The sequence below is a fragment of the [Clostridium] symbiosum genome (genome assembly GCA_036419695.1).
Classification (GTDB): domain Bacteria; phylum Bacillota; class Clostridia; order Lachnospirales; family Lachnospiraceae; genus Otoolea; species Otoolea symbiosa_A.
This window is the reverse complement of sequence record CP143946.1, coordinates 3,287,132-3,402,474: the sequence shown is the minus strand read 5'-3', so window position 1 is coordinate 3,402,474 and position 115,343 is coordinate 3,287,132. Positions and strand designations below refer to the sequence as shown.

Annotated in this window: 92 protein-coding genes, 1 riboswitch and 1 other annotated feature (2 of these 94 running past the window's edge); of the genes, 79 read left to right on the top strand and 13 right to left on the bottom strand. The window is 47.8% G+C overall.

All coding sequences use genetic code 11. The annotated features are described in order from the left end of the window. A protein-coding gene (locus V3C10_15450; protein ID WVP60699.1) for a 3D domain-containing protein crosses the window boundary here: on the bottom strand, nucleotides 1-528 show its 5' portion. It extends 261 nt beyond the left edge of the window; 528 of the gene's 789 nt are visible here — the first part of the coding sequence; it begins with the start codon at nucleotides 526-528; the stop codon falls past the left edge of the window. Nucleotides 529-934: 406 nt separating this feature from the next. Here V3C10_15450 and hrcA point away from each other — a divergent pair, with 406 nt between their 5' ends. The 22 genes from hrcA to addA all read left to right on the top strand — a co-directional run bounded on the left by hrcA (nucleotide 935) and on the right by addA (nucleotide 36,918). Beyond that, on the top strand, nucleotides 935-1,978 hold the full coding sequence (gene hrcA / locus V3C10_15445; protein WVP64639.1) for a heat-inducible transcriptional repressor HrcA: 1,044 nt from the start codon (nucleotides 935-937) through the stop codon (nucleotides 1,976-1,978). Nucleotides 1,979-1,998: 20 nt separating this feature from the next. After that, the gene (gene grpE, locus V3C10_15440; protein WVP64638.1) at nucleotides 1,999-2,619 is read left to right on the top strand and encodes a nucleotide exchange factor GrpE; all 621 of its coding nucleotides are present in this window, start codon (nucleotides 1,999-2,001) and stop codon (nucleotides 2,617-2,619) included. Between the two features lie 105 nt (nucleotides 2,620-2,724). After that, the gene (dnaK, locus tag V3C10_15435) at nucleotides 2,725-4,590 is read left to right on the top strand and encodes a molecular chaperone DnaK (GenBank protein WVP60698.1); all 1,866 of its coding nucleotides are present in this window, start codon (nucleotides 2,725-2,727) and stop codon (nucleotides 4,588-4,590) included. 100 nt (nucleotides 4,591-4,690) lie between these two features. Next, nucleotides 4,691-5,833, top strand: a complete 1,143-nt coding sequence (gene dnaJ / locus V3C10_15430; GenBank protein WVP60697.1) for a molecular chaperone DnaJ — start codon at nucleotides 4,691-4,693, stop codon at nucleotides 5,831-5,833. A 923-nt stretch (nucleotides 5,834-6,756) separates the two neighbouring features. After that, nucleotides 6,757-9,219, top strand: a complete 2,463-nt coding sequence (locus V3C10_15425) for a L,D-transpeptidase family protein (protein WVP60696.1) — start codon at nucleotides 6,757-6,759, stop codon at nucleotides 9,217-9,219. A 71-nt stretch (nucleotides 9,220-9,290) separates the two neighbouring features. Next, nucleotides 9,291-10,820, top strand: coding sequence for a hypothetical protein (locus V3C10_15420; protein WVP60695.1), 1,530 nt, complete (start codon nucleotides 9,291-9,293; stop codon nucleotides 10,818-10,820). A 126-nt stretch (nucleotides 10,821-10,946) separates the two neighbouring features. Continuing rightward, nucleotides 10,947-11,213 (top strand): 30S ribosomal protein S15, encoded by a 267-nt coding sequence (rpsO, locus tag V3C10_15415; GenBank protein WVP60694.1) that lies wholly within the window; start codon nucleotides 10,947-10,949, stop codon nucleotides 11,211-11,213. A 207-nt stretch (nucleotides 11,214-11,420) separates the two neighbouring features. Then, nucleotides 11,421-13,544: a polyribonucleotide nucleotidyltransferase gene (locus tag V3C10_15410; GenBank protein ID WVP60693.1), complete on the top strand. Its 2,124-nt coding sequence runs from the start codon at nucleotides 11,421-11,423 to the stop codon at nucleotides 13,542-13,544. Between the two features lie 269 nt (nucleotides 13,545-13,813). Continuing rightward, on the top strand, nucleotides 13,814-14,485 hold the full coding sequence (gene ccmA, locus V3C10_15405; protein ID WVP60692.1) for a heme ABC exporter ATP-binding protein CcmA: 672 nt from the start codon (nucleotides 13,814-13,816) through the stop codon (nucleotides 14,483-14,485). Between the two features lie 142 nt (nucleotides 14,486-14,627). Beyond that, complete coding sequence (locus V3C10_15400) at nucleotides 14,628-16,499, top strand: zinc ribbon domain-containing protein (GenBank protein WVP60691.1); 1,872 nt, start codon at nucleotides 14,628-14,630, stop codon at nucleotides 16,497-16,499. A 74-nt stretch (nucleotides 16,500-16,573) separates the two neighbouring features. Next, nucleotides 16,574-17,767, top strand: coding sequence for an ABC transporter permease (locus V3C10_15395; protein ID WVP60690.1), 1,194 nt, complete (start codon nucleotides 16,574-16,576; stop codon nucleotides 17,765-17,767). Continuing rightward, a complete protein-coding gene (locus V3C10_15390) occupies nucleotides 17,760-18,827 on the top strand; it encodes an ABC transporter permease (GenBank protein ID WVP60689.1) in 1,068 nt (355 codons plus the stop codon). The genes V3C10_15395 and V3C10_15390 overlap by 8 nt, the downstream gene beginning before the upstream one ends. A 62-nt stretch (nucleotides 18,828-18,889) precedes the next feature. Further along, the gene (locus V3C10_15385; GenBank protein ID WVP60688.1) at nucleotides 18,890-19,015 is read left to right on the top strand and encodes a hypothetical protein; all 126 of its coding nucleotides are present in this window, start codon (nucleotides 18,890-18,892) and stop codon (nucleotides 19,013-19,015) included. 1,016 nt (nucleotides 19,016-20,031) lie between these two features. Continuing rightward, nucleotides 20,032-21,405 carry a magnesium transporter gene (gene mgtE, locus V3C10_15380; GenBank protein WVP60687.1) on the top strand — a complete coding sequence of 458 codons (1,374 nt, stop codon included), beginning with the start codon at nucleotides 20,032-20,034 and terminating at the stop codon, nucleotides 21,403-21,405. A gap of 305 nt (nucleotides 21,406-21,710) precedes the next feature. Further along, on the top strand, nucleotides 21,711-23,162 hold the full coding sequence (gene gltX / locus V3C10_15375) for a glutamate--tRNA ligase (protein WVP60686.1): 1,452 nt from the start codon (nucleotides 21,711-21,713) through the stop codon (nucleotides 23,160-23,162). Between the two features lie 289 nt (nucleotides 23,163-23,451). After that, nucleotides 23,452-25,278 carry an ATP-dependent helicase gene (locus tag V3C10_15370; protein ID WVP60685.1) on the top strand — a complete coding sequence of 609 codons (1,827 nt, stop codon included), beginning with the start codon at nucleotides 23,452-23,454 and terminating at the stop codon, nucleotides 25,276-25,278. Between the two features lie 501 nt (nucleotides 25,279-25,779). Next, nucleotides 25,780-26,310 (top strand): cob(I)yrinic acid a,c-diamide adenosyltransferase, encoded by a 531-nt coding sequence (locus V3C10_15365; protein WVP60684.1) that lies wholly within the window; start codon nucleotides 25,780-25,782, stop codon nucleotides 26,308-26,310. Between the two features lie 88 nt (nucleotides 26,311-26,398). Next, nucleotides 26,399-27,070 (top strand): hypothetical protein, encoded by a 672-nt coding sequence (locus V3C10_15360; protein ID WVP60683.1) that lies wholly within the window; start codon nucleotides 26,399-26,401, stop codon nucleotides 27,068-27,070. A 163-nt stretch (nucleotides 27,071-27,233) separates the two neighbouring features. Further along, nucleotides 27,234-27,578: a DUF1292 domain-containing protein gene (locus V3C10_15355; protein ID WVP60682.1), complete on the top strand. Its 345-nt coding sequence runs from the start codon at nucleotides 27,234-27,236 to the stop codon at nucleotides 27,576-27,578. Nucleotides 27,579-27,971: 393 nt separating this feature from the next. Then, on the top strand, nucleotides 27,972-29,423 hold the full coding sequence (gene rpoN, locus V3C10_15350; GenBank protein WVP60681.1) for an RNA polymerase factor sigma-54: 1,452 nt from the start codon (nucleotides 27,972-27,974) through the stop codon (nucleotides 29,421-29,423). Between the two features lie 300 nt (nucleotides 29,424-29,723). Next, a complete protein-coding gene (addB, locus tag V3C10_15345; GenBank protein ID WVP60680.1) occupies nucleotides 29,724-33,272 on the top strand; it encodes a helicase-exonuclease AddAB subunit AddB in 3,549 nt (1,182 codons plus the stop codon). Beyond that, a complete protein-coding gene (gene addA, locus V3C10_15340; GenBank protein ID WVP60679.1) occupies nucleotides 33,232-36,918 on the top strand; it encodes a helicase-exonuclease AddAB subunit AddA in 3,687 nt (1,228 codons plus the stop codon). Before addB ends, addA begins: the two co-directional genes overlap by 41 nt. Nucleotides 36,919-37,064: 146 nt before the next feature. On the opposite strand, the gene V3C10_15335 is transcribed toward addA, so the two are convergent. Next, on the bottom strand, nucleotides 37,065-38,009 hold the full coding sequence (locus V3C10_15335) for a LysR family transcriptional regulator (protein ID WVP60678.1): 945 nt from the start codon (nucleotides 38,007-38,009) through the stop codon (nucleotides 37,065-37,067). 390 nt (nucleotides 38,010-38,399) lie between these two features. Here V3C10_15335 and V3C10_15330 point away from each other — a divergent pair, with 390 nt between their 5' ends. The 11 genes from V3C10_15330 (at nucleotide 38,400) to V3C10_15280 (ending at nucleotide 50,632) form a co-directional block, all read left to right on the top strand. Further along, nucleotides 38,400-38,957 (top strand): XRE family transcriptional regulator, encoded by a 558-nt coding sequence (locus V3C10_15330; protein ID WVP60677.1) that lies wholly within the window; start codon nucleotides 38,400-38,402, stop codon nucleotides 38,955-38,957. A 14-nt stretch (nucleotides 38,958-38,971) separates the two neighbouring features. Next, a complete protein-coding gene (locus tag V3C10_15325) occupies nucleotides 38,972-39,850 on the top strand; it encodes an MBL fold metallo-hydrolase (GenBank protein ID WVP60676.1) in 879 nt (292 codons plus the stop codon). A gap of 815 nt (nucleotides 39,851-40,665) precedes the next feature. Then, nucleotides 40,666-41,901 carry a Xaa-Pro peptidase family protein gene (locus V3C10_15320; protein WVP60675.1) on the top strand — a complete coding sequence of 412 codons (1,236 nt, stop codon included), beginning with the start codon at nucleotides 40,666-40,668 and terminating at the stop codon, nucleotides 41,899-41,901. A 119-nt stretch (nucleotides 41,902-42,020) separates the two neighbouring features. Beyond that, nucleotides 42,021-43,136, top strand: a complete 1,116-nt coding sequence (locus V3C10_15315) for a 4-hydroxybutyrate dehydrogenase (GenBank protein ID WVP60674.1) — start codon at nucleotides 42,021-42,023, stop codon at nucleotides 43,134-43,136. 26 nt (nucleotides 43,137-43,162) lie between these two features. Beyond that, a complete protein-coding gene (locus V3C10_15310) occupies nucleotides 43,163-44,119 on the top strand; it encodes a thiamine pyrophosphate-dependent dehydrogenase E1 component subunit alpha (protein WVP60673.1) in 957 nt (318 codons plus the stop codon). 29 nt (nucleotides 44,120-44,148) lie between these two features. Continuing rightward, nucleotides 44,149-45,138, top strand: a complete 990-nt coding sequence (locus tag V3C10_15305; GenBank protein ID WVP60672.1) for an alpha-ketoacid dehydrogenase subunit beta — start codon at nucleotides 44,149-44,151, stop codon at nucleotides 45,136-45,138. A gap of 18 nt (nucleotides 45,139-45,156) precedes the next feature. Beyond that, the gene (locus tag V3C10_15300) at nucleotides 45,157-46,509 is read left to right on the top strand and encodes a dihydrolipoamide acetyltransferase family protein (GenBank protein ID WVP60671.1); all 1,353 of its coding nucleotides are present in this window, start codon (nucleotides 45,157-45,159) and stop codon (nucleotides 46,507-46,509) included. Nucleotides 46,510-46,531: 22 nt separating this feature from the next. After that, nucleotides 46,532-47,953 carry a dihydrolipoyl dehydrogenase gene (gene lpdA / locus V3C10_15295; protein ID WVP60670.1) on the top strand — a complete coding sequence of 474 codons (1,422 nt, stop codon included), beginning with the start codon at nucleotides 46,532-46,534 and terminating at the stop codon, nucleotides 47,951-47,953. Further along, on the top strand, nucleotides 47,950-48,558 hold the full coding sequence (locus V3C10_15290; GenBank protein ID WVP60669.1) for a GDSL-type esterase/lipase family protein: 609 nt from the start codon (nucleotides 47,950-47,952) through the stop codon (nucleotides 48,556-48,558). Before lpdA ends, V3C10_15290 begins: the two co-directional genes overlap by 4 nt. A gap of 6 nt (nucleotides 48,559-48,564) precedes the next feature. Next, nucleotides 48,565-49,551 (top strand): lipoate--protein ligase, encoded by a 987-nt coding sequence (locus V3C10_15285; GenBank protein WVP60668.1) that lies wholly within the window; start codon nucleotides 48,565-48,567, stop codon nucleotides 49,549-49,551. Next, nucleotides 49,523-50,632, top strand: coding sequence for a LysR family transcriptional regulator (locus V3C10_15280; GenBank protein ID WVP60667.1), 1,110 nt, complete (start codon nucleotides 49,523-49,525; stop codon nucleotides 50,630-50,632). Before V3C10_15285 ends, V3C10_15280 begins: the two co-directional genes overlap by 29 nt. Nucleotides 50,633-50,692: 60 nt before the next feature. Here the strand turns inward: V3C10_15280 and V3C10_15275 are convergent, their stop codons facing one another. Together V3C10_15275 and V3C10_15270 are read right to left on the bottom strand one after the other, a co-directional pair. Continuing rightward, nucleotides 50,693-51,958 (bottom strand): MFS transporter, encoded by a 1,266-nt coding sequence (locus V3C10_15275; protein WVP60666.1) that lies wholly within the window; start codon nucleotides 51,956-51,958, stop codon nucleotides 50,693-50,695. Nucleotides 51,959-51,972: 14 nt separating this feature from the next. Continuing rightward, nucleotides 51,973-53,763 carry a CocE/NonD family hydrolase gene (locus tag V3C10_15270; GenBank protein ID WVP60665.1) on the bottom strand — a complete coding sequence of 597 codons (1,791 nt, stop codon included), beginning with the start codon at nucleotides 53,761-53,763 and terminating at the stop codon, nucleotides 51,973-51,975. Nucleotides 53,764-54,362: 599 nt separating this feature from the next. On the opposite strand from V3C10_15270, the gene glsA reads away from it, so the two are divergent. From glsA to V3C10_15225, 9 genes are all read left to right on the top strand, one after another. Further along, a complete protein-coding gene (gene glsA / locus V3C10_15265) occupies nucleotides 54,363-55,286 on the top strand; it encodes a glutaminase A (protein WVP60664.1) in 924 nt (307 codons plus the stop codon). 92 nt (nucleotides 55,287-55,378) lie between these two features. Then, on the top strand, nucleotides 55,379-56,782 hold the full coding sequence (locus tag V3C10_15260) for an alanine/glycine:cation symporter family protein (GenBank protein ID WVP60663.1): 1,404 nt from the start codon (nucleotides 55,379-55,381) through the stop codon (nucleotides 56,780-56,782). 393 nt (nucleotides 56,783-57,175) lie between these two features. Beyond that, nucleotides 57,176-59,014, top strand: a complete 1,839-nt coding sequence (locus V3C10_15255) for an RsiV family protein (protein WVP60662.1) — start codon at nucleotides 57,176-57,178, stop codon at nucleotides 59,012-59,014. Between the two features lie 263 nt (nucleotides 59,015-59,277). Further along, nucleotides 59,278-60,528, top strand: a complete 1,251-nt coding sequence (uraA, locus tag V3C10_15250) for a uracil permease (protein WVP60661.1) — start codon at nucleotides 59,278-59,280, stop codon at nucleotides 60,526-60,528. Between the two features lie 89 nt (nucleotides 60,529-60,617). Further along, the gene (locus tag V3C10_15245; protein ID WVP60660.1) at nucleotides 60,618-60,944 is read left to right on the top strand and encodes a cupin domain-containing protein; all 327 of its coding nucleotides are present in this window, start codon (nucleotides 60,618-60,620) and stop codon (nucleotides 60,942-60,944) included. Nucleotides 60,945-61,142: 198 nt separating this feature from the next. After that, a complete protein-coding gene (locus V3C10_15240) occupies nucleotides 61,143-61,610 on the top strand; it encodes a hypothetical protein (protein ID WVP60659.1) in 468 nt (155 codons plus the stop codon). Nucleotides 61,611-61,704: 94 nt separating this feature from the next. Continuing rightward, nucleotides 61,705-62,856: an exonuclease SbcCD subunit D gene (locus V3C10_15235; protein WVP60658.1), complete on the top strand. Its 1,152-nt coding sequence runs from the start codon at nucleotides 61,705-61,707 to the stop codon at nucleotides 62,854-62,856. Between the two features lie 34 nt (nucleotides 62,857-62,890). Continuing rightward, complete coding sequence (locus V3C10_15230) at nucleotides 62,891-66,073, top strand: SMC family ATPase (protein ID WVP60657.1); 3,183 nt, start codon at nucleotides 62,891-62,893, stop codon at nucleotides 66,071-66,073. An 88-nt stretch (nucleotides 66,074-66,161) separates the two neighbouring features. Beyond that, a complete protein-coding gene (locus V3C10_15225; GenBank protein ID WVP60656.1) occupies nucleotides 66,162-66,695 on the top strand; it encodes a metallophosphoesterase in 534 nt (177 codons plus the stop codon). A gap of 9 nt (nucleotides 66,696-66,704) precedes the next feature. Here the strand turns inward: V3C10_15225 and V3C10_15220 are convergent, their stop codons facing one another. Further along, the gene (locus V3C10_15220) at nucleotides 66,705-67,340 is read right to left on the bottom strand and encodes a YitT family protein (GenBank protein WVP60655.1); all 636 of its coding nucleotides are present in this window, start codon (nucleotides 67,338-67,340) and stop codon (nucleotides 66,705-66,707) included. A 179-nt stretch (nucleotides 67,341-67,519) separates the two neighbouring features. Here V3C10_15220 and V3C10_15215 point away from each other — a divergent pair, with 179 nt between their 5' ends. The 11 genes from V3C10_15215 (at nucleotide 67,520) to V3C10_15165 (ending at nucleotide 77,969) form a co-directional block, all read left to right on the top strand. Beyond that, nucleotides 67,520-68,329, top strand: coding sequence for a MerR family transcriptional regulator (locus V3C10_15215; GenBank protein WVP60654.1), 810 nt, complete (start codon nucleotides 67,520-67,522; stop codon nucleotides 68,327-68,329). 175 nt (nucleotides 68,330-68,504) lie between these two features. Then, entirely contained in the window at nucleotides 68,505-69,383 is an 879-nt protein-coding gene (locus tag V3C10_15210; GenBank protein ID WVP60653.1) for a glycerophosphodiester phosphodiesterase family protein, read from the top strand. A gap of 86 nt (nucleotides 69,384-69,469) precedes the next feature. Further along, nucleotides 69,470-71,047, top strand: coding sequence for an ABC transporter substrate-binding protein (locus V3C10_15205; GenBank protein WVP60652.1), 1,578 nt, complete (start codon nucleotides 69,470-69,472; stop codon nucleotides 71,045-71,047). A gap of 145 nt (nucleotides 71,048-71,192) precedes the next feature. Next, the gene (locus tag V3C10_15200) at nucleotides 71,193-72,137 is read left to right on the top strand and encodes an ABC transporter permease (protein ID WVP60651.1); all 945 of its coding nucleotides are present in this window, start codon (nucleotides 71,193-71,195) and stop codon (nucleotides 72,135-72,137) included. 21 nt (nucleotides 72,138-72,158) lie between these two features. Beyond that, nucleotides 72,159-72,956 carry an ABC transporter permease gene (locus V3C10_15195; protein ID WVP60650.1) on the top strand — a complete coding sequence of 266 codons (798 nt, stop codon included), beginning with the start codon at nucleotides 72,159-72,161 and terminating at the stop codon, nucleotides 72,954-72,956. Nucleotides 72,957-72,966: 10 nt separating this feature from the next. Then, the gene (locus tag V3C10_15190) at nucleotides 72,967-74,691 is read left to right on the top strand and encodes an ABC transporter ATP-binding protein (protein WVP60649.1); all 1,725 of its coding nucleotides are present in this window, start codon (nucleotides 72,967-72,969) and stop codon (nucleotides 74,689-74,691) included. Between the two features lie 55 nt (nucleotides 74,692-74,746). Further along, nucleotides 74,747-74,872, top strand: a complete 126-nt coding sequence (locus tag V3C10_15185; GenBank protein WVP60648.1) for a hypothetical protein — start codon at nucleotides 74,747-74,749, stop codon at nucleotides 74,870-74,872. An 853-nt stretch (nucleotides 74,873-75,725) separates the two neighbouring features. Further along, nucleotides 75,726-76,457 (top strand): Sir2 family NAD-dependent protein deacetylase, encoded by a 732-nt coding sequence (locus V3C10_15180; protein ID WVP60647.1) that lies wholly within the window; start codon nucleotides 75,726-75,728, stop codon nucleotides 76,455-76,457. 229 nt (nucleotides 76,458-76,686) lie between these two features. Beyond that, complete coding sequence (locus V3C10_15175; GenBank protein WVP60646.1) at nucleotides 76,687-76,809, top strand: hypothetical protein; 123 nt, start codon at nucleotides 76,687-76,689, stop codon at nucleotides 76,807-76,809. Between the two features lie 26 nt (nucleotides 76,810-76,835). Continuing rightward, a complete protein-coding gene (locus V3C10_15170; GenBank protein ID WVP60645.1) occupies nucleotides 76,836-77,444 on the top strand; it encodes a TetR/AcrR family transcriptional regulator in 609 nt (202 codons plus the stop codon). 42 nt (nucleotides 77,445-77,486) lie between these two features. Continuing rightward, on the top strand, nucleotides 77,487-77,969 hold the full coding sequence (locus V3C10_15165) for a flavodoxin domain-containing protein (GenBank protein WVP60644.1): 483 nt from the start codon (nucleotides 77,487-77,489) through the stop codon (nucleotides 77,967-77,969). Between the two features lie 236 nt (nucleotides 77,970-78,205). Here the strand turns inward: V3C10_15165 and V3C10_15160 are convergent, their stop codons facing one another. From V3C10_15160 to V3C10_15150, 3 genes are read right to left on the bottom strand one after another with little or no spacing between them, the layout of a single operon-like run. Further along, nucleotides 78,206-78,979: an ATP-binding cassette domain-containing protein gene (locus V3C10_15160; protein WVP60643.1), complete on the bottom strand. Its 774-nt coding sequence runs from the start codon at nucleotides 78,977-78,979 to the stop codon at nucleotides 78,206-78,208. Beyond that, nucleotides 78,980-79,855 (bottom strand): ABC transporter permease, encoded by an 876-nt coding sequence (locus V3C10_15155; GenBank protein WVP60642.1) that lies wholly within the window; start codon nucleotides 79,853-79,855, stop codon nucleotides 78,980-78,982. It lies immediately after the preceding gene. 28 nt (nucleotides 79,856-79,883) lie between these two features. Beyond that, nucleotides 79,884-80,993 carry an ABC transporter substrate-binding protein gene (locus V3C10_15150; protein ID WVP60641.1) on the bottom strand — a complete coding sequence of 370 codons (1,110 nt, stop codon included), beginning with the start codon at nucleotides 80,991-80,993 and terminating at the stop codon, nucleotides 79,884-79,886. A gap of 146 nt (nucleotides 80,994-81,139) precedes the next feature. Beyond that, nucleotides 81,140-81,379, bottom strand: a binding site (T-box leader). Between the two features lie 117 nt (nucleotides 81,380-81,496). Between V3C10_15150 and V3C10_15145 the strand changes: the two genes are divergently transcribed. Continuing rightward, nucleotides 81,497-82,009, top strand: a complete 513-nt coding sequence (locus V3C10_15145; GenBank protein WVP60640.1) for an isochorismatase family cysteine hydrolase — start codon at nucleotides 81,497-81,499, stop codon at nucleotides 82,007-82,009. An 830-nt stretch (nucleotides 82,010-82,839) separates the two neighbouring features. Further along, nucleotides 82,840-82,914, top strand: a riboswitch (cyclic di-GMP riboswitch). Nucleotides 82,915-83,080: 166 nt separating this feature from the next. After that, nucleotides 83,081-85,558, top strand: coding sequence for a GGDEF domain-containing protein (locus V3C10_15140; GenBank protein WVP60639.1), 2,478 nt, complete (start codon nucleotides 83,081-83,083; stop codon nucleotides 85,556-85,558). Nucleotides 85,559-85,618: 60 nt separating this feature from the next. On the opposite strand, the gene V3C10_15135 is transcribed toward V3C10_15140, so the two are convergent. From V3C10_15135 to aroF, 4 genes are read right to left on the bottom strand one after another with little or no spacing between them, the layout of a single operon-like run. Next, complete coding sequence (locus tag V3C10_15135; protein WVP60638.1) at nucleotides 85,619-86,032, bottom strand: EamA family transporter; 414 nt, start codon at nucleotides 86,030-86,032, stop codon at nucleotides 85,619-85,621. A 51-nt stretch (nucleotides 86,033-86,083) separates the two neighbouring features. Next, nucleotides 86,084-87,364 carry a 3-phosphoshikimate 1-carboxyvinyltransferase gene (gene aroA, locus V3C10_15130; GenBank protein ID WVP60637.1) on the bottom strand — a complete coding sequence of 427 codons (1,281 nt, stop codon included), beginning with the start codon at nucleotides 87,362-87,364 and terminating at the stop codon, nucleotides 86,084-86,086. 22 nt (nucleotides 87,365-87,386) lie between these two features. After that, on the bottom strand, nucleotides 87,387-88,481 hold the full coding sequence (locus tag V3C10_15125; GenBank protein ID WVP60636.1) for a prephenate dehydrogenase: 1,095 nt from the start codon (nucleotides 88,479-88,481) through the stop codon (nucleotides 87,387-87,389). A gap of 29 nt (nucleotides 88,482-88,510) precedes the next feature. After that, complete coding sequence (gene aroF, locus V3C10_15120; GenBank protein ID WVP60635.1) at nucleotides 88,511-89,524, bottom strand: 3-deoxy-7-phosphoheptulonate synthase; 1,014 nt, start codon at nucleotides 89,522-89,524, stop codon at nucleotides 88,511-88,513. A gap of 472 nt (nucleotides 89,525-89,996) precedes the next feature. Here aroF and V3C10_15115 point away from each other — a divergent pair, with 472 nt between their 5' ends. The 7 genes from V3C10_15115 (at nucleotide 89,997) to V3C10_15085 (ending at nucleotide 97,966) form a co-directional block, all read left to right on the top strand. Then, nucleotides 89,997-92,096, top strand: coding sequence for an elongation factor G (locus V3C10_15115; protein ID WVP60634.1), 2,100 nt, complete (start codon nucleotides 89,997-89,999; stop codon nucleotides 92,094-92,096). An 85-nt stretch (nucleotides 92,097-92,181) separates the two neighbouring features. Further along, nucleotides 92,182-92,430, top strand: a complete 249-nt coding sequence (locus V3C10_15110) for a hypothetical protein (GenBank protein WVP60633.1) — start codon at nucleotides 92,182-92,184, stop codon at nucleotides 92,428-92,430. A 190-nt stretch (nucleotides 92,431-92,620) separates the two neighbouring features. Then, nucleotides 92,621-93,118, top strand: a complete 498-nt coding sequence (locus tag V3C10_15105; protein ID WVP60632.1) for a CarD family transcriptional regulator — start codon at nucleotides 92,621-92,623, stop codon at nucleotides 93,116-93,118. 396 nt (nucleotides 93,119-93,514) lie between these two features. Further along, complete coding sequence (locus tag V3C10_15100) at nucleotides 93,515-94,402, top strand: hypothetical protein (protein WVP60631.1); 888 nt, start codon at nucleotides 93,515-93,517, stop codon at nucleotides 94,400-94,402. After that, nucleotides 94,403-94,945, top strand: coding sequence for a hypothetical protein (locus V3C10_15095; GenBank protein WVP60630.1), 543 nt, complete (start codon nucleotides 94,403-94,405; stop codon nucleotides 94,943-94,945). It begins immediately after the preceding gene. A gap of 48 nt (nucleotides 94,946-94,993) precedes the next feature. Beyond that, entirely contained in the window at nucleotides 94,994-96,784 is a 1,791-nt protein-coding gene (locus V3C10_15090) for a [Fe-Fe] hydrogenase large subunit C-terminal domain-containing protein (GenBank protein ID WVP60629.1), read from the top strand. 3 nt (nucleotides 96,785-96,787) lie between these two features. After that, nucleotides 96,788-97,966, top strand: a complete 1,179-nt coding sequence (locus V3C10_15085) for a SpoIIE family protein phosphatase (protein WVP60628.1) — start codon at nucleotides 96,788-96,790, stop codon at nucleotides 97,964-97,966. On the opposite strand, the gene V3C10_15080 is transcribed toward V3C10_15085, so the two are convergent. Beyond that, complete coding sequence (locus V3C10_15080) at nucleotides 97,963-98,655, bottom strand: DUF3298 and DUF4163 domain-containing protein (GenBank protein WVP60627.1); 693 nt, start codon at nucleotides 98,653-98,655, stop codon at nucleotides 97,963-97,965. The genes V3C10_15085 and V3C10_15080 overlap by 4 nt on opposite strands. 207 nt (nucleotides 98,656-98,862) lie before the next feature. Between V3C10_15080 and V3C10_15075 the strand changes: the two genes are divergently transcribed. The 17 genes from V3C10_15075 to dltD form a co-directional block, all read left to right on the top strand. Beyond that, complete coding sequence (locus tag V3C10_15075) at nucleotides 98,863-99,630, top strand: hypothetical protein (GenBank protein ID WVP60626.1); 768 nt, start codon at nucleotides 98,863-98,865, stop codon at nucleotides 99,628-99,630. 90 nt (nucleotides 99,631-99,720) lie between these two features. After that, nucleotides 99,721-100,077, top strand: a complete 357-nt coding sequence (locus tag V3C10_15070; GenBank protein ID WVP60625.1) for a helix-turn-helix domain-containing protein — start codon at nucleotides 99,721-99,723, stop codon at nucleotides 100,075-100,077. A gap of 68 nt (nucleotides 100,078-100,145) precedes the next feature. Continuing rightward, a complete protein-coding gene (locus V3C10_15065) occupies nucleotides 100,146-100,562 on the top strand; it encodes a pyridoxamine 5'-phosphate oxidase family protein (GenBank protein ID WVP60624.1) in 417 nt (138 codons plus the stop codon). Nucleotides 100,563-101,068: 506 nt separating this feature from the next. Then, nucleotides 101,069-101,611, top strand: coding sequence for a transcription termination/antitermination NusG family protein (locus V3C10_15060; protein ID WVP60623.1), 543 nt, complete (start codon nucleotides 101,069-101,071; stop codon nucleotides 101,609-101,611). A 205-nt stretch (nucleotides 101,612-101,816) separates the two neighbouring features. Next, nucleotides 101,817-102,392, top strand: coding sequence for a transcription termination/antitermination NusG family protein (locus V3C10_15055; protein ID WVP60622.1), 576 nt, complete (start codon nucleotides 101,817-101,819; stop codon nucleotides 102,390-102,392). Between the two features lie 240 nt (nucleotides 102,393-102,632). After that, the gene (locus tag V3C10_15050; GenBank protein ID WVP60621.1) at nucleotides 102,633-103,871 is read left to right on the top strand and encodes a DegT/DnrJ/EryC1/StrS family aminotransferase; all 1,239 of its coding nucleotides are present in this window, start codon (nucleotides 102,633-102,635) and stop codon (nucleotides 103,869-103,871) included. A gap of 114 nt (nucleotides 103,872-103,985) precedes the next feature. Next, entirely contained in the window at nucleotides 103,986-104,675 is a 690-nt protein-coding gene (locus V3C10_15045) for a sugar transferase (protein ID WVP64637.1), read from the top strand. Nucleotides 104,676-104,705: 30 nt separating this feature from the next. Then, nucleotides 104,706-105,728, top strand: coding sequence for a glycosyltransferase family 2 protein (locus V3C10_15040; protein ID WVP60620.1), 1,023 nt, complete (start codon nucleotides 104,706-104,708; stop codon nucleotides 105,726-105,728). Continuing rightward, on the top strand, nucleotides 105,706-107,025 hold the full coding sequence (locus tag V3C10_15035; protein WVP60619.1) for a nucleotide sugar dehydrogenase: 1,320 nt from the start codon (nucleotides 105,706-105,708) through the stop codon (nucleotides 107,023-107,025). The genes V3C10_15040 and V3C10_15035 overlap by 23 nt, the downstream gene beginning before the upstream one ends. Nucleotides 107,026-107,059: 34 nt before the next feature. Next, the gene (locus tag V3C10_15030; GenBank protein WVP60618.1) at nucleotides 107,060-107,986 is read left to right on the top strand and encodes a glycosyltransferase family 2 protein; all 927 of its coding nucleotides are present in this window, start codon (nucleotides 107,060-107,062) and stop codon (nucleotides 107,984-107,986) included. 25 nt (nucleotides 107,987-108,011) lie between these two features. Then, a complete protein-coding gene (locus V3C10_15025; GenBank protein ID WVP60617.1) occupies nucleotides 108,012-109,094 on the top strand; it encodes an EpsG family protein in 1,083 nt (360 codons plus the stop codon). A 10-nt stretch (nucleotides 109,095-109,104) separates the two neighbouring features. Continuing rightward, nucleotides 109,105-110,214, top strand: a complete 1,110-nt coding sequence (locus V3C10_15020) for a glycosyltransferase family 4 protein (protein ID WVP60616.1) — start codon at nucleotides 109,105-109,107, stop codon at nucleotides 110,212-110,214. A 195-nt stretch (nucleotides 110,215-110,409) separates the two neighbouring features. Next, on the top strand, nucleotides 110,410-111,822 hold the full coding sequence (locus V3C10_15015; protein WVP60615.1) for a hypothetical protein: 1,413 nt from the start codon (nucleotides 110,410-110,412) through the stop codon (nucleotides 111,820-111,822). Between the two features lie 136 nt (nucleotides 111,823-111,958). Next, nucleotides 111,959-113,500: a D-alanine--poly(phosphoribitol) ligase subunit DltA gene (gene dltA, locus V3C10_15010; GenBank protein ID WVP60614.1), complete on the top strand. Its 1,542-nt coding sequence runs from the start codon at nucleotides 111,959-111,961 to the stop codon at nucleotides 113,498-113,500. Beyond that, complete coding sequence (dltB, locus tag V3C10_15005) at nucleotides 113,497-114,675, top strand: D-alanyl-lipoteichoic acid biosynthesis protein DltB (GenBank protein ID WVP60613.1); 1,179 nt, start codon at nucleotides 113,497-113,499, stop codon at nucleotides 114,673-114,675. Before dltA ends, dltB begins: the two co-directional genes overlap by 4 nt. A 19-nt stretch (nucleotides 114,676-114,694) precedes the next feature. Continuing rightward, nucleotides 114,695-114,928 carry a D-alanine--poly(phosphoribitol) ligase subunit DltC gene (dltC, locus tag V3C10_15000; GenBank protein ID WVP60612.1) on the top strand — a complete coding sequence of 78 codons (234 nt, stop codon included), beginning with the start codon at nucleotides 114,695-114,697 and terminating at the stop codon, nucleotides 114,926-114,928. Further along, a protein-coding gene (gene dltD, locus V3C10_14995) for a D-alanyl-lipoteichoic acid biosynthesis protein DltD (protein WVP60611.1) crosses the window boundary here: on the top strand, nucleotides 114,925-115,343 show its 5' end (the start). Its footprint extends 763 nt past the window's final position; the window shows 419 of its 1,182 coding nt (coding positions 1-419); it begins with the start codon at nucleotides 114,925-114,927; the stop codon falls past the right edge of the window. The genes dltC and dltD overlap by 4 nt, the downstream gene beginning before the upstream one ends.

The following is a 115,343-nucleotide window of genomic DNA, read 5'->3' as shown; positions in this document are numbered from 1 at the left end:
AGTCGTCTGGAATTTACCGAGGTAAGCTCCTTTCGTCCCCTTTGCAGATGAAGCCGGAGCCGGAGTACCGTTATCTCCTGCCGGGCCGTTAGAGGCTGACTTCACATCGGCCTTTGCCGTTTCTTTCTTACTGTACTGGGGAGAACCGTAAATTCGGTTCTTTCCCGAAGCGGTTTCAACGTATCCTTCTATAATAAAGGAGGATCCCTCCAGGCTGTCCCAATTTACAGTGTAAGAAAATGCGTGATTGCCGTTCCCCAGGCTGTCTTTTAAATCACTACGGTATTGGTCTGCTGTCACTCTGGCAAGTTCCTTTGCCTCGGTCGTTCCGTCTGTGTAGACATAGAGAACCACTGATGCACTTTTGTCAGGATTATCGGTATCAACTGCCCATCCGCTTATGACGGAACCGTTAATCGGATCCAGCTCGCCGTTTGAATTGGCGGCGAAAGATGTAAACACACCCATAAGCATACAGACGATGGACAATGCTGCTACGGCAAATCCATGGCGTAATCTTGTTATCATGATTTTCCTCGCAATCCGGTTTGTATTTTGTTTTTCACAAATATTATGATGTATTATTATTATATTACAAAATTATTAAAAGTCAAGATGAACAGCGTTTTGAGACCGTAAAGAGCTTGATAAAAAGGCTTTTTTTACATCATTTTGTGACAATAGAAAGAACAAATACTTGGGAGCGTGAGGCCCGTTTTACACTTTATATGGTAGAGAAAATGCGGGCGGGGCATGAAAAAGCCGGGAAAAATAAAAAATGAATAAAATTCAAAAAAATATAGAAAAACGGGTTGACAAAAAGAGGGTGAAGTAATATAGTATCAATTGTAGATGTTAGCACTCTCATAGGTTGAGTGCTAATAAATGAAAATCCAGACTTCCTTCCGGGAAGATGGAAACTGAGAAAGGATGTATGCAGATGGAACTGGATGAAAGAAAGGTTAAGATATTGAAAGCAATAATCCAGACCTATCTGGAAACGGGGGAGCCGGTAGGTTCCAGGACGATTTCCAAATATTCCGACCTGCAGTTAAGCTCGGCGACCATAAGGAACGAGATGTCGGATTTGGAAGAACTGGGATTCATTGTCCAGCCCCATACTTCGGCGGGCCGGATACCTTCAGACAAGGGCTACAGGTTCTACGTAGACCAGTTGATGAAGGAGAAGGAAAATGAAGTTACTGAGATGCAGGAACTGGTTATCCAGCGCGTGGACAGAGTGGAGCTTCTGTTAAAGCAGCTTGCGAAGCTTCTGGCGGTGAATACGAACTACGCGACGATGATAAGCGGTCCCCAGTATCATCACACGAAACTTAAATTTATACAGCTTTCCAGGGTGGAAGCAGGAAAACTTCTGATAGTGACGGTTCTGGAGGGCAACATCATTAAGAACTCCATTGTCCGCCTGGATGCTGAACTGAATGACGACGATATTTTAAACTTGAATATTTTGCTGAACAACAGCCTCAACGGACTGACCATCGAGCAGATTAACCTCGATGTCATCAGCAAGATGAAGGAACAGGCCGGAGACAGGCGCCAGGTGGTGGATCTCGTGTTAAATGAGGTTGCCGATGCAATCAGGGCCAACGAGGAGGATCTTCAGATATACACCGAGGGTACGACGAACATTTTCAAGTACCCGGAACTGAGCGACGGCCAGAAGGCCAGCCAGTTAATCAGTACGCTGGAACAGAAGGAACTTCTGAAAAACCTTTTTACGGATTCGGAGGACGACGGCGGGAAGAACGAGATTCAGGTGTATATCGGCAATGAGACCCCGGTCCAGTCCATGCAGGACTGCAGCGTTGTGACGGCCAATTACGTTCTGGGAGACGGACTCCGCGGAACAATCGGCATCATCGGGCCGAAACGGATGGACTACGAAAAAGTGGTATCTACCCTTCGATCGCTGATGAACCAGTTGGAAGATACTTTTAAAAATGAAGAAAGGTGAGTTGCGAAGTGAGCGAAGAGATGAAAGATATAGAAAAGAATGAAGCCGCAGAAGAAATAGAAGTAAAAGCGGCCGACGAGAACGGCAGGGAGACGGTGGAAGCCCAGAGCGCCGGCGCACAGGAAGACTGTGAGACGGCGGAGGCGGAAGAGAGCGCCAAAGAAAAGAATACGGAGAAGAAAGGTTTTTTCTCCAAAAAGAAAGACAAGAAGGATGAGCAGATCGAGGATCTGACCGACCGCCTGAAGCGTACGATGGCGGAGTTTGATAATTTCCGTAAGAGAACGGAGAAAGAAAAAGCGGCCATGTATGAAATCGGGGCAAAGGATATTGTGGAACGAATCCTCCCGGTAGTAGACAATTTCGAGAGAGGGCTTGCAGCCATACCGGAGGCGGAGACGAAGACAGCATTCGCCGAGGGAATGGATATGATATATAAGCAGCTATTAAAAACACTGGAAGAGGCAGGGGTAAAACCAATCGAAGCCGTAGGTCAGCCGTTTGACCCGAATTTCCACAATGCGGTTATGCACGTGGACGATGAAAACTACGGGGAGAATGAAATCACCGAGGAATTCCAGAAAGGTTATCTCTACCGCGAAAGTGTGGTAAGACACAGCATGGTAAAAGTGGCGAACTAAAAAGCAGTAACGTTAAAATGCAATCAGAGTTAAAAAACAGGAAACAGGGTAATAACGGATAATAGTAAATAAAATTTAAAAGACAATTTTCAGGAGGAAAAAACTATGAGCAAGATTATCGGTATTGACTTAGGTACAACAAATAGCTGTGTAGCAGTAATGGAAGGCGGTAAACCGGTTGTTATCGCCAATACAGAAGGCGTAAGAACAACCCCGTCCGTAGTGGCATTCACAAAGACAGGTGAGAGACTGGTAGGTGAGCCAGCAAAACGTCAGGCGGTTACTAACGCCGAGAAGACCATCTCTTCTATTAAAAGACATGTAGGTACCGACTACAAGGTATCGATCGATGACAAGAAATATACACCGCAGGAAATCTCTGCAATGATTCTCCAGAAGCTGAAAGCAGACGCAGAAGCTTATCTGGGAGAAAAAGTAACGGAAGCAGTTATCACGGTTCCGGCATATTTTAACGATGCCCAGCGTCAGGCAACGAAAGATGCAGGTAAGATCGCCGGTCTGGATGTAAAACGTATCATCAACGAGCCGACAGCGGCAGCCCTGGCATACGGCCTGGACAATGAAAAAGAGCAGAAGATCATGGTATATGACCTGGGCGGCGGTACATTCGATGTTTCCATCATCGAAATCGGCGACGGCGTTATCGAAGTACTTGCCACCAATGGTGATACACGCCTGGGCGGTGATGATTTTGATAACAGAGTGACACAGTGGCTGATTGATGAATTCAAAAAAACAGAGGGAGTAGACCTGTCGGCAGACAAGATGGCGCTCCAGAGACTGAAAGAAGCGGCTGAGAAGGCGAAAAAGGAACTTTCTTCCGCAACGACAACCAACATCAACCTTCCGTTCATCACGGCTACAAGCGAAGGCCCGAAACATCTTGATATGAACCTGACAAGGGCTAAATTCGACGAACTGACAAGAGATTTAATTGAAAGAACGGCAATCCCGGTACAGAACGCATTAAAAGATGCGGGAATCACGGCATCCGAGCTGGGCAAGGTTCTTCTGGTAGGCGGTTCCACGCGTATGCTTTCCGCACAGGAAAAAGTAAAACAGCTGACAGGCCACGAGCCGAGCAAGTCCTTAAACCCGGATGAGTGCGTTGCCATTGGTGCGGCTATCCAGGGCGGCAAGCTGGCCGGAGATGCAGGCGCAGGAGATATCCTCCTTCTGGATGTAACCCCACTTTCCCTCTCCATTGAGACAATGGGCGGAGTCGCAACAAGACTGATTGAGAGAAATACGACGATTCCTACAAAGAAGAGCCAGATTTTCTCCACGGCGGCTGATAACCAGACAGCGGTAGACATCCATGTAGTACAGGGTGAGAGACAGTTCGCAAAAGACAACAAGACACTGGGAACCTTCCGTCTGGACGGCATTCTTCCTGCAAGAAGAGGCGTTCCGCAGATCGAAGTTACCTTTGATATCGATGCCAACGGCATTGTTAACGTATCTGCAAAAGACCTGGGAACAGGAAAAGAGCAGCATATTACAATCACATCCGGCTCCAACATGTCTGATTCCGATATCGACAAAGCGGTAAAAGAAGCAGCCGAGTATGAGGCACAGGATAAGAAGAGAAAAGAGGCAATTGACGCGAGAAACGACGCCGATTCCATGGTATTCCAGACAGAGAAAGCCCTGGAAGAGGTTGGCGATAAGATTGATGCAAACGACAAAGCAGCCGTAGAGGCTGACTTAAATGCCCTGAAAGAAGTTATCAACAAAGCCCCGGTTGATCAGATGACAGATGCCCAGGTGGAAGAGATTAAAGCAGGCAAAGAGAAACTGATGGCAAGTGCACAGGCTCTGTTCACAAAGGTTTACGAGCAGGCACAGGGAGCTGCAGGAGCACAGGGCGGCCCACAGGCAGGTCCGGATATGGGCGCAGGCGCACCGCATGATGACAATGTAGTTGACGGAGACTTCAAAGAAGTGTAATATAATTTCTGATAAGCTGACAGTAATGATAAAAAACACGTAGCGGGGATTGGGCAGAGCCCAAGCCCCTTTACGGGTGTTTAGGAGAGGAAGACTTGACATGGCAGAGAGTAAGAGAGATTACTATGAAGTCTTAGGCGTGTCCAGGGATGCCGATGACGCAGCCCTTAAGAAAGCATACAGAGCACTGGCTAAAAAGTACCATCCCGATGCAAATCCGGGCGATCAGGCTGCGGCAGACAAATTTAAAGAGGCATCGGAGGCCTACAGCGTATTAAGTGATCCGGAGAAAAGAAGACAGTATGACCAGTTTGGCCATGCGGCGTTCGACGGAGGGGCAGGCGGAGCCGGCGGCTTCGGCGGCTTTGATTTTAACGGCGCGGATATGGGCGATATTTTCGGCGATATCTTCGGCGATTTATTCGGCGGCGGAAGAAGCAGCCGCGGCAGCAGCAACGGCCCGATGCGGGGAGCCAACGTGCGCACCAGCGTGCGCATCACCTTTGAGGAAGCGATTTTCGGCTGTGAAAAGGAGCTGGATTTAAACCTCAAGGAAGTCTGTGACAAATGTCACGGTACAGGAGCCAAACCGGGAACCCAGCCGCAGGCATGTGCAAAATGTAACGGGAAAGGAAAGATCATGTACACGCAGCAGTCCTTCTTCGGACAGATTCAGAATGTCCAGACATGTCCTGACTGCGGTGGAACGGGAAAAATCATCAAAGAGAAATGTCCGGACTGTTACGGCACCGGCTTTGTTACAAAGAGAAAGAAAATCAAAGTTACCATCCCGGCCGGTATTGACAACGGCCAGAGCCTGCGCGACCGCGGCAATGGTGAGCCGGGTATCAACGGCGGCGAGAGAGGCGATCTGCTGGTAGAAGTAATCGTATCCCCGCATCCGATTTTCAAGCGTCAGGATACAAGCATCTTTTCCACCGTACCGATCTCCTTCGCAAAAGCGGCCTTAGGCGGTCCGATCCGAATCAAAACCGTGGACGGAGAAGTGGAGTACGAGGTAAAATCGGGTACCCAGACAGATACCAAGGTGCGCTTAAAAGGAAAAGGCGTGCCATCCCTGAGAAACAGAAATATCAGGGGAGATCATTTCGTAACCTTAGTCGTGCAGGTTCCGGAGAGAATGAACGAGGCCCAGAAAGAGGCTCTTAAACGGTTCGACGACGCCATGAACGGCGTGACGCCGGATGGGGAGAAGCCGAAGAAAAAAGGGCTGTTTAAATAAAGAATTGTTTTGCTGATTAAGATAGTGGATACTGAGGCGACGGGATCGCGGGCAGAGCGGGGGACAGGAGTCCCTGGCGCGGCTGCGGGCTCCGAGGGCTGCCTCTAAGCCACAGAAAGACGGACAGCACCGGGGTTCCGGACAATTTCGCTTTGAATTCCTGATGAATTCCAAGCTCAGTTGTCCCGTAATTTGCTCCTGATGAGCAAATTACGCCCGGCGCCGTCCGTCTTTCTGCGCCTAAGAGCCACCTCCTCTCGCCCAACGCCCCGCCAGGGACTCCTGTCCCCCGCTCCGCAGGAAATGGATCGACAGTATCCACCATTCGTGACAGCCCAAAATTTTTTATGGCGGGGATGGAGTGAGTGGGGGAGTATGGTGGCTATGGTTTCGGAGATTAGTTTGTCAACTTGATAACCATATGTTTTTAGTCTTTTACACCTTTTCATGCCATATCTTCAACTCCAACGACGATCCCCCCTCCCCATGAAAAAGAGGGCAAATAGCGGGAGTCAGGGCGGGGCGGGGGACAGGAGTCCCTGGCGCGGCTGCGGGCTCCGAGGGCTGCCTCTAAGCCACAGAAAGACGGACAGCACCGGGGTTCCGGACAATTTCGCTTTGAATTCCTGATGAATTCCAAGCTCAGTTGTCCCGTAATTTGCTCCTGATGAGCAAATTACGCCCGGCGCCGTCCGCCTTTCTGCGCCTAAGAGCCACCTCCTCTCGCCCAACGCCCCGCCAGGGACTCCTGTCCCCCGCCCCGCCCTGCCTTCCGCGTCCGGGTTTTTCACACCCCCTCCCTTAATAAAATGGTAAACTTTCGTAAGTTGACTTCCGATAATTTCTTCTATACAATTAGACAATGGCTGACACCGTCAAAATTTATTTAACAGTTTTTGGATCAGAGAGGGAGATAAGGTCAGATGGCAGATATGAAAAAGACCGCGGCAGACAGGGAGAATGACGGCCTGAATACAGGTTTCCGGGCTGATGGGTCAATGATGGAGATAGAGGAAGCGCAGGGGGAACTGGTACCCGGCGAAGCTGTAATTGAGCAGGATATGGAAGTTGAGGCCGACATGCAGCTTCAGGCAGCGCTGGAGGAGAAGCTGAAGGCTGAGGCAAAACTTCAGGCAGCCCTGGAAGCAAAGAGGGAAGCGGAAGCAGCCCTCCAGGCGGCGCTGGAAGAGAAACGCGAGGCCGAGGCGAAGCTGGAAGCGGATATGAATATCCCGGACACGGCAAGAAGACCACGCATGGAGAAAATGCCTGAAAGGGAGGCAATGTTTGAAAGAGAGACAGAGCCTGAAAAAGGGGGAATGTCTGAAAGAGAGGCAGAGCCTGAAAAAAAGGCAATGTCTGGAAGAGAGACAGAGCCTGAAACAGCGGAAGTGTCCGATACGGTAGAAGTGCCTGAGCAAACGAAAGCTGCTGCTACAGCGGAAGTATTTGATAAAACGAAAGCACCAGAAAGAAGGAAACCGCTGGAAACGGCAGAAATACCCGACATAGAGGAGACGCCGGAAACAGCGTCCGGGGAAACGGCAGCCACAGCCACACTGCACAATGGCGGGGAATACGGCTATCAGGGCGGAGACGGCCACCGGGAGGAACGCACCGGGAGGGGGCGGAGCCGTGCCAGAAGCCGTAAGAAGGGTTCTGAGAAGAAGGGCGCCGATGACAAACAGCAGACGCCGCAGGAGACGAAACGCTCCTTGAAAGCCGAAGCCGGAAAGGCGGAGGCAGCAGCTGCTGCTGGAGGCGGAGACGGTAAAAAGGGCGGAAAAGGGAAAAAGACGGCGGTAATCGCGGCCTGTGCCCTGGCGGCGGTAATTCTGGCAGGCGGCGGCATTTATGCAGGCATGGCGCAGAAGTATAAGCGGGTATTCTTCCCGAATACCAGGATTAATGGCCTGGATGCCTCGGGCCGCACCGTAGCGGAAGTGAAGGAGATGATTTCCAGCGGTATCAATCATTATGTCCTGACAATCGAAGAGCGTGAGGGAAAAGAGGAGCAGATCACGGGGGAGGAAATCGGGCTTCAGTCCAAGTTTGACGGCACGCTGGAGCAGATCGTCACAACACAGAATCCCTATGCCTGGCTGAGCTACCAGCTTAACCCGGCCGAGTATACCATCAGCACGATGATTGAATACGATGAGGAAGCGCTCACTCAGGCGGCACAGGGACTGGAGTGCATGGATCCCGTGCTTATAAAGGAGCCGGAAAACGCGTATGTATCCGATTATATCCCGGGACAGGGCTACAGCATCATCCCCGAGACGGAGGGCACGGTTGTCCTTGAAGACGTCCTGAAAAGCAGCCTGGCCGATGCCATTATCAATTTAAAGGACACATTGTCACTTGAGGAAGCGGGAGCTTACAAAGAACCTGAGATAAAACAGGATGACGCCTCCCTCAAAGAGCGCGTCGACACGATGAACCGTTTCGTGTCAACGACCATTACATATAAATTTGGCGATAAAACGGAGGTGTTAAACGGGGACAGAACCCATGAGTGGCTGATTACGGATGAGGCAGGCAATATCACCGTCGATTCCGCACAGGCGGCGGCATACGTGGCCGAACTGGCTGCGGCTTATAACACTTCGAATAAAGCAAAGAATTTCAAAACCTCCTATGACCAGACGATTCAGGTGAAAGGGGGCACTTACGGCTGGAAGATCAACCAGTCGGAGGAAACGGCTGAGCTGGTCAATCTCTTACAGTCCGGCCAGAGCCAGGAAAGGGAGCCTGTTTATTCCCAAAAAGCCGCCAGCCGGGGAGAGAATGACTACGGCAATACCTATGTGGAGATCAACCTGACTGCCCAGCATCTGTATTTCTATAAGGATGGTAACCTTGTTGTGGATTCCGACTTTGTTTCCGGGAATCTCTCAAGGGGATGGGGGACGCCGGCCGGAACGTATCCGCTTAATTACAAGCAGAGGAACGCCGTCCTGAAAGGTGAGAATTACAGGACGCCGGTTGATTACTGGATGCCTTTTAACGGAGGCATCGGCATGCATGACGCCACATGGCGCGGAACCTTCGGCGGTACCATCTATAAGACGAACGGTTCCCACGGCTGTATCAACCTTCCCCACAGCGTGGCAAAGAAAATTTATGAAAATATATCGTCCGGAATTCCGGTTATCTGCTATAATCTGGCCGGAACGGAGAAGGGCACCAGCGCTGTGGCCCCGCCGCCGACCCAGGCAGTGGCGCCGACGCAGCCGCCTGTGGAAGTGCCAACCGAAGCAGTGCCTGTGACACCGCCTACGGAAGCCCCGACACTTCCTCCGGAGACAATGGCGCCGGCAGGCCCCGGTTCGGATACCGGCAGCCACGGCGGAGCCTCGGGCCCCGGTTCTGAAATCGGATAGAGCAGTAAATACGATAGATGCAGCGATGAACATAACATTTACAGACAAATGATAAAGAAGGTCAAAGATTCATGAAAAATAAGAAAAGCAGGGTAATTGCGGCGGTATTAACTGCCGCGGCGCTGTCGGCGTTTTCAGGATGTGCATCGCCGGACAGCCCGAAAGAAGAGACCACCGCGCTGACGGAAAGCGGTCCGGCGTCGGAGGAGAGCAGTCCGGCATCGGCGGAAAACCTGCTGCAGCCGGGAGAGGCAGCGAATGTGCCGGAGAAAGTGATGGCGGAGAAACGAAAGCTTCTGGAGGATATGACGCAAGCGATAGAAAGCCAGTTCCCGGGAGAAAGCTTTTCCGACGTACCGGAGGACGAGGTGAAAAATGCAGCGTCAAAGTTCTGGGACAGCTACATTTTTTCCGGTAGAAAGTCGGCGTCGGGATGGGAGTATATAGCCGGAGTCAGCTTGATGGAGGAAAATCCTCTGGAAGGAATGAGCTGCCGGAGTGACGGTCCCCCCTCCGAATACGTTACGAGCCAGTTCTATGACGGCCAGTTTATCCTGATGGAGAAGTCCGGCCGGGACGGCAGCGATTTGTCGGAACTTTACGATGTGCTGCATACGGGAGAAAAGGGCATCCGTTACATGCTGGATGTGGCAAAACGGGGCAACACGCTCGTTATGCCGCAGGGAACGCCGTTTCTCAGAGTTTATATGTTAAAGGAAACGATTCCCGTCATTGAATATATCGCAGTGACACAGGACGAATATGCCGCGCTGAAGGCCGGCACACCGGCCGGTGTGGAAGAGGGAACGGCCGGAACGCTGCTTCTTTGTGAGAGCAGGGAGGATGTGCAGAAGCTCTGGACGGACTCCATTCCCCAGGCTACGCAGGAGATGGTGGAACTTGCGAAAGAACGGTGCGGATACGAAAACGGCGCTCCGGATCTTACCTCTTTTGTAAAAGCGGCTCTCTCGATTGATATCCACGGGGAGCGCAGGGAAGAGACGCTGGGCAACAGGGAGGACATCGAGCGGCTGCATGAGATCCTCAAGAATGTCACACCGCAGAATGATTTTCTTTCAAGCCCGGCGGGAAATTATGCCGGGACGCTGACTTTGACCGGACAGGATGGTACGGTGCAGACCATGCACATCGGGCAGCAGGGGGAAAGCTGCGTCGTCGGCACGTCCTGGTTTGGGATGCTTCATGAGAGCAGTCTCGATGCAGTCTGGAAAGTGTTCAGCACGATTGACGGCTGGAACCGGTACGGGGATCAAATACGGATCAGGATGAACGACAGCGTCCACACCGAAGAGGATCAGGCCCTCACCTTTACACTGGAAAACGACACGGGAAAGACGATTGATTACATCCTTTCGCCGATTTTCTATAAAAAAGAAGGCGATTCCTGGGTTATGCTGGAGAGCATTGCCGGATTCTGCGGCTTCAGCGACCGTCTGGAAGGGCAGGAAAAAGAGCTGACCGTGCCGTGGAAAGGCGCATTCGAGATGAGAGGGGAAGGCACCTATAAACTGGAAATCCAGGTGGCTCCCGAGGAAGGACTCCGCTTCGCAATTTCAGACACATTTGAAATAAAAAAATAGTTTACATTAAAAAAAGATTGTGCTATACTGAATCGGTATGAAATACGCCGCTGCCCGGTTTTTTGAGGACTCCTGACATAAGCCTGGCACCTGGTGAGAATATTCTATTATAAGGAGGAAATCACAATGATTTCAAAGGAAAAGAAAGCTGCCATTATCGCAGAATACGGAAGAAAAGCTGGAGACACAGGTTCACCAGAAGTTCAGATCGCTATTTTAACAGCAAGGATCACTGAGCTGACAGAGCATTTAAAGGTTAATCAGAAGGATCATCATTCCAGACGTGGCCTTTTAAAGATGGTTGGACAGAGACGTGGTCTTCTTGATTACTTAAAGAAGACAGATCTGGAAGGATACCGTGCTTTAATTGAAAAATTAGGCATCAGAAAGTAATGACAGAATTTAGGGTGGAGCAATCCACCCTAGTTGTTTATGTGGAAGAACTTATCCGAGACCGCTGATGTGCACACAAAGGAAAAAATTATTACTGTTCACAGAGTGAACAGTAACAAAAATTGCGTGTAGATCAGTAGTTTCGGTATCTTCTGCAAAACAACCGCAATGCAAAAAAGATTTATTATTTAAAAAAGGAGATACAAAATGTATAAGAGTTTTTCAATGGAATTAGCCGGACGTACACTGACAGTCGACGTCGGCAGAGTAGCTGCACAGGCAAATGGGGCAGCATTTATGCATTACGGTGAGACGACCGTATTATCAACAGCAACATCCTCCGACAAGCCAAGGGAGGGCATCGATTTCTTCCCTCTGAGCGTAGAGTTCGAGGAGAAATTATATTCCGTAGGCAAGATCCCGGGAGGATTCAATAAGCGTGAGGGTAAGGCATCCGAGAATTCCGTGCTGACATCACGTGTGATCGACCGTCCGATGCGTCCTCTGTTCCCGAAGGATTACAGAAACGACGTAACGCTGAACAACCTGGTTCTTTCCGTAGATCCGGACTGCAGCCCGGAGTACACGGCAATGCTGGGTTCCGCAATTGCAACCTGCATTTCCGACATCCCATTCGACGGCCCATGTGCGACAACCCAGATTGGAATGATCGACGGCGAACTGATCGTAAACCCGACCAATTTACAGAAGAAGGTTTCCGATATGGCTCTTACGGTGGCTTCCACCAGAGAGAAAGTCATCATGATCGAGGCAGGAGCCAATGAGGTTCCGGAAGACATCATGATCAAGGCAATCTTCAAGGCACATGAAGTAAACCAGGAAATTATCAAATTTATCGATACAATCGTAGCAGAGTGCGGCAAAGAAAAACACACTTATGAGAGCTGCGCAGTACCGGCAGAGCTTTTTGAGGCAATCAAAGAGATCGTTCCTCCGGCAGAGATGGAAGAGGCCGTATTTACAGACGAGAAGCAGAAACGTGAGGCTAACATCAGAGCTATCACAGAACGTCTGGAAGAGGCATTTGCCGACAACGAAGAGTGGCTTGAAGTTCTGGGTGAGGCTGTTTACCAGTACCAGAAGAAGACGGTCCGCAAGATGATTTTAAAAGATCACAAGCGTCCCGACGGCCGTGAGCTTACACAGATCCGCCGCCTTGCAGCAGAGATTGACATGCTCCCGAGAGTACACGGTTCCGGTATGTTTACACGTGGACAGACTCAGATTTTAAATATCTGTACGCTGGCTCCTCTTTCCGAGCAGCAGAAGTTAGACGGACTTGATGAGAACGAGAAATTAAAGAGATACATGCACCATTACAACTTCCCGTCCTACTCCGTAGGCGAGACTAAACCGTCCAGAGGACCGGGACGCCGTGAAATCGGCCATGGCGCGCTGGCAGAGAGAGCTCTTCTTCCGGTACTTCCAAGCGAAGAGGAATTCCCATACGCAATCCGTACCGTATCCGAGACGATGGAATCCAACGGTTCCACATCCCAGGCAAGTATCTGTGCTTCGACACTGTCCCTGATGGCGGCAGGCGTTCCGATCAAGGCGCCGGTAGCCGGTATTTCCTGCGGCCTTGTGACAGGCGATACAGACGACGATTACGTTGTTTTAACCGATATCCAGGGTCTGGAAGACTTCTTCGGCGATATGGACTTTAAGGTAGGCGGTACTCATAAGGGTATCACTGCAATCCAGATGGATATCAAGATCCACGGACTGACACGCCCGATTATCGAGGAGGCCATTGCAAAAACAAGAGAAGCAAGACTTTATATCCTTGATGAAGTAATGAAACCTGTCATCGCTGAGCCGAGAAAAGAATTAAGCAAGTACGCTCCGAAGATCGAGCAGATTTCCATCGATCCCCAGAAGATTGGCGATGTAGTCGGCAAGCAGGGCAAGGTAATCAACAAGATTATCGAGCAGACCGGCGTAAAGATTGATATCAACGACGAAGGAACCGTTTCCGTTTGCGGCACAGACAAAGAGATGATTGATAAAGCCCTTCATATTATTAAGAGCATTGTCACAGAAATCGAACCTGGCCAGGTTATGCAGGGAACCGTTGTCCGCATTATGAACTTCGGCGCTTTCGTAGAGCTGGCGCCGAACAAAGACGGTATGGTTCACATCTCCAAGCTGTCCGATAAGAGAGTCGGAAAAGTGGAAGATGTTGTAAACATCGGCGACGAAGTTACCGTTAAGGTAATCGAAGTTGACAAGATGGGAAGAATCAACCTCAGCATGAAACCGGGCGATCTGGCTCCAAAGGCTGACAAAAAAGAAGATAAAGCGGAATAATTTCCAGGAATAGAAAAGCTGCTGCAGAACGGAACCACCGGGTTTTTGCAGCAGCTTTCTTTAATTCATAGGAAATTACGTCCTATGAATCAAAAACGCTCCGCGGGGACGCACATGCCGCGCAGAGGTAAATGGTTGCAGAAGCAACCGCGCGGCAGCGCAAGAGTTCCGCAAGAGGAACTCTTTGTACTATCACGAAACGACATAACGATGCAGTGCCTTTACAGTTACAAAACGACATACACATCACTTGAGACAGGAGAATGACTATGCTGGAAGTACGGGAAATATTTAAACATTATAAAAAGAAACAGATACTGAACGGAATCTCACTGAAAGCAGAGCCGGGACAGTGCATCGGTATCGCGGGCGGAAACGGCTGCGGCAAGACGACGCTCCTGTCCATACTGGCGGGAGTGAACCAGCCGGATAAGGGGAGCATCCTTTTCGACGGCGTGGAAGCGGTGGGAAACAGAAAAGTATTTGAAAGAAATGCCGCATACGTGCCGCAGGATAACCCGCTGATACCGGAGCTGACGGCCCGGGATAATTACAGGCTGTGGTTTAAAGGGGATAAAAAGGAGATGGAACGCGATCTGGCGGAGGGCGTCGGTAAATTTTTGCGTCTCTCGGAATTTCTGGACACACCGGCCGGAAAGCTTTCGGGCGGCCAGAAAAAAAGGCTCAGTATCGCCTCCGCGCTTTCCAATCAGGCGTCCCTTCTGATTATGGACGAGCCGGGAGCGGCCCTTGACCTGGGAGCAAAAGAAGAGATACTTACCTATATCCGGAATTATCTGAAACGAGGCGGCACCGTGATACTGACTTCCCATGAGATAGGGGAACTGTCCGTGTGCACGCAGCTTTATGTGATGAAGTGCGGGATTTTGATGCCGGTATCGGAAAAAATATCGGCAGGGGAGCTGGTTGAGCTGTTCTAGAGCCAAATACCCTCTAAAATAAAATCTTAAGATTATAGACAAAATCTTACAAAATTTGTACTTCTAGTGGTTCTTTGTTAAAGTTGTGCTATACTTAATGTGTTAATTATTTGAAAAAATAAGAAAAATGGAGGAGAAAAATATGAAATGCCCGCATTGCAACCAGGAAATCAATGATGACAGCCAATTTTGCGTATTTTGTGGAAAATCATTGAACGATACACCGGCAGCAGAGCCACAGGCAGAGAATGGTGTTCAGGAAGATGCTTCCGGCGAAGAGGCTGACGGCCAGGCTACAGCAGAGCCTGCAGCAGAAGCAGATAAACAGAATGAAGAAGGAAAGACGGAAGAAACTACGGCAGAAGAGACGGCACAGGCCGGAGCAGCGCCTGCACCGGAAGGCGGAGAGCCGAAGAGTAAGAAAAAATGGATCCTTCCCGTTGCAATTCTCGCTGTAATTGCCATTGCAGCCGGCGTGTTTGCGATGACATCACAGAAGAATCCCAAAGACGTTGTAATTGAAGCGTTCAAGAGCATTGTGGCTGAGGGCCAGACCAATCCGGCTGAGGAAATTTTCGGTTTAACCGCAATGGGAGAGAAGCTGAATAAGGAATCCAGCGAAGTTAATATGGAAATGACCGTGGAAGGTTCTTCCGATGAAACCCTGAATCAGCTTGTATCAGGAAAAATCGGATTTACAACCCTCAATGACGTTGAGAACAACAAGATGTTTGTTTCCATGGGCTTAGGTTATGCCGATATGAACCTGGCAAACCTGGAAATTTACCTGGATCAGAAAGAAATGATCATGGCAATTCCGGAACTGTCCTCCAAGGCATTTTCACTCAATTATGCCGATGATCTGGAAGGACAGGTTGCAAATTCCCCATACGTGGGACCTATCTTAAGTGAAGCCGGTATGGATTTGACAGGTCTTAACAATTACCTTGCCAAATGTACGGAACTGGCATCCGGTGATACGGAATTATTCAATATTCAGGAACTCTGGAAACGTTATAAAGAAGGCAGCAAGGCAATCGAAGATCTGAAGGCCGCGATGACGGTGGAAAAAGCAGATAAGAAATCGTTCACTATCGACGGCAAGGAAGTAAACTGTGACGGATATCACACCACGATCACAAAAGACGCCCTGGTTCAGTTTGTTACAACGACAAAAGAATTCTTCCTGAACGATGAGACACTGAAGAATGATTTTATCGAGTATATGAATCTGATGAACGAGCTTCAGGGAACCATGGTTATGATGTCCAATCCTTATGCACAGACAGGCGAGGAGATGCAGCAGCAGCTCTGGACCGAGGCCGAGACACAGCTTGACGCCGTGATTGCACAGTTAAAAGAGTCCATGGGTGATCTCACAATGGATGTATATGTAAGAAAAGACGGCAAGATGGCCGGATTCAGCTACGAGACAACCGCAGTGATTGAGGATGAGAATGTTAAGCTTTACGGCGACGTATCATTCGGCGGCGGTTACAGCATGATGTCCAATGTAAACGCAGTACTCAATATTGAGTCGGATGACGGCGAAGTTGTCACAATTTCCGCAGACAAGACAGGTACATACGAGAAAGATAAGGTATGGGCAGGTACTCTGAAGGGAACCATGGGCAATGGGACAGAGTCCTACGGCTTTGTTTACACAGGCGATTACAATGCTGAGACGAAGGATTACAATCTCTCTCTCGATTTACTGAGCGGAGAGGACAGCCAGATTACAATCAGCTCAAGCGGTATGTTTACCGACCTGGTAAAGGGAGAGTCCTTTGATCTGGAGATGTCTTCTATCAAGCTGGAATCACCGATGATTACAGGAACAAACGAGTATATTGAACTGTCAGGCAAATATGCCGCCGGTCCTCTGGAGCAGACGGTAGAAGTTCCGGCAGGCGACAAGTTTGACATTCTTGCGGCTACCGAGGATGATTACAACAATGTATCCACTGAAATTATGGGCAATGCGTTCAGCCTGATGATGAAATTCTATCAGTAGGCAGGGCAGAGCCACAGGCGGTGAGGGTCCGGTCTTACGGCTTTCACCGCCGTCAATAAGATAAAAGGAATTATATGCGTACATTTTTGACATATTTTAAACTGGAATTGAAGAGGACGTTAAAAAGTATCCCATATTTTCTTGCAGGAGCAATTGTGCTGGTTTTACTGGCTGGCACAATTGCTTTTTCTGCAAGTAAGATGCTGTATGGAGAACAGGCAGTCGGGAAGATTCATGTGGGAGTTGTGGTGCCCGAGAACGACAGGCTGGCATCGATGGCCATAAATATGGTGGCGTCACTGGACAGTGTGGGGAGTCTCTGCGAATTTGTCTATGTGGACGGTGAGGAAGGAAGTAAACTTTTAAACCGCGGGGAAATCTTTGCCCTGATGGAACTTCCGCAGGGGCTTTTAGAGGGAATTATGGACGGAAGCAATATTCCGGTTACCATCACGTTTCCGGAGAATGCAGGTCTGGAGGGAGCGGTATTCAGGGAGCTGACCGAGGCAGGAACCTCCATCTTAAGCACGGCGCAGGCCGCTATCTATGCGACGGACGACCTTCTGATTAACCATCAGATGGAGAGCTCTATCGGACAGGCGGAGAAAGATTTAAATACAATTTTCATGCGCTATGCCCTGGTGAGGGAGGCATATTTCAGGACCGAGAAAGTCAGTGCGTCCGGTGATGTGTCAACCGTGGTATTTTACGGCATATCGGCCTCGGTCCTGATCCTTCTGCTGCTGGGAATCCCGGCGGCGCCCATTGTAAGGCCCTATAAGATTTCGGTGGAGCAGAAACTGGCTCTCTGCGGGATTGGAAGAGTGAAAAGGACGGCCGTGCGGACGGCGTCCCTGACCATGCTTCTTCTCCTTGCATCGTTGATTCCGCTTTTTTTCATGTTGAAAAAGGGCTATCTCGGCAGTGCAGTAACGGCGTTCTGCGGCTGGTTTTTTGTATGCCTTGCGGCGGCAGGCTGGATTCTGTTTATCTATGAACTGTGTGGGAACACGACGGCGGCGATTCTGCTCCTGTTCTTTTCCACGGCGGTGATGATCTTCATTTCGGGCGGAATTATCCCGGCCGTATTTTTACCGGAGGCAGTCGGCAGGCTGGGCAAATGGATGCCCGTTTCCTTCCTGTTTGACGGCGTCAGGTGGATGGTGAACGGCGACGGAATTATACCGGTTTTAAAACTGATTCTGATGGAAGCGGCGGTATTCGGGTTGTCTGCAGTAGTGAGAAGGAAGGAATATGATTATGAATAAACTTTTTTTATGGTTCCTTCTATCCTGCAAAAGGCAGCTTAAAAAAATATTTTTCCTGCTTCTGCTTCTGATCCTCCCGGCCGGAATGTGGATGTTCCACCGGGCGGAGGAAAAGAGCCCGGGAAAAATCGCAATTGCACTTTTCACGGACGGGGACGAATGGAATCAGGAGATAGCGGAGACACTGACTAAAGGAGATCATTCTTTTGAATTTTACCAGTGTGAAACACTGAAAGAACTGCAGGACGATGTGGCGTCCAAGAAAGCGGAGTGCGGCTATTCATTTCCCGCCGGCTTCAGGGAGCTTTTAAGGGACGGCAAATATAAGCGTTCGGTAAGGCTCTATGTATCGCCCTCCACCGTGGCCGACAAGCTTTCCTCGGAGGTGGTGTTTGCCGGGCTGTTTGATATTTTCGGAAGAGAGCTTCTGGAAGAGTACGCCCACACGGGCACTGCATTTGAAACAGCCAGGGCGGAAGGCCGGAAGAACATGGAACCGGAGCTTGTGTGGAAGGAACTGGAGCCTCTTTACGATCAGTACCTGGAAAACGGAAGCACATTTGCATTCGAATACAGGACGGCGGGAGAGGGAGCGATCAGGGAAAATGCGGTAACGGCCGTTTTTCCCGTAAGAGGCATCTGCGCCGTTTTTATCTTTGTCATGGGCCTTGCCGCAGCCGTAACGGCCGGTGAGGACGAGACGAGGGGACTGTATTCCTCCATGACGGCAGGCAGAAAAAGAGGCTGCATGCTAGTACAGCTCGCGGCCCCGGTTTTTCTGTCATGCCTTTCCGCCTATGCCTGTCTGGCTCTTTCGGGCAGCCTGCGCACGGCAGGGCGGGAGTTGGTATCGCTTTTCCTGTACGGAATATTGGTGCTGTTCTTTTCCTATCTGCTGCTGGTCATCGTGAAAAGTCCGCTGATCATAGCCGGGCTGATTCCGTTCTTTATCCTGGGCAGCCTGATTGTGTGCCCGGTGTTTGCGGATTTGTCGGTTTTTGTACCGGTATTAGGGGTGTTGAGGCGGTTTTTCCTGCCGTACTATTATCTTATTATGTGAGGATTTAGTTGAGATGCGAGGACGCCTCTGTAAGATGGCGGACGGGGGAGTGGGAGGGGTGTATGAGTCTTCAGTCCCGGTTTGTAGGATGTGGTGAGGGGGAATCCAGGAGAAAAAATTCCTACGGGGACCCGCTCCCGCTTGTGGAGCGCACAGCGGATGCTAAGACGTCAAAGAACGCCGTCTAAGCACCGGCGGGCTCCAATGTCCCCTTCGGAATCTTTTCTCCTTCCTTCCCCGGGCAGGTTGTCGACGGGACTGAAGACTCAGGGAAGGTGTTGCCCCGTCCGCCGGCTTCAGGGGCTGATTGTCTCTTTCGTCAAGTGCGGAGGGAGGTCTTGTCGCGGCCACTATGGAGTCGTGAATCTTTTAGCTTATGAATGAATTTCGGGCTGAATTCATAGAAAAATACAATGCTATATTTAATGATGAATCAAAAAATACAATGGTTATTCAAGGATAGATCAGGCGCTAAAGCTCAGACTCATCAATTGAATACCATATACCGGATGCATTCTCCTGTAATTTGAGGAAACGTAGTGGCAGCGACAGTACCTCCCCCCCCTTTGAAGGAATAAGAACAATTCAGCGGCCGCAGGCCGGGATTCGGGATGGCGAAAACCTCGGCGTCTTCAGTCCCGGGCCATAACCTTCCCGTGGGGAATCCGGGAGAAAAAGATTCCGCAGGGAACCTGGGAGTTCATCGGCACTTACCGAGGTATTTTCGAGGTTAGTGTCCGTTATGTACTCCAAAGAGCGCAAGCGTTTCCCGGAGGAACTTTTTCTGCCCGTATTCCCCACCCGCGACAACCTACAGCCCGGGACTGAAGACTCATAATTCCCCCTCACCATCCCGCCCCCCGACCGTCCCGGCGGCGTTCTCATTCCTCAACCAAATCCTCATTTTACAAAGATTTTTCGCGAAAAAACGTTGCTATTTTTCCGATGAATCTATATAATGAGAAAGGACATTGGCAAGTGTAAAAATTTCGTTAAAAATGAAAGGAGTGAACATAATGGAAGGCCGAAGTCATAAGACGGAACCAGATGGCAGCCACCCTGAACCGAAGGCAGCGCGTACTTCGTTTTTTCGTTGTGGGCACTGCCGTTCTTAGGTTGTTTTTTCTGTTTCCAAAATGAGTAAAGATTAAATTCAGTAACTGTGAAGGCACTGAACAGTTACAAATTTTGGAAGGGGAAGATCATGTTAGATGAAGAGATCAAAATTGAAGAAAAAATTGAAGAGCTCCTGAAGCTGGCTGCCGATAAAAAGTACAGAGATTTAAAAGCGCAGCTTGTGGAGATGAATGAGGTGGATATCGCCTCCTTTATTGAGGAACTCGATTCGGAGAAGACGGTGGTTGTCTTCCGAATGCTGTCGAAGGAACTGGCAACGGAGGTTTTTGCCTGCCTGCCGGTCGACAAGCAGCAGCATATTATTACAAGTATTACCGATTATGAGCTGAGGGGCATCATTGATGACCTCTATGTGGACGATGCGGTAGACATGGTGGAGGAACTTCCCGCCAGTATTGTCAAACGAGTTCTGCAGAATTCAAGCCCCGATACAAGGAAGCTCATCAACCAGTTTTTAAATTATCCGGAGAACAGCGCCGGAAGCGTTATGACGGCCGAGTATGTGGGCCTGAAAAAGCAGATGACCGTAGAAGAGGCGTTTGCCTATATTCGAAAGTACGGTGTGGACAAGGAAACGATTTATACCTGCTACGTTATGGATGAAAAGAGACAGCTTGAGGGCGTCGTAACGGTCAAGGATCTCCTGATGAACCCGTATGACACGGTTCTGGGAGATATCATGGACGTCCATGTCATGAAGGCATATACGACGGAGGACCGGGAGGAAGTGGTGGACACGTTCAACGAGTACGGACTTCTGAGCCTTCCCGTTGTGGACAAGGAAAACCGCCTGGTGGGTATTATCACGGTCGATGATGTCATGGATGTCATGGAACAGGAGGCAACGGAGACGGAGGACTTCGAGAAGATGGCCGCCATGCTCCCCAGTGAGAAGCCGTATCTGAAAACCAGCGTATTCCAGCTTGCAAAGAACCGTATCCCCTGGCTGATGATCCTGATGGTCAGCAGCATGGTCACGGGAGGAATCCTGTTAAAATACGAGAATGCCTTTGCCGCAATTCCGCTGCTGGTAACCTTTGTTCCCATGCTGATGGATACGGGCGGAAATTCCGGAAGCCAGGCAAGCACGATGATCATCCGTGGTATGGCGGTCGGTGAGGTGGAACCTGCCGATATTCTTCATGTAGTATGGAAAGAGCTCCGAGTGGGAATGCTCTGCGGCGTCAGCCTGGCGCTTGTCAACTTCGTCAGACTGATGATACAGTATCCCGGAAAGACGCTGATCTGCCTGACCGTTGTACTGAGCATTTTCTTTACCGTAATCATTGCAAAAACCATCGGCTGTACCCTGCCGATCCTGGCAAAAGTAATCCACCTGGATCCGGCCATCATGGCCGCCCCGATGATCACCACGATAGTGGATGCCTGCAGCCTTATGATTTATTTCCAGCTGGCCAGCCGCCTGCTGGGGATGCTGTAAAATATAAAAAAGAAACCAGATTTCAATTTTATCTGGTATCGAAAAAGGATAAACCAGCTTAATGGAGAAACATTCTTCAGAAGAGCGGTTTATCCTTTTATGATCACTTAAAAAAGATGAGGAAGAGGAAATACATCAAAGCAGGAGAAGCGTAGAGACAGAACGAATAGGGGAGCGGCACCAGAGCCCCCCATCCCGTCCACCCCGTTCCGCCCTTCCCCTTATTTTTCAATAAAATCCCCTGCTTGTAAATTTTCCCTCTTCGTTATATAATGGACTCTATCAAAGATTAGGAGTGTGAAACTATGACGAAGATCAGAACAAGATATGCCCCGAGCCCGACCGGCAAGATGCACGTCGGAAATTTGAGAACAGCATTATATGCTTATTTAATTGCAAAACATGAGGATGGAGATTATCTTCTCCGTATTGAGGATACAGACCAGGAACGTTTTGTTGAGGGTGCGACAGAGATTATCTACAACACCCTGAAGGATACGGGCCTGCAGCACGACGAAGGTCCCGATCTCGGAGGAGAGTATGGTCCCTATGTGCAGAGCGAACGCCAGAAAGCCGGAATTTATATGGACTATGCGAAGGTGCTTCTGGACAAGGGAGAGGCATATTACTGCTTCTGTGACCAGGAACGTCTGAACAGCCTTAAAAGGACTGTAAACGGCGAAGAGATTATGAACTATGACAAGCATTGCCTCCATTTGTCAAAAGAGGAGATAGAGGCAAATTTAAAGGCCGGCAAACCTTACGTAATCCGCCAGAACAACCCCAGAGAGGGAAAGACAACTTTCCACGATGAGATCTACGGAGATATCACGGTAGACAATTCGGAGCTGGATGATATGGTTCTCATTAAATCCGACGGATATCCGACCTACAACTTTGCCAACGTTGTCGACGACCACCTTCAGGAGATTACCCACGTTGTCCGTGGCAATGAGTACTTGTCCTCTTCCCCGAAATACAACCGTCTCTATGAGGCATTCGGCTGGGAGGTCCCGGTATACGTGCACTGTCCAACCATCACCAATGAGGAGCACAAGAAGCTGAGTAAGCGAAGCGGCCATTCTTCCTATCAGGATCTGATTGATCAGGGATTTATTTCAGAGGCTGTTGTCAACTTTGTGGCTCTTTTAGGCTGGTCCCCTGAGAGCAACCAGGAGATTTTCTCCCTGGACGAGCTGGTAAAGGAATTCAATTATAAAAATATCAGCAAATCTCCGGCCGTATTTGACATGGTCAAATTAAAATGGATGAACGGCGAATATATCAAGGCAATGGACTTTGACCGTTTCTACGGCTTAGCGGAGCCTTATATTAAGAAGGTAATCAGCAAAGATCTGGATCTCAGAAAGATTGCCTCCATGGTTAAGACAAGAGTTGAAGTTCTCCCGGAGATTGAAGGCCATATTGATTTCTTTGAAGAGCTTCCGGAATACGACACCGAGATGTATATCCACAAGAAGATGAAGACAACGAAAGAAACTTCCCTCGAAGTATTGAAGGAGCTTCTCCCTGTCCTGGAGGCACAGGAAGACTATAGTAACGACGGCCTCTTTGCAGTTCTTTCCGCTTATGTGGCGGAAAAGGGAGTTAAGACCGGATTCGTGATGTGGCCCATCCGTACGGCCGTTTCCGGCAAGCAGATGACACCTGCCGGAGCCACAGAGATTATGGAAGTACTGGGCAAAGAAGAATCCCTTAAGAGAATCAGAAAAGGAATTGAACTCTTATCAAAGTGATGAAAACATGATATGAATTTTTCACCGCCATAAATGGTAACCTGTGTGCTCTGCGCTCAGGCTGCCGTGATTAATAGTTAGCCGCAAAAGGAGTGCTGGGGAGTTTGAGCACTCCTTTTGAACTATAAGGCATGGGTGAAGGACTGACAAAGAACCGGATGAAGAACCAGATTAAAATAAGATAAAGAACTGGATGAAGAACCAGATTAAAAGCAGATAAAGAACTGGATGAAGAATCAGAAAAATCAAATAAAGAACCAGATAAAGAAACAGGATAGGATAACAGTAAATGGAATTTGGCAGGACACAGGAACAGGCGATACGCCACAGGGACGGGCCGATGATGGTACTGGCGGGGCCAGGTTCCGGAAAGACCACGGTAATTACACACAGGATCAAATATCTGACGGAGGACTGCAGAATCAACCCGTCGGATATTCTCGTTATTACATTTACCAGGGCCGCCGCGGAGGAGATGAAGGAGCGCTATGTGCGCCTGACCGGAGCGGCGCGGGGAGTTTCCTTCGGCACATTCCATTCAATCTTTTTTCAGATATTGAAGCTGGCTTACCGTTATACGGCGCAGAACATTGTGCGGACGGAACAGCAGATGCAGTTCATCAGGGAACTGGCAGGGAAAGAAGAGCTGGAACTGGAGGATGAGAATGAATTTGTCACCTCTGTTTTAAGTGAGATCAGCTCCGTAAAGGGAGAAATGATCGATTTGAGGCATTATTACTCCAAAAACTGTCCGGATGAAACCTTCCGGAGGATTTTCAGCGGGTATGAGGAACAGATGAGACGGTCAGGACTCATTGATTTTGATGATATGATGGTCATGTGCTGGCAGTTGTTCCGGGAAAGGAAAGATATTCTGGCGGCATGGCAGAAGCGGTACCGCTACATCCTGATTGACGAGTTTCAGGATATTAACCGACTGCAGTATGAAATCATCCGTCTCATCGCAAAACCGGAAAACAACCTGTTCATCGTCGGTGACGACGATCAGTCCATCTACCGTTTCCGCGGCGCCAGACCGGAGATTATGCTGGGATTTGAGAAAGATTATAAAGATGCGAAGCGTATTCTCCTGGATGTGAACTACAGATGCACGGCAGAGATTGCAGGTCCCTCCCTGCGCCTGATTGAGAATAATGAAAAACGTTTCAAAAAGAACATAAAGACCGCAGGCGCAAGGGGAAAAAATATTATTACCAGGGTCTGGCAGGACAGCTTTGAGGAAAACAACCGGATTGCCGGGGAGATAAAGCAATACCTGGCTGCCGGGTATCAATACAGTGATATCGCAGTTCTCTACAGAACCAACTCAGGCCCCAGGCTCCTGATGGAAAAACTGATGGAATACAATCTTCCCTTCAGGGCAAAAGACACCGTGCCCAATCTCTATGAGCACTGGATATCAAGAAATATACTGACTTATATCAAAATTGCCCTGGGAAGCCGGGAAAGATCCGATTTCCTTCAGATAATCAACCGCCCCAACCGGTATATCAGCCGCGACAGCCTGCGTAACCAGACGGTGGATTTTGGAGAGCTGAAAAGCTGGTACAGTGAAAAAGACTGGATGGTGGACCGGATCGAGAATCTGGAATACGATCTCAAAGCAGTAAGCCGCATGTCACCTCTGGCAGCGGTAAATTACATACGCCAGGGAATCGGATACGACGGCTTTCTGGAGGAGTATGCCGGTTTCCGCAGAATGAAGCCGGAGGAACTTCTGGAGACAGCGGATCAGCTCAAAGAGAGCGCCGCCGGATACAAGACGTATGAGGAATGGTTCCGCCATATCGAGGACTATGGGGAAGAACTGAAACGCCAGGCATCGGCCGGGAAAGCATCAGAAGAAGATGCAGTCACCCTGGCCACGATGCACGGCTCAAAAGGGCTGGAATTCAAAATCGTCTATATTCTCGACGCCAACGAGGGGGTAACACCCCACAGCAAAGCGGCGTTAGACGAGGATATCGAGGAGGAGAGACGCCTCTTCTATGTCGCCATGACCAGGGCCAAAGAGCGCCTGCATGTGTACGCGGTAAAAGAGAGATACCATAAAAAAGTCGAAGTATCACGATTTGTGGAGGAGTATTTAGGATAAGAATGATGCCACCGACGGAACGGAGGGGCGGCGGGATGATGAAAGGAAGTATGTGTCTTCAGTTCCGGTTGGAAGGGGGAGCGCGGGGAAGCCGGAACTGAAGAGTATTACCATGACCATTTGGTGTATCCTATAAGTATGTCCGCGACAAGCGTGATCCCCACTTGACGCAAGAGGCAGTCAGGCGGCGTGAGGATGGCGGGCGGGGAGAAAACTTACCGGGGGCTTCGGTCCGTGCGACACAGTGGCAGGGGGAAGAAGGGGGAAAACTTTCCGCAGGGGACCTTGGAATCCGACGGCGCTTGATGAGGTTTTTTCGAATCTAGCATCCGTTTCGCATTCCATAAGCGGAAGCGAGTCCCCGTAGGAAAATTTTCAGCCCGGATTCCCCGAACGCGACAACCCCACCCAGGACCGAAGCACCATCGATCCCCTTCCCGGTCCCGCCCGCCATCCTCACACTACCGTCCTCGTTTTTCAATTAAAAGGAGCAAAAACATTATGTCATACACCCACATCTACTGCGGCGACGGAAAAGGCAAGACAACGGCCGCCATCGGCCTGGCCGTCAGAATGGCAGGCTGCGGAGGACGCGCAGTCCTCGTCCGCTTCCTGAAGAACGACGATTCGGGCGAAGTGGAAGCATTAAGGCAGATAAAAGGCATCACGGTAATTCCATGCAGGAAAACATTCGGTTTTACCTGGCAGATGACGGAGGAACAGAAACGGGAGGCAGCGGACTTTTACCGGGATTTATTTAAAGAGGCGTCCGACACGGCGCTCCGGTGCGCAAATGAGGGGCAGACTCTTTTTGTGATGGATGAGGTCTGCGCCGCCGTCCGGAGCGGACTGCTTGAGAAGGAGCAGATTCTTGAATTCCTGGATAGCTGTCCTGAGAATCTGGAGGTTGTGATGACAGGCAGGGATCCTGTACCGGAATTTACAGAGCGTGCGGATTATATATCGGAGATACGAAAGATCCGGCACCCATTTGACGATGGGGTGGCTGCGAGAAAAGGAATAGAATATTAATATCAAATTACATGATCAACAGCGGATATGGCGTCCGCTGTCTGCGCGGCCGGCGAGGCGGCGCAGTAACCGGACAGGAGGACAAAGGATGAAAGGCGCAAGGAACAAAACCCCCGCCAGGGTGGTGACGGCGCAGGAGAGAGAGGCTTTCAGGCAGGAGATAGAAAGACAGTTTCCGGGCTATTTGAATGAAAACCTGAAATTGACTACCATAGTTAAGATTTTTACCGGTTTGAGGGTTCTTTACGGCCTTTATTACCTTATGATTACAATTGTTTACGGCCTGTCGGTTGTGCAGGGGCTGTTCACGATATTCAGCGCATTCGTGTTTTACCTGTGGTATTCATGGATGCTGAAGGCGGGAAAGGGAATCGCCGTCCTGATGCTCTGCTTAAGAGGATTCAGCATTGTGTCGGGAGGCGTTTCGATTCTTCAGATGTCCTTCTGGCTTCCATATCCCCTTATTTTCACGCTGACAACGGCCTGCGTCATGGAATTCAGTGAGGCAATCTTCTGCATTTACATACTGTTTAACAGGACGGCGTCTACTGTAATCAGGCTGAACCGGGAAGGGGAAATGCATCTTGTGAGGGGTGTTCCGGCGGGGACGCTGGAACGGATGGCCGAATATAAGAACCCTTATTCGGAAGAAGCGGTCTCAAACGGGGAGGCAGAGGAAAATGAGATGACGGCCGGAAACGGGAATCCGGAAGACAGAGAACAGCAGAATCCATCGGAAGAGGATGGAGGTGCTAAATAAGGTGAAATTGTCCTTGATTTTTCTTACGGCCTCTGATAAAGTGGAGTTGGATACAATTAGCAGGGAAAAGCTGCAGTTGCAAAATGATGAAAAGCATGGTTGATACGGCTTTCATTGCCATTATTATGATTGCCTGCCAAGCGGGCAGAAGAAAGAGGTTGAAATGGAAGATAAAAAGAATATGACTCCGGAAGAGACGGACAACCAGGAGGAGATGACGGTAACCCTTACCCTGGATGACGGGAAAGAGCTGGAGTGTGTCGTACTTACTATCTTTCCGGCAGGAGATAAGGAATATATCGCTCTCCTTCCGATGGAGGATGCGGATGACGAATCAGAAGAGGGAGAAGTATATCTTTACCGTTACTCAGAAGACGAGAACGGACAGCCGAATCTGGAAAACATTGAAGACGACGATGAGTATGAGATCGTTGCCGATGCCTTCGATGAACTGTTAGACGAGCAGGAGTACGATGAAGTAGTCGGAGAAGACGAATTAGACGATTAATGTAAACGGTGGAAACTGCATTTCGCATTTCTTACACCGCCAATCAAAAAATGGGCTCTCTCTGCACCGTGCTGAGAGAGCCGTTTTTAATTCATAGGAAATTACATCCTATGAATTAAAAACGATCCGCGAGGATGCGCACTCGCGCGAAGATGCAATATGCCGCTATGCGGCCGCGCTCGGCGCGTGAGTCCGGCAGGCCGGACTCTTTCTTAGATAACTGCAAGATTTTGGTATTACTTCTGGTGGAAAATGTGAAAAGCCTGTTTTCAGGCAATTCAACATTTAAAAGAGGCAGATGGGGATAATGGAAGGATATACTGCCGGAATAAAGAGGTCCGCAGTGGATGTGCGTGGCCTGACGGCAGACAGAAGATAGAAGGGGTGGTTACAGTGGAACTCAGACAGGAACAGAAGTTAAAACAGACTTTGTCGCAGAATATGCTCCAATCTACGGAGATACTGCAGATGGGGCAGCTGGAACTAAGGGAGTATCTGGAAGATCTGGCGCTGGAGAATCCGGTGGTGGATCTCGATGCTATGCGCCGTACTGAGAAGACATCAGATGACAAAGGGGAGAGTACTGAGGACTTTATCAGGAAACTGGAGGAACTTCAGAGCGTGGATGCCCAGAACCGCCAGTATTATCAGGACGAACAGGATGAGGCCAGCCGTTTTGAACCGGCTGAACGGCAGGAGATGGATTTGAAAGAATCCCTGCTGGAACAGATTCTTTATATGAAAATATCGAAAGAAGAGTTCCGCATTTTAGAGTATATGATTTTAAATTTGGATGACAATGGCTATCTGACCGAAGAGATGCCTCTTTTATGCCGTGAGCTTAAAATCACGGAAGAAGAGGGAGAGCGTCTGCTGAAAGTCCTCTGGAGACTGGAGCCCAAAGGAGCGGGCGCCAGAAACCTCAGGGAGTGCCTCTTAATCCAGTTGGAGGGGGACAGCGACGAGGAGAAGCTGGCCCGACGGATTATTGAAGATTATCTGGAGGAACTGGGGAAAAACAGAATGGAGGTCATTGCCAGAAAGCTGAAATGCAGCATTGATCAGGTTCTTTCCGCCAGCGACCGGATCCGGGCGTTAAACCCGAGGCCGGGAAGCGGATATGGGAGCGGAAAATACCAGAAATACCTTGTTCCCGACGTACTGGTTGTCAAGACGGAGGGACACTTTGAGATTATCATTAATGATGAGACATATCCCCAGATTTCGATCAATCCTTATTATCTGACCCTGATGAAGGGGGAGAATTCGGGGGAAGCGGCCGGATACGTTAAAAATAAAGTAAAACAGGCGGAGTGGGTATGCCACTGTGTAGAACAGAGGAACAGGACACTCTATCTGCTGGTACGGGAAATTTTAAAAGCGCAGCTTGCCTTTTTTGAAGAGGGAAGGGGAAAACTTACCGCCCTGACCCAGAGGAGCGTGGCGGAAAAGCTGGAATTAAATGAATCCACCATCAGCCGTGCCGTCCGGGAAAAATATCTGCAATGCCAGTGGGGAATCTTCCCGCTGCAGTTTTTCTTCTCCCGGGGAAGTATCCCGGTGGATGCAAAGAGAAAGCAGAGCCGGGAAAACGGTACCGGAGACATGAGCCGTGAGACGGCCGGAAACGGCGGGGGCGCGGGAGCGGAAGCGGTGAAGGAACAGATTCGAATCCTGGTCGCGGGCGAAGACAAAAAGAAGCCCTACAGTGACAGAATATTAGCGGAAAAACTGGGGGAGGCCGGATTCTCGATATCGAGGAGAACGGTAGCGAAATACAGGGAGGCCATCGGAATCGCCGATGCGTCCGGAAGAAAAGTGTTTGAGCGCAAGAATACATTGTAATCAGGGGAAGGGATTTAACCGGGATACCGGGTATGAACTAAAAAAAGAATTTAACTGGTCTTAAAAAGGGGGAGGGCCAGCAGGTAAAACCTGCTGGCCGGAGTATGAAAAAGTCTGTCTAAGGCTCTTGCCTTGTTCATTTATGATGATACAGGAAATATGTGACTAAAATATGTGCAGGGGATAAAACATTTATAAAAACTGTTGAAAAAATCTAAAGAAAAGAGGAAGTATTCATTATCCTCGCAGCTACAGAAATGATAACAATTTCCGGCACATGACAACCAGAGGAGAACATAAATGTCATTACAATTCATCATCGGCGGTTCCGGTTCCGGTAAGACACGCCGCCTGTACGAGGATTTGATCCGGCAGGCCGGAAACGATCCGGATGGCCGCTATTTTGCCGTCGTCCCGGAGCAGTTCACGATGCAGACCCAGAAAGACATTGTTACGCTGCACCCCTGCCACGGTGTGATGAACATCGATATCGTCAGCTTTGAGAGGCTGGCGTACAGAATATTCGAAGAGCTGGCGGTGGAGAACCTGGCAGTCCTGGATGATATGGGCAAATCCATGGTCCTGCGTAAAGTGGCTGCGGGCAGGAAAAAGGAATTAAAGCTGTTCGGCGGCCACCTGGAAAAGATCGGCTTTATCGGCGAGCTGAAATCCATGCTGTCGGAGTTCTTCCAGTACGGAATTACGGCCGAGATTCTGGATGGCCTGCTGGTGGAGGCAGAGAAAGAAAACTGGAGCGCCATGCTCAGGCAGAAACTGAATGACATGACGGTTCTGCACCGGGCATTCAAGGAATATACGGAAAACAAGAAGTGCATTGTCAAGGAAGAAATCCTGGAGCTTCTGTGCAGGGTTCTGCCCCAGTCGGAGCTTATCAAAGACAGTGTGGTGACACTGGACGGCTATACCGGTTTTACCCCGGTCCAGTATCGGCTTTTAGAGCTGCTGCTGACCTACTGTAAGAGAGTCGTTGTGACCATCACAATGGATCCGGAGGAGAATCCTTATAAGGAGAGCGGACCGCAGCATCTCTTCCACATGAGTAAACACACGGTCTGCAAGCTGACGGATCTGGCGGTACAGACCGGAGCGGGCCGGGAGGAGGATATCCTTCTGAAAGAGTATCCCGCCTGGCGGTTTAAAAACAGCCCGGAGCTTCAGTTCATCGAAAAGGAGCTGTTCCGGTATCACGGCCGGAAATACGCTGCGGAAAAAGACGGGAAAACGGAGGAGACGGCCGGAAAAGCCACAAAGAATCCGGGAATCGTATTATTCCAGTCCGACACCCCTATAAAAGAAGTGGAAATGATTGCCGGAGAAATCGAGCGCCTCATCAAGCAGGAGGGCTACCGTTACCGTGACATCGCCGTAGTCACGGGAGCCCTGGATACCTATTCCAGGGAGGTGGTACGTCAGTTTGAGGCAAACCGGATCCCGGCGTTTATTGATTATAAGAAAAATATCATGGGAAATCCGATGGTGGAGCTTCTCCGGGCGGCGCTGGAACTTTTGGAGAAAAACTTCTCCTATGAGACGGTGTTCCGGTATTTAAAAACGGGTCTTGTGACGGAAAAACAGGAGATGGTGAGCCGTCTGGAAAATTACGTGCTGGCTCTTGGAATCCGCAGCTATAAGCGGTGGGATTCGCCCTGGGAGTCTGTTTACAGAGGCGCGGAGCTTATTAATCTGGACGAGCTGAATGCGTTCCGGGAAGAAGTACTGACGCCCCTCCGTCCGTTAAAGGAGGTGTTCGGGGACAGAAAATCCACGGTGAAGGATAAAACTGCGGCTCTGGTGTATTTTCTGGAGGCGCTTCACATTGAAGAAAAGCTCAAAGGGTATGAGAAGGAATTCGGCGCTGCCGGTGAGGTGAGCCTGGAGAAGGAATACAGCCAGGTTTACGGCCTTGTCATCGAACTCTTTGACAGAATCACGGCGCTTCTGGGCGATGAAACCGTGGGGAAAAAAGAGTATTCGGACATATTGGATGCCGGATTTGAGGAGATAAAAGTTGGCCTCATTCCGGCTGTTGTAGATCGCGTTGTAGTCGGAGATATCACGAGAACGAGACTTTCCCATATCAGGGTTCTCTTTTTCGCAGGGGTAAATGACGGTATTATTCCCGCGGTGACGGGACGGGGCGGAATCCTTACGGAGGCCGAGCGCGGGAATCTTAAAAAGCATCAGATAGAACTGGCTCCGACGGCCAGGGAAGAGGGATTTCTTCAGAGACTGTACCTGTACCTGGTGATGACAAAACCGTCCGATCGCCTCTATCTGTCCTACGCTTTATCCTCCTGCGACGGAAAAAGCCTGCGCCCATCCGGCCTGATTGGCCAGGTCTTAAAAATGTTTCCCGACAAGCATGTGATGTCGGCCGATGAACGGCAGATGGCCGCCTGGTCCCTGCCCCTTGGAAAACGCCGGGTGATAGAGGGATTAAAAGATTACGGCAAAAACCGGGAGGACGGCCGCTTTATGGAGCTGTTCCGCTTTTTCTCGCTGTCCGAAGAGCACGGCGAGGCGATGAAACAGCTGGTCGAGGCGTCATTTTATACGTATGAGGATCACGGGATTGGCAGGACGGCGGCAAAGGAGATTTACAGCGCAATCCTCCACGGCAGCGTGACCAGAATGGAGCAGTATGCATCCTGCGCCTATGCCCATTTCCTGGCCTATGGCCTGGAGCTTTTAGAACGTCCCGTCTATGAGCTGGCTGCCGCGGATATCGGGAACCTGTTCCACAATTCCATTGATCTTTATTTTAAGAGAATGAAGGAAGAAAACCGCTCCTTCCGCGACATATCGGATGAGGACAGAAAAAAGCTGGTCGGCGAGTGCGTCTCCAGTGTAACCAGGGACTATGGCAATACCATCATGTCCAGCAGCGCGAGAAACCAGTACCTGGAGCGCAAGGTCCACCGCATTACGGACCGGACAATCTGGGCATTGACGGAGCAGCTTAAAAAGGGAGACTTTGAGCCGTCCGGTTTTGAGGTGACCTTCAGCCCCGCAGATAACCTGAGGGCGATGAAAATCCCGGTGTCCAGGGAGGAAGCAATCCATTTAAAGGGAAGGATAGACCGCGTCGATCTCTGTGAGGACGGGGATCTGCTTTATCTGAAAATTATCGACTATAAGACGGGAAAGACAAAGTTTGATCTGATGGAAGCTTACTATGGGCTTCAACTTCAGCTCGTGGTCTATATGGACGCCGCCCTGGAGAAGGAGCAGAGAAAACACCCCGACAAAAAGGTGGTTCCGGCCGGGATTTTTTACTATAATATTGCGGATCCGATGGTGGACCGACAGAAAGGCATGGGCGAGGAGGAGACGAAACAGGCGATACTCGGCGAGCTGCGTATGAACGGACTGGTGAACGGAAGGCCGGAGGCAATCGTCCATCTGGACAACCGGCTGGATTTCTCGTCGCCGAAGGGAGAGGAATCCACGGTGGTCCCTGTTTCGGTGAAAAATGACGAAATTGCCAGAAAGTCATCGGTGGCCGGAGAAAAGCGGTTCGAGGCCCTGGGGGCATTTGTCAACCGGAAACTGAAAAGCATGGGGCGCGAGATTCTGGACGGCCGCGTTTCGATTGCGCCGTATAAGAGCGGCAGCAGGACGGCCTGCGATTATTGCCCCTACCACAGCGTCTGCGGCTTTGACCTTAAGACGGACGGGTATGGATACCGCAGGCTCGACAAGGTAAGCCCGGAAGAGGTGTGGCAGGAAATCGACAAATACGCGGCAGAAGGTGACAAATACGAAGCAGAAGGGAGGGGAGCAGAGGATGGCGGTGAACTGGACAAAGGAACAGAAGGCGGTAATTGAGAGCCGGAACAGAAATCTGCTCGTCTCCGCCGCCGCGGGAAGCGGTAAAACGGCGGTTTTAGTTGAGCGCATAATCAGGATGATCACGGATGAAAATCCGACGGATATCGACCGGCTGCTTGTCATGACGTTTACCAAGGCGGCGGCGGCCGAGATGCGGGAGCGTATCCAGGCGGCAATTGAGAAAAAGCTGGGGGAAGACCCTCAGAATGAACATCTTCAGCAGCAGGCGGTCACGGTGCAGTTCGCGCAGATCACGACCATCGACAGCTTCTGCCTCCACATTCTCAGGGAGCATTTCGACCGGCTGGATATCGACCCCGCATTCCGCGTCGGCGACGAGGGTGAGATGCTTCTGATGCGCGCCGACGTCATGCAGGAGCTGATGGAAGACAGCTATGCAAACGGAGGGGAAGCGTTTGAACGCTTTGTGGACACCTACTCCACGGGGAAGGCAGACGGAGGGATAGAAGATTATATTCTGCAGGTGTATACCTTTGCCCAGAGTAACCCGTGGCCGGACGAATGGTTTGAGCACTGCCGGAAGGAACTTGAGAATACCGGTTTCGGGGAGCTGAATGGCACGGACTGGATGCAGTTTCTCTTAAGGGACGTCAAAATGCAGGCGGAGGAGTGGGAGAGGCAGTTAATGGAGGCCTCGGAGCTTTGCAGGGAGGAAGACGGGCCGGAGCCTTATCTTCCGATGATCAGCGAGGATCTGCTCCATGTCAGGGAACTGATTCAGTCCACCGGCTCCTTCCTTGACTTCAGCGGGGCGGCGGAGAAATTCACATTTTCCAGGATGGCGGCCATACGTGGGAAAAATGTGACGGTGGATCCGGATAAAAAAGAAGCGGTGGCCGAATGCAGGAAGAGAATTAAAAAATCGGTGGAAAAGCTGAAGGATCAGTACCTGTTTGAATCCCCGGAGAAAATACTTGAGGATATGGAGGCGGGAAAGGAGTCGATTCTGATGCTCCTTCGCCTGGCGGAAGAATTCGGCGAGCGGTTCCGCGCCCGTAAAAGGGAGAAAAACATCGTGGACTTCGGCGATCTGGAGCATTTTGCCCTGGAGGTCCTCACCGCGGGAGGCGGGGACGAAGACGGGGAAAATAAAGGACGAATTCCGGGGCCGGTGGCCGACGAACTCAGCCGGCAGTTTGACGAGATTCTCGTCGATGAGTACCAGGACAGCAACCTGGTGCAGGAAACCCTGATTCACTGCGTCTCCAGGGAGCGGTTCGGTACACCGAACGTATTTATGGTAGGGGACGTAAAACAGAGCATTTATAAATTCAGGCTGGCCCGCCCGGAGCTGTTTCTGGAAAAATACCACAGCTACCCGACGGAGGAGAGCCTGTACCAGAAAATCGAACTGCACCAGAACTTCAGGAGCAGGGATACGGTTCTTGGGAGCATTAACGACATCTTTTTCCGGATTATGACGGAAAAGCTCGGAAATATCGAATATACCGAGGAGACGGCCCTGCATGCGGGGGCGTCCTTTGAACCCCTCGACGGACGGGGACCGGGAGAACTGGATACGGAGCTTCTTCTGATTAATACGGCCGGAAGCGAACTGGAAACGTTGGATGAGGATATTTCGGACTATACGGCCAGGGAGCTGGAGGCCGGGATGGTCGCGGGAAAGATAAAGGAGCTGACGGACGAAGAGAACGGAATGATGATCTGGGACAAGGATGAAAACGGTTACCGCCGCGCAAGATACGGCGATATTGTCATTCTTTTGAGGAGCGTCAGCGGCTGGGCCGAGAGCTTTACGGAAATCCTTGCGGCCCAGGGAATCCCGGCGTTCGCAGAGTCCAGGACAGGCTATTTTGACACGGTTGAGGTGGAAACGGTTCTGAACCTTTTGGCCGTTATCGACAACCCGATACAGGATATCCCGCTGGCAGCCGTCTTAAAAGCGCCGTTCTGCGGCATTACGGACAGGGAACTGGCCCACATCGTCGCTGACTATAAAATGAATGCAAAGACTGGCCGTGACAGGGGACTCTACCCGGCCGTGAAGAATTTCCTGATGGAGCGGGAGGGGGAGTCCGGCGCGCCGGTTCAGTCAGGCGGCGGTGAACCATTTGACGATGAGAGAATCTGCGTGATCTTAAGAAGGACGATGAATCTTCTCGGGGAACTCAGAAAAATGGCCGTCTATCTGCCGATGCACAGCCTTCTCTACCGGATTTTCGACGTGACGGGTTATTATGATTATGTATCGGCCATGCCGGCCGGGGAGACGAGGAGAGCCAACCTGGATATGCTGGTGGAAAAGGCATCTGCTTATGAGGCTACTAGCTACCGGGGCGTGTTCCATTTTATCAAATATATCGAGAAATTGAAAAAATACAATACGGATTTCGGGGAGGCCGCCACGGTGAACGAGCAGGGAAACACGGTGCGTCTCATGAGTATCCACAAGAGTAAGGGCCTGGAATTCCCCATTGTCTTCGTGGCCGGAATGGGAAAGATGTTTAATCGGCAGGACACGAGAGGGAAAATCCTGATCGATTCCGAATTCGGGATTGGAACCGATTATCTGGACAGCGAGAAACGCCTGAAAGGACCAACGCTTAAAAAGAACGTCATGAAGCGGAGAATGGAGCTGGAAGCGCTGGGGGAGGAACTGCGTGTCCTCTATGTGGCGCTGACCAGGGCCAAGGAAAAGCTGATTATGACGGCTTCTGATAAAAACCTGGAAAGCAGGCTGGAAAAATGGAGGCAGATTTCCCTCTATCACGGCCAGGTTCCCTGTACCATTCTGACGATGGCAGGCTCCTGCCTGGACTGGATCCTGATGAGCGCTTCCCAGGAAGGATGCCGGATCCGGGTGACCGAAGTAAAAGCCGGGGAACAGCTGGTGCACGAGATAGAGGAGCAGCTGTTCAGAAAAGGATCCAAAGAGGAACTGCTCAACCAGGATCCGGACCGCGTTTACGACGGGGCATACCGCAGACGCCTGGAAACATCGTTCCATTTCAAGTATCCCTGTCAGGCCGACGTCACACTGAATACAAAGATGTCTGTCTCCGAGCTGAAAAAAGAGGGGATGGAGGAGGAAGACGAAGAGATGGCGTTTCTTCCCACCCTGCCCGTCTTTATGGAGGAGCAGGAGGTGCGGGAGGGAGGCACATCGAGAGGTACGGCATATCATCGCGCCATGGAACTCCTTCCTTTTGATAAAATCACATCAGAGGGTGATGTGAGGAGTCTGCTGGACGGCTTTACGGAGGCCGGAAAACTGACAAAGGAGGCCAGGGAGATGATATGGCCTCCCGATATCTACCGCTTTTTCACGACGGAGCTTGGAAAAAGGATGGCCGTTGCGGCAAAAGCCGGAAAGCTGTACCGGGAAAAACAGTTTGTAATGGGAATCCCGGCCCGGGAAATGGGCGATTGGGACTCAGACGAACTGGTGCTGATCCAGGGTATCATCGATGCCTGGTTCGAGGAGGAGGACGGCCTCGTTCTGGTCGACTATAAGACCGATTATGTGGAAAATACGGAAGTCCTGGTCAGCCGTTATAAAACGCAGCTTGACTATTACGAAAAAGCGCTGACCCAGATGCTTGGGAAAAACGTGAAGGAGAGATATATCTATTCCTACAGGCTGGGGCTTGTTGCTGTCTGAAACAGGGGATGGGGAGCAGACGTTTGTACGCTGCGTAAGGGGGAATAGAAAAAAGAAATATAGAAAAAAAGAAATATAGAAAAAGAGTTCGCTGCACTGATGGATTGAATGAGCGGACTCTTTTTTTCTTCATAGGAATTACGTTTCTACACCTCTTTTATATTTTTCAGCCGGTTTTTAATCCCGTCGATAAATTCCTGTGTCATTGGATTGACGGGAACGCCCTTTGGGAGGATATAGCCGAATTCAATTCTGTCGTTGCAGTCGTCGATGGGGATGGACAGCACCTGATAGGCAGATGTCTGTGTGGTAAAATCGTGGATTCCGATCCCATAGAAATCACTGCTGGAAATCAGGTGCAGCAGGGACGCCCGGCTGGTGAGATAGGCGATCCGGGAGCCGTAATTTAAATTGTATTGGGAATCCTGGGAGAAAATCCGGTATGTAAAATCCTCGCACTGCCCGAGATACCTGGCAAAACCGTAGGGAGCCAGCGTGTGAAGATTGACGGGCTTTCCTTCCTGAAGGAGAGGATGATTGCAGGAAATCAGGATATGAGGTTTTACATAGCAGAGAAAATTATAATCCAGAGACTGCGAGGCAAGTCTGGCTGCCACTTCCGTGTGGCGTTTTCCGTCAAAATGCAGGACTCCGATATTGGCCTGGCCGGAATAGACGTCCTCTATCACCTCCTCGGCGGTTCCTTCACTCAGCCTGTGGATATAGGAGGGATTGTCCCTGTGTTTTATGATGACATCAATAAAGCTCTCCATAATGTGGGAATATTTTGTCATGGACACAACCAGTGAACTGTCGGTATCTGTCCCGGGGCCGTGAAACATCTCCACCTTTTCCATCTCATGGATAATATTCTCGGCGTGTATCATAAAATCCTCCCCGTCGGGGGTCAGGGATACGCCGCCTCTTGTGCGCTGAAAAAGGACGGTGCCCACCGTATTCTCCAGCTCTTTGATAATCTTCCCGAGATAGGGCTGGGAGATAAAAAGACTCTGTGCGGCCTTGTTGATAGAACCCAGCCTGGCAACGGTGATGAAATATTCCAGGTGCTTTAAGTTGATATCCATATTCATAGTAAAACCCTCCTGCAATGACCTTGGAATGTGCGGATATAATAGCCATTTTATGACAATTATATCACAAAGATTGGATGTTTGAAATAGGGTGGGGAGAAATGAGAATATTGGCCGGGAGGTGAGTCATCAGTCCCGGTGGATGCTGATTGCAGGAGGAATACGGAAGAAAGAAATTTCCTATGGGGTTCCGCTTGCGCTTATAGAGTGCACAGCGCTGCTAAGCTCGCGAAAGACATCGCTAAGTGACGGCGGGCTTCGACGTCCTCTGCTAAGCGAAATAATGATAAGCGGATGATAAGCGAAAAAAGCAAGGGAGTAGAAATGTAATTGAAAATATGCTATAATATATTAAAATATGCTATATAATTTATTTGAAAAGGAGGTCTTATGCTTACACCAGTTTCAACGATCGGGGAAAAATTGAAGGAAATCCGGACCAGGAAGAAGCTGAGTTTGGATGAGGTGTCTTTCCTGACGGAAGTCAGTAAACCCATGCTGGGGCAGATTGAGCGTGGGCAGTCGGTTCCCACGATTACGACGCTCTGGAAGATAGCGACGGGATTGAAAACGCCGCTTTCGTCTTTTTTGGAAGAAAGACAGGTGGAATATACGGTTGTCGGCGTTGACGGTGTGGAGGCTGTTACGGAGGAGGACGGGAAGATGCGTGCCTATCCACTGTTCGCTTATGATCCGATCCGCAATGTCGAAACCTTTTTCATCGAATTTGCCCCGGACTGCTATCATCATTCCGATAAACACGACGATGGAGTGGAAGAGCACGTTTTTGTAATTACCGGGAAACTGCAGCTTATTTTAAACGGGCAGGAAATTATTATAGAAGAAAAGCAGGCGGTCCGTTTTTATGCGGACATCCCTCATTCCTACCACAATCCATTTGAAAATGTTTGCACAATTTACAACACGATATTTTATCCCAGCCGTTAAAGGAGAAAATCAGTATGTACGAATTAATACAAGCCACGGAACATTGTTACTATGTTGAAAATCCGTCTAAAATCGGAATCGTCAAATTAAATGAGACCGATGTCTGCCTGATAGACAGCGGCAGCGACAAAGATGCAGGACGCAAGGTACGCCAGATTCTGGAAGCGCATAACTGGTGCCTGACTGCTATTTACAACACACATGCCAACGCCGATCACATCGGCGGCAATAAATACCTGCAGGGACAGACCGGCTGCAAAATCTACGCGCCCGACATCAACTGTGAATTCACAAAACATCCGGTTTTAGAACCGGCATTCCTGTACGGCGGATTTCCGCCAAAAGATCTGCGCCACAAATTCCTCATGGCCCAGGAGAGCGATGCAGCCGAATTAACAAAAGAAGCCCTGCCAAACGGCTTTGAAATCATCCCGCTGCCCGGCCACTACTTCGACATGGTCGGTTTCCGGACCCCGGACGGCGCAGTCTACCTGGCCGACTGCCTGTCCAGCCGCCAGACCCTGGACAAATACCAGATAAGCTTCCTCTATGACGTGGACGCCTACCTGAAAACACTCGAAACAGTCAAAACCATGACCGACAAAATCTTCATCCCGGCCCACGCGGAAGCCACAGAAAACATCGTGCCCCTCGCACAATATAACATCGACAAAGTCTGGGAAACCGCAGAAAAAATCATCTCCCTCTGCCAGACTCCTACCACCTTCGAAGACCTCCTCCAAAACCTGTTCACAGCCTATGGCCTGACAATGAACTTCGAACAGTACGTCCTCATAGGCAGCACCGTCCGATCCTACCTCGCATGGCTAAAAGATACAGGCAGGCTTACGGCCGCCTTCGAGCAAAACAAGCTTCTCTGGACAAGGACCTGAAACAAAATCCGGACAGAGAACCCTGATACAGAATCATGACATAAAATCACCATTTATCTAAAAATCCAATCAAACACCATAGGAAGAATGGAAGTGCTGTGGCGCCAGCGAAAGAAAGGGCGTCACTGGCCGCCATTCTGTAAATACATTCCAATTTAACGTCTACAGGATCCGCAGGATGTTATGGCAAACTTCCGGATCAGTGCCAGACTATTCTTTGAACGTCTGAAATCATCCCATTTTCTGCATATTTTTACCAGATCATTCCAGATTATTCCAGGTCATTCCTTTAAGGTTTTTCCACCCTCCGGAAAGGAGTGTACTATAGGGACAGAAAAAAACGGTTATAATTCAATGAAAATTAAAACTTATAGAGGTTATTATTAGTAGTAATATGTTTGATTTGCTGAAAATATTTATTTGAATTTTGAAAAAATATACAACATGCACAAGTCACTAAAGCAGTTAGAGGAATAAGAATACAAAATCCATCTTTTGATTATCCCGGAGGCGCTATGAGGTTAGGTGCTATAAGCCATTTTTATATAGTTGTATAAATTGCAGCAATTTGATTTTCTGATACCCGGGATTTACAATTCAAATTAACAGAACATAGAGACGCTCAATGCAGCCGGCAACACGATGGCAGCATAATATCAGAAAACGAAGGAGGGATTTTTATGAGCATGACCGGCATTGGACATTCGGGGATTACAGTCAGGGATTTATTTCAAAGATCCGGACAGAACAAATATGGGGCTTATCAAAGTAACCGGACAGTTTAACAATGAATATTTTGTAAAGGAGATTTAAGGATGAAAGCAGGATTTAACGGTGTGGATTATGAGGACAATATAAACTTTGACCGTATGAGAAAAGCCAGGCTTTCCCGTGCAAAAGAATATTTAAAGGCATCGGGATTGGGAGCTTTGCTTTGCTACGATTTTGACAATATCCGCTATATTACCGGTACTCATGTGGGGGAGTGGAACAGAAATAAGATGAACCGTCATTGCCTTCTGATTGACGGGGTGGAACAGCCAATTCTCTTTGATCCGGCCTGCCCCTCGAAACGTCTTCACGTGTCATGGCTACCGGCGGAGAATATCATGCCTGCAGTCGGCTCCATGCGGGGGTCTATCCCGGCAGAGGCCGGTATGGTGGTCCAGGAGGCTGATGAGATTGTATCATATTTGAAGAAATATGGCGCAGACAAAAAAGTTCTTGGTATTGATATCGTAGATATCCCTTTATACCAGGCGCTTGAAAAAGCGGGGATCACCATCGGAGACGGGCAGGCGCCCATGGTGGAGGCGAGGATGATTAAATCAGAGGATGAGATCGAATTGCTGAAATGTTCCGCTGCCATGGTGGATGCAGTATATTGGCAGGTTGCCAAACATCTTCGCCCCGGCGCCACGGAAAATGAAATGGAGGCGTTGATTCAGGGTGAATTATTCCGGATGGGAGCGGAGTCGGTAGAGTTTGTCAACTGTATTTCGGGTATGCGCGGTAATCCGCACAGCCATACGACATCCAACCGTATGATCCGGCCGGGCGAGCTGGTATATTTTGATGTCGGCAATGTATATAACGGTTATCACACCTGTTATTACCGTACCTTCTCCTGCGGCAGGCCTACGAAGGCACAGGAAGAGGCGTATTCCAAAGCGCTCAAATGGATTCGTGACGGTATCTCTGTGATCCGTCCGAGAGCGACTACCGCAGAGGTTGTGAATATGTGGCCTACCGCCCAGGAACTTGGCTTCAAAGATGAGAAAGAGGCGTTTCTGCTTCAGTTTGCCCACGGTATCGGTCTGGGCCTGTGGGAAAAACCGGCCATCTCCCCGCTTTTCTCTAAGGCTCATCCTTTTGAATTTAAACCGGGAATGACCTTTGCCATCGAAACCTGGTGTCCGGCTGCCGATGGTACGGGTTCTGCCCGCATTGAGGAAGAAATTGTTGTCACGGAAACGGGACATGAAGTTATCACTAAGTTCCCGTCGGACGAGATTACCTCCTGCGGTTTTCCGGGATGCCTGTTTCCATAAAAATCTATTTGAATTTGAAATACAAAACCCATAAAACCTCAAATCTGGAGGCCCTGGTCAAGGCTGGCCGGGGCTTTCTGCTACGCGGAATAAAGAAGAGAAAGCGGGGAACAGAAAAAATGATAGAAGTGATTATGAAACCGGAGTTATACAGCTATAAAACATGCAGAGAATTTGCAGACGAATTTACGCTGGGAGAAAACGATCTGATATTGACCAATGAATACATATATGAGCCATATTTCGGAAAGGAAAAACTTTCGTGTCACGTACTTTTCCAGGAACAGTACGGCACCGGAGAACCGACCGACGTGATGGCAGAGGCAATTATGGCAGATACCGTAAAGACGGGAGCAAAGCGCATTGTGGCTATCGGAGGCGGTACGATTATTGATATTGCAAAAGTCCTGGCTGTAGCCGGAGAAGAGACGATGGACGAACTGTATGAGAAAGCGCCGGATCTCCCTAAAAGACGTGAGCTTGTTCTTATTCCGACCACCTGCGGTACCGGGAGTGAGATGACAAACATTGCAATATTTAACCGTATACGTATAGAGACGAAAATGGGACTTGTAGCTCCCGCCATGTACGCAGACAGCGCGGTGCTGATTCCGGAATTACTGGGCAGCCTGCCCTTTAGCGTGTTTGCAACCAGTTCAATTGATGCTTTGGTTCATGCGGTGGAGTCCTCACTGTCTCCTAAAGCTACGCCTTATACAAAACTCTTTGGCTATAAGGCCATTGAAATGATTATCAAAGGATATCAGGTTATCGCTTTGGGAGGAAAAGACGCGCATATTCCGTTGCTGGAAGATTTCCTAATCGCGTCTAATTATGCAGGCATCGCTTTTGGAACCGCCGGCTGTGCCGCGGTTCACGCTATGTCGTATCCTCTGGGAGGCCAGTATCATGTGCCGCATGGGGAAAGCAATTATGCTATGTTCACGGGAGTGCTGAATGCGTATATGGAGATTAAACAGGACGGTGAGATTGCGGTGCTGAACCGTTATCTGGCATCCCTTTTGGACTGTGATGTAAAAGAAGTATATGAAAAGCTGGAGGAATTATTGAATCAGATTCTGCCAAAAAAAGCCCTTCATATGTACGGTACGCAGTTAGAAGATATCGATGCTTTTACCGACAGTGTGATGGAGACTCAGGGTCGCCTGATGAGTAACAGTTTCGTTCCGCTTAAGGCGGCTCAGGTAAGAAAGATTTACAGAGAACTGTATTAAAAAGTCGATTTGGAGGTAGTGAGATTATGAGTGGAAAAAAGGATAAAGAACTGGCAAGGCAGTTTTATACTGTAATGTACCGTACACGCCGCTTCGAGGAGGAGGTATTTGAGTTCTATAAACGCGGATTAATGCCCGGCCTGGCTCACCTGTATCTGGGTGAGGAGGCGGTAGCAGCCGGTTCCTGCATGGCATTAAGAGAAGATGATTATATCGGCTCCACCCACCGGGGGCACGGCCATCTGGTAGCCAGAGGTGCGGATCTGAAGAGGATGATGGCGGAAATTCTGGGGAAGGAAACGGGATATTCCAAGGGTAAAGGTGGCTCGATGCATATCATGGCTATGGATAAAGGGATATTGGGGGCAAACGGTATCGTAGGCGGAGAGATTCCCATTGCCACCGGCGCAGCTTACTCCTGCGTACTGCGAAGTACAGACCAGGTGACGCTGGCATTTTTCGGTGATTCGGCATCGAATGAAGGCACGTTCCATGAGTCGATAAACATGGCGGCGGCCTGGAATCTTCCAATTGTCTATATTATCGAAAACAATTTATTCGGTATTTCTGTGGACATACGGCGCGTTACTAAGGAACATGATTTGTATAAAAGAGCTGCAGGCTACGGTATTCCGGGAGAAGCTGTGGACGGCAATGATGTGTATGCTGTATATGAGGCTGTTAACAGAGCTGTGGAGCGTGCGAGAAAAGGGGAAGGCCCGACTCTGATTGAGTGCAAAACCTACCGTTGGCAGGGACACCATGTAGGAGATCCGGGAGAATACCGTGATCCGGAAGAATTGGCGACATGGAAGTCCAGGGAACCTCTTGCTGTGATGAGGGAGAAGAATCTGCTGACTGAATCTGAAATTCAGGAAATTGAAGAGGCAGTAGATAAAGAGATTGCGGACGCTTGCAAATTTGCCGAGGAAAGTCCTTACCCGGAAGAAGCGGAAGCATTTGCCGATGTGTTTGTAGATTAAATATTTTTGAAGGAGGAGGTCTATATATAATGAGAGAATTGATGATTCGTGATGCGATCCGTGAGGCTCTGGATGAGGAGATGGCACGGGATAACACGGTATTTCAGATGGGTGAAGATATAGGAGTCATTGGAGGCAATTTTAAGTGTACGGAAGGACTGAGAGATAAATACGGCGATTTGCGTGTAAAGGATACCCCTATTTCAGAGCAGGGATTTGTGGGCATGGGAGTAGGGGCCGCCCTGACCGGGATGCGTCCTGTGATTGAACTAATGTTTGCAGATTTCCTTATGGTCTGCGGAGATCAGCTCTTCAATCAGATGGCTAAAATTACATATATGTCCGGCGGCCAGTGTAATGTTCCGATGGTAGTGCGTATGCCACTGGGCGGAGGACGTTCCTCAGCAGCCCAGCATTCCCAGTCGCTTCACGCATGGGCGGCTCATATTCCCGGCGTGAAGGTGGTTGTTCCCTCCACGGCCGGGGAGTGCAAAGGCTTGTTAAAGACGGCCATCCGTGACAATAATCCGGTTATGTTTTTTGAACATAAAATGCTTTATACCACCAAGTTTGACGATGTGCCCGATATGGGGGAGGATGTGTGCATTCCGTTCGGCAAGGCCCGGATTGTGACGGAGGGAAGAGACATTACCGTGGTGGCAAACTCCATGATGACAGTCCGTGCGGAAAAAGCGGTAAAAAAACTCAGGGAGGAAGGTATCAGCGCAGAGCTTATCGATTTACGCACCATAGTGCCCTTAGATACGGACACCATGATCCAATCGGTAAAGAAGACAGGAAAGCTGCTTATTCTCGATGAAGGCCATGAGAGCTTTGGCATAACTGGTGAAATTGCAACCCGTATTATGCCGGATGTGTTTTATGATCTGGAAGCTCCCATAGAGAGGATGGGGACTGCGGACGTACCCCTGCCCTTCAGCCCTGCATTAGAATTTCCGCTTATTCCGGATGAAAAGAAAATAGCGGATAAAATACGTGAAATGGTGGGAAGAAAATAAGAAAGGGAGGTAGCTGCGATGGCAGAAGTCATAATCATGCCCAAGCTGGGATTCAACATGGATGAGGGAGAGCTTGTGAAGTGGCACAAGCAGACAGGAGATACTGTAAAAAAGGGAGAAATATTATTTGAAATAAACACGGATAAGACGACCATGCCCGTGGAAGCCACTGCTGACGGTACGGTTTTAAAAATCATGCTGGACGAAGGGGAATTTGCCGACGTGTTTACACCAATTGCCGTGCTGGGAGAGCCGGGGGAGGATGCGGATGCTGTTGTCCTGGCCGCAGAGAAGGGAGGTACACAGAACAGCTCAGATGCAGAAGCAAAAGCCGTACAGCCTGAGACGGGGGCTGCAGCCGTACAGAACCAGGCACCAGCTCTGCCGGAAGGAAAGAAACTCCGTCTTACGCCGAAAGCACAGAAACTTGTGAAAGAGGATAACCTTAGTCCGGAGATACTGGCGGAAATAGAAGGAACGGGATTCCAGGGGGGAATTACGTACAGGGATATTAAAGCATCGCCGCTGGCAAGGAAAGAGGCAGAGCTGTTGAATGTGGCTCTCTCCGGGATTCAGGGAACCGGTGCCGGCGGAAAAATTATGAAAGCCGACGTGAAGGCCGCAGCAGAAAGAGGCGCCTTTGCTGCAGCCGCACCGGAGGCGGACCCGGATCTGCAGATTGCTTCCGTAGCACCATATAAAGGAATCCGGAAAATTATCGGAGATAAACTGGCACACAGCAAGTTTACTGCTCCTCATCTGTACTTTACCGATGCGGTGGACACGGCTGATTTGACAGCCTTCAGGAAAGAGCTGAATGAAAGTGGCGAGGTTAAGATTGCGGTATCTGATTTGCTTGTAATGGCGGCATGTAAAGCTCTTAAGAAATTTCCGGGCATTAATGTCACCCTGAAAGACGATAAGATTATAACATATAAATCCATCAACATTGGTACGGCCGTGGCGGGCGACAATGGCCTGGTAGTGCCGGTTATCAAGAACGTTCAGAATAAATCGCTGACGGAAGTGGCCTGCGAAAACCGTGAACTGGTGAGACGGGCCAAAGAAGGGAAACTCACACCGAATGAATACAGCGGAGGCACTTTCTCTATCTCTAATCTGGGAATGTTTGGTATCGGCAACTTTACCGCTATCATCAACGCCCCGGAGGCAGCTATTTTGTCCGTCAGTTCTGTGAGAAAAGTACCGGTGGTGCTGACAGATGAAGAAGGGAAAGATATAATTGCAATCCGTCCAATGATGAACATCCAGCTTTCTGTGGATCACCGTCTCATCGACGGCCTGTTAGCTTCCCAGTTCCTCGAATATATGAAAGAACTGCTGGAAAATCCGGTCAAAATATTAATCTGAGTTGGAAGGAAGGTAGGAGAATATGGCGGAGGAAATCATAACAAGTTCATCGCTCTCTGCGTATGAATATGAGATAACAGTGATAGGAGCAGGGCCAGGCGGATATGAAACAGCGATCAGGGCGGCGCAGATGGGCAAAAAGACATGTATTATTGAAAGTACCTATTTGGGCGGAACCTGCCTGAATGTGGGATGCATCCCCACTAAAACACTGATTAAGTCGACCGGAGTGCTGAGTGAGGTCCGCGAGGCTGCCACTTTCGGTGTGGAAGGGGTGGAACCGGAAAAAGTAACGTTGAATTTGAAAAAAATGCAGCAACGGAAAACCAGAATAGTCAAAACCTTATCAGGCGGAGTGAAGGGGCTGCTCAGAGGAAACGGAATCAGTATTGTGGAGGGGAAAGCCTCCTTTGTGGACGCCCATACCGTGGCAGTTGGTGATCGCACGGTTACCAGCGAATATTTTATTATCGCTACCGGTTCCAATGTTTTTATCCCTCCGTTTATTGAACAGGAGGGAAATAATCATATTATTACCAGCAAAGAGGCTCTGGAGATTGAAGAAACCCCGGTTTCAGTGGCAGTCATAGGCGGAGGCGTCATTGGCATGGAGTTCGCGTTTTTTCTGAATAAACTGGGAAGTAAAATCACGGTTCTGGAGCTTATGGATCGCATATTACCTATGGTGGACCCGGAAGTTTCAGAATTGGCCCGGGAGCGTCTTGCCAAATCAGGGGTGGATTTCCGTCTGGGATGCAGAGTTAAAAAAATCAGGGATAATACGGTATACTATGAAATGGATGGAAAAGAAGACAGTGTAAAGGCTGATATGATTCTTATGGCAGTGGGACGGATCCCAAACACAGACGGTCTGAATGCTGAAGCCGTCGGTCTGGAATTTGAGCGCAAAGCCGTCAAGACGGACGGCCGTATGCATTCAAACATCCCTAATATTTATGCAATAGGAGACGTGAATGGAAAAGTTATGCTGGCCCACACTGCTTCCCATGAAGGGATGATTGCCGTGTCAGATATCTGTGGGGTGCATACAGACGAGATGAATTATGAGCGTATTCCCTCCTGTGTTTATCTTGATCCTGAAATTGCCTGTATAGGCCTTACCGAGCCGCAGGCGCGTGAGAAGTACGGAGATAATATAAAGGTTGGCCGTTTTAATCTGGCGGCGAACGGGAAATCATTGGTGGAAGGCGATACGGACGGTATATTTAAAGTTATCACAGACAGTGAGACAGGTGAAATACTTGGCGTGCATCTGTACGGAAAACATGTCACCGATATGATCGGCGAGATCTCCGCAGCTATGACTGCGGAAGCTACGGTGGAGGAGCTTATTCACACTGTCCATCCTCATCCGACTGTCAGCGAAGCCCTGGGAGAAGCCTTTATGGCCGCCTGGAACGGCAGAGCGGTCAACTGCTTATGAAAATTCTCTGTGAAGGAGACAGCCTGACCTACGGATACGGCCAGCCGAGAACCTGCATATGGACGGCGCTCTGCGCGGGGATAACGGGCACAGAGCTGGTTAACCGGGGAATAAACGGCAATACCACAGGCGGAATGCTGGCCGTTCTCTGCCGGGACCTGGAGCGTGAGACGTATGATGGCGTGCTGCTTATGGGTGGAGAAAATGATTTAATTTACAGCGGCGATCTGGCAGGGGCGAAAGCAAACATGGGAGCTATGGTTCACATGGCTTTTGCCGCCTCCAGCCAGCCGGTGATTGGAACCGCTGTTCTCCCATGCCCTCCAATAAAGGAATCGTGGAGGGCATGGGCGGATGCCGGGGAAACAGGAGAAAAGAGAAAAGAATACAGCCTCTGGCTGAGGGAGTTCAGCCGTCTCTTCCGCCTGCCGGTGATTGATTTCGAGACGGAGTTTCCAAAGAGGATAGCCCAAAGAGGTTGTGAACAGAGAGAATATTATATGGAGGACGGCCTGCACCCGAACCGGGCAGGCCATGAGATAATGGCCGAAATTGCCGCAGATGCGATTTTGGCCATACAAACTGTGAGAAGGGGGAGGAACTGAAACCAGATGTATTATATTGAAAATACGTGTACAAATCCCGGCTTTAACCTGGCTCTGGAACAATATGTTTTTGACAGGCTGGCTCAAAAGAAGGACTTTTTCATCCTCTGGCAGAATGAAAGTTCCATTATCGTCGGAAAACACCAAAATACCCTGGAAGAGATTAATCCTGCATACGTAAAAGAGAATAACATCCGGGTCGTGAGACGCCTTTCCGGCGGCGGGGCAGTCTGTCACGATCTGGGAAATGTTAACTTTACCTTTATCGCCGCCCATACGGGAGGCGATTTTGATTTCTCTTCTTTTTGCCGGCCCGTTATGAATGCCCTGAAAAGTCTTGGCGTGGAAGCAAAAATCAGCGGCAGAAACGACATGACGATCGATGGAAAAAAGTTCTCGGGCAATTCCCAGTATATTAAGGGCAACAGGGTGATGCACCATGGAACCATCCTGTTTGATTCCGACCTGGAAATGGTATCCAGGGCTTTAAAAGTGCCGGAGAATAAGTACAGCTCAAAAGGTTTTAAATCTGTCCGCAGCCGGGTGACGAACATCCGGCCCTATCTGACACAGTCCATGACAACCGGAGAGTTTATGGAATGCCTTCGCTCCTTTATGTTTGAGACATACCATCTGGAGCCATATTTTCTGACTGAAAAGGATATTCAGGAGATTGAGAAGCTTAAGAGGGAGGTCTATGACCGGTGGGACTGGAACTTTGGCAGGTCGCCCGACTGTGGGATTCAAAAAAGACGGAGAGTGGAGGGGGTTGGACAAATCGAAGTTTACATGGATGTAAGCGGAGGCATCATCCAGAGAATTGAGTTCTACGGAGATTATTTTGGAAATGGGGATTCTGTAAACCTGTCGGCTCTTCTGGAGGGAGCCAGGCTGAGGGAGGATGAAGTTCGGGACAGGCTGAGAGGGAGCAATATCAGGGATTATTTCAGCAAATTGAGCATGGATGAGTTTTGTTCCGTCCTGCTTCAGTAAATACAGAAGATTTTACTTGGTCGGTGATTACAGATATGTTATAGTTAAAGTATCTAAGAAGAATAGGTATGTACGCAAAATCTGTTTACGAAAGAATTGGGGTGTTTATTTGGAAAATCCGAGCTATTTGACGTTAACCTTACAGCATTTTCAGTGCTTCATACTGGTAGTGGAGTCTCAGACGATGGTGAGGGCAGCGGAAATTCTGAATGTTTCGCAGCCGCTGTTGAGCCAGAAAATTGCACAACTGGAGAAGGAAATCGGGGTAAAATTATTCAGCCGCAATAAGGGGAAGCTGCTGCTTACAGATGCGGGAATTAAATTTCTTGAAGACGCGAAACTCTTCCTGGGTCAGATTGACCAGTCTATCCATGAACTGAAGGAAAATTATAAAGAAGTGTCGGAGAAACCAATCAGGATTGGCTTCAGTGACGGTCATGAATCGCTCCAGATAAAAAAGACGATGGAAATGCTGCGAATGTCATTTCCCGATGTCCGCATAGAGGTGGAGATTGACAACCGTCTTCTGATCAAGGAAAAGCTGCTGAACGGAGAACTTGATATAATCAATATTGTCGATACGGAAAAGTTTTATCTGAATAAGAATATCAACTACAGAAAGCTGTACTATCTGCCGCTTAGCGGTCTTGTCAATAAAGACGGTCCGCTGGCCGGCCTCGATACTGTTAAATGGCCGGACTTAAACGGATTAACCTGTTACTGGCCGGAATCTCTGAAAAAGACCATGCTTACAAGGGATATACAGAAACATCTCAGGACAAACGGAATTGATCTGCCCTTTCAATTCCGTAAGGTTGATTATTTCACACTGCGGAAATATCTGATGATGAACGACAGCATAACTTTTACACTGACCGGGAGAATTGACGATCCCGCTTTAAGACTGATTCCGCTGGGAGGGTTGTCTTATCCATTTATTGTAGCGTGGAAGAAAAGTGAAGCCAAACGCCTGGAACCTTACATGGAGCGTCTGGTGGCACTTTTGAAGATAACGACAGGCGGCGATTACGGGAGAAAAGCATCCTCATCTGTGCGGACAAAAAATATCAATATACATTAAAATAAAGATGCTGCCAGCCATTTTACCGGTTTGGCAGCACATTTATTTTACGGGAACCTTTTATTTGGCAGTGGCAGTTTCTGGCATAACGGCTTTTCTGCTCTGGCTTCTGTATAAAGATTGAGTAATAATAAGACATATCACGACAAGCACCGCACAGATTTGATAGCCGGACAAATACGTTCCTGTCAAGTCGGCGATTGCGCCGAAGGCATAGGAGCCGACAATAATACCGATGTTAGAAAAGATCAGCATATCGGAATAAATCTGTCCGTAGTCACGCGTTCCGAATAAGTCGGTAACCCAAAACGGGGAGCTCATGCTTCCTATAACTGAGCCGAACGTACAGATTACACAGACGGCGTAAATCATAGACGGGCTATCAGTAATCAGGTTAAAGCTTAGAAGCGCCAGGGTCCACATAGTGAAAATGTACCAGTTGGAGGTGTAAGTACCGAATCTATCTTTCAGCATACCGTAGATTGGCGTTGTAACAAAGCTGACCATACTGGCAACTGAGATAGCGGCCGACACCGCAAGCTGATCAAAACCGATACTGACGGCATATATCATTCGGTGGCTGAGCGCCGGTTTCACGGTAAAGCCAATTGCAAATATGACAAATGCCAGGAGATAATACCGCGGCATTCTGTGAGCCTCACGATAAGTGATGCCGCTTGCCGAAGCAGCGGCCGGTGCCTTATTTGCCGCTGCCGGCGCATCTCCGTAGCCAAATGGCTTAAGTCCTTTATCGGCAGGTGAGTCGCGGATAATCAGGAAGGCGGTGCACTGGCAGGCCAGAATCAGAATGGCTGTCACATAGAAGGCCGTCATCAGTGAACGGCTCTGGATAACCCAGGAGATAATCGGTATAAACAGGATTCCCGACATACTGGCTCCTACGGAATATATGCCTATGGCAGTTCCGCGCTTCTGGGAAAACCAGCGGTTAACCAGGGAAGTGGTTGGAATATGGCCGCCTCCTCCAAGAGTTAAACCGGTGAGAGCAGCGCCTGCATACAGCATTCCTATTGACTGGGAATGGGCCATAACCAGAAAACCGAGTACGGCAAAAATACCGAATACAAAACAGACAACACGGGGGCTGTATTTTTTATAAAAGGAACCGGCGATTTTCAGAGTCACGATGGTGGTGATTCCCTGAATGGAAAGAACGAATGAACTTTGTGCGCCGGTCAATCCGAGCTTTGTCCGAAGAGCGGGCAAAAATACGGAAACGCCAAGGGAAGTGATTCCGATTATGCAAAAATTAATCAGAAAACACGCTGCGACGATAAACCATCCATAATGTATTTTTTTATTCATGCATTATCCTCCGTTCAGTCAATGACCGGAAGCAGCACATAGGACGCATGCTCCTGATCGGAATAGACAGTAGTATTGCCAGAATAGAGCCCGTCCGGATCGTACTGAGCATATTCGATGCTGTGCGTGTAGATGGAATGGCCCCTGGCCTTGTCAACCTTCACGTCCACGTTCCAGTCGCCATTACTGGTATGATCGGCTGCGATGGGAAGGGAAAAATCTCTGCCGCTGATTGTAAAACCAAAACGGTATCCGGCCGGCACCGTCATGCACAGCGGCCAAATTTCCACATCCAGTTCATAGACCTCATTGGGTGTCAGCATCTCCTTTTCATGATGTGTATGCCATGGCCTGTAGAATTTACTCTTTTCAGTATCCAGCTTACGGTGAGAGGCGCGCAGCCATCCGGTGCCAAGATTACCTTCCTGGTCAGAAGCGGAGATGGTGGTAACGTCGTTGCCCTCCGGATCTAATACTCGGAATATCATAAAAATATCGGCATCCTGGGTAGTCGAGGATATAAAGAGCTTAGCAGCAGCCGGCCCGGTAATTTCCACGTCTTTCCTGAGTGGGGCCGTGAAGAAGGATAAACTGGATGAATCGGCTTTATAAGCAGCGCTGCCTTCTGTCTGAAGAGAGGTCTCAAAGGAGCCGTTTACCGTATCCAGATAGAATTTGGTCCAATTTGTACGTGCCAGAGGGAATTCTTGCTCAGCACGGTCGGTAAAGGAGCCATCCACATGCTTGATACGCAGATAGACTGGAGACTGTTCATCTGGCCAGTTTCCCTCGCCTTTCAGGAAATAGTTAAAGAATCTTTTCTGCAGGCAAACTCCGTAGTCTGTATAGAACTCTGTAAAATGCTCACGTCCGTGAAGCTCCAGCCACTTTTGTTTGGAGGAGACACGGTTGTATCCCTCTACATTACCGCGCAGATGCAGGCCGTTTCCTCCCCAGTTGCCGCAGGAGAGAACCGGAACCGTGATTTTCTCCAGGGCAGTCAGCTTTTGTTCGAACTGCGGGTTTAATACTTCGATACTCCGGGGGTCCAGGGAAGGATCGGCCCGGTTTTGCAGCAGTTCCTCTTCGGACAGAGTCTCCGGACCATTGACTAGCACACCGTTCATGGAGCTGACCGGACCTTTCACGCCAAGTCCGTGCTGCTGCCTCAGTACCTGACCGGGGTACCACATCGCGCGGAAGTCGCTGAAAATTCCGCCATGGCGCAGATTATCACGGAAGGCATCCGTGTTGCCTTCAAAGGGGCAGATTGCCTTTAAATGAGGGGGATTCAGGCTGGCAACCTGCCACTGATTGACAGCGAAATAGGAAATGCCGGCCAAGCCGATATTTCCATTGCACCAGGGCTGTTCTGCAAAAAATTCGATACAGTCATAAAAATCCTGGATTTCCTGGGGGCTGGCACAGGCCAGATATCCTTCTGAGCGTCCGGCGCCCCGTGAATCAATACGGACAATGGCGTAGCCGTCCGGCACCCATTTTTCTGGATCGGCTGTTTCCCAGCACATATACTTACCTGTAGTTCCCTCGAAAATTTCAGGATAGTTCTGCTTTAAGATGTTCCAGCTTGCTTCAAAACCATCCTTCATATGCAGATTTTTTCCATAAGGACCATAAGTCAGCAGGGCAGGATATCTGCCGCCGTCATTTGGCCGGAATACATCAGCACGCAGAGTAACACCGTCCGGCATTACAACGGGAACATCCCAGTCTATTCGCATGCCGTCCTGTACCACGCTTTGCAGCAGCGGGTCGCTGATAACATTGTAACTCGTTGTGTTCATAAATTTTTCCTCCTGATACATTTGATAGTTGTTTTTGCCCATATGCAAAATAGTAAAATTACAGTTACTAAACTGTTCGGCATCACCTCCGCTTTCAATAAATAACCTTGATTTATTGGGGGTTACTCCATTAAGTGTATAAACATTAAAGAAAATAGTCCAATCTGTGCAATTTATAGAAAGTATAAGTGTTGATTATAGGCATAACAGGAAACACAACGGGCCACCGGGAAACAGCAGGTTGAGAAATGATCCTGAAGAAACAGGCGGTCTTCTGAGGAGTTTTTGTTTAATAATACACAAAAAGAAAGGGAGTATTTCTTACAAATTAGATATATTGAGGTGAGTAATACGGAGTATAATTCGTGCTTATGTGACAAGCGGCAGAGTATTCTGCTCTTATTGAAAATATGCGCTTCTATCAGCCCCTGTAGGAACGTTGCCCGCCATCCTTACATCGGCGTCCTCATTTTTCACCCCCACTCCCGTTCAACCTTTTTGCTATAATGTTATATTCATTTAGCATTATACAAATTTGTTAATAAGAGTTATAATTATTATATCAACAGGCCGGTATCGGGCGGAAAGGAGGAGAAGAAATGGTTCAGGAAATGCTTGAAAAGGCATTGGAGGAAGGCAGGAAGGAAATTGTCCACGGAGAGACGGCATCTTACATACCGGAGCTTGGCAATGTAGACAAAAATCATCTGGGAATCTGCATCTATACTGCCGGAGGGGAAGTATTCAAAGCAGGAGACACAGATATCCGTTTTACCATCCAGAGTATATCAAAGGTGATATCCCTGGCGGCGGCGCTGGAAGTCTGCGGATTTGATAAGGTGTTCGCCAAAGTGGGCATGGAGCCCTCCGGCGACGCATTTAATTCCCTGGTGAAGCTGGATCTTTCCAGCAATTATCCATATAATCCGATGATTAATTCAGGCGCGATTGCTGTGGCCAGCTATTTGATGCCGGTGGTCAGCTTTGAAGAAATGCTTCAGTTTGCCAGAAAGCTCTGTCTGGATCCGGGAATTGTCCTGGATGAGAAAGTCTGCCGTTCGGAGATGACGCACAGTGCGAGAAACAGGGCCATCGCTTATCTGCTGGAAAGCAAGGGGATTATAGACAGCGATGTGGAAAAGAGCCTGGATCTCTATGTGAAAATGTGCTCCCTGAGTGTGACGGCGGAAAGCCTGGCGGGACTGGGAATGGTCCTGGCCGGAGGCGGAATCCATCCGGAGACGGGAGAAAGACTGCTGGATGCAGATGTAGTGAGAGTGGTAAAGACAATTATGCTGACCTGTGGAATGTACGACGGTTCGGGGGAGTTCGCCGTGCAGGTCGGAATTCCATCCAAGAGTGGAGTCGGAGGGGGAATCCTTTCAGTGGTTGAAAAGAAGATGGGCATCGGAATCTACGGCCCCGCTCTGGATCAAAAAGGGAATAGCATTGCAGGCAGATATATGTTAAAATATTTGTCGGAGAAATTGCGGCTGCATATGTTTGCCGAGGACACTCTGTAGGGAACGCTTCAGAATAACCTTTTCCGGGGAAATGGGTTTCTGGCGGAAAGCGGTAATGATGGGGCGAAAAAAGGAAAGGGAAGGTGTATATATTGTACGCAAAAATTATTGGTTTACTCAGCAACTGGCTTTACAGCTACATATTGATTGTACTGCTGCTCGGAGCAGGAATTTATTTTACCGTGAAAACGAAATTTATCCAGTTCCGCTATTTGAAGGAGGCCATCCGTGTCGTAATGGAGCCAAAAGATGATGATAAATCGATCTCATCCTTCCAGGCTCTGATGGTTTCCACCGCATCTCGTGTCGGTACCGGCAATATCGCGGGTATTTCCACCGCCCTCTGTATCGGCGGCCCGGGAGCCATGTTTTGGATGTGGCTGACCGCACTTTTGGGCAGCGCCTCCGCATTTGTGGAGAGTACCCTGGCCCAGATTTATAAGAAAAGGGCAGATGACGGAAGTTCTTACGGCGGACCTGCATACTATATTCAGGCAGTTCTGAAAAAACGCTGGATCGGCATTTTGTTTGCCGTTGTTTTAATCGTAACTTACATGGGCGGTTTCAACATGGTAGCCGCATTCAACATCGCAGATACATTTAAAGCATACAGCTTTTATGATCCGTCACTGACACCTAAGATTGTGGGCGGTGTTCTGGCGCTTGCTTTCTTATTCTGTATTTTCGGCGGCGGAAAACAGATCTCTAAGGTAACGGGCGTGCTCGTACCGGTGATGGGATTATTCTATATCGCAGTTTCACTGTTTATTGTTATTACCCATATCAACATGGTTCCGGGAATGATTGCTAGCATCGTAAAAGGCGCTTTTGATTTCAGGGCGATTTTCGGAGGCTTTGCCGGTTCTGCTATTATGCAGGGTATCAAGAGAGGTTTATTCTCCAACGAGGCCGGTGTTGGTTCCGCGCCTAACGCTGCGGCATCTGCCGGAGTTTCCCATCCTGTAAAACAGGGCCTTGTTCAGATGCTTTCCGTTTATATCGATACGATCGTCATCTGTACCGCAACTGCATTTATGCTTCTCTGCTCGGGTGTTGCACCGACAAAAGAGATGGCAGGTATGAGCTATGTACAGGCTGCAGTGGCCAATTCATTGGGCGGCTTCGGAACGATTTTCATTACGTTAGCCCTCTGCCTCTTTGCATTTACAACACTGATTGGAAACTTCTACTATGCGGAGATGGGCCTTGGCTTCATCTGCAATAAGACACCGAGTAAGAACCTGCTCCACGGATTCCGTATTCTGGCTGCAGTGATTGTATGCTTCGGCGCGACGATCGAATTCGGCGTTGCCTGGGATACGGCGGACGTTCTGATGGGCCTGATGGCAATCATCAACCTTCCGGTCATCATCCTTCTCGCTAAACCGGCCGTTCGCTGCATGAACGACTATATCCAGCAGAAAAAAGCAGGAAAGAATCCTGTATTTAAGGCTGCTGATATTCAGCTTGAAGATAAGACGGATTTCTGGAATTAGATAGGACAGTAAAGATAAATATCACGAAAGTGATGGAATAAAGAGAGACAGCCGATTTGCAGTCAGGGTTCCCGCCCCGGCTGCAAGCCGGCTGTCTCTCTATACCACAGGAAAGTGATCCTGTGATATTCAAAAGCCTTCCGGGCAGAATGCGCACTCGGCGGATAGATTTTCACGCAAGTTACGCGTGAAAACGCCTCGCGGAACATTACCTGTGAATAGCAACTAAAATCCTTACTGTTCTATTAATATTCATCCCATTCTTTGACAAGCTGATGAAAAAAAGTTACACTTATTGTAAGCGACGTAAAAGAAAATTCAAACATGAATTTGGAAGAGAATGGATGGCAGCAGGAGAATATCAGAAGTAATTGAACCAGTAAGGAGATTAACGTGAGAAGAATAAAGATAAAAAGAAAAATTAAAAATTATACGGCCGCAGCCGCGGTGACGGCTCTGGCGGCGCTGATGCCGATTGCCGTAACCGGCTGCAAACGGCAGGTGGAAGTGGATATGACGGCTGCAACGGCAGAGACGGAGACTGTGCCGGGGACCGGGGCGGTTCAGGATGTGGATATCAGGAAGGATACCCTGACGGCCACGGGAAGCACGGAGACGATGGTGGAATCCGGCCGTCATCTTTTCTTTAAGTATGACGGTTCTATCTGGAGCCTTGACAAGGCGACGGACAAGCTGACTCAGGTAAAGACATTTGAGGAGGGCGAGACGAACGAATCCTTCTGGGTTTACCGGGGGAATCTGTATTACGATGTGAGTTCGGCAGATGAAGAGGGCGGAGCCTTTGTATACGGCCTCTATAAAAAGGATCTGGAGACCGGAGAGGAGACGCATCTGATGGATCCGGTGAACCAGGCCTCCGGAATCTACGCATCGGAGGACGTCCTCTATATCCGGGGATATAATATGAATCAGGCATTTGCACTGAAAGAGGACGGCAGCCTCGGAGAAGAGCTGGATTCTAATCAGACCGTGTACGGCCGCATCCCGGAAGGATGCCATGAGCTTTACAGCGGTATGCTGCCCTTTATGGTGGAACACTATGGATATATGCCGGTGCAGAATGACAGCTGTCTGGTCATTGCCGGGGCCGATGGAAGCGGGGCGAAGGAGGTGCCCGAGGTGACCAACACCTCCTCGGTTCTGTTTGACAAAGACGGATTTTTTGTACTGTTCCAGGATGGCAGCGGAAACACCCAGTGCTACCGGTATGATGCAAAAACTCTTGAAAAGACGCTCCTCTTTGCATCATCTGACAATCCCCAGCTGATTCAATACAGGGATGGTTACCTCTATTATCTGACCAGCAAGGTTTACCAGACCGTCAGCGAGGGAACTCGGTTTTATAAGGTGAATGCAGAAACAGGTGAGGTTACAAAAGCCGCTTCCATCAATACGGAACCTGGAACGCTCAATATGTACGATTATGACGGTAACTTTTTTGTCTCGGAGGATTCCATCTACTGTCAGGAGCTCAAGGACTACGGAGTTTATATTGGAAAGACGGACCTTGGCACAGGGGAAGAGAAGAAACTTCTGGAGCCGGCCCTCTATCAGTCATCTATCCGTGAACTGGGGCACGTAGAGGCGGAGAAGAAAGAAATCCCGTTCTCCGGCAGTGGGACAACGGCGATGGAGATTTATATTGAGACAATGGTTTTTGACGGTGACAGTGACGCGGTAAAGGCGATGAACCGCACGATGGAGGAGCGCCGCGCCGCCCTGCTGTCATACAGTGACGAGATGGCGTCTTATATGGATGAATCCCTGAGCTACAGGGACGATTTCCATTTGTCGACGCTTATTTATGAGATTGCGGCGATCAATTATCTCGATGATAACCTGGTCTGCGTGGAGGCGGACGGCTATGAATATTCGGGCGGAGCCCACGATATGCCTTTCAAAGATTATTTTGTCTTTAACCGTAAGACGGGAGAGCGGATGAAGCTGAATGATCTTGTCGATAATTCGGTGGAGGAGCTTCAGAGCATTGTGGGCAGGGCATTCAGGGAGCTGGCGGAGAAGACAAACTTTGCCTTTGAATCCCCGGAAGATCTGGAGCACACAATCGCGGACGACGTAAGCTTTGATTCGGCCTTTTATATCACTCCGGAGGGTGTGGTTTTCTATTATGCACCGTATGAAATCGCATCGTATGCGGAAGGATTCCCGGAAGTAACGATACCGTACTCGGAACTGAAAATGAAAAAATGATAACTGGATAGAAGTACCGTCCCCAACCTCCGAAGAATGCGGCGGAAGAAGGATACCGGTATATCAAATCACTGACCGGCCGTAAATAATACGAAATCCATTTCTAAAAAAATCTTTACGAATATGACCGTCTATGGCATAATATGTAGAAGAAACTTGCAGAATAAGCGCAGGAGGATGCAGTGGCCGAAGTATCGTGCTACAGGTTTCTTCCTGCGCTATTTTCCTGCACTAAATCTTACAAAAGAATATGGGAGGTAAAAATGGAAAGTCATCGTATTATTCAGGTTGAGGAGAAAGTGCCGTTTAACCTGCTGGTGCCCCTCAGCATCCAGCACATGTTCGCCATGTTCGGCGCATCGGTGCTGGTTCCGTTTTTGTTCGGTATCAATCCGGCTATCGTTTTATTCATGAATGGTGTGGGAACCCTGCTGTTTATCCTGGTGACGAAAGGAAAAGCGCCCGCTTATCTGGGTTCCAGCTTTGCATTTCTGGCTCCTGCCGGGATTGTCATTGAGAAGTTCGGCTATGCCTACGCGCTCGGCGGTTTCGTTGCGGTCGGATTCTGCGGCTGTATTCTTGCATTTATTATTTACAAATTCGGTTCGGAGTGGATTGACATCGTGCTGCCTCCTGCGGCCATGGGTCCGGTTGTGGCTCTGATTGGCCTGGAACTGTCCGGAACGGCGGCAAACAACGCGGGACTTCTGGATGAAGTGATAGACCCGAAAAAGATGATTGTTTTCCTCGTAACACTGGGAGTTGCCGTGTTCGGCTCCATCTTGTTCAGGGGATTTTTGTCCGTCATCCCAATCTTAATTGCAGTCATTATGGGATATGTGGCGGCCATTGCCTGTGGACTGGTGGATTTTGCCCCGGTGGCCAATGCCCCTGTTTTTGCAATCCCCAACTTCTCCTCCCCGAAATTTAACCCGGAGGCGATTATGATTATTCTGCCGGTCATCCTTGTTATCACGTCGGAGCATATCGGCCATCAGGTCGTGACCAGCAAGATTGTGGGACGTGACCTTTTAAAGGATCCGGGACTTCACCGTTCCTTATTCGGAGATAATTTTTCCACGATGCTGTCCGGTTTTATCGGCTCTGTACCGACGACCACATATGGAGAGAATATCGGGGTCATGGCCGTGACGAGGGTCTATAGTGTCCGCGTTATTGCCGGTGCGGCCGTGCTTTCCATCGTTTGTTCCTTTATCGGTAAATTATCCATGTTAATCAGCACGATTCCGGGACCGGTCATCGGAGGAATTTCTTTCCTGCTCTACGGTATGATTGGTACGTCCGGACTCCGCATTCTGGTGGATTCAAGGGTTGACTATGGCAATTCAAGGAATCTGGCCCTCACGTCGGTCATCTTTGTAACCGGTCTTTCGGGTATCAAATTAAGCATCGGAAATATCCAGATGACGGGAATGGTCCTGGCCTGTGTGGTCGGAATGATCCTGAGCCTGATTTTCCATGTGCTGGACAAACTTAAGCTGACAAACGAGTAAACCGGACGGCGTTTGTGATTGAAAAGATTGGAAAGAACAAGTATAATAAACAGTATAAGAAGGAAAGTTATAAGAGGAGGCAGACAGTGATGGAAACGGTAATCAAAAAGAATGCCAACGGCGGGGACGGAGAGATCTCGGTAAAATATATCCTGAACGAAGAAGAGATGAACGGCAAGGGCAAGATGTTTTCGGAAGTGACGATTGCACCAGGATGTTCCCTCGGATATCATGAACATGTTGGCAACAGCGAGACCTATTACATTATCAGGGGTGAGGGAGAGTACAATGACAATGGTACAATCCGCACAGTGGTACCCGGAGATCGGACTTTTACCCCCAACGGATACAGCCACGGCATGGCAAATAAGGGGGATACGGATCTGGTATTCATGGCGTTGATTATTTACGATTGAGATCGGAAAGCGGGGAATAGAAGCTTTCTGCCGGACGGGCCGCTGCACAGTAACGTACAGCGGCCTGTTTTAAATAGCATGGGAAAATCTCCTGGGATGGTGAAAGCCCTCCGGGCAGGATGCGCGCCCGGGCGAAGATGAATATGCCGTTTATTGAAAGCAAAGGAATTTGGATGGAATTTGGAAGAAGGGACAGGTATGAGAAAGAGGACAGGAGGCATGAAAGGGAACTTAAAAGGGGGAAGAAGATGGTTCCAGATCAGTATGTTCGGAGGTATCGTGCTGGCCGGCATGCTGATTATGATTTTTAAAACGAGAACCGGGGCGGAGGCCGCGCTTTATGACAGGAATTCGGAGATTACGCTCTATGCCAAGACGACGGCCGGAGATGTACCGGCTCTGAATGCCGCCAAGTTTTTTCCCGACGGCAAACTGAATCCGGCTAAATTCAGTTATGATTTAAGTGAGTGCGATTTCAATACGCCGGGAATATACAGGATCCCTGTCTTTTACGGAGATAATGAGACGGACTGCGTGATTCAACTGGAGGTTCTGCCCTCCGGCAGACAGATTCCGGAGACGTCAGGCAGTATGAGCGGGGATTCCCTGAGCAGCGGGACAGGGGAAGCGGTGACAGAAGAAACGACAACAGAGGAAAACAATTAACATCGGGACGGGAGAACGTACGGCAGAACGAAACGGGGAAGACCGGACTGATGTTAACAGAAAACAGCGGCTGAACGGCTAAGGAGGCATAAGTTTGAAATTTTTTCATATATCGGATTTGCATATCGGCAGGCAGATGAACGGATACGGCTTAAAGGACAGCCAGGAGAGCGCACTGGCGCAGATTGTTGAATACGCGGCAGACCAAAGGCCGGATGCCGTCCTCATCTGCGGGGATATTTACGATAAATCGGTTCCTTCGGCCGAGGCGTATACGGTATTTGATTTATTTTTAAACTGTCTGTCCGCCGTCCGGCCGTCTATGCCGGTCCTGATTATAGCCGGCAATCATGATTCACCGGAGAGGCTTTCCTACGCCTCTTCTTTTTTAGGGCGTCATCAGATCCATATCTCCGCCCTGCCGCCGTCTTCGCCGGAGGACAGGCTTAAAAAGATTACGCTGGAGGATGAGTGGGGAAAGGTAAACTTTTATCTGTTTCCCTTTATCAAACCGGGCTATGTGCGCCATCTGTTTGAGGAGGGAAAGGTGACGGGCTACGACAGCGCATTCCGGGCCGTGCTGGAGCGCGAGGAGATCAGCAAAGAGGAAAGAAATGTGCTTCTGGCGCACCAGTTTTTTGTATCGGGGACCGGTGAACCGTCGGTGTGCGATTCTGAGTCCGTGATATTGACGTCGGGCGGCCTTGATCAGATCGATGTATCCGCACTGTCCGCATTCGACTATGCGGCCCTGGGACATCTGCATGGGCCTCAGAAGGTGGGGGAGGAGAGGTTCCGCTACAGCGGCACTCCTTACAAATATTCGGTCAGCGAGGAGCATCATCACAAGGCGGTCATGATGGTCACGCTGGAGGAGAAGGGCACTCTGAAGACGGAGAGCCTGCCTCTGATATGCCGTCCCGATGTCCGCAGGATCAGGGGCCCCCTGGAGGACGTCCTGGCCGCGTCCGACGGGGAGAGAAGGGGAGACTTTGTCAGCATCACCCTGACCGACGAGACGGAAGCATACGATATGAAGGATCAGCTTCAGGAGGCATATGACCGGATTCTGGAAATAAGGATTGATAACGAGAGAACCAGGAAAAAGCTGATGGAGGATGGGGAAGAAATAAAAATTCCGGATCCCTTTGAAGCATTTTGCAGGTTTTATGAGGCAATCCGGCACTGCCCCATGACCGGGGAGCAGGAAACGATTCTGCGCGGCGTGCTGGAGGAGATAGAATGAGGCCGCCGCTTGGCCGAACGAGAGGAGTGAGACGATGAAGCCCTTAAAAATAACAATGTCAGCGTTCAGTTCCTATGCCGGTGTGACGGAGATCGATTTTGAGAAGGTCGGCCACGGCCTTTTTCTGATAACCGGTGACACGGGGGCGGGAAAGACGACGATTTTCGACGCGGTTTCATTTGCCCTCTACGGTGAGACAAGCAGCGACAGCCGCGACGGCACGATGATGCGGAGCCAGTATGCAGGAGAAGGGGAGGAAACCTGGGTGGAACTGACCTTTTCCGATCGGGGGGAAGTATACCGCGTCAGGAGAAGCCCCGCCTATCAGAGAATCAGCAAGCGCAGGAATAAGGACGGCGAGCGCACCATCACAACGGTGTCAGCAAAGGCCTCTTTTTATCTGCCTGATGGGAGCGAGTATCCGGGCAGGCTCAGTGACATCAATGAAAAGATACGGGAGATCGTGGGAGTGGACCGAAACCAGTTTGCCCAGATCGCCATGATCGCCCAGGGAGAATACATGAAGCTGCTCCATGCCTCTTCAAAAGAGAGGAAGGAGATTTTTTCCCGCATATTCAATACGGGTATTTACTGGAAAATCCAGCAGAAATTAAAAGACAGGAACAATGAACTTTATATCAGGCTGAAGGATAACGAAACCCTCTGTCTCCACGAACTGTCCCAGGTAGCGGTTCCCGACGACGGAAACGGACAGGCACAGCAGTGGCAGGAGATATCGGGAAAACTGGAAACAAAGGGCGATGAAATCCTTGGGCTTTTGAAAGAAATCACGCAGGAGAGCAGACGCCAGGAGCGCATATCGGTGGAAAAAAGTGAAGCGCTGATTGAAAAGACGGCGGTCCTCACACAGCAGCTGGAACTTGTCAAGGAACAGAACCGCCGCCTGGATGAATGCGAGGCAGCAGGAAAAACGCTGCAAGCACTTAAGGAGAGAATTCCGGAGCACGACCGCATGGCTGTAAAACTTAAGAATGCCGGCCGAGCAGAGCCGCTCCGGCCGCTTCTGCAGAATTGTGAAGCCGATGAAGCGGAGCTGGCCCTGGCTGATGAGAAGACGGAGAAACTGAAGCAGGAACTGCAGACCCTTGGGGAGCCGCTTGAACAGTCGGAAAAGCTCTGTCTGGAGATGAGGCGGAAACTGGCCGATAAGCGTCCTGCCCTGGAGTTGGCCATCGGACGTTTGCAGGAAGCGATGCCCTCCTATGGCCTGCTGGACGAAAAACTGGACGAAGAGAGAAAGGCACGAAGCGATGCGGGACGGCTTCAACGGGAACTGCAGGAGGCGGAGGAACACCTTTCGCAGAATGCGAACACGGTAAAAGAACTGGAAACAGAGGCAAAAGAGCTGGAGAAAGCCCCGCTCTCCCTTGTAGAGGTACGTAAGCAGGAGGAGGCGCTGGAACTGCGCCTTGAAGAATTAGGACGGCTTCGGTCCGGACTCTTACAGTTGGAAGAACTTGGAAATGATTCTATCCGTAATAAGGAGCTGGTAATATCGGCCCAGCGTGCATTTGACGGGGCGGAGGCGGAGTACGGCAGGAGAAACCGCCTGTTTATCTCCGTACAGGCAGGCATCATGGCATCGGAGCTTTTAGAGGGAACTCCATGTCCGGTATGCGGTTCCCTGCACCATCCGCAAAAAGCCGTGCTGACGGCGGAGGATGTAACGGAACGGCAGGTGGAAGAAGCGAGGCGGAAGAGGGAGGAAGCGGACCGTTTCCTGCGCAGAGCGGCGGAGGAGAGCCAGAAGTGCCTGATCCGGATGGAAGAGAAAGAGCAGCAGGTAAGAGAGCAGGAAAAAAAGCTGTTTGAAGAAGACCGGTCTGCCGGTTCGGCACCTTATGCACTGGAGGAAAGGGCGGAGAGAGCCCGCCTGGAGACAGAGACGTGTCTTGCGGCGGCGCGGGAGCTTTCAACGGCCAGAAAGAAGTTTGAACAGGATGTAAGAGCGCTGGAAGAAAACAGGAGCCGTCTGGCCGAGCTGGGAGAGCGTAAGGAGAAGCTGGAAAACAGGCTCCGCGAACTGCGGCCGGATCTTCAGGAGGCTGAAATCCATCTAAGACAAATCCATATGGAAGCGGAACAACTGAAGAAAAAACTTCTGTGGAGCAACCGCGGGGAGGCAGAGCGGGAACTGGCCCGGCTGGCTGCGGAAAAAGCAGAACTGGAACAGGCGGCGGAAAAGGCGGAGAAGAATGCCGCAGACTTGAGAAGCAGATTTACACAGAAAGAGGCATACCTGTCCTCCGGGCAGGAGCGGCGTGGAAATCTGAAAGTGAAGGTGGACACGGGCAGGAAACGGTGGGAAACGGCGCTTAAGACAGCCGGGTTCCAATCGGAAGAAGAGTACAGGGACGCCTTCCTGCCGGAGGAGGAGAGGGAGAGACTGGCCGCAGAGCTTGAGCATTTTAACAATGAACTTCTTCGGGCGGGCACGATTTACCAGCAGCGCCGGGAGGACACAAAAGGGCAGGAGAGGGCGGAGGAGGCGGATATCCTGGAGGAGCTTGGACGGCTGACGGCTGAGAAGAACGAAGCGTCCGGGAAAGCAGGCCTTTTGTCGGCCAGACGGACCCGCAACGAGGCCGCATACGGAAGTCTTAAAAAACTGATGGAGGCGCGCCGTAAACTGAAGGCGGAAAAGCAGCAGATGGAGATGCTCTATACGACGGCGGACGGAAAAGTGACGGGGGCCGCAAAGATTGATTTCCAGACTTATATTCAGAGACAGTATTTTAAACAGATGATTCATGCGGCCAATAAGAGGCTCTGTGTCATGACGGACAACCAGCTTCTTCTGCAGTGCCGCGACATGGAGACGCTGGGAATGAAAGGCGAGGTGGGTCTTGATCTGGACGTCTACAGCATGAGTACGGACCGGACGCGCGACGTAAAGACTCTGTCGGGCGGGGAATCCTTTATGGCGGCTCTCTCTATGGCGCTGGGGATGGCGGATGTAATCCAGAATACGGAGGGCAGGGTCAGCATCGATGCGATGTTTGTGGATGAGGGCTTCGGCTCCCTGGATGAGGCATCGAGGACAAAGGCGATCCGGATTCTGAAGGAACTGGCCGGGGACCGGAGGCTGGTCGGAATCATTTCCCATGTGACGGAGCTGAAAGAACAGATTGACAGGAAGCTGCTGGTGAAGAAGAATGAAAAGGGCAGTTTTGTCCGCTGGGAGCTGGATAATTAGACGGGACGGAGAAGCAGATAAGCTGAATAAGCGTTACTGGTCACGGAGTGAACAGTAACGGAGAATCGGATAATGGAGGAAGAGAAAAGTGGCAGAAATATTCATGGTATCAGACACCCATTTTGGAGATAAGGGAGCCATCATGAGGTACGAGGGAAGACCCTTTCAAAGCGGCCGGGAGATGGACGAGGCCCTGATTCGCAACTGGAATGAGACGGTGAGCGGAGCGGATACCGTCTATCACCTTGGCGACGTAGCCTGGAATATGGAGAAAGAGGAACTGAAAACCCTTGTGGGAAAACTGAACGGCAGGAAAATACTGATCCAGGGGAACCATGATATGAATTATTCGGTCAGGGAGTGGATGGAGATCGGCTTTGAGGAGGTATATCCCCTGCCGGTGGTGTTAGAAGGTTTTTTCATGCTGTCCCATGAGCCGATGTATGTCAATTCATACAGTCCCTATGCCAATATCTTTGGCCACGTCCACGGCAATCCGATGTACCGGGACAAATCCAGCCACAGCTTCTGCGCCTGCGTGGAACGCACCGGTTACCGGCCGGTTCCGTTTGACAGGATTAAAAAGGAAATGTCGGGGTGCCCGACGGTGGAGGAAGAGTAAACTTATCGGTCAGGCTGCGGGCCTCAGCCTTAAATTATTTACAAAGTCAATCAGGAACGATGATACGGTCACGGTCACCAGTGAAAAAATAATGCGTCCGGCGGAAATGTAGGACAGTGACATAATTAATACCGTGATATCGGTAAGAAGATAAGCGCGTGAAATCCTCCATTTTGTGACGCGTGAGATGGAGAGCGCCAGCGCGTCATCCCCACCGCTGGAACCACCCTGCCGCACAACGAGGCCGACGCCAAGTCCTACGAAAACTCCGCCGCAGACGGCGGCAAAAAGCGGATAAGCGGACAGATCGGGCAGTACGGGGGGAGCCAGCTCCCATAGTTTAAAGAAGCATGACACACTGAGGGTGGAGATAACGGATATTTTTATAAATCCCCCTCCTAAATACCGGAAAGCCAGAATGTAGCACGCGATATCGAGAAACGGCGTTATAATGGCAGGGGAGATGTCCAGCCAATGACTGGCAAGAAGCATCATGCCGAGCACGCCGCCCTCCGTGATATTTGTCTGCTGGTGGATATTGTAAATACCAAAAGAGCTGATTGCGGCTCCGATTAGGATTAAAGTTATTTTCCTGGCGGAAAAGTCTCGGGTAAAATTGTGAATTGTATTCTGCAGTGTTTTCATAACAATACAGACCTCCTTTCTTCAAAATCATCTTAAACCCTGGTATAATACCAGGGTCAAGCAGAAATTGTATTATTTACACAAAATAAACATGAAATTATCACAGCTTTTCCAAGCCCCAACGTAAAAAAAGTGGCAGCAGCAGACAATACAGGACAAGGGAGGTTATCCCAAAAACCATGAAAAACTATTACAAGATCAATGAAATTTCAAAGCTATACGGGATCGGTCCTGATTCCCTCAGATATTACGAAAAGCTGGGAATTCTTAAACCCCGCAGGGATACCAACGGTTACAGGCTTTACAGCCTGAAGGACATCTACAAACTGAACGTGATACGCGATCTGCGCAGGCTCAATTTTCCAATGGAAAAAATCAGGGAATACCTGGATCACCAAAGTGTGTCTAATACACTTGAGCTTCTCAAAAAAGAGCAGGAACTGCTGAACAGCCAGATAAGGGAACTGCAGAACAGAACCGTGATCATACAGGAACGGATTTCTGTTCTGACCGCCGCGCAGAGCGTAAAGACGGGCCAAATGAAGATCCGCACGCTGCCGGAGCGGCGCTGCGTCGAACTGAGTGAACCCGTCACCAGAGATGAGGAGATGGATTTTATTATCAAAAAGCTGCACAGAAAACATGAAGATAAAATATCCGACTTCGGCGGCCAGAGTATCGGCGCATTTTTATCCCTGGAGGATTTAAAGAAAGGAATTTCAAACGTATACCATTCCGTATTTTTTATACTGGAAGATGACGCGGAGGAATACGACTTTACCCTGCCGGGCGGAGAGTATCTTTCCTGTTTTTACCGCGGAGGATACATGCAAAACGCGGAGCGTATGCAGGAGATCCTGTCCTATCTGTCCCGCAAGGGGCTCACTATGGCAGGCGGCCCTTTTGAGATGTATGAGGTAGACAACCGTGACACGATTCTCGAAGAGGAATTTCTGACGGAAATCCAGGTCAGAATTAAAAGTCTGTAAGTTCAGTAAAAAGAAACAGGCAGATTCCGTCCGTTTCCCTCGCTGCCTTTACGGAAAATACATCCCATCCGCCAAAATAAATTCAGAAAAATGCATTCGGACATCTGGAATCGCGTTTTCTTTTGTGCTATAGTAAAAAAGATGTAATACAGTAAACATAAGAAAAGAATGAAAGGTGATAGAATTGGTTTTAGTAATACCCGGAGTATTAACCGTATCGTTTCTCTCCCTGTTCTACTGCTGCATGATGCCGGAAGTCAGCAGAAAAGACAGGATGAAAGCATTTGAAAAGCAGTATATTGCCCACAGGGGATATCATGATAATGCATCCGGCCATCCGGAAAATACGATGCCTGCCTTTGAGAAGGCGGTTGAGAACGGTTACGGGATTGAACTGGATGTACAGCTGACAAAGGACAAGGTTCCCGTGGTGATTCATGATTATGATTTAAAGAGGGCGGCAGGAATCGACAGAAAGGTTGAGGACTGCACTTTTGAGGAGCTGAAGTCGTATCCGCTGTTTGGGTCCGGTGAGACGGTTCCGGCCTTTAAGGATGTGCTCCGCATGGTGGCGGGAAGAGTTCCGCTCATCATCGAACTCAAAGTGGAGCGAAAATACAGGGAGACGTGTGAGATAGTCGCATCCCAGCTCGATTATTACCATGGTACATACTGCATCGAATCATTCAGCCCGCTCGCTCTGTGGTGGTTTAAACATCACCGCCCGGAGGTGGTAAGAGGCCAGCTGGCGACAAACCATAGAAGAGAAGGCCTTAAAACGCCCTGGTATGTGGAGGGGATTCTCACCAACTGCCTGCTGAACGGTTTTTGCAAACCGGATTTTATCGCTTATAACTGCCGGTTCACAAAGACATTTCCGGTAGCCATGCTGCGAAAGTTTTATAAGTGCAAAATGGCCGCCTGGACCATCAAGAGCCAGAAAGAACTGGAGAACCACAGAAAATATTTTGACGTATTCATATTCGACAGCTTTGCTCCGGAGGGGCAGAGCCGGAGGGCCGATGAAGCTAAAAAAGTCACAAAATTTCCATAAAAAAGTTGCATTTTTTATAAAACCTGATACAATGATAGGGACAATTTAATAATGAGAGAATATTACGAATTCAAGAGGTAAGAGAGATGAAAAAGAGACACCTGCTTACAGGCGTAATGGCACTTCTGGTATCTGTTGCACTCAGCGCATGCGGAGGCGATAAGAATGCGGGAGGCACCTCGGCGGGAGAGACGAAGCAACAGGAGTCTTCCGTAGACGGAACCAGTAATACTCTTTCAGAAGGAACACCAGTACCAGGCGGAAGTGTTGTGTTTGGCATGACACAGGACCTGGCTAGTCTTGACCCCCACCCAGAGACGGACGCAGGAACTAGAGACGTGGTTTTCAATTTGTACGAAGGGCTTGTTAAGCCCGCTTCAGACGGCAGTATTGTGCCGGCAGTTGCCAGTGAGTATGCTATCTCAGATGATGCAAAGACATTTACTTTCACATTGAGAGACGGTATTACGTTCCATGATGGGACACCGGTAACGGTTGAAGATGTCAAATATTCCATTGATCGATATGCGGAGATTCAGGGCGAATCCTCCGCTTTTTCTATGCTTTCGGATGTGGTTATTAAGGATGATAAGACAATTGAGGTGGTTCTGAAAGAGGGCGATTCCGAGTTTTTAACAGAACTTACACTTGCAGTGATTCCTGCCTCCAATGAGGACCCGGCAGGAAACCCAATCGGCACGGGACCTTTCAAGTTTGTATCCTATACGCCGGGACAGAACCTGATCCTGGAGAAATACGATGGATACTGGAAAGAGGGAGTGCCAAGCCTCGACAAGGTGGAATTTAAGTTCACACCGGATGTGGATACCGCATTCATGGAGCTTCAGGCCGGAACCATCGATATTTTAAAATACCTGACCACAGCCCAGGCCCAGTCGCTCGGCAGCGATTACAACCTTGTGGAAGGCAGCATGAACCTGGTTCATGGAATGTACTTAAACAGTGCGTATGAACCGCTTTCGAATGCAAAAGTGCGTCAGGCACTCTGCTATGCGGTGGACAGAAACGCAATCAACAATTTCCTGTTTGGCGGAAAGAGCCGGATTATCGGTTCCAATATGATCCCGAACATGACAAAGTATTATGAGCCGCAGGCCGAGACCGTTTATACCTACGATGTGGAAAAGGCCAGGGAACTGCTTGCCGAGGCCGGATATCCGGACGGTTTTGCACTGGAAATCACGGTTCCCAGCTCCTATTCCCAGCATGTGGATACAGCACAGATCATTGTAGATCAATTGTCACAGGCGGGAATTAAGGCCACGATCAAGCAGGTAGAGTGGAGCACCTGGCTGGAAGAAGTTTATAAGAACGGCGAATTTGAAGCTACGGTAATCGGCTTTGACGGGACCCTCGCCCCGGGCAAGATGCTGCAGAGATACGTTTCCGACGACGGCAAAAACTTCATGCACTATTCCAACGCAGAATTCGACCATGCCTTTAAAGAGGCATACGAGGCGGTCAATGATGCCGAAAAGATTGCAAAATACAAAGAAGCCCAGATGATTCTGGCCCAGGACGCGGCGGCGGTCTATATTGAAGACCCGGCAAACCTGGTAGCCGTAAATAAGAAATTCGGCGGCTATACCTTCTACCCGACATCAGCGGAGGACATGTCCCTTCTGTATCAGGTAGCAGAATAAGAGTTACAGTTCAGCCTTCGGCCAAACTGCAACAAAATGATGCACAGAAATAAAAAAGAAAGACAGCGGAATTAAAAATTACAGAATAAAAGAATGTTAAATAAAACAGAATAAATACAAAAGCAGTAAATGCCAGGAGGGAATTATGAAATTCTTTATTAAAAAACTGATAACTCTCATTATCACATTGTTGTTAATCTCCTTTCTGACGTTTGCTGCTTTTTCGATCATTCCGGGAGACGCCGCGCTGTCGAGGCTGGGAAAAGACGCGTCCCCGGCCCAGGTGGAGGCGCTGCGGGAGGAGATGGGGTTAAACGATCCTCTGCCCGGGCGCTATATCAGATGGATTGGCGGCATTGCCACGGGTGATTTCGGTGATTCCTACCGCTACGAAGGAACCAGCGTCAGTTCCCTGTTAAAGGACCGATTGCCGGTGACCGTTCTTCTGTCGGTCATTTCGCTCATCATCATCCTCGTATTTTCCGTGCCGCTTGGGATTGCGGGCGCGCGCCATGCGGGAGAGTGGAGCGACGTCCTGACCAACCAGCTGACCCAGATTATGATGGCGGTTCCGCCGTTTTTTCTGGGAATGATACTCACCTACGTATTCGGACTGGTTCTCCATTTCTTCCAGCCGGGTAAATTTACGCTGCCGTCGGAAGATTTTATGGGGTCGGTCAAATATCTGTTTTTCCCGGCTCTGGCCATTGCGCTCCCCAAAATCGCCATGGTGGTCAAATTCCTCCGGGGTTCCGTGCTCTCGGAGATGAATAAGGACTACGTCAGGACCGCGTTCAGCAAGGGAAATACAAAAACAGGGGTTCTCTACGGCCATATCCTGAAAAATGCCCTGATTCCGGTCATCACATTTCTTGCAATGGTGATTGCGGAAATTCTGGCGGGCAGTATTATCGTGGAGCAGGTATTCAGCGTACCTGGAATCGGAAGGCTGCTTATCACCTCCATATCAAACAGGGATTATCCGGTTGTGCAGGCCATTGTGCTTTACATAACGGCTGTCGTTGTCATCATTAACTTTATCGTGGACACGTTATACCAGTTCTTAGATCCGCGCGTTAAAACGTCGTAGAAGAAGGCGGAAGGTACGATTATGAAGAAAAGAAATTACAATCTGATTATAGGGACTGCCATTACCTTATTCTTTCTGGTACTGGCCGTGATGGGCCAGTTCTGGACGCCCTACGGTACGACGGCCATGGATTCCCTTTCTGTGAACCTGGCTCCCTCATTTTCACATCCGATGGGAACCGACAATTTTGGAAGGGACATTTTAAGCCGCGTCATGAACGGAAGCGGCAGCACCTTTTTTGTAGCGGTCTGCACCGTGCTGATCGGAGGCGTTTTCGGCACGCTGGTAGGAGCCGTAACAGGCTATTTCGGGGGTTGGATTGACGATGCCGTCATGCGTGTCAACGACATGCTCCTCTCATTTCCCAGTATCCTGCTGGCCCTGATCGTCATCAGCCTTATGGGACCCGGGAGATATAACATCATCCTGGCCCTCGGCATTCTATTCATTCCCAGCTTTGCCCGCATCGTGCGGAGCGAGGTGATACGCTGCCGTGAACTGGACTTTGTCAAAAGCGCGCGTATTATGGGTGCGGGAAATTTCCGCATTATTTTCCTGCATATCCTTCCCAATGCCGGCGTCAGCATCCTGACCGCGGCCGCCATTGGCTTCAACAATGCGGTGCTGGCGGAGGCCAGCATGAGTTATCTCGGCCTTGGCATTCAGCCTCCGGAACCAAGCCTCGGGCGCATGCTTTCGGAGGCGCAGTCCTATATCTTTAACGCACCCTGGTACGCGATATTTCCGGGCATCACTATCATTTTGATTATTTTGGGTTTCAGCATGGTCAGTGAAGGCCTGAGAACCCTTCAGGAATAGGAGGACAGCCATGAAACCAATCGTGGAAATAAAAGACCTGGCCATCGGCTTTCCGGAGGGCAGAATCACCTCACCGGCAGTAAAAGGCATCAGCTTTGAAATCCGGGAAGGGGAAATCCTGGGAGTGGTGGGAGAGTCAGGCTCCGGCAAATCCATGAGCGCCCTGGCTCTGATGGGACTTCTGCCAAAAGACGCCGTAGTGACGGGAGGGCAGATCCTTTTTAAAGGCACGGATCTGCTTACCATGAAAGACGAAGAAAAGAGAAAACTTCAGGGCAGCAGGATGGCCATGGTGTTTCAGGAACCGATGACCTCCTTAAACCCTGTTATGAAGATAGAAAAGCAGGTGGGGGAGAGCCTGCGTCTGCACACCTCCCTTTCGGATAAAGAGATACACCGGAAGGTGGTGGAAGCGCTTATTGAGGTGGGGCTCACCGACGCCGAAAATCTCTGCGGCAAATATCCCCATGAACTCTCAGGCGGAATGCGCCAGAGGGTCATGCTGGCACAGGCCACGGTCTGTTCTCCGGATCTCATTATCGCCGACGAACCGACGACCGCCCTGGATGTCATTGTCCAGGCCCAGATTCTCAGGCTGTTAAAGAAGATACACAATGAGAACCATACCTCCATTCTCTTTATCTCACACGACTTAAACGTGGTAAAAGAAATCTGCGACCGCGTCGTAGTCGTCTATCAGGGGAAGGTAGTGGAGGAAGGAATGACGAGAGAAGTCCTTCAAAATCCTAAACATGAGTATACAAAACATCTGGTATCATCGATACCGGAAGGACATTTATGGGAGGAGGATGAGAGGGAAATTCTCCGTCTTGAGAATCTGAACGTATACTACGACACAAGGGGAGAAGGTTTTTTACGGAAAAAAGGAAAGAAACATGTGATCCACAACGTGAATATGACGGCATATGACGGCGAGATACTCGGCATCGTGGGAGAGAGCGGCTGCGGTAAGTCCACACTGTGCAAGACGATACTCGGCCTCCATGATAATTATACGGGAACCGTTCAAATGGAAGATAATCTAAGGCCGCAGATGGTATTTCAGGATCCCTTCAGTTCCCTGAACCCGGCCAGGAAAATCGGCTGGATCCTGGAGGAACCGTTGAAGCTGCGTGGAATTACGGAACGGGATAAACGCAGGCAGATGGTGGCCAAAATGCTGGTAGACGTGGGCCTTGATCCTTCCTTTGCCGACAGGAGACCCAGAGAGCTGTCAGGAGGCCAGAGACAGCGAATCAGCATCGGAACGGCGCTTATGATGGATTCCAGACTGATCATTGCGGACGAACCGGTATCAGCCCTGGATGTGACGGTCCAGTCCCAGATTTTGAAGCTGATTTTAAGGCTCCACGAAGAAAAAAAGATGACGATTCTGTTTATCACCCACGACCTCAATATTGTACGCAGGATCTGCCGCCGCGTGGTGGTATTGTACAGGGGAGAGATAGTCGAATCCGGCCTGGCCGGTGAGGTTTACCGCACTCCGGCCCACCCGTACACAGAACTGCTCCTGGCGTCCATAGTGGACGGCGACCCGGAAACACAGGAAAAGGCCGTAGCCGATATCGGGGAAGGCGTTCCCGCGGGATTTACGGGCTGTTCCTTCTATCCCAGATGTCCAAAGCGCAGTGAACGCTGCCGGACGGAAAAGCCCGGGGATACCCGGATAGGGGAAACGCATGCGGCCAGATGTTTTCAACTGCAGGGGGATTAGTTGAGATGCGGGGGCGCCTCTGTAAGATGGCGGACGGGGGAGTGGGAGGGTGGATATGAGTCTTCAGTCCCGGTTTATAGGGTGTGGTGAGGGGGAATCCAGGAGAAAAGATTCCTACGGGGACCCGCTCCCGCTTGTGGAGCGCACAGCGGATGCTAAGACGTCAAAGAACGCCGTCTAAGCACCGGCGGGCTCCAATGTCCCCTTCGGAATCTTTTCTCCTTCCTTCCCCCGGGCAGGTTGTCGATGGGACTGAAGACTCAGCGAAGGTGACTGCCCCGTCCGCCGGCTTCAGGGGCTGATTGTCTCTTTCGTCAAGTGAGGGGAAGGTATTGTCGCGGCCACTATGTAGTCGTGAACCTTTTACCTTAAGAAGGTATTTCGGCTGGATTCAGAGAAAAATCCAAAGCTAATTTTAATGATGAATCAAAAAATTCAATGAATATGCAAAGATAGGTCAAGAGCTAAAGCTCAGACTCATCAATTGAATCCCATACAGGATGCATTCTCCTGTAATCCGGGGAAACGTAGTGGCAGCGACAGTACCTCCCCCCTTTGAAGGAATAAGAACAATTCAGCGGCCGCAGGCCGGGGATTGGGATGGCGACAACCTTCGCGTCTTCAGTCTCGGGCCATAACCTTCCCGTGGGGAATCCGGGAGAAAAAGATTCCGCAGGGAACCTGGGAGTTCATCGGCACTTACCGAGGTATTTCACGAGGTTAGTGTCCGTTATGAACTCCAAAGAGCGCAAGCGTTTCCCGAAGGAACTTTTTCTGCCCGGATTTCCCACCCGCGACAACCGACCTCCCGGGACTGAAGACTCATACCCCTTTCTCACCATCCCGCCCCCGGCCGTCCCGGCGGCGTTCTCATTTCTCAACTCTCATTTCTCAACTCCCCGCACTTTTGCTTGTAACCTTTTTCTGTTTTTAGTATAATAGAAATAACTGAATCGGATGGTAATTTTTATAAAGATTCTGAATCATTAGACTAGAATAATATTACGGGGGCAATAAAACAGGGAGGGAAGCATATGGACAGTCAAATCGTGTATTTACAGGAGATTTTGGGGAAAAGCAATTATACGGTGGCGCTCTGCGGTTCCGGTATGATGGAGGAGAGCGGATTTATCGGTATCAAGAAACCGGAGCGGGCTTATGAGATTGAGTGTATTTACGGAGCCTCACCGGAGGAGATCTTTACAAGCGCCTATTACAACACACGCCCGTCTAAGTTTTTCGATTTCTACAAAAAAGAAATTCTGGAGAAGATACCTGAGCCCAGCCCGTCCAGCCATATTATGGCGGCCATGGAGAGAGCGGGACACCTGCAGTGCATCATCACATCCAATATCTTTGAACAGGAGAAGAGGGGTGGCTGTGAGAACGTCATCGACCTGCACGGCACGATTTATAGGAACCGCTGTCCCCACTGCGGGGAATATTACTCAGTGGAGGATATTATGGGCGAGAAGGGCGTGCCCCATTGCAGAATATGTAACTCCGTGATTCGTCCCCTTGTTTCACTGTTCGGTGAGATGGTGGACAGCCGCATCATGACGAGAACGACGGAGGAGATCGGAAAGGCAGAGGTACTGCTCCTCCTGGGAACGACTTTGAATTCAGATGTATTTTCCCATTATATCCGGTATTTCAGCGGGAAGCACCTCATCCTGATCCATAAGGCGGAGCATTATATGGATAATAAAGCGGATCTGGTGATTATTGATGAGCCGGGCAATGTCCTTTGCCAGCTTGGATATTGACGGAAATACCTGTATTTCTCCATAAAGTAAATTGAAGTATGCAGACAATTGAAGCATACAGAAAATTCAAACTATGCAGAAAACTGAAACTACATTAAAAAATAAACGCATGTAAAAAGAGAGGAAAAGGCCGTAACCCTTTTCCTCTCTTAATTTATCTATCTTTACCAAACGGTAAGCACTTTATTTTGCCGGATAGAATCCGATTGGAGCTTCGTACAGGTTGATCATGATAGAGGAATGTGGGGCAGAGCCTGGGGTTCTGCTGTTGATCGAGGAAGAGGGGAATAAGATAAATGATATCACGATTGACAAATTCACAAAATATGGTTATGATTACATTGTAAATTAAATTAACACTGTTAAGCGAGGCGGATTATGGGAATCAGAGAACGGCGTGACGGAGAGAAGGCGGAGATGAGAAAGAAGATCATGGACGCCGCCGTTGAAATTATTAACCAGGACGGGTACGAGAACTTATCAATCAGGAAGATAGCGGCAAAAATCGAATATTCCCCAACGGCGATTTATCTTTATTACAGGGATAAAGGACAGATTATTTCCGATATGGCCGACGGTCTCTGCCGTGAGACGCAGAGCAGCGCGGCCGCCTGTCTGGAGGCGGACAAAAGTGCTCCCGTGACGCAGCAGCTCCGGGCGGTTCTGGCGGATTTTATAAGATGTCTCACCGGGAAACCGGAGATGGCGAAAGCGGTTATCTACAGCGGAATGAACGTAATTTTTGCAAATGATAATAAAGATTCTACTCCGGCCAACGAGGGAATCAATATGCTGGACCAGCTCCTTTTAAAGGGAATTGAAGAAGAAAGATTCAGGCCCGGTATCCGCGGCACAGGATGGATGATTGTAAGCGCACTTCTGGGATTTGTCATAAGCGCCATTGAAAACCAGCTCTATCTCCTCGAAGATTTTAACCGGCTTGCAGACGATTTTGTGGAACTGTTGACAGAAGGGATCAGCCGCTGAAGATTGCGGTTTTATTCGGCCGCATCAGGCAAGGGAGACATTATGAAAACACTGATATTATTTGCGGGCAGATACGGCTGTACGCGGGACTGTGCAGATTATCTGAAGGGCAGACTCGGCCCGGGCACGGATGTGATAGATTTAAAAAACAGGGGAGAGGCAGATTTGCAGCAGTATGACTGGATTGTCATAGGCGGTTCCATCTACATGGGAAAAATACAAAAAGAGGTAAAATCCTTTTGCACCCGGAATCTTAAAACACTGCTTACAAAAAAGACGGCACTTTTCATCTGCTGTACAACACCCAGGGAGGCGGACCACTTTTTCAAGCATAATTTCCCATCCCCGCTGCTGGAACATGCAGAGGAAACGGTAAATTTCGGCGGAGATTTGAGGCCGGAGAAAATGAGTTTTCTGGACCGGAAACTTGCGGCGGCCGTATCCAGACTGGAACCGAAGAAGCTCGGAATACTGTATGAAAATATAGACGGGCTGGCGGCCGTGATTGCGGAAAATGGAGCTTAAGACAGAGTCCGTTGAGCCGGATTCCCGCGCCGGGCGCTGCCGCATAACGGTAAATGATATCTTCGGGCGAGTGCGTATCCTGCCCGGAGAACTTGTTACATTACAGGAGGATTTTACTGTGATATAAAAATAAGGCAGGGCAGACATTGAATTGTGTCTGTCCTGCCTTATTAAACTGTTTAAAGAAGATATCCGGCTCGATCAGGTTCACCGGTTCTGCCGTGTGTATTAACAATTTAGTTGCCGCACTCAATACTGATCTCGTTGAATCGGTCGAGCAGATCCTCTACCCTTGTTGCCTTTTTATCCTCGCCTTTCTGATCGAGAATGGCATGGCCCTGATGCATCATCAGGAGGCGGTTGCCATATTCAACGGCATAGCGGAGATTGTGGGTAACCATGATGGTGGTCAGTTTCTTTTCACGCACAATCTTTCCGGTCAGTTCCATGATGATTTCGGCCGTTTTCGGATCCAGGGCAGCGGTGTGCTCATCCAGGATCAGGAATTCGATCGGTGTCATAGTGGACATCAGAAGCGCCATTGCCTGCCTCTGTCCGCCGGAGAGTACGCCGACCTTCACTTCCAGCTTATCTTCCAGGCCCAGGCCGAGGGTGCTCAGGTTTTCACGGTAATAATCAATCCTTTGCTTGTCGGTGCCGCGTTTCAAATTGAACGGTTTTCCCTTTGTGTCCGCTAGGGCCATATTTTCCAGGATGGTCATATTGGGGCAGGTCCCCATGGCCGGATTCTGGTAAACGCGGCCGATGGTGCGCTGGCGTTTGAATTCAGGCATGCGGCTGATATCCTTGCCGTTTATGATAATCCGTCCGCTGTCGACCGGAATGCTGCCGCAGATGATATTTAAAAGTGTCGTCTTGCCGGAACCGTTGCTCCCGACGACGGATACAAAGTCGTGTTCATCAATGGTCAGATTAAAATCCTCAAACAGGCACATCTCATTGACTGTCCCGTGGTTATAATACTTATCAATGTGTTTTAATTCCAGCATCTATTTCACCTTCTTCTTTCCATTCTCACTGACTACAAGGATCACAAGGAAGAATATGGATGTGATGAGCTTTAAGTACAGTGTTTTAAGTCCGAGGGCCATGGCCATGGAGACGCAGCCTTTATATACGATGGTTCCCAGGATAACGGCCGTCGTAGCTTTCAGTTTCCCGAATCTGGCAAATACCTTGGTTCCGATGATAACGCTTGCAAGGCCCATAACAATGGTACCGGTGCCGACGGAAATCTCAAAGAATCCCTTCTGCTGGCAGTACACTGCGCCCGAGAGGGCGGCCAGGCCGTTTGCCAGCGCCAGACCGATGATTTTGACGGAGCCCTTATCCTTGGCTAAGGAGGTGACCAGAGTTTCATTGTCGCCTACGGCACGCAGAAGATAGCCGGAGCGTGTTTTCATGTACATGTCGAGAAGTACCTTGACTACAACGACAATCAGAAGAAGGATGATTACGGTGCTGAATTCACCGAGTGGTGACGGGAGCCCGTAAACAAACTCATTGTCAAAAATCGTATCTTTACTGAAAATCGGCAGGTTTGCCTTGTCTCCTGTGATTCTTAAGTTCAGGGAATACAGCGCCGTCATGACGATAATTCCTGAAAGAAGGTCGCGCACCTTCAGTTTGACATGGATCAGTCCTGTAACCATTCCGGCCAGGGCGCCTGCCGCAAATGCGATAAAAAGAGTGAGAAACGGCGGCAGTCCGGCAAGTATCAGAGTGGCGGTGACAGCCGCTCCCATGGGGAATGTACTGTCTACCGAAAGATCCGGAAAGTCGAGGATGGTGTAGGTGATATAAACGCCCAAAGCCATCAGTGCATAGATTAAACCTTCATTCAAAACGCCAAGTAGGATAGACATGGCAAACCTCCAAATTTCTTTTTAATAGTTATTGTGTGATTTCGTCAAACATTTCCGCCGCATCTGCGGTCAGACTTTCCGGTAAAGTGATGCCCAGGTTTTCCGCAACCTTTGTGTTGCCGTAGAAAGAAGCGCCCTTGATGATTTCAAAATTCATTTCGCTGGCTTTTGCTTCACCCTTTAACACTTTGGCAGCCATCTGTCCTGTCTGTCTTCCGAGAGCAACATAGTCAAGTCCCTCGGATGCAAGGCAGCCTACCTTAACCTGTTCTACTTCACTTCCGAATACCGGGATACCTTTTTTGTTAGCCGCATCCAGGACAACCTGAAGAGCGCTTACTACCGTATTATCCGTCAGGTTGTTGATACAGTCAACCTTCTGAACCAGCTGGTCAACTGCCAGCGGAACGTCTGCCGTGGAGGAAACGCCGCTTTCAACTATTTCAAATCCGTATTCCGGAGCGGCCGCTTTATATTCTTCAATTGTGGAGAGGGAGTTAACCTCGCTTGTGCTGTACATGATACCAATCTTTTTTGCATCCGGGAGAATCTCACGGATCATCTGAAGCTGTTCCGTTACAGGAAGCTTGTCACTGGTTCCCGTCACTTCACCGACCGGTGTGCCGTCTGCATTGGCAAGCTCAGCCATAACCGGGTCGGTTACTGCCGTATAGATAACCGGGGTTCCCGTTTTTCTGGCTGCACTGTAGGCGCTCTGTGCGATTGGAGTTGCAATGCCGCAGATTAAATCAGCTTTTTTGGAAATAAAATTGGTGATAATCTGGCTGGATGTTCCACCGTCGGCATTGGCGTTCTCATAGAGGATGGTCAGGTTCTCACCCTCCACAAAACCTTCTTCCGCAAGTCCCTGGATGAAACCTTCGCGGCAGTTGTCGAGTGAACCGTGAACGGCAAACTGGCCGATACCGATTGTATATTTTCCTTCTGCAAGCTCTCCGGACTGCCCTGCCTCGGAAGCGGCTTCGGAAGTTTTGGCCTCCTCTGTGGATTCTGCTGCGGAGACGGCCTCTGTCTCTGGTGCTTTTGTCGTCTCTGCCGTATTTCCTGAAGAACAGCCGGATAACATGGATGCTGCCATAGCGCCGATTAATAATGATGCAAATACTTTCTTTTTCATAATTCTTTCCTCCATTTACTGTTTTTATGATTTTTGCAAATAAATTCCGTTTCTCTGAGGGGACGGTTCCTGGTTTTGTCCGATGCAGTACGGTTCTGCCCGGAATTTCTTTTTCAAAACAAAAAAACCCAGACGCAGAAAACTGCATCTGGGACGAATTGATAAATCCGCGGTACCACCCAAATTGACTTTGACTTCAAGTCCACTCAATCATATACAAACATATATGCCGCCAGATAACGGTTGCGGTTTCCGTCAGCCCATACTGTTGTTCAGGGCTGCCCTCAAAAGTCCATTCGGCTATCCACTTCATACCGTGCTTCCACCATGACACGGCTCTCTGTGATGTTGTAAGATAACTTACTCCTCTTTTTCAACGGTTTTTATTTTCATTCATCCTAATACTTTTCCGGGGATTTGTCAATAGCGTTTGCAGAAAAATTGTGATATAATTTTAAAAAATGTGAAAGCAGACAGAACGGACAAGGAAAGGGGCGGTAATAATGAAAAAATTGCTGGCGGTCATTGACATGCAGAATGATTTTGTAGATGGTTCCCTGGGGACGGAAGAGGCCCGGGCGATTGTACCGGGCGTCAAAGCCCTGATTGAGCAGTACCGCGATGAGGGCCAGGAGGTGGTCTTTACACTGGACACTCATGACAGCGGTTACCTGGATACACTGGAGGGCAAAAACCTGCCGGTTGCGCATTGCATCAAGGGTACAAAAGGTTGGGAACTATGCAGCCAGTTGAACGGTTATGAAGGAAAACGCTTTGAAAAGCCGACGTTCGGCTGCACCGGGCTGGCCGAATATGTGAAAGAGGGGGGCTATGAGTCGGTTGAACTGGCGGGCCTCTGTACGGATATCTGCGTTATTTCCAATGCGCTTCTCATCAAAGCGGCCGTTCCCAATACACCGGTGAGCGTCAGGGCCGGCTGCTGCGCGGGCGTGACGCCGGAGAGCCATGAAAACGCGCTGAAGGCCATGAGCATGTGCCAGGTGGAAATTAGTTGAGATGCGAGGACGCCGCTGTATGACGGCGGACGGGGGAGTGGGTTGGATGGATGAGTCTTCAGTCCCGGTTTATAGGTTGTGGTGAGGGGGAATCCAGGAGAAAAGATTCCTACGGGGACCCGCTCCCGCTTGTGGAATGCGCAGCGGATGCTAGATTCGAAAAAACCTCATCAAGCACCGGCGGATTCCAATGTCCCCTTCGGAATCTTTGCTCCTTCCTTCCCCGGGCAGGTTGTCGACGGGACTGAAGACTCAGCGAAGTGTGTTGCCCCGTCCGCCGGCTTCAGGGGCTGATTGTCTCTTTCGTCAAGTAAGGGGGAGGTATTGCCGCGGCCACTATGCAGTCGTGAATATTTTACCTTAAGAAGGTATTTCAGACTGGATTCAGAGAAAAATCCAAAGCTAATTTTAATGATTAATCAAAAAATTCAATGGTTATTCAAGGATAGATCAGGCGCTAAAGCTCAGACTCATCAATTGTATACCATATACAGGATGCATTCTCCCGGAATTCGAGGAAACGTAGTGGCAGCGACAGTACCTCCCCCTTTGAAGGAATAAGAACAATTCAGCGGCCGTAGGCCGGGGTACGGGATGGCGACAACCTTCGCGTCTTCAGTCCCGGTCGATGACCTTCCCGTGGGGAATCTTTTTCTGCCCGGATTTCCCACCCGCGACAAAACTAAAGCCCGGGACTGAAGACTCATAATCCCCCTCTCACCATCCCGCCCCCCGATCGTCCCGGCGGCGTTCTCATTCCTCAATTAAATCCCCGTTTTCCGACATAATTTCAATGGACTTTTTAAACATCCCATGATACAATCTATCTAATTGTATAAGGGCAAAACTGCTGCAAAGCAGTGACGCAAAACTACAGGGCCTTACGGAGGCAGCCAGTTGCAAGGAAAAGACTGTTTTCGGCCGGAAATTTGTGGCTGTATCCAGAGCTCTGCCTTATTGGCGGGGCTTTTTATTATGTATAAGTGTGCATGTGATATAAGTACAACCGGCTGGTACAGAGGCCATTGCTGTAATAAAGGAGCCTGTTATCATGGGCTGTGAGGGAGAATTATGAAAGTGGCTAAAGCGGGAAAAGGCTTTTTGATGGGGATTACCGTCATATGGATGCTTCTATGCATGACTATACCGGCCGAGGCAAAAGAGAGACGGGTTGTGCGGGTGGGATATCCGGAACAGTACGGATTTACAATGAAGGATGAAACGGGTCAATACTCGGGTTATACATATGATTATCTTCAGGAGCTGGCTCAGTATACCCAGTGGGAATATGAATTCGTGGAGATTGAAGGCTCTCTGAATGATTCACTTTCCGCCATGCTGGATATGCTCAAAGACGGAGAGATCGATCTGCTGGGAGGTATGAACTACAATGAAGCCCTTGAGGAAATATTCGACTATCCCGGAAGCGCATACGGAGAGACCGGGATTGCCCTTACGGTGCCGGACAGCAATTGGGATATGACTCCCGAAAGTTTTACGGACCGGGAAATCCTTAGAGTGGCGGTGGTGGGCAATGGTGGAAAGCAGCAGGATGCCATGGCTCGGTATCTGAATTCAATCGATCAGGATTATGAGATCATACGCTGCGATAACAGTGAGGAAGCCAGAAAGTCCGTGGAAGAAAAGAGGGCGGATGTCATATTGGAACCCGAGGTGGGGACGAAAAAAGGGTTTCGGGCCGTAGCGAGGTTTTCATCCACGCCTTTTTATATGGCGGTAACAAAGGGAAACACGGAACTTTTGAAAGAACTGAATGCCGGAATGCTGGAACTTGAAGAGACCGATCCGACCTTGATGCCCAGACTTCATCAGAAATATTTTAATGAAAAATCCGAATATCTGCTTTATGAAAGCAGGGAGAGGACTTATCTTGAGCAGGTAGGCACATTAAAGGTGGCTGTTCTGGACGGAAAGGTCCCAATACAGAGCATTAATCCGAAGACAGGAGAGGCACAGGGAATTGCGGTAGATTTCCTGAATTATATTTCAAAGGAGACAGGTCTGCGGTTTGAGTATATTGGTATAAAAGATGCGGATGAGTACTGCAGGCTGATCCTGGATAAAGATGTGGATTTAATTTTGGCCGTTCCCGGCAGTAATCTGGTTATGGAGGAGTTTGGAATTGTTCAAACCCTGCCGTACATGAACGTTTCACAGATACTGATTGTGCATAAGGGAGTAGATCCGGGAGAACTGAGGGGAAAGACGGCGGCGGTTTATGATGCATTTGGCTCTGTGGAACAGGAGGCGGGTGAAGTAAAGCTCTACTATTCTCCGGAGGAAGCGATGGAGGCCGTCAACAAGGGGGAAGCGGATTACTGTCATATTAATAATTATTCATTTCAATACTGTATAAACAAAAAAACGTATAAAAATATTACGGCAATTGTCATGACGGAAAGCGGCAGCCAGCCGCTCTGCCTCGGTGTCGCAAGGGACTCGGACCTGGTACTGCATAATATATTAAATAAGGTGATTGCCTATATGCCGGATTCCGAAAAAGAGAGGATATTTTATGAAAGTTCCATCAACAGGGAGAAACTCTCTTTTATGGATTATGCCAGAGAGAATCCCGGACCGTTTGCGGCAGCCGCATTGATACTCGTGGCGGCAATTGGTTTGGGGCTGCTGCGAAATATACGCAACAGGTATGAGATGGATCGGAAAATGGCTTTGGAATACAGGCGTTATAGACAGCTTTCGGAGGTAGTCGGGGAGAGTGTTTATGAGTATGATTACAGAGATGATGTTTTGAGATTTTCCGGTGACGGAGTTCGGAATCTGGGAGTTCTGGAGGTCATTAAGGACTTCAGTAAGTTTGGCGGGCATCTGCTTGAGGAACAGAGGATTTCCGGTGAAAATACGCTTTACCATTGGATTATGCAGGAAGAAGAGGGCACGAGGGATGTTCAGATTATATCTGCCAGGGAGCCGGAACGGTGGTATCGTGTTACTTCCAAGGTGGTAAAGGATGATTCGGGCCGGGCCGTGTATTCGATCGGCCGTGTCTGGGATATCCAGAAAGAAAAGATCGAAAAGGAACTTCTCCTGAGGAGAGCGCAGCATGACGGAATGACAGGAATCTACAATTCTTCCATGGTTCGTGAAGTGATTTCCAAACTGCTGCTCAGAGAGAAGAGCGGTGGAGCGCTGCTGATTATGGATATTGATCATTTTAAGGAGATTAATGATCATTTTGGCCATTCCGTGGGAGATGACGTGCTGACCCAGGTTGGCGCATGCATGAAGCTTATTTTTGCAGGAGACATCTACGGCCGTCTGGGCGGCGATGAATTTATCGCCTTCATACCAGGCGACAGAGCAGACAGGGAACTGCAGGAAAAAGTGGAAAAAATCAGGAACGAATTCAGGAAGATTAAAATCAGTCCCGAAATATCCGGAATTACGTGCAGCATTGGTGTGGCGGTAAGAAAGGACGAGGTTGATTTTGAGGTGCTGTACCAGAAAGCAGATGTTCTGCTGTATGAGGTGAAAAAAGAAGGCCGCGATGGCTACCGGATCGGATAAGGCGGTTCGGCAGAGCAAGAATCCCGCGAGCGGGATTCTTGCTTTAACAATAACTTTTAGTTAAAGAATCATTGTAAACGTCCCAGCTGTGATCAAAATCAGGCCGATCACGGTTTTTGCGGACATCTGCTCATGGAGAAAAAGAAAGGCGAGCAGGACCGTGATTACCGTGCTGAATTTATCAATCGGGACAACCTTCGAGGCCTCTCCAAGTTGAAGGGCTTTGTAATAACACATCCAGGAGGCGCCGGTAGCCAGGCCGGACAGAATCAGGAAAATCCAGCTCTTCCTGCTGATGGAGGCCATTCCACCCTGGGTATTGGTGATGAAAACCATGCCCCATGCCATGAAAACCACAACTACGGTGCGGATGGCGGTGGCCAGATTGGAGTTAATGCCTTCTATGCCGACCTTAGCCAATATGGAGGTCAGGGCGGCGAAGACGGAAGACAGAAGCGCAAAGATAAACCACATTCAAAAAACCTCCTTCAGGTGGCTGGATCGGTTAACCGGGAGCAGAAACTGTTATTTCCTGAACAGGCAGTGCAGGTCGGAGTAAAATCCCGGATAGGATATATTTACGCAGTCGGCGTCCAGAATCTCTGTTTCCCCTTCGGCAGCCAGCGCCGTTACGGCAAAGGTCATCGCGATGCGGTGATCTTTTTTACTGTCGATGACGGCCCCGTGGAGAGGACGGCCGCCGCGGATGATCATGCCGTCATCAGTTTCTTCCACATCAGCGCCCATGGCTTTCAGGTTCTCCGTCATGACGGCGATCCGGTTGGACTCTTTTACCTTCAACTCTGCGGCATCGCGGATCAGCGTCGTCCCATCTGCAAAACAGGCCATGGCGGCGATCATCGGCAGCTCATCAATCAGGGTTGGGATGATGCTCCCTTCAATGACGGTGCCCTTCAGTGCAGAGGACCGGATGAGCAGATCGGCGGTGGGTTCACCCGATTCGTTTGTTTCGTTCAGAAGCGTGACGTTTCCGTTCATCATCCTGCATACATGGAGCATGCCGTCACGGGTCGGGTTAACGCCGACATTGCGGATCAGAATCTCGGAGTCCGGGATAATCAGAGCGGCGGCAATAAAAAAGGCGGCCGATGAGATATCGCCTGGAACGGTAAGCTTTAGCCCTTTCAGGGGATTGCCGGGCCTCAATATGGCCGTTGTACCCTCCCTATGGACATCGGCCCCGTAAGCGGAGAGCAGAAGCTCCGTATGGTTCCTTGAGACATACGGCTCCGTGACGCGCGTCTCCCCGTCCGCATAAAGTCCGGCCAGCAGGACGGCTGATTTTACCTGGGCGGAGGCGACGGGAGATAAGTAGTGGATTCCGTGAAGCCGGCTCCCGGTAATTTCAAGAGGCGCACAGCCGTTATTATATTTGCTTTCAATATGGGCGCCCATCATGGAAAGCGGTTCCATAATGCGCTTCATGGGACGTTTGCAGATGGACTCGTCTCCGGTCAGCGTTACATTGAAATCCTGGGCGGCCAGAATTCCGGAGATCAGCCGGGTGGTGGTGCCGCTGTTCCCGCAGTCCAGAACCCCGGCCGGGGCGGAGAGGCCTTTCGGGCCTTTTCCATGTATCAGGACGGTATCGCCGTTGTTCTCAATGGTAATTCCCATTTTAGAAAAACACGATATTGTGGACAGGCAGTCCGCTCCCTGAAGAAAACCGCGGACTTCCGTCAGCCCGTCGGCAAGTGAGCCGAACATAATGCTTCTGTGGGAGATGGATTTGTCACCCGGTACGGTCAGTTCCCCCGCTAAGCGGCGGACTTTGGAGAATATCATAATATTAAACCTCGTTTCGTATTCATTTCTTAAGCGTATAATTATAACTTTTCAGCCGGTTCCATGCGGCGGTCATGGAGGCCTCTTCATAGAAGGAAATGCGCAGCGCGCCTTCTCCATGTTCCCGGTTATGGTTGATTCCGATATTCATAATGTTAATCCCCTGGCCTGCTAAAATGGCGGAGATGATGGAAATGGCGCCCGGCTCATCCACTACATCCACGGAGAAAGAATAGTCCGGCGTAATGGAGCCCTTTGAGTTATCGGCAAACGAGTTCCTGTAGTCTCTGGAGGACTCGAAAAGCTGATGAATGGCGCCCGATTTCTTGGATTCCACCTCACAAAGAATCTGATTGAGCGATTCGATATAGCGTCTCAGGATAACCGAGATATTGGTATTGTTGGTCATACAGATCTGCTCCCACATGACGGGGGAGGAGGAGGCGATACGCGTTATGTCCTTAAAACCGCCGGCGGCCAGAAGCTTCATCGTCTGGTTTTCGGTATCACAGTCATGAACCAGGTTGACAAGGCTGGAGGCGATCAGGTGGGGCAGGTGGCTGATGGCGGCCACAATAAAGTCGTGCTCCCTGTAATCCAGCACAAGGGGAATTGCTCCGATTGCTGCGGCAACCCCGGTCATTCGTTCCACAAAGGAAGGCGGAGTCTTTCCGGCCGGCGTGATAATATAGTAGGCATTTTCCAGCAGGTGATCGGTGGCGCTCTCATAACCGGTCTTTTCGGAACCGGCCATCGGGTGGCCGCCGACAAAACATTCCTCCATGCCGAGAGCGGAGACCGTCTCGTGGATATTTGTCTTGGTGCTTCCGACGTCAGTGACAATGGCTCCCTCTTTTATGAAGGGACGGATCCGGTTCAGGTAATCGGCATTATATTCAACAGGGGTGCATAGAAAAATGATATCGCATTCCATGAGGTGTTCATCCACACCGTCCAGAATCACGTCCACAATTCCATCCTGTTTCGCCTGCTCCAGTTTTTCCCTGGTGCGCATGTATGCCATAATCTTCGTATCTGGCGCTCCTCGCTTTAGCCCCTTGGCGATGGAACCGCCGATCAGGCCGAGTCCGATAAACGCAACTGTCAAATCTGTCATAGAATATCCTCCGCATATGTATTAATCGTTTAGAATGTCCTGTCTGAAAGCTCTGCGTACGGCCTGAGACGTTTCATCAGGTCGTCGAATTCTTCGAAGGTGAGAGACTGCGGGCCGTCGGAGAGCGCCTTTTCAGGGCAGGGATGGGCTTCAATCATCAGTCCGTCCGCTCCGGCGGCAATGGCTGCCTTGGACAGCGGTTCCACATAGGCTCTGACGCCCGTCGCATGGCTCGGGTCCACAATAATCGGAAGATGCGTCCTCTGCCTCAGAACCGGCACCGCGCTTAAGTCCAGCGTATTTCTCGTGGATGTCTCGTAGGTGCGGATTCCACGCTCGCAGAGAACCACATTTTCATTGCCTTCAGACATAATGTATTCGGCTGCATTCAGCCACTCATCTATTGTAGCAGATAAACCGCGTTTCAGTAAGATGGGAAGAGAAGTTTTTCCCGCTTCTTTGAGCAGTTCGAAATTCTGCATGTTCCTGGCTCCAATCTGGAGCATATCCACGTACTGCACGGCCGATTCAATCGCGTGGCTGCTGGTGACTTCGCAGATAACAGAAAGTCCGGTGGCCTCCCTGGCTTCCTTCATATATTTAAGGCCCTCCGTTTCAAGTCCCTGGAACGAGTAGGGGGAGGTCCTTGGTTTGTAGGCGCCTCCGCGGAGGAAGGTGGCGCCGGCCTTTTTCACGGCAAAGGCCGTTTCCATCAGCTGGCTGCTGCTCTCAATCGCACAGGGACCGGCCATGACGGTGAGCGTGTTCGGCCCAATCTCCGTATTCTGCACTTTTATGACGGTGGGATCCGGATGGAACTTCTTATTCGCCAGTTTGTAGGATTCGGTGACGTTCACCACCTTGTCTACGCCGTCCGAGATTTCAATGTTGGAGCCTGTGAGCCTCGTCTTATCGCCTACAACTCCGATGATGGTTACCTGATCACCCTTGGAAAGATGAGCCGTCAGTCCCTTTGACTCGATCATTCCGGTTACTTTTCTGACTGCTTCCTCCGAAGCGTGCGGCTTCATTATAATAATCATTTTTTTGTCTCACTTTCTAAATTTGGGTTGTGATGGATCCTTTTATTTATATGGGTTTTCTGCGTTATTGCCTATTGTATTGCATAAAAGGGCAGTTGTCAACGATTTATTGCGTTAAACTTCGACAGTTTAACGTGAATGGCAAGAAACAGACGCCAAAATAGGATAAAACCTGAAGATTTTCAATTCTCTTGTGTCAAATTGGTTATTGTTCACACCCCAGCTAAAAGCAGCTGTGCTGCGAACAATAACCCGCCTCGCGATGCACAGAAACGGAAAAACGCCGTTTCGCGCGACATAACTCGGGATTTTCACAAAAAAGCGTGAAAACATCTCGCGGAATACATCTGTGTGAACAGTAACTCAAATTGGCATCAAATTTGTATAAAATGTGAATTTTACTTGAAATTTTCTCTCTTTTCTTGTACAATATCAACATGGACTAAAATTTATCTACGGGAGGAATTTTTATATGAACGTGTATGGGACAAAACAAATCCGTAATGTTGTTTTATTAGGTCATGGCGGCGCCGGAAAGACAACAGTAGCAGAAGCCCTGGCTCTTGTTACAGGTGTTACAAAGAGAATGGGTAAGGTTCCGGAAGGCTCCACTATCAGTGATTATGATAAAGAAGAAATCAAAAGACAGTTCTCTATTTCCACAACCATGATTCCGTTAGAGTATGAAGGAGAAGACGGTCCGATTAAGATTAACCTCTTAGACACTCCCGGTTATTTTGATTTTGTTGGAGAGGTTGAGGAAGCAATCAGCGTTGCGGACGCGGCGATCATCGTTGTGAACTGCAAGGCGGGCATTGAAGTAGGAACGGAGAAGGCATGGGAGCTCTGCGAGGAGTACAATCTGCCGAGAATTATATTTGTAACGAACATGGACGATGATCAGGCCAGTTTCCGTGAACTGATCCTGAAACTTGAGAAGCGCTTCGGAAGAAAGATCGCCCCGTTCCAGGTGCCGATCCGTGAGAATGAGAAGTTCGTAGGTTTTGTCAATGTTGTAAAGATGAAGGGCAGAAGATTTACCAATTTAAGTGATTACGAAGAATGCGAGATTCCTGAGTATACGAAGAAGAACCTGGGAATTGTCAGAGACGCCCTGATCGAGGCCGTAGCCGAGACCAGCGAGGAGTACATGGAACGTTATTTCTCCGGCGAAGAATTTACCCAGGAAGAAATCTCTTCTGCGCTCAGAGAACATGTTATAGAAGGAAATATCGTACCGGTCCAGATGGGTTCCGGCATCAACGCCCAGGGATTCAGCCATCTGCTTCAGGCTATCGACAAGTATTTCCCGTCACCCGATAAATTTGAGTGCGTCGGCGTGGATGTATCCACCGGCGAGCGCTTTACAGCCAAATATAACGACGATGTTTCCCTGTCGGCCAGAGTATTTAAGACCATTGCCGATCCGTTTATCGGTAAATATTCACTGATGAAGATTTGCACCGGTTCCCTGAAGCCCGACAGCGTGATTTACAACGTGAACAAGGACGCGGAGGAGAAGGTTCAGAAGATTTATCTGTTAAGAGGCAAGGACGTCATCGAAGTGCCTGAGTTAAAGGCCGGAGATATCGGCGCTGTGGCGAAACTGAGCGTGACACAGACAGGCGATACGATTGCAGTCCGCACCGCACCGATCGTTTACCATAAGCCGAAGATTTCCACACCGTATACATATATGGCTTACTCAGCCAAGACGAAGGGTGACGAGGATAAGATTTCTTCAGCCCTCGCAAGACTGATGGAGGAAGATTTAACGCTGAAAGCAGTCAATGACGCCGAGAACCGCCAGAGCTTACTCTACGGTATCGGAGATCAGCAGCTGGAGATTGTTGTAAGCAAACTGCTTGCCAGATATAAAGTTGATATCGTCCTCACCAAACCGAGATTTGCATTCCGTGAGACACTCAGAAAGAAAGTGGAGGCTCAGGGCAAGTATAAGAAACAGTCCGGTGGACATGGCCAGTACGGCGACGTTAAGATGGAATTCGAACCGTCCGGCGATTTAGAGAAACCGTACGTATTTGAAGAGAAAGTATTCGGCGGCGCCGTTCCGAGAAACTATTTCCCGGCAGTAGAGAAGGGCATACAGGAATGCGTTGTCAAGGGACCGCTTGCCGGTTATCCGGTAGTAGGCCTTAAGGCTACCCTGACGGACGGTTCTTACCATCCGGTAGACTCTTCGGAGATGGCATTCAAGATGGCCGCCACACTGGCATTCAAGAAGGCATTTATGGAAGCCAACCCGGTTCTTCTCGAGCCAATCGCTTCCCTGAAGGTGATTGTGCCGGATAAATTCACCGGTGACGTTATGGGCGATTTAAACCGCAGAAGGGGACGCGTTCTTGGAATGAACTCCGATCACCACGGCAAACAGATTATCGAAGCAGATATCCCGATGTCTGAACTGTTCGGATATAATACGGATCTCCGTTCCATGACCGGCGGTATCGGCACCTATTCCTACGAGTTCAGCCGCTATGAGCAGGCTCCGGGCGACGTACAGAAGAAGGAAGTGGAAGCAAGAGCCGCAGAGGCTGCTGAGAAAGATTAAGCGCTGCGGGAAGGACTATCCGTCCCGCCAATCATTTGAATCAACCGTTTTTTAAACAGTCAATATGGGGATATGAGTATCGACGGTGAAACGCATGTCCTATTGGTTTTACCGCCAAAAGGAACTGCCGCAGAGGAAAATTTCTGCGGCAGTTTTTTACAGCGAACGGGCTGAGTCTGAACCGAAATTTGTGCAACTTCCAGATATCACCATGCAAAGCGGCCGATATGGTGATTTTTACAGCTTATTTCGTCTTTTAATTCCGCCTTTTATGCGCAATATGCCGAAAATAAAAATAAAGCTTACATTAAAGTGTGAAAAATGGTATGATTAATATAGAGTGGCAAGAATATGCCCAATTTGACGAAGCAGGAATGTACAGTTTTATTTTATGTTGTTGTCAACGATGAGAGGTCCGCAGAGCGTACTTTTCATCGTTTTGCATTGACAGCAGAGACTGGGAAGAGCGTGTTTTGCGGCGTCGGCAGCTGTTGACAGTGTGGTGTAAGTTCAGGAGGGATAGAATGAATAAAGGCGATTATATGGTTCATTGGAGCGGCAAGGTCTGTGTGTTGAAGGACGTGGCTGAGATGAATTTGACAGGGACGAAGAGAGAGTATTATATCCTAACCCCTGTGAGAGACCAGGCGGAAAAGATTTATGTCCCTACTGAAAAGACGGAAGGAGTTCTCCGGCCGGTGCTTTCAAGGAAGGAAGCCCTGGAGCTGGCTGGGCGGATCAAGGATATTGAGCCGCTGCTGATTAAGGACGAAAGACAGCGCGCACAGGAGTACAAGGATGCCTACTATTCGCAGGATTATATGAATCTGGTCAGGATTGCCAAGGAACTATATCAGAGAAAAGAACGCAGAGGCAGGGAAGGAAAGAAACTTCCGTCCAAGGATGCCCAGATGATGACTCTGGTGGAGAAGACCTTTGAGGAGGAGATGGCGGTGGCCCTGGGGGTTGACACCGGTGAAGTGAAAGAACTGCTGGAGACGGGAAGCATGAACCGGCTGTAAAAGCAGGATGGTTTGATGTTCCGGTTGCATTACAATATCATTACGGCAGCCCGGACAGTGACGAAAGAACAGGAAAAGCGTTCTTTCGTCTCTGTCCGGGCTGCTTTTTTGCTTTGCAGGATGCGGACCGGCAGCTCTGTATAACCTTCTTAATACAGGAGAACATTGAATCGGCGCGGCGGCAAAAAACACGCCTCTCAGATCTTCCATCTACAATCAATAAAAAGAAAATACATGGAATTGTAAGAAAATTGCAAAGATTGGTAAATGTTTCTATTGTATAATAAGTCGTAACCGTTCGGGAGGAGAGGTTCTCCGGGTGGTAACCGGAAAGAGAACGGATCATTATAGCAGATAAGAATAGAAGATGACGCAGATTGTCAGGTGGGTAAGTGAGTGAAGGAAAAAGAAGAGATGCAAAAGAGAACGGACAGGATGATAGCGGCAGTATGCATTTTAACAGTAATGGTATGCCTGATTTTCGGGGTATGCTTTAAATACAGATTCAGACTGGCTGAGCCAGTTTTTGTGGAGCAGAATACGGCGGTGACCGCTTTTTATGAAGAAGATGAAGAACGGTCTGTATGGTATGCCGATATCACGCTCTGCTATATTACAGGAAGAGGCGATAACAGGCGGCTTCAGTCGATGGAATTTCCTGAACTGGGACAGCATGAGGTGATGAGAGAGTTCAGCGAGACGCCGAAGGTGCAGAACCAGTATGTCATCCATACCGTAAGCGGAAGGATTCCCGTCTCCGTGCAGGAGAATTTTGACGGATATAAGGTGCTTACAAGAGGCAAAGCGGTTTACACGGACGGGAGCGAGGCTGAAATCAGCCTGGGAAACATGGTTCTGGCCCACGGCCCGATGGATGCCGAGATGGGGGAAGTGGTCTCTTCCTCCTCCAGTTCTGACGGGAAGGATGAGATGGTGGTGCGGATGAAGGGAGATGCGATGTTGAATATAAAGCGGGTGCTGTCTCCGGATGAATCATTCGGCACATTCAGTATCACGGTTAACGGAAGAAAACTGGCGGTGGAGCCGGATCAGGAAAAGGATGGATTCATAAGACTGAAAGAAGGAGATACGCTGACGCTTCAGAGCCAGTGGAACGGGGAAAACGCATATAATACTCCGTCCGGCCTTCTTTCATCCGTCGTGATCCTGGAACTGGAGGGGCGGGTGAAACAGACGCTTCTTTACGTTCACGCCGTCCTGCAGCCGGCCGGCGGTGATTTTATTAATATTTGGAAATATCTCAATCAGAGAGGAGTGTTTTAAATGGCATCCAGGAGTAAGAAAATATTCTGGGGAATTATCCTCGCCTCACTCCATATCAACATGTTTGGCATGGTGCTTCTTCCGGCCTGTTTCGGTTTTGCGATCCTGTATTTTGGGATCCTGGATTTGGAGAAAGGAGGCGCCGTTTTTCTGCTGTCCAAAAAGCAGATGAAGATCTACCATGTGCTCGCGGCGGCTCTGGTTTTCGTATCGGGAATCATAGGTTTTATGTCGATTTTCAGTATCCTGCCCGATTCGGAGGCCTGGTATCTGATTCCCTGCATTCTCGAATATATTGTATGTTTTGTGCTGATGGAAGTTTACGTGGAAAACAGGCCGTCACTTCGGGGCCTGAAAAGAGGCTATACGCTGGTAATGGGGGTTGCCCTCACCGGATACTGGCTGAGCCTTTTTGTGAGTTCGAACGGCTGGCAGGTTTTCTGCGCTGTCATCATTTTGGTATGCCGCGTCATGGTTTTAACCGCCGCATACAGCGATAGAAAAGCCGATGTTTTAGAGATTTTTGAAGAAAAAGTTCTTTGATAAAACCGCCTGATATGAGATAATAGACTCATATGGAGGTTACATCTGATGAGGATTATTGATTTTAAGGAAAGTAAATGCATGCACTGTTATAAGTGCGTCCGTTATTGCGATGTGAAGGCAGTCATGATTAAAGATGGAAGGGCAGAGGTCATAGAGGATAAGTGCGTTCTCTGCGGCCACTGCCTTCATGTCTGTCCGCAGTCGGCCAAGACGATGGCCAGCGATCTCGATACGGTTAAGTATTATATCAGGCAGGGGTACCGGGTGGTGGTCTCCCTGGCTCCCGCCTATATGGGCTTTTTCCAGGATGTAGCGCTGGGCCAGATTCATGAGGCATTCAGAAAACTGGGCTTTTTTGATGTCAGGGAGACGGCGGAAGGTGCGGCGGCTGTGACGGCGGAGTACACCAGGCTCCTTGAGGAGGGGCGGATGGACAATATTATCACGACGTGCTGTCCCAGTGTCAATGACCTGATTGAAATATATTACCCGAAGCTGGTGCCCTATATGGCTCCTGTCGTATCTCCAATGGTGGCACACGGACGTATGCTTAAGAAGGAGTACGGCGGGGATACGAAGGTGGTATTTGTCGGCCCCTGCATTGCCAAGAAGAAAGAATCCACGGATTCGAGAAATGCGGCGAGCATCGATGCCGTTCTGAATTTCAATGATATTAAAAAATGGCTGCAGGACGAACAGATATCGCCGGCCGGCTGCGGGGACATTCCGTTTGCACATCTGGAGCCGAAGGTAAACCAGCTCTATCCGGTAACGGGCGGAGTAATCAGTTCCGTCCTGACCACGGGAAACCAGACGGACAGCTACAGAAAGCTCCATATTCACGGAACGAAAAACTGCATTGAATTCTGCGACAGCATGATGGCCGGAGAGATCGACGGCAGTTTTATCGAGATGAACATGTGCACGGGCGGCTGCATCAACGGCTCGGCTCCTCTGGACAGGGAAGTTTCCCGGTTCAGGGTAAAGATCGACATGGAGGAGCGGATTTCCAGGGAACCTGCCGACGGCGGGATGCTGCGCAGCATGAGCGAAGGCGTGGGCCTTAAAAAGCAGTACCGCGACCGCTCCACAAACGACCTGATGCCGACGGAGGAACAGATCCGGGAAATCCTTGCAAAGACAGGCAAGAAGACGCCGGAGGATGAGCTGAACTGCGGAGCCTGCGGTTATTCTACCTGCAGGGAGAAGGCAATCGCCGTTTTCCAGAAGAAGGCGGAGCTTAACATGTGTATCCCTTACATGCATGACCGGGCCGAATCCCTGGCAAACCTTGTGATGGACACATCCCCCAACCTTGTCATGATCGTGGATGGGGATATGAAGATAATGGAGTACTCGGCGGTGGGGGAACGGTACTTTGGTAAGACCAGAGCCGAGGCAATCCAGATGTATTTATTCGAGTTTATTGACCCTACGGATTTCCAGTGGGTGTATTCGACCCATCAGAGTATCCGGGGCAAGAAGGTGGATTATCCCGAGTATAACCTGTCAGCCCTGATCAATATCGTATATGTGGAGAAAAAGGATGTGGTCCTTGCAACCATCATCGATATCACGGAGCAGGAATACCAGGCTAAAAAATATTATGAGAAGAAACTGAACACGGTGGAGCTGGCCCACGAGGTAATCAGGAAACAGATGACGGTTGCCCAGGAGATTGCCGGACTGCTGGGAGAGACGGCGGCGGAGACAAAAATCACGCTGTTGGATCTGTGCGATTCCCTGTTGGAGGACGGGGAGGAAGATCAGGCCTCCGGCAGAAAAAAGAAGAGACGGGGCGCAGCCTCTGTATCCGGGAAGGAAGGCAGGGGATAGGGAATGGGAATTAAGGTCGATATTGCATACAAAAGCCTGAATAAGAATGAGGAGGAGCTCTGCGGCGATAAGGTAGAGATTCTCCACACGGAAGATTCCCACATCCTGATCCTGGCCGACGGCATGGGAAGCGGCGTGAAAGCCAACATTCTGGCGACGATGACCTCCAAAATTCTGGGAACCATGTTCCTGAGAGGAATTTTACTGGAGGAATGCGTGGAGACCATTGCGGAGACACTGCCTGTCTGTAAAGTCAGGCAGATGGCGTATGCGACGTTCAGTATCCTGCAGGTCTATGACGACGGCTCCGCCTACCTGGTGGAATTTGACAATCCGGGCTGTATTTTTATCCGCAACGGAAAAATCATGAAGATACCGGAGAATTACCGGATGATTGAGAACAGAAGGATCAATGAGTACCATTTTAACGTGCAGATGGGGGATGCTTTTATCCTGCTCAGCGATGGGGCCATCAATGCGGGTGTCGGGGAACTGCTGAACTTCGGCTGGAACTGGGACAGCGTGGCGGAGTATGCCCTCAGGGAATATGGAAAAACAATCTCCGCGATGCATCTGGCCGCGGCGGTCAGCCAGGCCTGCAATGACCTTTACCAGTATCGGCCGGGCGATGACACGACGGTGGCCGTGCTGAGGATTGGTGAGAAAAAGCTGATTAACCTGATGACGGGTCCGGCGGCCAACCAGGAAGACGATGAAGCGATGATAAAAGACTTCATGGCCGACGGCAGCGCGCTCAAGATAGTATGCGGTGGAACCAGCGCCAATATTGTGGCCCGTGTGCTGGAAAAGAAGATTGATGTATCGGTTGGGGAGATCGACCCGAATATCCCTCCGACGGCATATATAGAGGGAATCGACCTTGTGACCGAAGGTGTGGTGACCCTGAACCGCGTTCTCAAATTCCTGGAGCAGTATACAAGGGATGATGAGATTGACGAGGAATTTTTTATGGAACTGGATAAACCCAACGGAGCCTCCATGCTGGCAAAACTGTTGATTGAGAGCTGCACGGATCTACACCTCTTTGTGGGAAAAGCCGTGAATGGAGCCTACCAGAATACGGAACTGCCGTTCCAGCTTGGAGTGCGGCAGAAGCTGGTGGATCAGATTGAGGATGTGATGAGGCGGCTGGGGAAGACGGTGGCAGTAAAATATTACTAGGGCGTGTTTGAAAATTGCTTTCCCGCCAGCTGATTACCGGCACGGCCGGCGGGGCAGGGCAGTAAAAATTCCGGCAGTCCGCTGGCATATGGGGCAATATCATACTGCTGGAAATAGATTATAACCCCATCCGGTGACAGATAAAAGCTGTCAGGATCGAATGTATTTAACAACAGTTTAGGGTAATCATCGAAAAAAGATGCAGGGTTGTCTTTAAGCAGTCCTGCGATCTGAGATTGAATACTGAGTCGGATTTTTTGCCGGTAAAGGGGTTCATGGGGATAGATATCCTGGAGTGAGATACGCCTGCCGGTTGAGAGACTCCAGGTATCGGATGTCCGGACGGTTGAACCGTGGGCGCCTCCCATGAATGTGTACTGATCCACGTACAGACTGGTGATGCAGCCGGAATTGAAGGTCACTTTGTAAACCATATCGTATTCATAGCTGTGAAACGGAGGGAAATTTTTTTGAATATACCGGGCCGATTCGACGGCCTGAGGATAGAGCACTGTTTTACAGTAATCTTCCTTTTCTTTTGCAAGTGAGCTATAAAATTGATTGATGGAACGAACTGCATCCTGATTGCAGGTCGATGTAAAAACTGGGTATTTTATATTGTATATCAGGACTGGTATGTCGTTGAAGTAAAGAGTGTTATGAAGCACGGCCGGTGTGATAATCTGCATATCGGTTTCCAAATTTTGTTTTTATATTGTATGAATGGGCGGCCGGAAATATGTTTTGGCCGGGAAGAGGGCGGTACGGGCCAGGCAAGGGAACAACTGGCCCGTTCGCTACTCTTCAGATAAGCCGCCTCAGATTAAAACCTGGTTGTTGAAATGGTAAGCTTTCTGTTATATCATAGAAAGTGATAGGACAGGAGGAAATTGAATATGGAAGAAACGCATGACAACAGATATTTGCCAGCCAATAATTTACTGATAATTATAAATGAAATCCAGAACAGTTATAAAGAAATGATAAAAAGAAGCAGCAATAGGATTTCTTTTGATGTAAGTGAGTCGGATACAATAAGAAATATTGCAGAAAAATATAATATGACCGAAAATGATTTGATATTAAGCCTTATTTTTTGCTGTGATTCTACAATAAAACAGATTGAAAAAATTAACAAGCGCAGTAAAAATAAACATATGGAAAATGTAAAAGGATTAAGAGAGAATCTATTTAAGATGTTCACAATCAGCAACGGAGGCATCCATTCTGCGGGATTTGATTCAATCTTTGGAGCGGAAACATTGCTCAGGTTGGAGGCCGCCGTTGATTTCATAAATGATGAACTGGCTCCGGAGGACGTTGAAACGGAGAAAATAAGCCGGTTCGCACAGCAGGTTCAGGAACTCATCAAAGATGTGAAACAGAGCATCATTGATGAAGAATTAAAAAATCTGATTTTACAAGACTTGTGCGGTGTCGGTGATAAGCTGACAAAATATATGGTATTGGGAATGGATGCGGTTTATGAAAGCGTGAAATCGACGGTTGGGGCATTAATGATGAATTACAGGGATGACTTTACCGAGGATGAAAAAGGTGTGATAAGAAAAGTGTTATGTTTGATGGGAACATTCAATACGGAGTTTGGTTTTGTAAAAAATGTCAGCATGCTGACATCGGCTGCTATAAAGCTCTTAAAGTAATCATGGCTGCACAATCCCTGGTACAGTCCGATAAATTGTCCTGTTATCCATAATAACAAAGGATGGCAGATAGTTCGGGAGAAATTGTAAATGAAAATGCGAAACGATTATACATGCCCGCTGGAACTGACCCACGATATGATTAAAGGCAAGTGGAAACCAATCATTCTGTGGCAGCTCAGCAAGGGAACCAGTTCTTTATCCGACCTGAAAAGGGAGATAAAGGGAATCAGCCAGAAAATGCTGCTTCAGCATTTAAATGAGCTGGGTGACTGCGGCGTGGTTGGGAAAACATCATATGAGGGGTATCCGCTCAGAGTAGATTATTACTTAACGGACCGCGGGAATAAGATCTTTGAAGCCGTTTCCATTATGCAGAGTGTCGGTATTGAAATCATGGTGGAAGACAATAAGACGGAGCTTTTGAAGGAGAAAGGGCTTTTATAGTTACAAAAAAGTGTGTACTTTACCTGGCCGGAAGGAACCGATATAATGGAGGCAGAGGAGGGATACACATGAGAGACGTTGAAACGACAATCGGAAATCTGATAGACAAGCAGGGAGTGGCCTTTATCGGCTCTGTCGACGGGGACGGTTTTCCCAATATGAAGGCCATGCTGCCGCCGAGGAAGAGAGAGGGCATTAAAACATTCTATTTTACAACCAACACTTCTTCAATGAGAGTTTCCCAGTACAGGGCCAACCCAAAAGCCTGTGTCTATTTCTGCGACAGGCGGTTTTTCAGAGGGGTTATGCTCATCGGCACGGCCGAGGTGCTGGAGGACAGCGGGAGCAAGGAGATGATCTGGCGGGAGGGCGACACGATGTATTATCCGGAAGGCGTGACGGATCCGGATTATTGTGTGCTGCGGTTTACTGTGGAAAAAGGGCGTTTTTATAGTAATTTTAAGTCGGAGAGTTTTGAGGTGTAAAGAACTGGTATAAGAAAATGATAGATGGAGCTTAATGATATTTAGGACTTTGGGTGGAATATAAAACTGCCTTTAAGTAAGAAAATGGCCGGCAGCCTTGCAGGGATATGATGTCTTTTGCGAGGGATGCCGGTTGTTTTGATTTGGCCTAAATATAACAGGTGATATGGCATATACTGTTTGCTTTTATCGTTAGAATTAAAAAAATGTCGCTTAACTGTTAGTTAAGCGACATTTTTTGACCAAGTCTTAAGTTCCTGTAAATTATAACATCCTTTTTAACCATGGTCAACTGTCAGAAAAGAAAAGAATTGGCAATAAATCCTAAGATTATCTTATTTTTTACTATTTTTCTGGAAATGGTCCAAAGTTCTAACTGGGTTTTCAAATAATTCCATTTTGATTATTAACTTAATAATAACAAAAAACATGATAGGAAAGAAAGGGGACAGAATGAGGTTCGAAAGTTGTCGCTTAACTAACAGTTAAGCGACGGAGGACTGCTTATGGAACGATGGTATGTATTATATACGGTGCCGGGAAAAGAGCAGGAGGCTGCCGAACTTTTGGAGAGGTCAGTCAGCCATGCTTTTTGGATACGCTGTGGCGTTCCCAAAAAAGTAAAGGTGTTCCGTTCCGGTGGAATTTTGCATCTTTTAGAAGATGTTATGTTTCCCGGATATCTGTTTATACAAACAGAGCATGCAGAGAAACTTGCAAAAGAACTGGAAAAAGCCAGACAATTTCCTCAGTTTATTACCAGCACGGCCGGTACAAAGCAGGATATACTCACGCCGGTGGAAGAAAAGGATATGCGCTTCCTGGAGGATGTATGCGGAGAGGATCTGCAGCATGCTATGGGGGTGACTCGGATTACATTGGATAGTGAGAACCAGATTGTCCGGGCCGATGGGGTTCTGGAACACTATCGGAATCAAATTGTGAAATTAAACTTACACAAGCGGTTTGCCATTGTAGAGATTGAGCTGTTTAATCGGAGACAGGCGGTTTTATTCGGTGTGAGACTGGAACAGGATCAGGCCGGATAATGGCAATCAGGCTGAGTTATTATTAAAAATAGCAGGAAAGAAATTGGGGTGCTTCTGTGATCTATGTCATGGAGGGACGAAGATGGAGCATAAAGCGGAGGCAGGGTGTCAAGCGATATTGAATTGACACCCTGCATTACCGATTTGATCACAGTTCGGAAATTAATTCCGGAATGGCGAAGCATACCCAAATGAGGTTGATAGAATGTGGTATGTGATTCAGACATTAACTGGGAAGGAAATGGAGCTGGTTAGTGTGATCGAGAAAGCGCTCGGAGAAAAGTATAAGGGAAGCGACGAGAAAAGCGATGAGAAAAGCTATGTAACATGTTTTGTAATCAGACGTGAATATGTCTGGCGGATTGAGGGCAGCTTTCGTCCGCACATAGAACCACTGTTCCCTTCTTATGTATTCGTCGAAACCAATACGCCTGATAAGTTTTTTTATGATCTGAAGCAAATTCCCAAACTGACAAAGCTTTTGGGCACCGATGGGGTATTCAGGACGGTCCGGGAAGAAGAGGAAAAACTGCTTCGAAAACTGATTGGGAATGCTCCGGAATATATCATTCGCCGTTCACCGATATGGGTGAATGAAGAAGGTGAAATTGTCGCGGCAGGAGGCGTTTTAAAAGATAATCTCGACAAAGTCGTGAAAAAAAGACTGAGGAAACGGATCGTTGTGATAGAGATTCCGTTTTTGGACGAGATGAGACGGATTGAGATTGGGGTTAAGGTGGAAAGAGAAAGACATCAGGAGAACAATAACGGAAGCAATTAAGATTGATTATAAATAGATATAGTTATAGAAGGAAGGGCTGATAAAGTCCTTTTTTTGATTCATAGGAAATTGCATTCTATAAATCAAAAAACGCTCTGCAAGGATGCATATGCCGCGCATAGGCAGACAGTTGCTGAAGCAACCGCACGGCAGCGCAAAGATTACGCAAGCAGGATTCTTTGTACTATCCCAAAATGATAGTGATCAATTGTTACAGTAATGCAAGGGAGGAGAAATATTATGCTGAAGGTACCATTTTCACCGCCGGATATCACAGATGAGGAGATAAGTGAAGTTATCGATGCACTAAAGTCAGGATGGATTACCACAGGGCCGAAGACGAAAGAATTTGAAAGCCAGATTGCCGCTTTCGTCCATGCTCCGAAAGCAGTTTGCCTGAACTCAGCTACGGCCTGTATGGAACTGGCACTTCACTTTCTCGGAGTGGAGCCAGGGGACGAGGTAATCACCAGCGCTTATACATATACTGCCAGTGCCAGCGTGGCTTGCCATGTGGGCGCTAAACTGGTTTTGGTGGACACGGCTCCGGATTCCTATGAGATGGATTACGATAAACTGTCGAGTGCAATCACTGAAAAAACCAAGGTGATTATACCCGTAGACATTGCAGGGGTGCTCTGTGATTATACCCGGATTTTTCAGATTGTGGAAGAAAAAAGAGCCTTGTTTCATCCTGCCAATGAGATTCAGGAGAAATTTGGCCGCGTAATTGTGATGGCCGATTCGGCGCACGCATTCGGTGCGTCCCGGAATGGAAAAATGTGTGGAGAAATAGCAGACTTTACCAGTTTCTCTTTTCATGCTGTGAAAAACCTGACGACTGCCGAAGGCGGCGCGTTGGTTTGGAAAGCGATTCCAGGTATTGATGACGAGTGGATTTACCATCAGTTTATGCTGCTGTCTCTTCACGGACAGAGCAAGGATGCTTTGGCAAAAACAAAACTGGGGGCCTGGGAATATGACATTGTCATGCCTGCCTACAAATGCAATATGACCGATATTATGGCGGGGATTGGCCTGGCTCAGATGAAGCGGTATCCGGAGCTTTTAGAGCGGAGAAAAGAAATATTATCCCGGTACCATAAAAGTTTTGACGGGCTGCCGGTAGAACTTATTTCCCACGACGGCGTCGATGCGAATGGCAATGAGTTTCATTCCAGCCGTCATCTCTGCCTTGTCCGCCTGACCGGAAAAAGCCTGGAATTCAGGAATCAGTTAATCACTGATATGGCGGAGGCCGGTGTGGCTGCCAATGTTCATTATAAACCACTGCCAATGCATACGGCATATAAAAAGCTGGGATTTGATATCGCAGATTATCCCAATGCCTACAGGCAGTTTGAAAATGAAATTACATTACCGCTCCATACTTGTCTGACGGATGAGCAGGTTGATTTTGTGGCGGAGACTTTTAAACAGTGTTATTTAGCATTGGACGCGGCAGAAAAAGATGAATGAGCGGCAAAGCAGGAAGAACGAAAACAGAGAGAAAATGAGTTTTAGTTTTCTCCCTTGCTGTGTGTCGTTAATGTATAACCTGGAAGAGGATGTCGGAAGGAGAATGGGAACATGATCTGCAGTTGGGAAAAACTTCCTCATTTTATGCGGACAGAAGAAGTCAGGCCATATTATGAAATTCTGAGGCGTCGTAGAATCAGCCTGATGATGAAACGGACTTTCGATTTCGTAATGTCCAGCGTGCTGCTGGTGCTTTTATCGCCTCTTTTCCTTATTTTGTCCATTTGGATTCATCTGGATTCTCCCGGATCGGTTTTTTATCGTCAGGAACGGATTACCCAGTACGGCAGAACCTTTCGAATTTACAAATTTCGAACCATGGTACAAAATGCCGACAAAATAGGGAGCCTGGTAACCGTAGGAGGCGATTCACGGATTACAAAAGTCGGGCAAAAACTTCGCGGCTGCCGCCTGGATGAAATCCCACAGCTCATCAATATCTGGAAAGGTGAGATGACCTTTGTCGGAACCCGCCCGGAAGTGGCGAAATATGTGAAATGGTATACGAAAGAGATGTATGCGACATTGCTTTTACCTGCGGGGGTGACTTCGGAGGCCAGTATTGAGTTTAAGGATGAGGATAGGATTCTGGTAGAGAAGACGGCGGAAGGGAAGAGCGTGGATGAGGCGTATTTGGAGGATGTGCTGAGGGAGAAGATGAGGTGGAATCTGTCAGCGCTCTATAAATGCAGGTTATCATATGATATTAAAATATTAATTAAGACTATGAGAGCGGTTATATAATTGAAATGTTCTTACAGTGAAGGAAGATATATGCAGGTTTCAGTAGTAATTCCAGTTTATAATGAAGAAAAATACATAGAGAAATGTATCGAATCCCTATTGTGTCAGACATTTCCTAAATCTGACATGGAATGGATATTTGTAGATGGATGTTCCAAAGATCAGACGAAAGAGATATTGCTTAGATATCAGAAACAGTGGCCTGAGTTAATTAAAATATTATTAAACCCAAATAGAACGGTACCATATGCGATGAACACCGGCATAGGGGAATCTGTGGGAATTTATATTATTCGGTTGGATGCCCACGCTGAATATCCGGAGACTTATATTGAAAAATGCGTTCATTATCTGAATACAACAGATGCTGATAATGTTGGAGGACTTGCAGAAACCAAAGGGCACAGTGAGATGGGGAAAATTATATCTTTGATGCTCTCATCAAAATTTGGAGTTGGTAACTCACAATTTCGCATCAACGGAAAAAGTGGATTTGTTGATACAGTACCATTCGGAGCTTTTAGAAGAACGGTTTTTAAGAAACTGGGAGGCTATGATGAACGCCTAACAAGAAATCAAGACAATGAAATGAATTACCGGATAAGAAAAAACGGCGGTAAAATTTATTTGGCGGAAGATATACATTTTGCATACTATGCAAGAGATACTATTAAAGGGATATTGAAAATGGCTTTTCAGAACGGAAAATGGAATGTTATTACCAGCCGATTATGTCCGGGTACAATGGGAATACGCCATTTTATTCCTATGGCTTTTGTAGTTTCCCTTTTATTTCTTATTCCATGTTCAATGTTAGGTGAAATATGGAAAATTCTTTTATCTCTTGAGTTATTTTTATATGGTCTGCTAGATATTATTTTTTCAATAAAAGCAGGAGAAGCATTGAGTGAGCGGCTATGGCTTCTTTTTTTATTTCCATCGTTTCATATCTCATATGGCATAGGCTCGCTTGGGGGAGTCATTGCAATTATGAAAAAAGAATTTAGGATAAACAAAGGGGAAGAAAATAATGTCATTATTTGGAAAAATTAAGGATAGAGAAGAAAAAATTGCTTTGGTTGGTTTAGGATATGTGGGTATGCCAATTGCAGTGGCTTTTGCCAGAAAGGCAGAAGTGATTGGCTTTGATGTAAATGAAGCCAAAATAGAGTTATATAAGGCGGGAATCGATCCGACGAAAGAGGTTGGTGACGATGTAATTAAGGAAACCACAGTTGAATTTACAAGCGACGAAAGGAAATTGCAAGAAGCAAAATTCTATATTGTAGCGGTTCCTACACCTGTAAATCAGGATAAGACACCGGATCTTTCTCCGGTAGAAGGGGCTAGTAGAATATTAGGACGAAATTTATCGAAGAATTCAATTGTTGTTTATGAATCTACAGTATATCCAGGAGTTACTGAAAACGTGTGCATACCAATTCTTGAGAAAGAATCGGGCCTTAAATGCGGTGTTGATTTTAAGATCGGATATTCACCAGAACGCATTAATCCGGGAGACAAAGTACACCGTTTAGAAACAATCAAAAAGATTGTCTCGGGGATGGATAAGGAATCTTTAGAAGAGATCTCTAATGTTTATGAAATGGTAATTGATGCAGGCGTCCACAGAGCATCCAGCATTAAAGTAGCTGAAGCGGCTAAAGTTGTTGAGAATAGCCAAAGAGATATTAACATTGCATTTATGAATGAATTGGCCATGGTCTTTGACCGAATGGAAATTGATACAAATGAAGTGGTTGATGCGATGAATACAAAATGGAATGCGTTAGGTTTCAGGCCAGGATTAGTTGGCGGCCATTGTATTGGCGTGGATCCATATTACTTTGTTTATGAAGCAGAAAAACTTGGTTATCACAGTCAGATTATATTGTCTGGGCGAAAAGTAAATGATAGTATGGGGTCTTTTGTTGCTGACGCTGCAATTAAACAACTAATTCTTGCTAATAAAGCACCTAAAAATTCAAAACTAGCAATTTTTGGACTGACTTTTAAAGAAAACTGTCCAGATATGAGAAATAGTAAATGTGAAGATATTATTGCCAGGTTGCAGGAGTATGGCATTGAACCACTGATAGTAGACCCTTGGGTGAATGAAGATGAAGCACTAAAAGAGTATGGGATAAAGGTGACGGAAATTTCGGAAATTCATGATGTTGACTGTATTATTTTTGCTGTAGCGCATGAAAAATTTAAAAAACTAACGATTGAAAATTTAGAAAAAATGTATAATAAGGATGAGAATAGTGAGAAAATTATAATTGATGTTAAAGCAATTTTTGATAAGAAGGTAATGGAAGAAAGGGGTTATAGATACTGGAGATTATAGAGAGGCATTTTTCCAGTTTTACTAAGAAACGACAATGACAGGAATAATTATTTTAAACTATAATACATATGATGCGACAGAAGAGTGTATTTCTTCTATTTGGAAACATGTTAAGGCTAAATACAAGATATATCTGGTTGACAATAATTCGAAAGAAGAATGCGTAAAAAAGCTAGAGGAAAAATATGGATCAGACCAGAGAATTCATTTAATATTATTGAAAAAAAATTTGGGTTATTCTGGAGGAAATAATGAGGGAATAAAGCTGGCAATTTCCGATGGGGCAAAGAATATTCTGGTAATTAATAGTGATGTTGTATTGCTGAATGATATAGTCACACTTTTGGGGGAGAAAATTGATGGAAATATTGCTTTATCTGGTCCCAAAATCTATTTACCAAGTGGAGAGAATGGTCAATATTTAAGGAAAAATTATAGTTTTTTGTATGCGTTAACAGACAAAAAACCTTTTTATTATTTGAGAAAAATATTTTGTGGTTTGGATGTATGTTACAAATACAAAAATTGGGGAGTCGGACTATCTTTTAGAGGGATGCTTTCGGGGTGCTGCTTTTTGGTCGATGCAAAAAAGTTCGAAAAAATTGGATATTTCGATGATAATGTATTTCTTTATGGTGAAGAATATATCATTGGAAAAAAATTAGAAGCATTAAATTATGAATCTTACTACGAGCCAAAGGCTAAAATTGTTCACAAACATGGTGTTTCTACTGCTCACACTTCAAAAGGCTTTGTAACATATCATACATACGTTAGTTTGTATTATGTATTAAAAAAATATTGTAAAACCAATATAATCAGTTCGCTGATTATTAAACATATTTCTATTATTAATTATATGATCAAAGCTATAAGAGATAATTCATATAGGAAATACTTAAAAAAATTGTATTTGAAACTAGAGGAAATTGATTCGGGAAAGTATAAAATTGACTATTAAAGTTTTTTATGCGAATTGGTGAGAAATGTATAATTGGTTTTTTATCTGTTATTTTTTAATAATGATGCTTAGCTGGTTTTTTTGCTTTTTTGAAAATAAATTGACAAAGCGCACTAAAAAAATCTTGATATTATTTTTTATACTAATATTAAGTAGTCTTATGGCTATAAGACCAGAAACTGTTGCTGATACTGGAAATTATATAAAAATTTATAACCAAGTATCTGAGCTAGATATGAATGAGTTCCATTTCGGAAAACGATTTGAGGGAATTGAATATGCATTTGCCTGGATTATGAAAGGTTTTTCTTATTTTTTTGCTACACCGAGAGCATTTTTCTTTGTCTGTGCAATTTCTACTTCTATGTTACTTATGTATGGATTTTGTTCATGCGAAAAATATATAAATCCTGAAAAGGAACCACATATATTTCCAACTTGGACCCTTTTTTTATGCTACTTTGGCCTTCATTATTGTGGCATCGCGATAAGAGGAGGAGTAAGCATTGGATTAGGAATGTGTGCAATGGCTTATGCTCTTCACAAAAAAAAAGTTAGAGCATTTGTTTTTTTTGTAGCATCCATATGTATTCACTCTATTAGTATTCTTTTTTTAGTTATATATATTATTATATTTATTTTTCCGAGAGTTGGTAAGGAGTATTATATTTTGATTTGGAACTTGTTATTTTTATGTTTATTTTTCAATATCGGAAAAATCGGAATAAGTAGCGGTTCGGAAATCTTATTAAGTCTTTTTTTAAGGATAGGGATACAAGGATTTGATGGTTATCTATCTCGCATGGATTTTAATGTGGGAATAACAGATTGGTATATGCTCTGTGTGACAGGCTTAATTTTGCTGTGTGGTTTCCGAAAAAATGAACATGCAGCTCAATTTCAAAAAGTAGTATTAGTGGGATTAATTATCATCTCTGTAGCTTATCCTATAAGAGCAATAAACAGAGCTTATGACTACTTTTTGTTTTTTTTAGTGCCACTTATTGCAAGTTGTTTTGCGATAGAAGGACATGAAAAAAAGAAGGTGCTTCTATGGCTGTATATGCCTTTGATGTTTGTCGTTCAGTTTAAAATGTGCTATTTTTAGAAAGGATTTTATGGAAAGAAAATATAGAGTATGCCACATTTGTTCCTATTATGAGACACCAATTTTTTCTGATTTTATTCTACATCAAATAGAATTTACAGTACCGAGAGTATTCTACTATCAACATTACAAGCATAAATTTTTGAATGGTGACGAGGCATATGTAGATAAATGTCCCTGCTATAGCAAATGGCAGAGAGCTTTTTTTTATGCTAAACAGGGAAAGGCGATCCAAAAATATAAGGAATATTATCAAGATTCGAATATAGAGTTGAACTTTTCTCATTCTTTGTTTACGAATGGGTATGTTGCATATAAAGTTAAACTTGACTGGAAGATACCCTATATTGTAGCTATTCAAAATACAGATATAAATGTGTTTTTTAAATATCTCTTTTTTTTACGAAAAACGGGTATTGAAATATTAAGAGAAGCTGAAGCAGTTGTTTTAGCTTCCGATAGTTATAAAGAAACTTTGCTTAAACAATATATCCCTAAAAAATATCGAGCGGAAATTGAAAAAAAAATTTTGGTTGTGCCCTATGGAATTAATGACTTCTACAGCGATAACAGATTTGATGGTAAAAAAATAATTAAAGATAAAATAAAAATAATTTCTGTTGGACGTATCGAAACTAATAAGAATCAGTTACTTATATGCAAGGCATTAGAAAGTGGTACTATTTTAGATAAGCCAGTGGAATTGAAAATAATTGGTGAAGATGTAAATGGAAAATTACTTAAAAAAATATGTTCATATAGATTTGTCAAGTACTTTTCATATATGGATAAAAACGAGTTAATGAAACAATATCGAAATTCGGATATCTTTATATTGACATCAAAAACAGAAACTTTTGGATTAGTATATGCAGAGGCATTGAGTCAAGGGTTACCGATTATTTATACATCTAATCAAGGATTTGATAAGCAATTCGACGAAGGTTTTATAGGATATCACGCAAAACTAGAGGCTAAAGAATTAAAAAGAAAAATAGAAAATATAGTAAAAAATTATGGATATTTACAGGGGAATTGCGTAAATGCCTCTCGGAAATTTGAATGGAAAAGTATTAGCAAACAGTATGCTGAATTATATTGGAAAATTTTGTCGAATTAAATACAGTTTATAAAATTGTTTTAAAAAGGGGAGAAGTTATATTTAATCTATTTGCACGGTTCTTAATTGATTGTGAATTAAAAAAACCGAAATAAATTGATAAAATGAAGCTAGTTTGACTTTAGTACAGTTAATTTTACTAAAAGTAAATTATAGTATTAATACGAAGATATAATAGGAGTTCTTATACATATAATGAATATATTTAATAAAGTGTTTTTTAGAAATACGTCGTATACATTTCTTGCAAATATTTTTTCTTTAATAATATCGACAGTTGCAATCCTAATTATTCCACGAAAATTCGGAATTGAGGAATACGGATACTTCCAGTTATACTTATTCTATTCATCCTATGTGGGCTTCTTTCATTTAGGATGGCCTGATGGTTTATATCTAAGGTATGGTGGGAAAGAATATGAAGAAATTGATGAAGATATTATGAGGACACAGTTTTTTCTAATAGTATTGTGCTCTCTGCTTCTGGGACTTATTATGTGGAGACTCTTTCCGCACTTTGTTTTTGAGAAAGAAAAGATAGTCGTTTTAGAACTTACCGCTATTTGTGCCATAGTTATTATACCAAGAACACTATTATGGCTTTTACTTCAGTCTATCGGAAAGATAACAGACTATGCAAAGTTTACAGTTATTGAAAAGTTGGTCTATATTTTTTTAGTAATGGCATTTCTCTTTTTGGATGCAACCGATTATAAATTTTTGATACTAGCTGATCTATGTGGCAAGATATTATCGTTAGTCTGCACATGTATTAATTATCCTAGAATTGTTTTTGGGAAAATTTCTAAAATAAGAGCTACATTTTATGAAATAAAAGAAAATGTTACTGTAGGAATTAAATTAATGTTAGCAAATATCGCGAGTATGTTAATTTTGGGTATTATTAGAAGTGGAATAGAAAAAAACTGGGGGATAACGGCATTTAGCAAAATATCCTTAACATTAACCCTATGCAATTTAATATTAGTTTTTATCAATGCTATAGGAATCGTGTTATTTCCTATGCTTAAAAAATTATCTAATTCTCAACTTCGGGAAACATACCAAGTAATGGAACTTTTGGTTTCGTGCATACTCTTTTTGTTTTTAGCAATTTATTATCCTCTAAAGGCTCTTCTATTAATATGGCTACCTCAATATAGCGAAAGTTTGTATTATATGATTTATTTGTTTCCTATTTGCATATTTGAAAGCAAAATGTCTCTTATTTATACCACATATTTAAAAACACTTCGACAAGAAAAGGTAATAATGAAAATAAATGTCTACATCGTTTTTCTTAGTGCAATTTTAAGCTATATAAACATCGTATTAATTAAAAATTTAGATTTGATGGTTATGAGTATATTGATACTTTTGTGGTTAAGATATGCATTTGCACAGTTTTCAGTGGCTAGAGAAATAAAAGTTTCCTTCATGAAGACAATAAGTACAGATACCCTATTATGTGCAATGTTTATACTTAGTGCTCGATTTATATCTAAAGGAGGGATCTCTTTAACTTTATATATGGTATTCTTGGTAGCATTTTTTATATTGGAAAAAAAGAATATTGAAAAAGCAATAAAAAGTGTAAGAGAAATTTAATGAAGGCTCTCGCGGGTTCTTGATTGCTCGTGCCAGTATTAGTTTATATCAGAAAAAATTTCTATTTAAAAAAAGATAAATTTTGAGAAAATCATCCAGAATAAGTCCAGATAATTTTCTCATGAGGAGAGAATGAATGATTACTATTATCGAAAAAATAAACCAAAATGCAAAAGAGTATCCAACTTGCATTGCCTACTATTGTGAAAAAAATATTGGAGGGGATAAATCGTCAGCTCTTACCTGGCAGGAACTAAAAGAAAAGTCAGATAAACTAGCATATTATCTTAGCAGATCTCTTACCAGTAATACTCCGATCATCGTATACGGACATAAAGATCCCTATATGCTGGTATGTTTTCTTGCATGTGTAAAATCAGGGCGGGCATATTGCCCAATCGATATATCTGTTCCTCTGAATCGTATAGAAGCAATTATTAAGGAGGTATCTCCAGAAATCATTCTTACGACAGAAGAACTTTCTTTAGAATATAACAATATTCTTTCTTACAAAAAAATTCATTCAATTATTGAAAACGAAACGGGTCAAATTGAAGACTCACAGTCCATATCATCAGAAGATGTATTTTATATTATCTTTACATCCGGTAGTACCGGCACACCGAAAGGCGTTCAAATCACAAGAGACAGTCTGGATCGCTTTATACAGTGGGGGCTTACGCTGGGAAGTGGAATTCAGGAAAACGAAAAAAATGTTTTTCTTAATCAGGCACCGTTTTCCTTTGATCTGTCAGTGATGGATTTGTATTTATCTCTGTATTCCGGTGGAACTTTGTGGGCACTTGACAAGAAAGTTCAGGGAGATATGAGGTTACTTTTTGAATCCTTTAAGCAGTCAGAAGCGTCCATATGGGTTTCAACCCCATCTTTTGCTGATGTATGTCTAGTGGATCCGTCTTTTAGGCAGGAACTTTTACCGAAGCTCAAACGTTTTCTGTTTTGTGGAGAGACTCTGACAAACCGGACAGCCGAGCGCCTAATGAGAGCATTTCCTAATGCAGAAATTGTTAATACCTATGGTCCAACTGAGTCTACGGTTGCCGTAACAGAGGTGCTTGTGACACCGGAAGTGAATCAGAACAATAATCCGTTGCCGGTTGGAAAGGCGAAAAAGGGCACTTGGATTTTTATTATGGACGAGCAGGGAAATAGTTTGCCGGAGGGAGAACACGGTGAAATTGTGATTGTTGGAGATACGGTAAGTGTAGGATACTGGAACAATCAAGACCGTACCAGGAAGGTGTTTGGAGTCCGCGAAATAGAAGGGCATCCCTATCGACTTTATCATACCGGAGATAAAGGGTACCTGAAAGATGGACAATTGTTTTACTGCGGAAGAATTGATCTGCAGATAAAGCTGCATGGGTATCGGATTGAACTGGAAGATATTGAAAGCAATATCATGAAACTTCCCGAGATTCAAAAGGCGGCGGTTCTTCCAGTTTATAGAGATGGGCAGGTGCGCAGTTTGACAGCTTATGTTGTAACCAGAAATGTGGCGACAGATTCATTCTCTATGACACAGAAATTGAGGGAAAAATTAAAAGAATATTTGCCGGAATATATGATTCCTAAAAAGATGGTGTTTTTGGAGACACTTCCTATGACGAATAATGGTAAAGTTGATCGAAGAGCGTTGGGAGGAATGAAGAGATGATGAGTCTTTTTTCCGGCTATACTTTTTTCGTATATTTGTTGCTTCTGTTGCTACCGGCCATCTTCTTGGGGATGGCAGAAAAAACCTTGCGGGGATACCGAATTGTTTTGACAGTGTGGTTTATATGGGCCGTTTTTCATAGTTCACCAGTGCAGTTTCTGTATCTGATTTTCTATGCAGTGCTTTCTATTTATACAGTAAAAATATATCTGTTCTTGCGACAAAAATATGGGCGAAATAGATATATATATGTCCACGCAGTTTTTTTTGCTATCGCTCCGCTAATTATCAGTAAAATTTCAGGTATTTATGGAAAAAACTGGTTGGCCTTTTTAGGGGTTTCTTACATGTGCTTTAGAGTCGTTCAGGTGCTTATAGAAACTTACGACGGAGTTATAAAAGAAATCAATGAAATTCAGTTTTTAGAATTTCTTCTCTTTTTTCCTTCTCTGAGTTCAGGGCCAATCGATCGCAGTCGACGCTTTGCAGAAGATGACGGGAAAATTTACACCAGAGAAGAGTACCTATTACTTCTCTCTAGTGGATTATATAAGATTGTCCTGGGACTTTTTTATAAGGTTGTATGTTCGGGAATCTTTTATAAACTTCTGAGCGAAGTGTTTGCTGTACGGTATAAGCCTGCGTATTTAGTAGGATATGCTTATGTATATGGACTATATATGTTTTTTGATTTTGCGGGTTACAGTGCAATGGCGGTGGGAGCCAGTTATGTTCTTGGAATCAGAATGCCTGATAACTTTAATAAACCGTTTCTGAGCATTGATATGAAGGACTTCTGGAATCGGTGGCATATTACGTTATCAACATGGTTTAGGGATTTTATTTTCACACGGTTTATGCTGGATTCAGCCAGGAAGAAGCGGTTCAAAAAAAGACTGAACGGGGCAGCAGTGGGACTTATTTTAAACATGACAATTATGGGACTCTGGCACGGACTGGAGCCCCATTACATCATTTATGGTATTTATCATGGTATTTTAATGGCAATTACAGAAATATACCAAAAAAAATCTAAATTTTATTCGAGAAATAAAGAAAAACAATGGTATAAATTTCTATCCTGGTTTGTGACAATAAATTTGGTTATGTTTGGTTTCCTGATTTTTTCGGGTCATATACAGCAAATATGGAATGTAGTTATTAACTATTTATAAAGAGAGGATGAGGGAGAAAATGGAAGAGAAAGTATTAGAAATGTTGGCTGAGTTATGTGAAGATGAAGTCGTAAAGACGAATAGGGGAATTGATTTATTTAAGACAGGCCTTCTTGATTCGCTGACATTTGCGGAATTATTATTCGATATTGAAGATCAGTTTGGAATTATTATTGCACCATCTGAAATTGAACGGGCAGATATTAATACAGCGCAGAAGATTATTGATTTAATTCAGGAGCGAGTAAAATGAGAAGAATCCTTGCTTTTCTAACTGCGTCAGTATTATTTATTTTTACGTGGGCAGGCATCTATCATTTCGAGCATTTGTCAATTATCAAAAAGAAGACAGAATTGACATATCATAATACGGATGAGCGGAATTCTTGTATGGAAGCAATGGAAGCAGTGCTAGATGAGAAGACAATACCTGTATTTGGATCTTCAGAATTGTCTGCAGCAGACGAAGTGGCTTATCCGCCTTACTTGTTTCAGAATGGGTATTCCGATTTCAACATGGTTCTGATTGGAAGAGGATATACACAAAGTATTCACCATGCAATAAATGTAGGGGCTCTATCTTCACTTTTGCCTGATAAAAAGGTGGTTTTAATTCTTTCTCCACAATGGTTCACTAAGGAGCATCTTACTTCAGAGATCTATGCCAG

Bases quoted from the DNA above. Each gene is read 5' to 3' on its own strand.
- hrcA (WVP64639.1), top strand. From the start codon at position 935: ATGCAGATGGAACTGGATGAAAGAAAGGTTAAGATATTGAAAGCAATA.
- grpE (WVP64638.1), top strand. From the start codon at position 1,999: ATGAAAGATATAGAAAAGAATGAAGCCGCAGAAGAAATAGAAGTAAAA.
- dnaK (WVP60698.1), top strand. From the start codon at position 2,725: ATGAGCAAGATTATCGGTATTGACTTAGGTACAACAAATAGCTGTGTA.
- dnaJ (WVP60697.1), top strand. From the start codon at position 4,691: ATGGCAGAGAGTAAGAGAGATTACTATGAAGTCTTAGGCGTGTCCAGG.
- V3C10_15425 (WVP60696.1), top strand. From the start codon at position 6,757: ATGGCAGATATGAAAAAGACCGCGGCAGACAGGGAGAATGACGGCCTG.
- V3C10_15420 (WVP60695.1), top strand. From the start codon at position 9,291: ATGAAAAATAAGAAAAGCAGGGTAATTGCGGCGGTATTAACTGCCGCG.
- rpsO (WVP60694.1), top strand. From the start codon at position 10,947: ATGATTTCAAAGGAAAAGAAAGCTGCCATTATCGCAGAATACGGAAGA.
- V3C10_15410 (WVP60693.1), top strand. From the start codon at position 11,421: ATGTATAAGAGTTTTTCAATGGAATTAGCCGGACGTACACTGACAGTC.
- ccmA (WVP60692.1), top strand. From the start codon at position 13,814: ATGCTGGAAGTACGGGAAATATTTAAACATTATAAAAAGAAACAGATA.
- V3C10_15400 (WVP60691.1), top strand. From the start codon at position 14,628: ATGAAATGCCCGCATTGCAACCAGGAAATCAATGATGACAGCCAATTT.
- V3C10_15395 (WVP60690.1), top strand. From the start codon at position 16,574: ATGCGTACATTTTTGACATATTTTAAACTGGAATTGAAGAGGACGTTA.
- V3C10_15390 (WVP60689.1), top strand. From the start codon at position 17,760: ATGAATAAACTTTTTTTATGGTTCCTTCTATCCTGCAAAAGGCAGCTT.
- V3C10_15385 (WVP60688.1), top strand. From the start codon at position 18,890: ATGAGTCTTCAGTCCCGGTTTGTAGGATGTGGTGAGGGGGAATCCAGG.
- mgtE (WVP60687.1), top strand. From the start codon at position 20,032: ATGTTAGATGAAGAGATCAAAATTGAAGAAAAAATTGAAGAGCTCCTG.
- gltX (WVP60686.1), top strand. From the start codon at position 21,711: ATGACGAAGATCAGAACAAGATATGCCCCGAGCCCGACCGGCAAGATG.
- V3C10_15370 (WVP60685.1), top strand. From the start codon at position 23,452: ATGGAATTTGGCAGGACACAGGAACAGGCGATACGCCACAGGGACGGG.
- V3C10_15365 (WVP60684.1), top strand. From the start codon at position 25,780: ATGTCATACACCCACATCTACTGCGGCGACGGAAAAGGCAAGACAACG.
- V3C10_15360 (WVP60683.1), top strand. From the start codon at position 26,399: ATGAAAGGCGCAAGGAACAAAACCCCCGCCAGGGTGGTGACGGCGCAG.
- V3C10_15355 (WVP60682.1), top strand. From the start codon at position 27,234: ATGGAAGATAAAAAGAATATGACTCCGGAAGAGACGGACAACCAGGAG.
- addB (WVP60680.1), top strand. From the start codon at position 29,724: ATGTCATTACAATTCATCATCGGCGGTTCCGGTTCCGGTAAGACACGC.
- addA (WVP60679.1), top strand. From the start codon at position 33,232: ATGGCGGTGAACTGGACAAAGGAACAGAAGGCGGTAATTGAGAGCCGG.
- V3C10_15335 (WVP60678.1), bottom strand. From the start codon at position 38,009: ATGAATATGGATATCAACTTAAAGCACCTGGAATATTTCATCACCGTT.
- V3C10_15330 (WVP60677.1), top strand. From the start codon at position 38,400: ATGCTTACACCAGTTTCAACGATCGGGGAAAAATTGAAGGAAATCCGG.
- V3C10_15325 (WVP60676.1), top strand. From the start codon at position 38,972: ATGTACGAATTAATACAAGCCACGGAACATTGTTACTATGTTGAAAAT.
- V3C10_15320 (WVP60675.1), top strand. From the start codon at position 40,666: ATGAAAGCAGGATTTAACGGTGTGGATTATGAGGACAATATAAACTTT.
- V3C10_15315 (WVP60674.1), top strand. From the start codon at position 42,021: ATGATAGAAGTGATTATGAAACCGGAGTTATACAGCTATAAAACATGC.
- V3C10_15310 (WVP60673.1), top strand. From the start codon at position 43,163: ATGAGTGGAAAAAAGGATAAAGAACTGGCAAGGCAGTTTTATACTGTA.
- V3C10_15305 (WVP60672.1), top strand. From the start codon at position 44,149: ATGAGAGAATTGATGATTCGTGATGCGATCCGTGAGGCTCTGGATGAG.
- V3C10_15300 (WVP60671.1), top strand. From the start codon at position 45,157: ATGGCAGAAGTCATAATCATGCCCAAGCTGGGATTCAACATGGATGAG.
- lpdA (WVP60670.1), top strand. From the start codon at position 46,532: ATGGCGGAGGAAATCATAACAAGTTCATCGCTCTCTGCGTATGAATAT.
- V3C10_15290 (WVP60669.1), top strand. From the start codon at position 47,950: ATGAAAATTCTCTGTGAAGGAGACAGCCTGACCTACGGATACGGCCAG.
- V3C10_15285 (WVP60668.1), top strand. From the start codon at position 48,565: ATGTATTATATTGAAAATACGTGTACAAATCCCGGCTTTAACCTGGCT.
- V3C10_15280 (WVP60667.1), top strand. From the start codon at position 49,523: ATGAGTTTTGTTCCGTCCTGCTTCAGTAAATACAGAAGATTTTACTTG.
- V3C10_15275 (WVP60666.1), bottom strand. From the start codon at position 51,958: ATGAATAAAAAAATACATTATGGATGGTTTATCGTCGCAGCGTGTTTT.
- V3C10_15270 (WVP60665.1), bottom strand. From the start codon at position 53,763: ATGAACACAACGAGTTACAATGTTATCAGCGACCCGCTGCTGCAAAGC.
- glsA (WVP60664.1), top strand. From the start codon at position 54,363: ATGGTTCAGGAAATGCTTGAAAAGGCATTGGAGGAAGGCAGGAAGGAA.
- uraA (WVP60661.1), top strand. From the start codon at position 59,278: ATGGAAAGTCATCGTATTATTCAGGTTGAGGAGAAAGTGCCGTTTAAC.
- V3C10_15245 (WVP60660.1), top strand. From the start codon at position 60,618: ATGGAAACGGTAATCAAAAAGAATGCCAACGGCGGGGACGGAGAGATC.
- V3C10_15240 (WVP60659.1), top strand. From the start codon at position 61,143: ATGAGAAAGAGGACAGGAGGCATGAAAGGGAACTTAAAAGGGGGAAGA.
- V3C10_15230 (WVP60657.1), top strand. From the start codon at position 62,891: ATGAAGCCCTTAAAAATAACAATGTCAGCGTTCAGTTCCTATGCCGGT.
- V3C10_15220 (WVP60655.1), bottom strand. From the start codon at position 67,340: ATGAAAACACTGCAGAATACAATTCACAATTTTACCCGAGACTTTTCC.
- V3C10_15215 (WVP60654.1), top strand. From the start codon at position 67,520: ATGAAAAACTATTACAAGATCAATGAAATTTCAAAGCTATACGGGATC.
- V3C10_15205 (WVP60652.1), top strand. From the start codon at position 69,470: ATGAAAAAGAGACACCTGCTTACAGGCGTAATGGCACTTCTGGTATCT.
- V3C10_15200 (WVP60651.1), top strand. From the start codon at position 71,193: ATGAAATTCTTTATTAAAAAACTGATAACTCTCATTATCACATTGTTG.
- V3C10_15195 (WVP60650.1), top strand. From the start codon at position 72,159: ATGAAGAAAAGAAATTACAATCTGATTATAGGGACTGCCATTACCTTA.
- V3C10_15190 (WVP60649.1), top strand. From the start codon at position 72,967: ATGAAACCAATCGTGGAAATAAAAGACCTGGCCATCGGCTTTCCGGAG.
- V3C10_15185 (WVP60648.1), top strand. From the start codon at position 74,747: ATGAGTCTTCAGTCCCGGTTTATAGGGTGTGGTGAGGGGGAATCCAGG.
- V3C10_15180 (WVP60647.1), top strand. From the start codon at position 75,726: ATGGACAGTCAAATCGTGTATTTACAGGAGATTTTGGGGAAAAGCAAT.
- V3C10_15175 (WVP60646.1), top strand. From the start codon at position 76,687: ATGATAGAGGAATGTGGGGCAGAGCCTGGGGTTCTGCTGTTGATCGAG.
- V3C10_15170 (WVP60645.1), top strand. From the start codon at position 76,836: ATGGGAATCAGAGAACGGCGTGACGGAGAGAAGGCGGAGATGAGAAAG.
- V3C10_15165 (WVP60644.1), top strand. From the start codon at position 77,487: ATGAAAACACTGATATTATTTGCGGGCAGATACGGCTGTACGCGGGAC.
- V3C10_15160 (WVP60643.1), bottom strand. From the start codon at position 78,979: ATGCTGGAATTAAAACACATTGATAAGTATTATAACCACGGGACAGTC.
- V3C10_15155 (WVP60642.1), bottom strand. From the start codon at position 79,855: ATGTCTATCCTACTTGGCGTTTTGAATGAAGGTTTAATCTATGCACTG.
- V3C10_15150 (WVP60641.1), bottom strand. From the start codon at position 80,993: ATGAAAAAGAAAGTATTTGCATCATTATTAATCGGCGCTATGGCAGCA.
- V3C10_15145 (WVP60640.1), top strand. From the start codon at position 81,497: ATGAAAAAATTGCTGGCGGTCATTGACATGCAGAATGATTTTGTAGAT.
- V3C10_15140 (WVP60639.1), top strand. From the start codon at position 83,081: ATGAAAGTGGCTAAAGCGGGAAAAGGCTTTTTGATGGGGATTACCGTC.
- V3C10_15135 (WVP60638.1), bottom strand. From the start codon at position 86,032: ATGTGGTTTATCTTTGCGCTTCTGTCTTCCGTCTTCGCCGCCCTGACC.
- aroA (WVP60637.1), bottom strand. From the start codon at position 87,364: ATGATATTCTCCAAAGTCCGCCGCTTAGCGGGGGAACTGACCGTACCG.
- V3C10_15125 (WVP60636.1), bottom strand. From the start codon at position 88,481: ATGACAGATTTGACAGTTGCGTTTATCGGACTCGGCCTGATCGGCGGT.
- aroF (WVP60635.1), bottom strand. From the start codon at position 89,524: ATGATTATTATAATGAAGCCGCACGCTTCGGAGGAAGCAGTCAGAAAA.
- V3C10_15115 (WVP60634.1), top strand. From the start codon at position 89,997: ATGAACGTGTATGGGACAAAACAAATCCGTAATGTTGTTTTATTAGGT.
- V3C10_15105 (WVP60632.1), top strand. From the start codon at position 92,621: ATGAATAAAGGCGATTATATGGTTCATTGGAGCGGCAAGGTCTGTGTG.
- V3C10_15095 (WVP60630.1), top strand. From the start codon at position 94,403: ATGGCATCCAGGAGTAAGAAAATATTCTGGGGAATTATCCTCGCCTCA.
- V3C10_15090 (WVP60629.1), top strand. From the start codon at position 94,994: ATGAGGATTATTGATTTTAAGGAAAGTAAATGCATGCACTGTTATAAG.
- V3C10_15085 (WVP60628.1), top strand. From the start codon at position 96,788: ATGGGAATTAAGGTCGATATTGCATACAAAAGCCTGAATAAGAATGAG.
- V3C10_15080 (WVP60627.1), bottom strand. From the start codon at position 98,655: ATGCAGATTATCACACCGGCCGTGCTTCATAACACTCTTTACTTCAAC.
- V3C10_15075 (WVP60626.1), top strand. From the start codon at position 98,863: ATGGAAGAAACGCATGACAACAGATATTTGCCAGCCAATAATTTACTG.
- V3C10_15070 (WVP60625.1), top strand. From the start codon at position 99,721: ATGAAAATGCGAAACGATTATACATGCCCGCTGGAACTGACCCACGAT.
- V3C10_15065 (WVP60624.1), top strand. From the start codon at position 100,146: ATGAGAGACGTTGAAACGACAATCGGAAATCTGATAGACAAGCAGGGA.
- V3C10_15060 (WVP60623.1), top strand. From the start codon at position 101,069: ATGGAACGATGGTATGTATTATATACGGTGCCGGGAAAAGAGCAGGAG.
- V3C10_15055 (WVP60622.1), top strand. From the start codon at position 101,817: ATGTGGTATGTGATTCAGACATTAACTGGGAAGGAAATGGAGCTGGTT.
- V3C10_15050 (WVP60621.1), top strand. From the start codon at position 102,633: ATGCTGAAGGTACCATTTTCACCGCCGGATATCACAGATGAGGAGATA.
- V3C10_15040 (WVP60620.1), top strand. From the start codon at position 104,706: ATGCAGGTTTCAGTAGTAATTCCAGTTTATAATGAAGAAAAATACATA.
- V3C10_15035 (WVP60619.1), top strand. From the start codon at position 105,706: ATGTCATTATTTGGAAAAATTAAGGATAGAGAAGAAAAAATTGCTTTG.
- V3C10_15030 (WVP60618.1), top strand. From the start codon at position 107,060: ATGACAGGAATAATTATTTTAAACTATAATACATATGATGCGACAGAA.
- V3C10_15025 (WVP60617.1), top strand. From the start codon at position 108,012: ATGTATAATTGGTTTTTTATCTGTTATTTTTTAATAATGATGCTTAGC.
- V3C10_15020 (WVP60616.1), top strand. From the start codon at position 109,105: ATGGAAAGAAAATATAGAGTATGCCACATTTGTTCCTATTATGAGACA.
- V3C10_15015 (WVP60615.1), top strand. From the start codon at position 110,410: ATGAATATATTTAATAAAGTGTTTTTTAGAAATACGTCGTATACATTT.
- dltA (WVP60614.1), top strand. From the start codon at position 111,959: ATGATTACTATTATCGAAAAAATAAACCAAAATGCAAAAGAGTATCCA.
- dltB (WVP60613.1), top strand. From the start codon at position 113,497: ATGATGAGTCTTTTTTCCGGCTATACTTTTTTCGTATATTTGTTGCTT.
- dltC (WVP60612.1), top strand. From the start codon at position 114,695: ATGGAAGAGAAAGTATTAGAAATGTTGGCTGAGTTATGTGAAGATGAA.